Below are 115,343 nucleotides of genomic sequence, written 5' to 3' on the forward strand. Positions count from 1 at the left end.
ACGCACCATACCGAAACAAAAAGCGGCGGGGCAGTCTGAGTATAAATTGGCCAGCCTGGAAAGAGACTGGGATGGCAGTGGACTATCATGTTAATCAGGATGGGATGTTCCAGGCACTTTCAACTGCTAAGGCATTGCAGGGATTTGAAATAATATTTAAATCAGGGGTAAATCAAGCTGTAATCGAGATCAGCAGTCAGGCAGAATTAGCGCTAAAACAAACCCCGTTGAAAGAAAAGACAGCAGAGAAATATAAAGCAGTAAAACTTACGGGTAAGATTAACCGTAATTATAGCCTGGCCGAACAGTCAATTGCTGATATGTGGGGACGTTTTTTAGGAACTACAATAATTAATGTGTTTGATAGTTTTAATGCTATTGGCGGTAATTCAATTTTAGCAATAAAATTACTTAATGAAATTGATGTTGTCTATCCTGATATGGTTGAAATCGCGGACATTTTTACCTACAACACGATAAATAAACTGGCCGAAGTTATCACTGCAAGGGAAAACGCAGCTGATGCCGATCATAAATTGTTAGAAATGTTAAGTTCACTGGAAAAAGGGGATATCTCTGTTGAAGATGGTTTGCTTAATCTGGAGCGGGGCAGCTAATTACTCCATAAAAAACAGGAGAAAAATAATATGATAAATAACCGTGAAGTCACAGAAGCAATATTAAAGAACGTAAAAGCAGGAAAAATTGATAGCGAATTAGCTTTTCATATTATTAAAAATTTAACATCGGCTGATCATCTAAGTAATGAAAAAATACGTCAAAATGATATTGCGGTTATCGGGGTTGCCTGTCGGTTTGCCGGTGCGGAGAACAAGCGTGACTACTGGCGTAATATTGTCAATGGAAGGTGCTCACTTGGCCCCATTTCGTCAGTCCGAAAGCGTGATATTGATAATTATTTTGAGAACAGTGGATGGGGGAATAATCAGCAGATTTTGCCCGCAGGTTACCTAACGGAAATAGATAAATTTGATGCGGAATTCTTTAACATCCCACCTCGGGAAGCGGCCTCGATAAATCCGGTACAACGGATTTTTTTTGAATCATCTTATGAAACTTTTGAAGATGCCGGTTATGGCGGAAATTTAATCTATAACTCCCGAACCGGTGTTTATGTTGGCATTGATAACTCGGTAGGATTAGATTATGGCGGTTATTTTGGGGAACATGATATTTTAACATTTATCGGCTCTTATTCTTCGATGTTAGCTAATCGGATATCATATCATTTTAATTTAACTGGTCCGGCAATGGTGATTGATACCGCATGTTCTTCAGGTTTGGTAGCGTTCCATCAAGCCGCTCAAGGGCTGATCAACCAGGAATGCGATATGGCTCTTGCCGGAGGCATTAATTTATTTTTTTACCGAGGTGAAAGTGCCTTATCCGGAGTGGAATCAAAAAATCATCAGATTAAGGTATTTGACAAGAATGCCAATGGTACTATCTGGGGTGAAGGGGTTGGTACATTATTACTGAAACCATTGACCACTGCTATGGCAGATCATGATAACATTTATGGTGTGATCAAAGGCGGTGCCATTAATAGTGATGGGGCTTCAAATGGAATGACGGCACCAAATGCAGAAGCGCAAACGGCATTATTGGTTCAGGCTTGGAATAAAGCTGGTATTGATCCATCAACGATCGATTACATCGAAACTCATGGTACCGGAACCGTGTTAGGTGATCCGATTGAAATAAAAGGATTGCGTGATGCCTTTTATAAATACACAAAAAAAAGACAATTTTGTGCGATCAATTCTGTCAAAAATAATATTGGCCATACCTGCGGGGCATCAGGGCTGGCATCTCTTATCAAAGTAATACTGGCACTGGGTCATAAACAAATACCAGCAAATATTAATTTTGATATGCCGAATCCTTATATTAATTTTTTGGATTCTCCAGTGTACGTGAATGACCGGTTAGTCTACTGGGAGAAAAGTAATCATCCAAGAAGAGCCGGAGTCAGTGCTTTTGGTTTAAGTGGGACAAACTGTCATGTGGTAATTGAGGAGGCTCCGGAAAGGAGCAGCCATACTGATGACAACAACCGTCTGTATCTATTAACAATATCAGCTCAATACCAGAATGGGGTTTATGAGTTATCACAGCGTTATCTCAATTGGCTTGATGATCAAACCGATTTTAACCTGACAAACTTATGTATCACAGCCAATACCGGAAGAGGCCATTATTCCCACCGGTTAATGCTAATTTTCTCTGATGTCATGGATCTGCGGGCAAAACTGCAAACGGTAATGAAGGCGGAGTTAGAAGAAACTGGCACAGCACATATCTATTATGGTGAACATAAAAGAGATGATGGGGCTGAAGATAAACTTGCGTTTATCAGTAATGATATTAATAAAAAGATTGAAGCGACAAACGGGGATAAGGTTCCGCAGCTTAGACTGCTGGAAGAAATAGCAAGATCATATGTTAGCGGCGCTGAGATCAGTTGGGCCAAATTATATCAAGGACAAGAATATCAAAAAATAAGCTTACCGGTTTATCCATATCAGAAAAAACGGTGCTGGACAGAGAATATCAAGCAAACCAGCAAACATTATACAATAAAAGCAAACCGTTCTGATCGGCCGGAAGACCAGAATGAATTTTATAACCTTATCTGGGTGCCGAAAAAATTAACGGAACATAAATTACCGGTTGTAAATGACCGCATTCTGGTATTAACAGTGCAGTCAGATGAATGTCCGAAATTAATTCAAATGTTGCGTAATCAAGGGAAATCAGTGATAGAAGTCAGTTTTGGCGAGCATTATCAGAAAATCAGCAATGATACTTATGTAATTGGTAATGTTGAAGCTGATTATCTCAGTTTAATGGCCAATTTTGTTAACAGTAATTTAACTCAGATCATTCATTTCCAGGATACATCCGATCATGAATTGAAAACCCAACAGCAGTGTAAGGAGAGTCTGCAAAAAGGAACTATCAGCGTTTTTTATTTAATCCGGGCTTTGCTGAACAATCATATAACAGAGCAATTAGATATTGTCCTGATTGCGAATAATGTATATGAAGTAACAAAAATGGAACAACAGATCAATCCTCTTTCTGCAGCTATGTTTGGATTAGGAAGAGTTGTAAGTCAGGAACATCCGAATTTTAGCTGTCGATGTATTGATATTGATGGTAATACTCAAATAAATGAGATTATTCGAGAATTAAGCCTTGAATATGAAGATTATCAAGTAGCATATCGAAATGGGCAGCGCTTTGTCCAAGAGTTGCAGGAATTGGATTTAAACAGCGTACCTACTCGAGAAATTAAAATAAAAAGAGATGGCGTTTATATTATCACTGGAGGGACCGGGGGGATCGGGCTAGAAATGGGTAAATATCTGGCGGGCAAAGAACCGGTTAAACTAGCACTATTAAACCGCTCCCTGATGCCAGCGAGGAAAGATTGGGACTTGATACTGAGCCAAAAAAAAGATCCTGAACTGATAAAAAAGATAATAGCCGTTCAGAACATGGAAACCAATGGAACCGAAGTAATCTGTTATAGTGTGGACGTATCAGAGGAAGCGGCGCTGAAGGAAGTGCTGCATGACTTACGTCAAAGATATGGATCTATAAATGGTATCATTCATAGTGCAGGAATGCGAAAACATGACTTTATTAAAGATAAAGACGAGCTCGCAGTCAAAGCGGTTTTAACCGCAAAAATGGCAGGGACCTGGTTACTGGATAAGCTTACGGAGCAGGACCAACTTGACTTTTTTATTTTATTTTCATCGGTTGCATCGTTTCTGGGGGGGGCAGGGCAAGGGGACTATAGTGCAGCTAATGCTTTTTTAGATGCTTATGCCTTATATCGAAGCCGGAGCGGCAGAGACACGTTAAGCATCAATTGGCCGACTTGGCGGGAGACCGGAATGGCAGCCAATAATAAAACCAATCAGGATGGGATATTCAAAACACTATCTACTTTCAAAGCATTAGAGGGGGTTGAGCAGATATCCCAGAAAAAGATCAGTTCAGTGGTGATCGGTACATTTAATAAATCGTTTCTAGCCGGGGTGTCAGATGAGACCTTGAGAAAAATAAAAATTACTAATTTAGGTTTGGATAAATATTTAAAAAATAATAAAACGGTATCTCTGCGAGGCGGGATAAATAGTGAATACTCATATCTAGAACAATTGATTGCAGATATATGGGGCGGCATTTTAGGCCTAGATGAAATTCATATAGATACGGATTTTTTCGAACTGGGAGGAAACTCTATTCGGGCAATCCAAATGGAAGTAGTGATGGAGCAGAATGGTTTGATTATGTCTTATGATGATTTGAAAAATTATTCTACAATCAGAAGACTAGCCATCTTTTTTAATCCTTCCAATCATCAAGCTACGCCAATTATGATTGCGGGGATTAAACCGTTCAACGGCATTTTTTATAAAGATTGTTTTTATAATTCATTATTTCCTGTTATCAATTACTTTAGTGGTGACATTGGATATTTTTTAGCCAATGATATGATCAGCTACCAATATTACAAATACATAAAAGACCCTATTAAGTTTGAGATTAAGTATTCGCCGGTTCAGGAAGAAACTGACATCTATCGTGAACTTGATATCTGCTGTCATGATCAGAAACATGTTAAAGATATTATCACTCAGCTAACCTTATCCATATCAGATGGTCGGCCAGTGATCATTTGGATCGATTGTTTTTACTTACCGATCCGCAGCGATGTCTACCACAAGGAACACTTGCCGCATACATTGCTGGTGTATGGATATCACGCCCAAACAAAAGTCTTCCATATAATTGAACATCGACATAAAGATAATCTCTCCTATGAAGAAAAGGTGGTTTCTTATGATGATTTACTAAACTGCTATTATGGGTATCTGAAGAGCTTTGGAAAGACACGGGACAATAGCACTTATTATGAGTATTATGCAGACGATAGTTTGAATCCGTCGATTATGCCTGAGCACCAAAAAACGATCGAGCGGTATGTAGCTAATATGTTGGGGAAACAAGATATCTTAATTGAGGGGATCGGGCAGTTAGAATTAATTATCAATGATCTTAAGTTGATATTATCTGAAGAATCAACGTTAAATAACAATTTGTCACAGTTTGTTAAAAAGCTAAATGATGTAATTAATGCAAAACAAATTGAGAAATACCGGCTAATCAGATTTTTTCCTGAATCGACGTTGTTATTGTCATTGTTAGAAGAAGTAATTGCAAGCTGGAATTCCGTGCGGTCAATTGTTGTTAAATATATGTTTTCATCTCTTTACCGAAAAACCTCAATTGAAAATAGTGCTAAACAGCTTGATAAAATACCAATGTTAGAGTATCAGTTTATGACATCTTTATTGGATCATTTAAACAAATATCAGAAGGAGAAAAACGAGTGCACGTGAAGAATTACTATACATTACCAAAAGCAGAACGCATTATGGTTTTTGCTCCTCATATGGATGATGAGAGCGTTGGGTGTGGAGGAACTTTAATGCGATACCGTCAAATTGGCTGTCAGCTGGATATTGTTTATCTGACTAAGCAAGCCAATGATACATCATTGGAGCGAAAATCCGAATCCCTGCAGGCCGCGGAGATTTTGGCAGCCAGCAGTATTACCTTCTATGATTATCCGGAAGAAACAATTCAATTGACAGAAACACTAATTGATAAAATTTACCAAGAAGTTCTTTTCCGTGATCCGGATCTTATTTTTGCACCGCATGCAAATGATCTGCACCAGGATCATATTGTCACGGGACTTGCAGTTGCTGAAGCGCTAAGACGTAAGGGTACCGGTTTAGTTGCTTACTACGAAATCTGGAATCCCATTGCTAAACCCAACTGTTTTATTAATATTACGCAACTGGTACATCTTAAGCGAAGGTTAATAAATTGTTATCAGTCACAAATAAAAAAATATCCTTTAGCTAAACTAAGTTTTTCTTTGAATTCTTATCGTGCAGCTTTATTACAGTTGAAAAAATTTCGTTTTGTCGAAGGATTTTTACTGGAATCAGTTGGCGGTTGTGAGGAGATACAATGAATCTGCAGGAGAAAACAGGAGGTCAGGGATGCTCCCATATTTAAAAATTATTAAAATGTCAATTCAAAATTCTTTACAATTCAGAGATCATTATATTATCAATCTCTTTAGTACAGTGGGGATCATTCCGACAATGCTGATTTGGAGGATTATCCTAAAAGATGGGAGTGTGGGGGGCTATGGCAGTGATGCTATGCTTACCTATATTACATTAAGTATGGCTTTGCAGTTGTTTTTAAATACTTCCGTTGGAAGTGATATTTGCGACAGTATCCGAAATGGATCATTGAGCGGTTTTTTAATCCAGCCCTTAAAATACTTAATCAGGCAGTTTAGTATTTTTATTGGTTTGCTTTTTGGTGAATCGCTGCCGAAATGTTTGATTCATCTTTTTATGGTAATTATTCTGGTTAATATAATGGATGTTACAATGGCATTTCAAGCCGGTTCTTTTGTGTTATTTTTATTATTACTGATAGAAGGTGCGGTAATCTCTTTTTTAATTAATTTATCGATTGGTCTACTAGGGTTCTGGCTTTCGGAGATTTCAACTTTTTTTATGCTGATTGGAGCAGTTACCGGTATTTTGTCTGGAAATATGATTCCGTTGGATATTTTACCATGGGGGCTGAATCGTCTGCTAATCCATACCCCATTTGCTTTTATGTCCTTTTATCCGGTAAAAGCAGGGATGGGGCAAACTGATTTCCCGCTATTTATCTTAATCGAAGGGATGATATGGATTGCTGTACTCTTGTTCATAGCCACATCAATCTGGAACAAAGGGCTGCGAAAATACTCCGCACCTGGTGGTTAATTAAAACGGCGGAGAATTGAAAACTACATATTTCAGGAAAAGGAGCGGAAAAAGTTAAATGCAAAAAATTTCAGTTATTATTCCTACTTTTAATAAGGGGGGAAGGCTTGTATTAGCATTAACATCCTTTTGTTATCAGGATACGTCAGTCCCGTTTGAAATTATTTTAGTTGATGGAGGCGATGAACCCAATCTCAATGCCAATCATTTTTTATCACTGCTGCCACTAAAAATAGTTACTGTTAAAAATCGTGGCCGAAGCTATAATCGCAATGTCGGAATTAAGGCTGCAGAAGGAGATCTGCTGATTTTTAGCGATGACGACTGTATTGTCGAGCCATCGTTTATTAGTTCACACTGGCGTGCCCATCAAATGGAGGCTGATCTTTTGGTTCACGGGTGGAAAGATGAGATTCCATATACCAGATTTTTTATTGATCCTCGTTTCCCACAAAAAGGTTTATTACCGCCATACCAAAACCGTCATTTATCTGATGACTTAATGAGTTACGCAATTAATGCGGAAAATCTTTACATAAATTTAGATATCATCAGGCAGTGGGGGCATACACAAGACCGGCTTGAAAAAACGGTTCGCCAGATGTTTTTAAACAATATTACCAATTATCAGATTCCTTGGTTAGCAGCATGTACCGCTAATATGTCGCTGCCCCGGTCTCTGGCTTTAAAGGTGGGATTATTTGAGGAAGCTTTTGGGCTGGAGTGGGGGCCTGAAGATATTGAATTCGGTTATCGTGTATATAAATTCGGCGGCAGGCTTAGTGATGCACCTCAGGCCCATAATTATCATTTGTCCCATGCCCGTAAAGACGGAAAAGCAATTGCCCGAAGAGGGTTTGCACGATTTCAAAGTTTTCATCCGGAAGATTTGCTAATTTCAGAAGTTGCTGAATTTTTGGTGGATGGAACAGGATCCATCGATTCGTTTTTAAAAATTGATTAGGAGAGGAAAATATGCTTACATGTATTGTAACGGGGAGCGAGAAAGGGAACTTGGTTAAACTTACCCTTGATCATTTAATCAAATGCAATCCGGCTTTTATAATTGTAGCAACTAACAGACCCTGCACTCAGGAAATTTGTGAAATATATAGCTCGACGAAAATATTTTTCACAAAAACAAGATTTTCAAATAAGTGTGCGGCACGTTCTTTTGCATTACAGCTGGTATCTTTGGGGAGAGTTCTTTTTCTGGATTCCGGGGCAGTTCCAACCGTAAGTTCAGTAACCATTCATTCGAATGCTGCTGCTACTGAAATTATCTGTGGGTTATATACCCGCAAATTCGATTTTAATTTTAACTTTCAGACAGACATCAATGTGACAGAACTGTATCAAGTAAAAGATTTCAGACTCTTACTGTCTGATAGAGACCGAACCCCCTGGGTACTCTGGGCAAACAATAATATATCAATTGATGTGAGTGCAGTTCGTCTTGCCGGAGGCGAAGATCCTTATTTTTATGTTGAAGGAGTGACCGAAAATGCGGTTATAGCATATAAACTACATAACTTAAACTACCATTTTAAATTGAGTGAACAAGCTCAGATTGAATCTTATACATTGCTGGAGGAGCTGCAATTACAGCCGGATAAATTAAGAACACTGTATATATGGTTTACGGACCGCTGCAACTACCATTGCCGGATCTGCCGGCTTGGTCAGAAAGCTTACTCAGCCGGGTCTTATAAAGAACCCACTCTGGAAAAAATCCAGGAGTTGATATATCAAGCAAGCAATATTGGAATCTCCAAGATAGAGTTATTTGGCGGTGAGATGTTAATACGGGACGATCTGTTTACAGTAATTGAAACTTGTAACGCTAACAGCATGGAGGTTGGTTTTGTATCAAATGGGAGTTTAATTACCGAATCCATTTCAAAAAAAATTTTCCACTTAAAACTTATTGATATTCCCATCTCGGTTGATGCACCAATTGCAGCGCTTAATGATTCAATACGTGGTGCTAATGCCTGGGATAAGACAATGAGAGGGATTGATAATCTGAAAAAGTATTATAATACCTTTTCTATTTTTAGTGTAGTGATGAAGCAAAATTTTCAATATATGAGCGATATGGTCAGATTAGCAAAACAGCTAGGAGCAACATCTATATCCTTCCAACCCGTCAGCTCGCGCCAATGCGGTAAAGATTATGCTGATTTTTGTTTGGATTATTCTGATATTCCAAAACTAAAGCAAGCAATAAGCAATGCTTTGGAACTGGCTGAACAGATTGGTATTCCGATCCGAAATACCATGATGGTTAAAACCATACCAGAATATGTCCTTCGAGGGGAACAATTAGTAATGGAAAAAGGATGTACGATTCCGATGAAAGAAGCACTAATCTCCAAAACTGGTAAGACCCAACTTTGCTTTTCTTCATTCGGTCCAGAGCAATGGTATCAAAAATCAGATGGTACAAATCTGGCATCGGTCTGGAAATCACCAATGTATCAAAAGCTGAAGCAGTTAGCATTAACAGGGCAATGTCCCGGCTGTCTGGCTAATTGTTCGGATTTAGGATATCTATTTAATGAAGCGCATAATTTTGCTGCGGATAGTGGAACCGGATCGTTGTCCTAGCACTGGGAATGGAGTAATATGGAAAATAAAATAACAGTATTGGGAGCTGGATATGTAGGGTTAAGCGTTTCTATTTCTCTGGCCAGAAAAAACCGAGTATATATCTACGACATTGATTCAAGCAAGCTTCACAAAATGGCAAATTACGAAACTCCAATCCAGTCAGATTCAGATATTACTTATTTTTTCAAACACTTACTGAAAGAAAAAAGAATCAAGCAAGAATATGTGATTTGTACAGATAAAAAAGCTGCAATGATGGATGCAAACTATATAGTTGTTGCGACACCAACTAATTATGATGAAAAATCCGGGAGATTAAATATCAATAGCATCATAGATACACTTCATAATACCAGGCGATATGCTCCGCAGGCAACAGTCATAATTAGATCAACCTTGCCGATTGGCGCCGGTAAACTTTTAAAAGCTCAATTTGCTGATCTAAATATTTTTTATGTTCCAGAATTTTCAAGAGAAGGTCGGTCTTTAGCCGATGAAATTAAGCCAGAGCGGCTGATTATCGGAGTGCTCGGCGAAGAACATCTGTTGAAAGAAATAATTAACAATATTGCTGATCTGTTCCTGGCTGAAAACAAAAATGAGATATTATATTATAGTATGAGCATTTCAGAAGCAGAAGCAGTTAAGTTGTTTTCAAATACTTACTTGGCAATGCGGGTTGCTTTCTTTAATGAAATTGATAGTTTCTCATATTCGTATGGACTATCAACGATGAAAATCATAGCGGGTGTATGTGCTGATTCCCGAATTGGCAGTCAATATAATACCCCTTCATTTGGTTATGGCGGCTATTGTCTGCCGAAGGACACAAAAGAATTAAAAACAGCATTTGGCAATATACCGGAGCAATTGATTTCAGCGACTGTTAGTTCAAATGAGCTTCGGAAAAAACTCATCGCTGAGCAAATCATAGAAAGTTTGATCACTATGAAATGTGATCATACCGAACCGGTGATTGGTATATATCGTTTGGTAATGAAAAGGAACTCTGACAATTTCAGAGGCGCCGCAATCCTGGAGATCATTCAGGAATTGAAGAAAACTCCTTATAAAATCATCATCTTTGAGCCTGCTTTTAATAATTTGACATATGAGGGTATCAATATTATAAAAAATATTGATGAATTTAAAGTTAGCAGTGATATTATTGTGGCCAATCGGTTTGATGAAAAACTGAATGATGTTTTAGATAAGGTATACACAAGAGATATTTTTCATTAATGTCTATGGCCGAATCGAACCTCATTCTTATATTGATTGATCAACATTATTTGCCCATGATTATTGCCAGGAAACAGTAACTCAGTTGATTCATATCGCATTGGCCGGAAATTTGGCTTGAGGTGGTACGAGCAGAGTTGAATAAGAAAAAAAGCAAACTAAGGGCTCAAATGATATGATCTTATGAGGGAATACCGGATGAACTGTGTGAAGCGGCTAGGATCGATGGAATGACAGAATACCGAATCTGGCACAAGATTATGATTCCTTTGTCAAAACCGGCATTGTCTTTGTTGAGGAAGTTGCAGCTACATGTGTCAAGGGATAACAACTGGAAATTAGGAGAATTAGATATGAGATATATATTACTAGATGAAATAAAAAAATATGAGGAGATTTCTGCAGCGGAAATTGTTGAGGGACTTGCGTTTACATCAGAACAGGTGATTCGCAATCTCCCGGATCTTACAGATAAATTTACTAAGGTATATAGCGAAAATGAGTTTTACTAAAATGAAAAGAAGTTTCTTGGAAAGCTATATCATAATTCTCGATGATGACTGTTTTGACATGCAAGACCCTTATCTTTGCTATCTGAACCTTGAACGCAGGGAAAAGATTATGCGATATCGGTTTGATCTAGACAAAAAAATGTCTTTTTATGGAGAGTTGGTGATTCGTGCAGTTCTTTCGCAAAAGCTGCATGTTTTACCACAGGCCATAATCCTTGAAGTCGGCAAAAACGGAAAACCATATGTAAAAAATAATCCAAATCTATACTTTAACCTCTCCCATACGAGATCAGCAGTATTTTGTGCATTTAGCAATTTTGGAGAAATCGGAGCGGATATTGAGCTTATTGGACGTCATATGCCGGATGTCCTGCATTATATCGGTCATCCAGAAGAAGTTAAGATGATGGAATCCATCTCTGAGGAGGAGCGGGTTCAGTTCTTTTATAAAATATGGACCAGGAAAGAGGCATATGGGAAAAGAAATGGATTAGGAATATGCCAGGATCTGAAAAGAATAAACACATTGGTGTCCGAATCAGATCGGCAGTTTATTACATGGAAGGAAGAACAGTATATGTGTTCTCTGTGTATTGCACAGGACGAATTCAACCATAAGCATATACTGACGGAGGAAATGGTCAGAGTGCAACTGCTCCCTTACCTTTGATTTTGCAATACAAAAGAGAAAGGAAGAGATGAAGAGATTTTTATATACATTTATTATACTGATGGTTATTTTGTTGCTGCCCTGTTTTTCAGATATTGTTTCGGCAAAAGAAAATGACAGTGAAGAGATTGAACAGTTAGTGATGAAGATCATACAGAAAGCACAATTACCTGGCGTATCAGTGATAGTCATTAATCAAGGGGATTCTTCTTATTATGATTATGGATATACCAGGTACAACAGAGATGGTATCAGAGGATACCCTTTTTGAACTGGGTTCTATGCAATGTCATTTAGTTAACACCATAGTCTCGACGATATAGGAAAGCAATCGTATCTATTTGTTTGGGTGGGGAAGGGGGAAATGTCCGTCCTTTTCTCACAGGGAGCAGATACCGGCTGATCAGGGTCTCTACATCTGGTTGGTATTCCCATGGCAGAACCTGAAGGAAATTCTGGCAGATATGAATTGCCTTCGTATAATTCAACTGGTATATATGTTTTGTTCCTTTTTCTGTACGGTCACATGGGCAGTTATGATTTCACAAAAATTATAGAGTATGAGATGCGCCCATAGTTCCTGGATTACAAATTCCGCTTTTCTGCAATGGAAATTAACCAGTCCAACCGCATATTTCAGTTCACGAAAATCTGTCTCCAAGCCCCACCTGAGGAAGTACAGATGCTTAATTTATTCCGGTGAGAAGGTTTCCTGTGGGAGGTTTGTCACAATACATTCATAGGAACCATCGGATAAGGCGAAACGCACAATCCGCAGAGAAATAGGATATATATCATCGGAACCATATTCCACATAGGTCTTACTGGACAGGTCATATAAGGCATTGAGATGAAGTATGTTATAGCCCTTTGCAAGAATGACAGGGTTCATAATAATTGTCTTTATCTGTGGGGTTTCTGGCGAAATTAATGTCTGAGCCGTCGCTGGCAATAAGCCGCAGGCCTTTGTAAAATCTGACCGGTGGGAAAGCGCGGTTGATGAAAGAGATAAGTGAAAGCCTCCGGAAGCAGTTTGGAGCGTTGCTGTACAAGGGCGGAGGCGAAGGGAGTGGTTTGTGAATTTTGCCGGAAGAAGCGCATGAGTTCATCATCAATCGCACTTCCTTCCGTAGAGATCCCCAAATTCATTGTGCTTTCAAAGTTCAGTTTTTTGTCGCGGGAGAAACCCGAGGCCGGATTTTTGGCAAAAAGCTATGGTGATTGGGACATTTCAGAAATGATGTTCAGCAGAGTTGATTTAACAGTTTGTGGAAATGAAGACATAGGTGGTACCTCCTTAAAATGTAATATAATCAAGAGGCTTCGCCGCAATTTTTTTTTAGATTTGTCAACTCTTTTTTTGAATTTTTACAAAAAAAATGTAAGACATCTAATTTGACGTCTTACATTTTAAAAATAAAAAGCTTAACTCAATGACATTGCCCTCATAGATCGAACACCCTATGAGCTTAACTAACTGACATTGGTAGTGATATCAGTAATATGATAAAAAACAGCCACATTATTGTAACAGCTCAATAATTGACCGGGTCGACGCCCCCATTTTTCATGATGGATCATCCAGTTTGGTATGGATTATATGAAGCCGGTCTATGCAACCTTCATATACATCTGCTGGGGCGTGACGTAATCCATGAGACTGAGACGCTCTGCCAAGTACTGAAAGAGGACGGGAAACCAGCACAGTCAAAACCTATGTGGCTGTGCGGTTCCGGTAACGATGGCCTACCATCCATACGGCTGTATGTATCAGCCCAGCCGCGGAGGATGCCGGCGTTAGCGGTTATAACAGGCTGGAATATGTCATACCGGACTTGACGCCGCTATTCGGAAGGCTAAAATACCTTGAGACAGAATCGCTTTTTTGGAAGGCTTATTGGTTATGGATTGTAACTGTTAATGCCACTGGCGGTAGCCGTCTGGCAAAGGCGGTGACCTATGCCAGAATCCATATATGGAGAATTATCTGCTGGATGGCAGATGCTCCATTTCGGATAACATCGAGGAGAATATTGCCCGTCCCTATGACGTTGACCGTAAAAATTTCCTTTTCCACAATACGGTAAAGGGTGCACTGGTAAGCACCATTATTTAGTATACTGTAGAGACTGTAAAGCTGAATGGATTAAACCTATGCGTATCTTAAGACCGTTCTGCTATACATGCCGGATATTAAAATAAACCCGATGTTATAGAAAAGCTGATGCCTTGGTAAGATATGATTACTGTTAAGTCAAAAAATATACTTACAACAGCTCTGCAGATTGTCATTTCAACAAAGGCTGGAAAGAACCTAAAAAGTACATACCTTTTACTGCTTCCGGGGAATGCGTGTGTGGCTGCGGAGGCGGAATTCTGGCGGCCAGCAGAGCGGACCATGTGATTACGGCAACCTGTTCTGACTGGGGCTGCTACGGTTTGATCGCAGCACTGGCTTACTTAAAGCGGGATATGGAAATTCTTCACCGGGAAGAAATTTCGATTAATTTTAATCCTTCTTCGTAATTGCTCATTTGATTTCCCTCCAGCATACATTATTTATTTTCTCGTTTCTTAAAAGGAATCCACAATTCTACATAAGAGATGTCGGACGTACTTTTATAGTACATCTCAGGGAAAAATCCATCGGCAATTAGATTGTGCTTTTTAAGCCAAAACCGAGTGTATTTCATTGCCTTACCCAAATTAATTATCATCTGTTCATGATTTTCCGATTCAAAGCCACAGACGATATATTCTCGTATGGGAAGTTGCCAATTTGTAAATCCGGGATTTTTCTCGTCTGTTTTCACTTCTGCACCAACAAAATAACTGGAATAACCGTCTGGTGCATCGCCGTGATAAGAAACACCAACCCAGCGCCCCTCTGAGATATGCGAGATATTCGGAAGAACCCTAAAAAAACTGTCCCAAATCTCACCAACCGTGTCAACGCCGGTTCTTTCCCCAAACATTTTACCATATTTGAATGGATAATATCCTGTAACACCAAGAATGTTAATTGGCTCTTCAAGAAATTTACGGTTCATTTCTAAAACCAATCCATCACTAATCAGCGGTACACCCTCATCAACCACAATATAACCAAGCAATAAATCGGGGTTGTCAAAATTCTGTAAGCCAATGGGTTTATCTCGGTATTGTGAAGGGGTAATCCCATAGGTTTCTTTAAAAGCTCGCGTAAAAGTTACGTGACTACCAAAACCGTATTCCATTGCAATGTCGATAATGCGGTTTTCTTTATCACGTAGCATCGTGAGAGATTTTGCCAATCGGCGCAATCTAATATAATCTCGAACCGATGTTTTTACCAATCGTGTGAATAATCTCTGATAATAAAACTGTGACAGTACGGCAGTTTCTGCCAGTTCTTCCATGTGGATTTCTTCACTGAGATGTTCTTCGATGTGGTTCAGAGTTTTTTGTATGGCTTCCCATGCGTGCATATAGATTCCTCTCCCTAAAACAACATACCACATTTGAGAAACAAATGCTTTACCGTATCTGCTCTTTTTTATCTAATGTATGAAGTATAAAATAATGTGCACGGATGATTATCTCACGAAGCCGTTTGAGCCGAAGGAACTTATCGAAAAAGTAAACGCCCTGCTTGGGCGTTACAAGGTTGTGACCGCCCAAAGCGTTCAAATCGGGAATATCACCATTGACCAGGAATCACATACCGTGGAGACTGGCGGTGAAAGTCTGACATTCCGCTGAAAGAATTTGAGAAGCAGAAAGCCATCTTGCGAAAAAGATATATGGGATGATATTTGTACATTGTGCACATGAAAATAGGAATAAAAAATAAAAATTAATAAACATTGACATATAATCCCTCGTATGGTAAGTTAAACATAAATAAAGAGATGTGAGAGATAATAGATGGCTAATAAGATACAACGGACATCCCTTCAGTTAGAGATTATTCGTTATATACAGAATTATATTGAAGAAAATGATTTAAAAGCAGGGGACAGGCTTCCGTCCCAGGAACAATTACTGGAAATGATGGGGGTAAGCAGAACTTCCTTAAGAGAAGCTATGAAGACCCTGGAGGCGCGCAATGTTTTGGAAGTGCGGAATGGAAAGGGTGTGTACGTAGGAAGTCAGAAGGACAGTGCATTTTTATCACTGATTGATTTTACCAGGGAAAAAGGAAAGCTTTTGGAAGCTCTGGAAGTGCGTAAGATTCTGGAACGTGAAATCCTCCGAATGGTGATACATACGGTTACGGAAGAAGAACTGAATGAACTGGGCGATATTACTAAGGTATTAATGGAAAAATTTCATCAGGGAGTAAGACAGACAGAAGAGGACAAACAGTTCCATTATACCATATACCGTTTGTCCCATAATGACATTATGTATCAGTTGATTTTATCCATCAGCCATGTAATGGATCAGTTCTGGGAATTTCCCCTCAATATGGAAGATCCTTTTTTAGAAAGTTTGCCATTGCATGAAAAACTGTATGAAGCGATCTGGGAAAAAAATGTGAAGAAAGCACAGATCATCAATGAGCAATTGTTAGATGCAGTATACCGAGATATTAAAAAGCAAATATAATGATTTAAAATACCACGAATATGTTTTATAACAACTTAACCTATATTATAGCATATAGCATATAGGACAAAGAATCAAAGGAGAAAAGAGGTAAAATTATGTCAGATCAGAGCCGTTACTTAAAAAGTGATAAATTAATTACCGCCCATTACGGAGAGGAATATGAACATTACTATAATGCGGTGGTTCCGCCGGTTTTCATGAATTCTCTCAATGTATTTGAAACCATAGACGAATACTATGATTTTGACCGGACGGATAAGCACAAATACTGTTATGGCAGAGTGCAGAACCCCACAGTCAGGATTTTGGAAGATAAAATTGCGGCTTTGGAGCATGGAGCAGGAGCCCTGGCATTTGCGTCGGGCATGGCGGCTGCAACAACGGCAGTATTGACTGTATGCAAAACAGGCAGTCACATAATATGCATCCATAATTCCTATGGTCCGTTAAAAGATTTTCTGACTGGATACTGCAAAGAGCACATGGACATTTCCACCACGTTTGTAAAGGGAGACTGGGTGGAGGAATTTGAGGAAAGCATAACGGATAAAACAGACTTAATTATTCTGGAAAGCCCTTCTTCTCTTGTATTTTCCCTGCAGGATATTGAAGCGGTTTCAATGATTGCAAAAAAGCATCATGCCCTTGTCTATATTGATAATACGTTCTGCACTCCCATTTACCAGCAGCCCCTTACTCTTGGTGCAGATATTGTGATGCATACCACATCAAAATACATTGGGGGCCATAGTGACATCATCGGCGGAATGCTGGCAGTGAATGATCCTGGATTGTTGAAAAAACTGACAGCAAACAGGGAACTGCTGGGCGGCATTGCAGGGCCAATGGAAGCCTGGCTGATGATCCGCGGTCTTCGCACAATGGCAGTCCGTATCGCACAGCATCAGGAAACCGCAATGGCAGTTGCCAGGTTCCTGGAAACCCATCCTAAAGTAAAGAACGTGTATTATCCCGGCCTGGAGTCCCATCCCCAATACCTGCTGATGAAGAAACAACAGTCAGGAAATACGGGACTTTTGAGCTTTGAGATTCATGGAACCTTAAAAGACGCTGAAAAAGTAGCGGAAAGCCTTCAAATATTTAAGATCGGCGTATCATGGGGAGGGTTTGAGAGTCTGGTATTTTTACCCCATGCAAGGATGGAAGAGAATCGCTGCAAAGTTTTAGGCGGCTCTCAGAAGATTATCCGAATTCATTGCGGACTGGAAGGTACAGAGGCCTTGATTTCAGATTTGGAATCGTCTCTTGCTCAAATATAAGCAAAACAAATAAAAGGAGGAGAAAAGATGAGGAAAAAAAGAGCAGCAGTATTGGTGTTGGCAGCGGCGGCTATTCTGTCAGGATGCAGTGGAAAGACAGCCTCAGAAGCAACATCAGCAGCAGGCGGGGAAACAGCAAAGACAGAAGCAGCAAAGGCGGACAGCGGAAAGGCGGGTGATGGGGTCACCATCAGCCTGGTAGAATCCCTGACAAGTCCGGAACGAACGGTTGTTTTACGGGAAATTGCGGACAAATATGAGGCAGAGCATCCCAATATCAAGATTGATATTGTATCCCCGCCATTGGAGAATGCCGATTCGAAAATCACCCAGATGCTGATGAATGGAAACGGTGTGGATATTGTAGAAGTAAGAGATTCCACAATCACCCAGTTTGTGACCAATGAATGGATTGCAGATTTTCAGAAATACTTAGATGGCTGGTCAGATAAAGACACTTTGACAGATTCTGCCAAAGAAGTGATCCATTATATGAAAGACGGAGCTTACATGGTTCCTTATGGATTTTATCGGAGGGGTCTTTACTACCGGGCCGACTGGTTTAAGGAAAAAGGCTTAAAGCAGCCTGAAACCTGGCAGGATATTTATGACTCAGGGGTTGCCATTACGGATCCGGCCAGCAGCCGTTTTGGTTATTCATTCCGCGGCGGCACAAGCGGTTATCAGTATGCAGATACGATTTACTGGAGCTGGATCGGTACTGATAAGCTTGCAGATCCCAATGCCGGTTATTTTTTAAAGGATGGCAATGGGGCAACTATTTTTACTTTGCCGGAGGTAAAGGAAGCACTTCATTTCTATAAGGATCTATTTAAAAATGCATCTCCTACGGACTCCATCGCATGGGGTTTTTCTGAAATGGTACAGGGCTTTGTGGGAGGAACCACCTCTATGCTGATTCAGGATCCGGAAGTGATTGCCACCTGCTCCACTGATTTACAGGATGACCAGTGGGATCTGGTTCCCTTCCCCAAGGGACCATCCGGGCAGGCAGTTTTTCCAAACGGATTTGCTGGCTGGGGCATGACCTCCTTTACGGCACATCCCGATGAGGCAGCGGATTTCCTTCTGTTCCTCTCCAATTCCGAGAACAATACATACTTTGCCAAGAATTATTCCACCATTCCGATTCACAGTGATGCAGCGGAAAAAGACAGTTATTTTTCAGAGGCACGGTTTGCCATGTATATGGATATGGCAAAAGAACCGGAAAGTTACCGTCATGCGGCATATCCTCAGATGTATGAAGCGTTTGCCACCTATAAAACAGAGGTGGATACCATGTATCAGAAGTATTTGACCGACGAGATTACAGATGATGATCTGTTAAAATGGCTGGATGAATTCTGGACAAAAGCATATCAGGATGAAGGACAGAAGTGGTAATCATTAAGAAAAATAAAGCATTGGACAGGAATTAAATCTCATAAGAAATTTCTGGAAGGAGAGATCTCTCCTTCCAGACTTCTTACGGATGAAAGGCAGTAAAGAGGAGGAAGCGGTATGAAACAAAAATCAAGACTGCAATTGAAAAGAGCCTGTTTTATCTTTCTTATGGTTCTTCCCGCCATCATCATTCCTATTATATTTACTTACTATCCTATGATCAGGGGTTCCATGATGGCTTTCCAAAGCTATAACCTGATGAATATTAAAAATATCAAATGGGTGGGATTTGATAATTTTAAAAAGTTATTTGAACATAGTACCAGCAATACCTTCTATTCCACCATGTGGAATACCGTCAAGTGGGTGGGACTTTCCCTGCTTTTCCAGTTTGTAACAGGATTTGCCATGGCCCTGCTCTTAAAAAAGAAATTTAAGGGAAGCAGCGTGTACCAGGGTTTGATTTTTTCCCCTTGGGCAGTCTCCGGATTTATTATCGGAATCATGTGGCGCTGGATGTTTAACGGTACCTCCGGTGTGATCAACGACCTGCTGATGAAAATGCACTTGATCCGCCTTCCTGTGGGCTGGCTGGCAAGTAAGAGTACGGCGCTGTATTCCTGCATTATAGCAAATATATGGTATGGGATTCCATTTTTTACGATCATGATCACGGCTGCCTTAAGAGGGGTTCCGGAAGAACTCTATGAAGCCGCTGATGTGGATGGGGCAAGTCCGTTTCAGAAATTTTCCGCAATCACAGTGCCTTGTATCCGGTCCGTGTTATTGCTGACGGTTTTACTCAGGGTGATCTGGATCTTTAATTTCCCGGATCTTATTTATTCCATGACACAGGGAGGTCCGGCCGGATCTTCCAATATCATCACTTCCTACATGATGCAGTTGGTCCAGAGTCTGGACTATGGCATGGCTTCCGCTGTGGGTGTATTGTGCATCCTGTTTCTTGTGATATTTGCTTCGTTTTACTTAACGCTTACCAAATATACGGATAAGGAGGTATGACATATGACTGAAGCACGCAAAAAACAGGTGTGGAGATTATTTAAGTTTGTCGTACTTACTGCCTTTCTTATGCTGACCATGTTCCCTTTCCTATGGATGCTGCTGACTTCCTTAAAAGGGTCTCAGGGGGAGATTTACGCATTCCCGGTGAAATATTTACCGGATCCGGTCTCTTTAGTCAATTACGTGGCAATGCTCTGGAAAGGTAATTTTGCCAGATATTTATGCAATTCATTTTTTACATCTTCCGTGGCAGCAGCCTGCTCGGTTTTCATTTCCATTCTGGCCAGTTACGTCATCAGCAGATTCCGTTTCCGCTTTAAAAATGTGCTGCTGCTGTTTTTTCTGGTGACGCAGATGATACCCATGTTCATCATGCTGGCGCCATTGTATCAGATGTTAGGCAAGATGCAGATGCTGAATAATCTGTATGGCCTGGCAATGCTGTATACCAATATGATGATACCGTTTTCCGTTGTGACGTTATGCGGCTTTTTTGACGGAGTGCCAAAATCCCTGGAAGAAGCGGCATGGATTGACGGCTGCGGCTATTTGCAGGCATTGTTTCAGGTGATCGTACCGGTTATTATGCCAGGCATCGCCGCCACATTCATCTTTGCGTTCATCAATTCCTGGAATGAACTTTTTATGTCGGTTATGTTTATTGATGTGGATAAATTTAAGACAATACCGGTAGGGCTTAATGCCCTGATCTTAAAATATGATATTAAATGGGGGGAAATGGCAGCAGGAACCATTATGTCATTGATCCCTACCATGTGTTTATTTACATTTGCTCAGAAATATATGATAGAAGGGCTTACAGCGGGATCGGTAAAGGGCTGATTTTTGTTTGGCAGCGGATTTAAGTGAATGAAGGCATGGGAGAAGATTTCTGTGTCACATGATCATTGGTGAAATGGTCAGAGATACTTAGTAATCTTGTTTCATAGGGGGTAGATTTAGGGGATTTTAAGATTGGCGAAAGGAAGCAGTATAAGGGAATGTAATTTAACTTTAGCCGGCAGAATGGTTGGGAAAGCCACTCTGCCGGCTAAAATTTTATGGTGTATTACTCAAGAAAGATCCGGGCAGATATCTTCAAAAAGTCAATAAGTTACTGTAAAGGGTATTATTAAAAAGATTAAAAAAGGTTATAAAATACATGTAAGCCGTTATTGGGCCAATAATAGATAAATATCACGAAAAATGTATTATACTGTAAAGTAACGAAAAGAGAGGCGGTTTTTTGTTTTTTTGCCGTTATTAAGTTCAAATATGACATTTGGGATTATTGTTTCAATAGCAATATGCTTTTGTTCGGAAATTATTTATCCGGATACAAGTACATTACCTTATCATAAACCTGAATGGGAATTAGTGACGTTGGAATACTGGCCGAATATCTTTTTACCTTTTTTATTGTGCATATGGATGATAATAAAAGCATTAAATCTATACCGGGGATTTTGTATTTATTAATTGAATTTTACTTTGTTTTATATTTTTTCTTTAAACTACATATAAACCGTTAATTATTACATGTTGAGAGAAAAAATACGAAAAACATAGTATATTGAAGAAATCATAAGAGGGAGAGTTGTTTTGAATTTTCGAAGAAGTATCAAAGGAAGTATACAGTTTTTGATTAAGGCGATAGTTCTTTATAGCGCAAATACCCGTTGCTGCCGGGGGCATCAGTCTAAAATAATACAGGAGGTTAGAAAATTTAAACGATTTTGAGAGGCGATAGAGTTTGAATTTATGTTAGCATGGTATGTACATAGAAAAGAAAGTTTATTATCAGTATCATATGGAACCTGCCAATATGGGGCACAAGCTGCATTAGTAATGCTGACAGGAATATTAGGGAATACCGTGAGTGCATCCAGTCACTGTGTAAAGATAGATGCACCGTAGATTTAAAGCAGCAGAAAAGATATATTCAACTGTAATATAAAATGAGAGGAGAATCACATTGAAAAAAGGATTTATGTTTCTGATATTGTTCCTGATATGTGCATTTATGACATCCTGCGGGAAGCCGTCGGGAAATCTTGCTGAAAGCAGTTTACCTGCACTGCAAGGAACTGGCAATACGGAAAGTACTTTAGAGGAAGAAAGCTGGGAGGTTTACAGCCATGACGGTGTTTCCTATGAAATAAACAGCCGGTGTACTGGAGACGAGTCCCATGTCTACCGGGACGACGAAAAGTTTGTTTCATATATGATAACAGTGTTTCCCAGCATGACTAATGAAGAAGCGCTGAGCCAGCTTACCGACGTTTTAAGCACTGCGCGGATTGATGAAAATTTTAAGTCGTTCCAATTTGAGCATACCGATTCGGATTGGGTTGACTTGGCCGTGAACAGCGGAGCCGTGTATCAATACAACGCAATGTTTGTTTCCAATAAAGATGGAGGCGGTACTGGTGTAGCGGTGGTGAGGGATGACAATACAGCGGTTCAGGTTCTGGTTGAATATCCGTCAAAGGAAGCCGGTACATATGCCAAATCGGAATTGGACCATATTTTGAGAAGCCTCACAATTAATCAGGCGGCACACGGAGTGGCGGCTGAAAATGCAATCGGTACTCAGCCTGAATGGAATGAGGGCAGTTCGCAGACCATTGGAACGGATGAATTCGGGCATGTGACCATTCCTGCCACCTGGGTTCGTTTTCGGGATTTGGACGGCGGAACGGATCTTCAGTATTCCGATCCCCAGGGCAATTCCATTATTACCTTGAACATTTTTAGTGATGATGGACTGACAGAGGAACAAAAAGCGAAAGTAACTGCTGAAACAGCAGCAAGCAGCGTGTGGTATAATCTGGAGCAGAATGAGGTACATGAAATTGAGGGTGCGCAGGTTACATTAGGCAAGTACAATGCATTTCAGATCTACGGCTTTTTTATCAGTGAGGATCATTCCCTGCCCAGCATGATCGTCTGCTGGATTTTTGAGGATGAAAACAATGTGCTCCACTATATTTCTGCGGAGGAACCCATCGAGAATGGAGCAGAAGCCGTTTCATATATAGAAAACTCCTACACATTGCCTTGAAAAATTTATGTCCTGGAATGGTGCAAGCTGATTAAAATAACGCCAATTACATCTGCAATCGCCCACCCAATTGGAATTGCCCACCATATCCCAACAATTCCGATCCAGTTCACAGAGGAGAGGACATAAGCCAGGATAACTCTGATGCCAAGACTTACAACAGTAAGTATGATGGATACTCCTGGCTTTCCTATTCCCCGGAACAGTCCGTAAAACATAAATAAATACCCGATCAGGCAATAAAAACCGGCTACAATGAAAAGATATTGTACTCCAATCCCCAATATCTCTGTTTCATTTTTATTAATAAAAATGTACATTAAGGGCTTTGCAAATACCAATATAAGAACGGAAATCAAAGCACAGTAAATGGTTATTATTTTCACGGCAGAGCGTATTCCGGTGTAAATACGCTTTTGCTTTCCTGCCCCTATATTTTGAGCAATAAAAGTAGAAAATGCGTTGCCAAAATCCTGCACAGGCATATAAGCAAAGCTTTCTATTTTAACGACTGCTGCAAAAGCCGCCATTGCAGAAACGCCGAAGCTGTTTACCAGACCTTGTATCATTAAAATTCCGAAATTCATAACCGAATACTGGATGCTGGAGAGTATGGAGAAATTAGAAATTCTCTTTACAATGCTTTTATTTAAATATAAATGTTTCCGTTTAAGGCGGATCTGAGGAACTCGCAGTATACAATAAACAGCAATGCCAATAGCTGAAAAGCCTTGTGCAATGATTGTGGCATAGGCTGCGCCGGCGATCCCCATCTGAAGAGGAACAACAAATATGATATCCAATACGATATTAATGACAGCAGATAAGATAAGGAAAACAAGCGGTACCACGGAATTGCCGATGCTCCTCATAGCAGCACTAAAGTAATTGTAAATATAGGTAAAGCTGATTCCATAAAAAATGATCTGCAAATAAGTCTTTGAGTCCTCTAAAACCTCCTGTGGGATATTGATAGAGGTTAAAATCTCATCAATAAAAATGATAGAGCATAGATTGATGATAACTGTAACGATTCCAATAAAAACAAAAGCTGTGAAGAAACAATTTTTTAACTTGTCTATTTCGTTGGCACCAAAAATCAAAGAAAATACCACGCTGCTGCCCATGCAGAATCCAATGATGATGGAAGTTAATAAAACCATGACGGAAAACGAACTGCCTACCGCAGCAAGAGCATTGGAACCGATGAACTTTCCCACAATAACCGTATCGGCAACATTATATAATTGCTGAAATATGTTGCCAATGATCATGGGGATGGCGAAGTTTATCATGGCCTTTGTTTCGTTGCCGTTGATCAGATCTCTTGTAGCATTCATTTTACTCTTAAAATCCTTTCAAATTATTCATTGCGGCAGGGAAATTCATTTGGTGAATAAGTTCAGAATTTTGTTATGTAATATATACCCTTATTTATGCAATGCATAAAGGTTACCATTAGAAAATCTTTTTGTCAATAAGTACAGAAATAACGATATGAGTAAAGGAGCCTTATCAGAGAGGTAACATGAAGACTCCTTAAAGACCGTGTGAAAAGCCCTTAACTGCTTTGGCAGCAGTTGAGAGGAAATTAAAAAATATAGGATGTGCCATACAGTGAAATTGATGCTCCTTTTCTCTTAACCGGACGTTCAGAAATGAGCGTCCTTTTTGTTTGAAATCTGAAAGCTATGTTTAATCCGCGCCTCTCCCCATTTTATGGGATAACTCCATCTTGTATCAGATAATATTTCCGGTCATTGCTATAATATAACACCCCAAGCCCTCACAACACCCATAAAAAAAGCATGTAAAATGCCAGAGCTGCCCCCTAGGATTGAAAAATAATTAACAACATTGTTAATTAAATACTTAATAAATTCAAAATCATTGTGCTAAACACACAAAAATTAAAAGCCGGATTATCTGGTTTGGATGATGTATTGTAGAGTAAATATCTTTACAATAAAAGCATGGATTCGAATCGATAGAAAAAAGATTCAGGAGGTAGGAAAATGGATATTTCCGTCAATGAAATCAAGGAAGTACTGGACTGGATGTCCTCTTATGGGAAAAACCAGACAGGAGGGATGACCAGGCTCCTGTATTCCAAGAGCTGGCTTGAGGTACAGATGGCGTTAAAGGAGAAATTTGAGCAAATAGGCATGGAAACCAGATTTGATGAAGTGGGGAATTTATATGGAAGGATCATTGGAACGGAACCGGAATCCGGCACCATTGCCACCGGTTCCCATGTGGATACGGTAGTGAACGGAGGGAATTTAGACGGCCAGCTTGGAATCTTCGGAGGATACTTAGCTGTTAAAAACTTACTTGAAAACCACGGAAGGCCAAAAAAGAATCTGGAGGTCATTTCCATGGCAGAAGAGGAGGGCAGCAGGTTCCCCTATGTTTTCTGGGGAAGTAAAAACCTGTTTGGACTGGCGAAAAAAGAAGAGGTCGAAAATCTCACAGATTCCCAAGGGATCAAATTCGTAGATGCCATGCATGAGTGCGGGTTCGATTTTAAGAAGGATCATGGCGGTTCCATGGACGATGTAAAAGCATTTATAGAGTTACATATTGAGCAGGGAAATACCCTTGAGATGGAAGGGAAATCCGTAGGAGTGATCACAGGCATCGTAGGGCAGAGAAGATATAACATCACCTTAAAGGGAGAGGCCAATCATGCCGGAACGACTCTCATGAAATATAGGAAAGACGTAATCCAGGTATTTTCCGAGATCGTGTACGATTCCTTAAATAAAGCAAGAGCAATAGGCGATCCGCTGGTATTGACCTTTGGCAAAATTGAAGTAAAACCCAATACGGTGAACGTGGTTCCAGGAGAAGCTTTGTTTACCATGGACTGCCGCCATACGGATCAGGCACTTTTAATAAGCATTACAACTGAACTGGAAGAGAACATGAAGCAGATCGCAGAAAAGTATGGGGTGGAAATAAATATTGACTTGTGGATGGATGAGCAGCCTGTTCCCATGAATGACGAAATGATCCGGCTCATTGAGAAGGTTTGCAGGGAAAAAGGGCTGAATTACCGGATGATGCACAGCGGTGCAGGTCATGATTCTCAGATCATAGCCCCCAGGATTCCTGCCGGTATGCTCTTTGTTCCAAGTATTAAGGGGATCAGCCATAATCCGGCGGAACGGACGGAACTGCCGGACTTAAAACAGGGAATTGAAGCTTTAAAGTCATCTCTATATGAATTATCATATCAATAGGAAAAGTGAGGGGCATTATGGGAGATCAAAGTTTAACAAAACAATTGCCAAAGGATTATTGGAAGACAATCGTATTTACTTTCTGTTTAGGCTGGGTGGTCATCTGGATCTACCGTTCCATGCTGTCGCCCATCTATACAGAGATCCAGGGGACAGTGGGGCAGCACTCCAACGCAGCCATGGGACTTATTGCAAGCTGCTATTTCTTTGGGTATACGTCGTTGCAGATCCCATCCGGATTTTTAGTAGACAGATTCGGACAGAAAAAAGTTCTTATACCAGGCTTTATCCTCTTTGCTTTAGGCGCCTTCAGCATTGCCGTGGCAAAGTCCCTTAATATGGTTTACCTTGGCAGTGTATGTGCCGGTATAGGCTGCGGGACTTATTACGGTGCCGCCTTTTCCTTAACTGCGGAACACGTACCGCCTGAGAAAAAAGGAATCTCTACTGCCATCGTCAACAGCGGTTCCGCCCTGGGTCTGATCTTTGGAATGACAGGTTCCAGCTTTATTGTTAAGACATTGCATCTGCCCTGGCAGACAATGGTGACCATCTCAGCCAGCCTGATCGTGCTTTTGGTTATCTGGTTTGCCATTGCAATCAAGGACAGAGGAAGACACCATGCAGTTCAAAGAACAGACAGCAAAAAGGCAGAAGAGGTGGATTTTGGAACAGAGAAAAAGACTTCCTTGCTTTCTCTTAATATGATTTCCTGCTACATACTGTATTTTTCCACCTGCTACGCCTATTATCTCATTGTGACCTGGCTTCCTAAATTTCTGGAGTCAGAAAGAGGGATCACCGGCGGAATGATTGGCCTTGTGGTTTCCATGATATCTGTCACGGCAGTACCTGGAGCGCTGTTTTTTGCAGGCTTATCCGATAAATTCAGAGGGAAAAAGGCGCTGATCATCATTGGCCTGGAGCTGTCCGCTTTCGTACTGGTGGCCTTATCCATGTCAATGCCAAATGCGTTGTCTCTGACCATTATTTTACTGCTTTATGGGTTCCTGGGCAAGATGGCTGTTGATCCGGTCCTGATCTCCTATGTATCAGACAGGGCCAATAAAAAAAATATGGCGACCACCCTGGGTCTGTTTAACTTTTTCGGAATGTCCTCATCCATTATCGCACCGGCGGTAACAGGATTTATTATAGATAAAACAGGATCAGGAACCGCAGGATTTTATATCGGGGCATTGCTTCTTATCCTGGGAACCATACTATTCCTGATATTTAATGCAAGGACATTTTTCAGCAAGGCAAAATAATTACAAGTTAAGGAGAATGAAACATGAGCTATATCAATCAAATAACAGGGTACCGGGAAGATATTTTATCAAGCCGTTCCATCGTAAAGAGAGGAAATTTCGCATTAATAGAGCCGGATGGCCTGGTGAAAAACGTGATACCGGGATTTGAGAAATGCGCAGTGACCATTTTAGCTTCCCCTAAGATGGGAGCTTCCTTCGTAGATTATCTGGTAACAATGGAGCAGGGCGGAGGCCATCCAAAGGGATTTGGAGGAGATGGGATCGAAGTATTCCTCTACATTCTGGAAGGCAGGGTAACTGTGAAAAATGAAGATAAGGAAGAAGAACTGACGGAAGGGGGATACATTTATTCTCCTGAGGGCAATAAGGTGAGCTTTGAAAATGTGGGAGATACTCCGGCAAAGGCATTTTTATATAAGAGACGCTATAATAGGATCGAGGGCCAGGTAGCCTATACTGTCTGCGGAAATATCGGGGATGTGCCCTTTACTCCCTATGAGGGAATGGCAGATGTGGGGGTCAAGGACTTCCTGCCGTCGGCAACTGACATTGGATTTGATATGAATTTCCATATATTAAGTTTTAAGCCCGGCGCCTGCCACGGCTACATTGAAACCCATATCCAGGAGCATGGCGCCTACATCTATTCCGGTGAAGGAATGTATAATCTGGACAATCACTGGATTCCCGTTAAAAAGGGCGACTATCTGTTTATGGGCGCTTACAGCTTACAGGCGGCTTACGGAGTAGGGCGGAATGAGGAATTTGCCTATGTGTATTCAAAAGACTGCAACAGGGATGTGGAACTATAAGGCAGCGCACAAAATTCCCGGAAGTTAGAAGAAAATATAATCGAAGAAAGGTTGCCACGTAACATTTTTTTTGGTTTACAATTGTGGCAGTACCCCAGGCTGTTCCTGGGGTACCAGGGATATCTTATGAGATTAACAGAAGGACAATTACATGAACTGATCAGCAAGAAACTTCAAAAGGCAGGGCTTACAAAGGAACACGGAGATATTACCGCAGATATCCTCACATGGTCTGATGCAAGGGGGATCCATTCCCACGGAGCCGTCAGGGTAGAGTATTATTCCGAAAGAATCGCAAAGGGCGGCATTACCGTTCATCCGGAATTTAAGTTCGAGAGAACAGGCCCGGCAAGCGGGATATTCCATGGGGACAATGGCTCAGGCTATGCGGCGGCAGTGCTTTCCATGGAAGAAGCGATCAAAATGGCAAAGGAAACAGGAGTTGCAGTGGTTGGAGCCAAGCACATTTCCCACAGCGGCAGTCTGGGCTATTATGTGGAAATGGCTGCAAAGGAGGACTTGGTTTCCATTTCCATGTGCCAGTCAGACCCAATGGCGGTCCCCTACGGTGGATCGGAGCCTTACTACGGAACAAACCCCATAGCTTTTGGAGCGCCGGGTGCTGACGGAAGAAATATTATATTTGATATGGCGACTACGGTCCAGGCCTGGGGAAAGGTGTTGTATGCCCGTTCAAAAAAGGAGCCTATCCCAAGTACCTGGGCAGTGGATGTCAATGGAAATCCAACCACTGATTCCACACTGGTAAATGCGCTTGTTCCCATTGCAGGCGCAAAGGGTTACGGGCTAATGATGATGGTTGACATGCTCTCAGGCATTCTTTTGGGCCTTCCCTTTGGAAAGCATGTAAGCAGCATGTATGAAGATTTATCAAAGGGCAGGGATTTAGGGCAGCTTCACATTGTGCTGGATCCCAATAAATTTGTGGGTCTGGAAAGCTTTAAGGAGAACATAACCGCCACCATGGAGGAACTGGCTGCCATTAAACCGGCAGAAGGCTTTGACAAAGTGTATTATCCGGGAGAACGGGGACTTTTGAGAAAGGCGGACTATGATAAGAACGGGATAGAGATCGTAGACGATATCTATCAATATCTGATCAGCGAAGATATTCATTACGACCGCTATGACCATAAGAATAAATTTGCTGAATAAGAGGTTAAAAGGAGAGTAGTAACATGATTAAAACGATAATTCGCAAAGGAAGTTATCAGGATTCCGTGGTTCTTATGTTGCTGACCAATAAAATTTCCGCCATGGAAGGAATACATAAAGTCTCCATTATGATGGCAACACCTGCCAACAAGGACTTGTTTAAGGCCAGCGGCCTGGAGACTCCTGAATTAACGGAAGCCCAGTCCAATGATATGGCCATTGTGGCGGACGTGGAGTCAGAGGAGCTTGTAGAACAGGTGTTAAAGGAGACAGAAGGATTTCTCAATAACCAGTCTAAAAGCGCTGCCGGAAATGAAGAAAACCCTACGGTGTCCACCTGGGAACAGGCATTAAAAAAATTGCCGGATGCCAATCTGGCGGTCCTGTCCATACCAGGCATGTATGCGGCGGCTGAGGCTGACAGGGCGCTTGATGAGAATTTGAATGTATTTATTTTCAGCGACAACGTATCAAAAAAGGATGAAATATATTTGAAACAAAAGGCTCATGAAAAAGGCCTTCTGGTCATGGGACCGGATTGCGGAACCGGTATCATCAAGGGGGTTCCCATCGCTTTTACAAACCATGTCAGGATGGGAAAGATCGGGGTCATCGGCGCTTCCGGCACAGGAATCCAGGAGGTTACGACCATCATTGACCAGTTGGGAGAAGGAGTGGCAAATGCCATCGGCACAGGCGGCAGGGATTTATCGGCTGAGGTGGGTGGAATCACCATGCTGGATGCCATTGATGCCATGGAAAAGGATCCCCAGGTAGAGGTGGTTGTCATCCTATCAAAGCCCCCGGCAAAGGAAGTAAGGGATGTGATCGTAAAAAGGCTCTGGGACTATGAAAAGTCTGTGGTAACCTTGTTCCTCGGGGAAAAGCCGGAGATACACGAGGAGAACTTCTACCATGCCTACACCCTGGATGAAGCGGCCAGGATCGCAGTTTCCTTAGTGAGAAAAGAGGAGATCGTCCAGGATACATGGAAGCCGGAGGTGGGGGAAGGATTTAAAAAGGAAGACCACAAAACCATAAAAGGCTATTATTCCGGAGGAACCCTGGCGGCAGAGGCGGTGATGCTCATAAAGGATGCCATTGGCATTGCCGGAGCAGGAGGAAAACAGGAAGGCTGTATGCTCAACACACAGGGTTATACCATCATCGACCTGGGAGATGACATCTATACCGTGGGAAAACCTCATCCAATGATCGACCCCACAAACCGGATCGTTTGTATGAAGCAGGCTCTGGAGGAAGAACAAACAGGAGTTATTTTATTTGATCTTGTGCTGGGATATGGTTCTCATGAAGACATGGCAGGCGCTCTTCTTCCAGGAATCAAGGATATGATGGGGCAGGTGAAAAAGCAGGGGAGAAAGGTCTTCTTTGTGGCAACCATCTGCGGAACCAGAGGAGATATGCAGAATTATGATCTCCAGAAGAAAAAGCTGGAGGATATAGGTGTCATCCTTTGCACCAGCAACAAAAGAGCGGTGGAAACGGCTCTATGCCTCATCGGCCACCCTTATTCGGAAAGGGAGAAGACGATCCTTCCCAGGGAAAAGGTGAAGGCAGACAAGAAACATGTCGTATCAAAGCAGATGATGGAATTGCTCTCCCAAAAGCCCAGGGTCATTAATATTGGGTTAAAAAGTTTTACCCATGTGCTGGAGGAGTTCTCCTGCAAGGCAGTGCAGTACCAATGGACACCGCCGGCAGGAGGGGATTTAGAACTGATCAAGGTCCTGCAGTATTTAAGAGGTTACAAGTTTTCCAGGCAGTGATGGACCGGAAAAAAGGCTTATGTGGATATGAGGAGGTTCTTATGTTGTACGATACAATAGACGATGCAAATCAGGCAGTCATACAGAAAATGATCCTTGCTTCACCGGTTTTACTGGATGTGGTGCCTGCTAAAACAGTAATCAAAGAATTAAATCATGGAAAGGTGCTTCTCCATGCGGGACCCCCTATCCGGTGGGAAAATATGACCAGTCCCATGAAAGGCTCCTGTATCGGCGCGGCTCTGTTTGAAAAATGGGCAGCCACAAAGGAGGAAGCGGTGGCTCTTTTAAGCCGTGGGGAAGTGGATTTTATCCCCTGTCATCACGTGGATGCCGTAGGGCCCATGGGAGGCATTACTTCTTCCAACATGCCGGTATTTGTGGTGGAAAATACCACCGACGGAAACAGGGCCTACTGCACCATGAATGAAGGAATTGGAAAGGTTCTTCGGTTTGGCGCATACTCCAGAGAGGTGGTCTTACGTTTAGGCTGGATGAGAGATGTGCTGGGCCCGGTGCTTTCCATGGCACTTCAGAAACTTGAGAAAGGACTTGCCATCAACCCAATGATCGCAAAGGCCATTGCAATGGGAGATGAATTCCACCAAAGGAATATAGCGGCTTCCCTCCTGTTCTTAAAAGAAATGTCCCCTGTCATAGCAGGCCTTTCCATAGAGGAAGAGAAGAAAAAGGAGGTCATTCAGTTTCTTGCTGATACGGACCAGTTCTTCTTAAACATCATGATGGCGGCAGCCAAGGCGGTGATGGATGGCGCACGTTTGATCACGGAAGGAACCATTGTAACGGCAATGTGCAGGAATGGAGAAAACTTTGGAATCAGGATCAGCGGCATGAAGGATGAGTGGTTCACTGCGCCGGTCAATACTCCCCAGGGCCTTTACTTTACCGGATATTCCGGTGAGGATGCCAGCCCTGACATAGGAGACAGCGCCATCACGGAAACCTTTGGGGTAGGCGGTATGGCAATGATCGCAGCGCCGGCAGTTACCAGGTTTGTTGGAACAGGCGGTTTTCATGACGCCCTTCGCATCAGCAATGAAATGATGGAGATCGTCATCAGCCAAAACCCTAACTTTACCATTCCCACATGGAATTTCCAGGGCACCTGCCTGGGGATTGACGCAAGAAAGGTGGTAGAAACAGGGATCACTCCTGTTATTAATACAGGGATTGCCCATAAGGAAGCCGGTGTGGGGCAGATAGGAGCAGGAACAGTCCATCCGCCTATGAAATGTTTTCAAAAGGCAGTCATGGCTTATGGGAAAAAGCTGGGATATAAAGGGTAAGGATATGAGAAGCTTATCAGGAAAGCTGGCAGCGTCAGAGCTGTTGGAAGCATTAAAAGAAGGTGAAGTTTACAGGATCCACAGTCAGTTTGAAAGCGGCTGCAATCTGGCGTTTTCTCCTTTCCTTTGCTTTATTGGAAATAAAAACAATGCCCTGGTTCCTTATGGCATTTTATTAAATGAGGAGGATCTGCCTGTATTTATACAACAGGCAGCTTTCTCCCCCCGTTTCCGGTGGAATGAGGAGGAACGGACCCTGTATTCGGATTCCCTCTGCCTTTGCTTAAAAGACTCCCGGATATACAGCAGCTTTATCGGGAAAAAGGAGTATTCCATAGACCAGGAAGGGCTTGCCATGTTTGAAAATTTCATTGACTGGAATCTTCCTACAGGATTTGGGGAATCCATTGGCTCCTTTATGGCGGCAGAGAAAGAGGAAGTGGAAGAATTGTACCAGGCATTTTCCAAATCAAAAGAAGAGGCTGAAAAGACTATAAAAAGGTGGATCGGAAGAGGGATGGGCCTGACGCCGTCAGGCGATGATTTCCTTATGGGGATTCTATATGTGGACAGAATTTCTCCCATACTGGAAATGCCCTTTCTCCAGGCCTTAAAGGAACTCATAGACCGCCAATATACAACGGATATCAGCGGGCACTATTATCATTGTGCATTGGAGGGATATTTTAATAACGATTTGGTGGAGCTGCTGGATGCTTTGATCCGGAAAAATTCTTCACAAATGAAGAAATGTATGGACAGGATAAGGATGATAGGTTCTACTTCTGGCTGCGATATGATGTTAGGTATGGCAGCAGGGGTCGATTATGTCAAGGGTAAGGCAAACATATAATGGGAGGTCTGTGAATGAAAAAAATGAAATTATCAATGACAGTACAGATCATGATCGGAATGGCCGGGGGGCTGCTTCTTGGAATTTGTCTGGGGGATAAGGTGAAGGATATCAAGCTCATAGGAGATATCTTCCTGCGGCTCATTCAAATGTCTGTCGTGGTAATGATCATGGGGGCAGTCATTGAATCCGTAGCGAATTTAGATCCTAAGGAGTTAGGGAGATTCGGCGTAAAGATGCTGTTTTGGTTTCTCCTGTCCACTGTGCTGGCGGCAGCGGCAGGAGCTGCTTTAGGCCAGTTCTTTTTGCCTGGAAAAGGACTTTCCCTTCCTGTTACCGGTCAGATCGTCCAGACGTCGGATAAAGGGCTTTACAACATCATTCTTGATTTCTTACCCAGCAACATCGTTCAGTCCATGGCAGATTCCAATATGATCCAGGTGATCATATTCTCCGTATTATTCGGCGCGTCCCTGGGGGCCTGCCGCATAAATAAGGAGAGGGTCCAGCTCATGGGAGTCATCAGGGAATTCAATGAAGTGATATTGGGAATCGTGCATAAGGTCATGAAACTGGCCCCCTTTGGGATCGGAGCGCTGCTGGCTTATACTGCAGGCACTACAGGCATTAAAGTCATTATGCCATTGATCAAGTTTCTCCTCATTTTCGGATGCGGCTCTCTCCTGTATCTTTGCCTTATGATCGCATTCGTATCGTTTTACTGCAAGGCCAACCCCTTTAACGTCGGAAGAAAGCTGGGCAACATGACAATCGTGGCATTTACCACAACTTCCTCCGCTGTCACCCTGCCCACGAAAATGGAGGACAGTGAGAAGAAGCTGGGAGTCAGCAAGAAAGTGTCAGGCATTGTCAATCCTCTGGGAATGACCTTAAACAGCAATGGCTTATCCATGTTTCTTGCTTTGGCATGTGTCACGGTTTCCCAGATTTACGGGATCCCCCTTCCCATGCCCCAGTTGGTCCGTGTGATCGTCTTATCCACCTTATCCTGTCTTGGAACCGTGGCAGTGCCAGGAGGCGGCCTGGTCGCCCTGGCAATCGTTGTCCCCGCCCTGGGCCTTCCCCTGGAAAGCATTGCTTTTTTATCCAGCATTGACTGGTTTTCAGGGATGTTCCGCACCATATTAAATGTGGATATTGATGCCCTGGTTGCCATGATGATAGCAAAAGATGAAAAGGAACTGGATTATGAAATTTTAAACGGGAGCCAATAATCAGAGGTTTACGGATAAATACCAGATTGCCAGGAAGGAAAGGACATAGTATAATGAGCGCAAGTGAGCGAAGATGAGCTCGCTCATCGGCGCGAACGGTGAATGCTGATCATGGCTCGCAGAGCCATGATATAATGAGCGCAAGTGAGCGAAGACGAGCTTGCACATCGGCGCGAACGGTGAATGCTGATCATGGCTCGCAGAGCCATGATATAATGAGCGCAAGTGAGCGAAGACGAGCTTACTCATCGGTGCGAAGGTTGAATTCTGATCATGACGCGCAGAGTCATGATATATATAGAAGGGACTGGAAAACGATTCCGAATGTGAAAAGAGAGGCTAAATATGACCGTTGAAAAATTGCTGGAAGAACCAATATTTCAAAATCTGAAGGTGCTGAATAATAAGGCTGATTTAAGAAGAGAGATTTTCACGGTTGAGTCTACGGAAACGCCGGATGTTGCGTCTTATTTACCTGAGAATACGTTATTGATCACTACCGGAATGGCGTTTAAGGAGAACCAGGCCGGATTATGTGAGTTTATTCTCAGCCTGGACCGTCTGCCCTGTGCAGGATTGGCCATTAAGCTGGGGCGTTTTATCGACCGCCTGGAGCCGGAGGTTATAGAACTTGCAGACCAGTTGGGATTTCCTCTGATCCAGATCCCCTACAATATGACATTGGGGGAGGTTTTTCAGCAGTTACTGGCCTATATTTGGGATAACCAGAATGGGGAGCTGACCTTTGCCCTGAATACCCAGAAGAAATTCTCTGCCTTGCTTCTTCAGGGAGCCTCCATGGGCGTTATGATGAATAATCTGGGACTTGTCATTAAAAAACCGGCCGCACTGTTAAACCCCTTTGGTGAAGTGGAGGCGGCGACCCATACGTGTCAAAAAGAATACTTAAAAGCAGCACAAGGTCTGTTTTATGATCTGTCGTTTTATGAAAGAAAGACCGAAAGCTTTGAAAACTTCATCCATGTATCAAAAATCAAGGAAAAGGTCTCCATCTACCCAATACAGACGGTTGGGAAAAATCCTTACTATCTTTACATCTTTGGGGGCGAGGAAAAGGAAAATACCCTGTCAGGCATGGGGATCGAGCAGTTGGTGCTGGTGTTCGGCATCTTTTTATATAAGAACTTATATGTGAGATGCAATCCCTTAAAACAGAAGGAAGCGATCCTGCATATCCTTGTGAATAAGCATAGGAAAGAGCGGTGGTCCTCTGCCCAGTTGTTTACGGTAGGGGAAAAATATGGGTTAAAGCCGGCTGCCGGCTATAAAATAATCCTGGCAACCCTGGAGCCCTTTGGAGGAAGGGAATTTGATTTCCTGAACTTAAGTCACAGGGAGGAACGGTACATCCTAATATACGACTGGCTCAGCAGGAAGCTGCAGGAAAAATTCCATGGAGATATTATCATCTTTCCCGAGACGCTGACGTACCAGTATGTTTTGCTGATACAGGGGAATTACAGGGAGCTGGAGAACGTCCTGGAGGAGTATCACGAGGCGCTGCAGCGCTTTCTTCAGGTGTCTGTCACATTTTCCTTTGGTAACGGGGTCATGGAACTGGAAACCATTGACAATTCTTATAATACGGCATTGGAAAGCTACCATTACGGGGAAGAGAAGGAGAATATCCCTTATATTAAATACTTCAAATCAACCGATGCCAATGAACTGTTTAAAATGGTGTCCAGCGAGCAGATCAAAGGATACTGTTTATACCATCTGAAGGGTCTTACAAATCCTGAGGATGAGATGACTTTAGAGCTTAGAAGGACACTCAAAACTTATCTGGACTGCAGATGCAGCGTCACTGAGACTGCCAACCACATGTTCCTTCACAGAAATACCGTTAAATACCGGATTAAGAAATGCGAAGAAATTCTTGGAAGGGAAATCGTGGACGCCAATTACTGTTTCCAACTTCAGTTAAGTCTGGTGCTGTTGGAGCAGAATGGATGAAACTCACTTCTGATTGAGAACTTATTAAAATTGAAAAGTTTTTGCCCCCCTTAATATAGAGGAGAAATCGTTTCCTCACAGGCTGGATTCCTTATTTGATCAGCCGATAGCAAAGGGGGGCATTTTATTGATTTTACTGACGAAAAACATTTTGTCTGGTCTTTGAAGCCAGTTGGTCTGACCATATTTTTCTTTAACACGTTGAAAGCACTGTTTTAAGATGGAGAAGACCTATTTTGGATCAACTGTTTCTGCAGGCAACGGCCTGTTTTGCAGTTTTTCATCAATAAACCTGCGGTCATACAAATGTGCGGCAATCAGCACTACGAATATTGAACCTGCATTATGGACAAGGGCTCCGGTGGTTGGTGTCAAAACTCCGGCAATGGAAAGGAAAATCGCCGCAAAGTTGATGCAAAGGGACAAGGAGATACTGAGCTTAATGGTCTTAACCGCCTCATTGGACAGCTTTTTGACATAGGAAATCTTGCTGATATCATCGCCCATCAAGGCAATATCGGCAGCATCAACGGCAATGCCGCTTCCCATAGTTCCCATTGCAACGCCTACATTAGCGGTTTTAAGGGCCGGAGCGTCATTTATACCATCGCCGACCATGCAGATATTGCGTCCTTCCTCCTGCATTCTTTGTATTTTTTCCGCCTTTTGGGCAGGAAGGAGTCCGGCATGGACATCATGGATTCCAGCCTGATCTGCAAAATACCGGGCAGCCTGTTCATGGTCGCCTGTAAGCAATACCACCTGTGTATGCGCTTTTTTAAGCTCCTTTATTACTTCCTTTGATGTTTCCCGCAGGGTATCTGACAGAGTGACAGCTCCCACTAATTGTGTTTCATATGCAACAAGGACAACCGCTTTGCCCTGACTATGGAACCGGCTTAAGGTGATAGATGCAGCTTCTTCAATAGGGATTTGATGTTCCCTGATGAAATCCGGATTGCCGCACAGCAGCCGCTTTCCGTTTACCTCTGCCTTGATCCCTTTCCCAGGTATCATTTGAAAGTCCTTTGCCTGCATAAGCTCTGCCCCCTGCTCTTTCCCATAGGCGGTAATGGCTTTTGCTAAAGGGTGTTCAGAATAAACTTCCCCAGAAGCCGTTAAGCCCAAAAGCTGCTTTTGATCCATATCTTTAGAAAAGGGATAGATGTCCGTAACCACAAGATTGCCCTTGGTCAGGGTCCCGGTTTTATCAAAGGCAATGGTGTCCGCCCTTCCCATACGTTCAAGTGCGTCACCGGATTTAATGATAACGCCATATTTGGCTGCCTGGCCGATAGCTGCCATGACTGCTGTAGGCGTTGCAAGCACCAGGGCACAGGGACAGAAAACCACCAGCACGGTTACGGCGCGGACGATATCCTTTGAAGCAACCCCTGTGATGACCGCAATGAGCAGCGCAACAGGCACGAGCCAGGTGGCCCATTTGTCTGCGATGCGCTCCATGGGGGCTTTTTTGTCTTCCGCCTCCCGGACCATGCGGATGACCTTTTGAAGGGAACTATCTTCGCCAACCTTTGCTGCGCGGATGTCAACCGCACCGAAACGGTTGATCGTGCCGCAAAACACCCTGTCTCCAGGAACTTTATCAACAGGCAGAGACTCACCGGTCATGACAGCCTGGTCAATGGAGGTGCTGCCCCTTATGATCTCCCCATCCACCGGTATGGTTTCACCTGGGAGAATCCGCAGAATATCCTCCACCCTGATATCCTCCGCTTTTATCATTTCCTCTCTGCCGCCGATCATCCGGCGGCCCTGCTGTGGAGCAAGGCTGATCAGCTTCTCCAGCCCTCTTTTGGCCCGTTCGGCGGTCTTATCCTCCAGGATCGCGCCCATGGCCATGATAAAAGCAACCTCCCCTGCCGCAAAAATATCACCGATACCAATAGCAGCAAACATGGCAATGGAAATGAGCAGTGCGGAGGAGATCTTTTTCATGCCCGGATTGTGAACGATGCGCCATAGGGAGAGATAGACCAAAGGGATCCCGCAGATGATAATTGAAACCCAGGCCGGGTCGGCCGCTAGCTGTGTATCAGTAAGCATCAACACAAGGCTGCACAGGAGAAATGCGCCGCCAATAAGAGTCATGGAAACACCGGACAAACAGTCGTTTATTCGCTTCATCATCATTGAATCCTCCCTGTAGATACCGGCTTGCTGCTTTTTGCAAGGAATGGTATAATTTATTTCATACAGAACATTTTGTTAGATATTATTATAAATAGGACCGTGTCTGGCATCAATGGATAATTTCCATGGAATGTTTGTTACGGAACAGTTGATGCAGATTTGTTCGGAGGAGGTTTTTATGGATAGACGGCAGCAGAAAACAAGAGCTGCAATATTTGAGGCCTTTGGCACGCTGCTTTCCGCAAAGGGTTATTCAAAAATTACGGTTCAGGATATCATTGATGAGGCCAACGTGGGCAGAACAACATTTTATGCCCACTTTGAAACAAAGGATGACCTGTTAAAAGAAATGTGCTCTGATTTGTTTTCCCATGTTTTTTCAGATTCCCTAAGCGCGGAAAGCACTCATGATTTTTCCATGAAAACAGGCAATCCCTCTGCAATGATCACTCATATTCTCTATCACCTGCTTGACAATAAGAGAAACATTATTGGTATCCTGACCTGTGAAAGCGGCGAATTATTTTCAGGCTTTTTCAGGCAATATCTCAATGAGCTGATGGCTGTGCGGCTGTTGGGTGACGGGCACTTATGCAGCCAACATCTACCTCGTGAATTTCTTGTAAATCATATTTCCAGTTCCTTTGTGGGCATGGTGCAGTGGTGGATCAAAAACCGCCTGGCTCAGACCCCGGAAGAACTGGCTGATTATTTTATGGCGGTTATTTCTCCTGTAATTTATTAGGCTTTGAAACAGCCGGTAAATCCAATGGAGGTTTATTGTTTTTACTCATAATAAATGCTATGATAAAAAAGATCATAATCAGCGGAGAAAAGAGGAAAAGTATGAAATTGATTCTAATAAGGCACGGAGAACCGGACTACTCCATTGATTCTCTTACAGAGAAAGGATGGAGAGAGGCAGACTTGCTTTCTGAACGGATGGGGAAGCAGCCTGTTTCCGCATTTTACTGCTCTCCCCTTGGCAGAGCAAAGGATACTGCAAAGGCGACCTTGGATAAATCAGGCGCTGAGGCAGAGATACTGCCCTGGCTCAGGGAATTTTATGCGCCGGTGGAGGACGGGGGCAGTGGAACCAAACGCATACCCTGGGATTTTATGCCCGGATATTGGACGAATCGGGAGGAGCTTTACCACAGGGACTTATGGTTTGAAAATGAGAGGATGAAAACAGGGCCTGTCAAAGAGGAATATGAGAAAGTGGCTGCCGGTCTTGATGAAATTTTAAAGAAACATGGCTATGAGAGAGAGGGCAGGATGTACCGGGCTGTTCCGGGAAGTGACGACACTATCGTCCTTTTCTGCCATTTCGGCGTAATCTGCGTTATGCTGTCTCATCTGTTGGGAATCCCGGCACCACTATTGTGGCAGGGCTTTTTTCTGGCGCCATCCTCTGTCACCACACTGGAAACAGAAGAGAGACTGGAGGGGGAGGCCTATTTCCGGTGTAAGGGAGCAGGAGACACGGCCCATTTATACGCGAAAGGCGAGCCAGGCTCAAACTCCGGCTTTTTCCCAAGACAGACCGGCCGGTATTCTGATTAAAATTTCAAAAGGAGATTTGCCGGATACCGGGCAGACATAGAAAAAATGAATTTGGCACATATTACAGTTAATAAAATTGTGGAAATGTTCTTCATCATGGTGATCGGCGCAGCCGCGTTAAAAACAGGATTCGTAGAAACAGGAACCAGTAAAAAAATGTCCGGGCTCCTGCTGAATGTGGTTACCCCCTGTATGATCATCATGTCCTACCAGATGGAATTTGACAAAGACCTGTTAATAGGCCTGGTTGTCACGGTGGGATTATCCGGGGCCAGCCTTATTCTGTCCATCCTCCTTTCCGGAATTCTGGTAAAGACCAGGGAGAATCCGGACATGGCAGTGGAAAGAATGTCCATGGTCTATTCCAACTGCGGTTTTATCGGCATTCCCATTGTCAATGGATTGTTGGGAACAAAGGGCGTGTTCTTTATGACCGCTTATATAACCGCATTTAATATCCTGATCTGGTCCCATGGAATCATGCTCATGAAGGGAAAGGCCGGGGATATAAAGTCCACCATGAAAAATCTCATCAATCCCTCCACCGTGGCAATCGGAGCCGGAATTCTCTTTTTTGTAACGGGAATTCATCTGCCGGAGGTAATGGGGAATCCTCTTTCAATGATCGGAGCCATGAATACGCCGGTGGCAATGCTGATTTCAGGAATGAATCTGGCGGAAAGCCAACTGCTTTCCTGTCTGAAAAATCCCAGAACCTATATGATCAGCGCCGCCAAACTCTTTGTGATCCCTATGATAACCCTGCTGCTTCTCATGGCAGTCAAAGTGGATTATGCCATTGCAATCACGATTTTAGTCGCCTCCGCCTGCCCCAGCGGAGCAACGGGAGCCATGTTTGCCCTGCAGTATAATAAGGACAGCCAGTATGCCTCAAAATTATTGGCAGTAACAACGGTCTTATCACTGGTCACCATACCTGCCATTATGCTGGTTGGAGGCCTGGTTTTATAAACAAGGAAGATAAAACGGGAAAACGCCCTGCAGAATTTTTTAAAGCCTGCAGGGCGTTTTGTATCTTGTCCTTATGAAACAAACAAAAATTTACCGTAACATTGTGCCGCTTTTCATTTCCCCTGTATTCCATGAAAGTGGTAAAGTAAATATAACATAAAAAATAAGTGAGGAGGAAGTGTATGAAGATTTTAGCCATCACGGCATGTACGGCGGGGATTGCACATACGTACATTGCTAAGGAGAAGCTGGAAAATGCGGCAAAGGAACTGGGAGATCATATTAAGGTGGAAACCCAGGGCTCCATTGGGGTGGAAAATGAGTTGACGCCCCAGGAAATCCGGGAGGCAGATGTGATCCTGATTTCCGCGGATATCCGGGTAAACAAAGACCGTTTTTCAGGAAAGCCGGTGGTAGAGATCCCCATCAGCATGGTAATGAAATCCCCCAAAGGAGTGATCTCAAAGATCCACGAAAAAATGGGAAAGTAGCCGGAGTGTAGCAAAGAAAAGAATATGGAAAAAGAGGGGAATACAATGGCAAAGCAAAAACTTGATATTAAAAAACATGTAATGACGGGAATTTCTTATATGATACCCATTGTTGTATGCGGAGGGATCCTCAGCGCGCTGGCAAAGGGGTTTGGCGGTTATGACATCGGCAGCGCCATAGAAGCAGGGGCAACGCCGTTTTCCAATTTAAATCCCTTTTCCTGGATCGGATTTTGGTGGGGCATTAATAAGTTAGGATCCATAGCAATGGATTTTGCAGTAGCGGTAATGACGGCCGGTGTAGCTTATTCCATTGCAGGGCGGCCCGGGATCGTACCTGGCATAGTCATCGGTTACTGCTCGTCCCAATCCAAGGCAGGATTTCTAGGGGGACTGCTGATGGCTTTTATCATCGGCGCCTTTGTAAACTGGATGAAGACCTGGAAGCTTCCCAAGTGGTGTGTAGGGCTGATGCCGGTTATGTTCATACCTGTGATATCTACCCTGGTATGCGGTATGATTTTCCTCTGTGTCTTCTCCATCCCCCTGGCCTTTATTATGAACGTGTTCCAGCAGTGGATCATTTCCTTAAACGGAGGGGCAAAAGCTGTAATCGGAGGAGTGATCGGTGCCTGTATGGGATTTGATATGGGCGGCCCCATTAACAAGACGGCTTCCATGGCTGCCAACGCCCTGGGAACAGATGGCATCAACGGACCTATGGCTGCAAAAATCATCGGAGGAATGACTCCTCCTATCGGAATTTTTATCGCCACCTTACTGAGGAAAAACAAGTTTTCAAAAGTGGAACTGGAAACTGCAAAAACAGCGCTTCCCATGGGCCTTTGCTTTATCACGGAAGGTGTCCTTCCCTTTGCAGCGGCTGACCCTGCAAGAGTGATCCCCAGCAGCATGATCGGTTCTGCTGTGGCAGGAGCTATTGCAGTAGGTATGGGCTGTGAATCCGTGGCAGGCCATGGTGGTATATTCGTGGTTCCCATGATGAAGAACCCTCTGTGGTTTTTAATTGCCCTGGTTATCGGTTCTGCGGTGACGGGAGTCATTTATGCAGTTCTTAAGCGTCCTTTAAGCGAACAGGTGGAAAAGGAAGAGGAAGAACTTGACTTTGATCTGGATATTAATATCCAGTAAGGCTGAGGATAATACAAAACGCCCTGTGGGCATACCTTAACATCCGGTGAAACGGGGGTGGGTTCTGCTCAAAAGCATGGCAATAATCCTAGAAAGGACAAGAAAAACATGTTAGTATCAATGAAAGCCATCCTTGATGATGCAAATAAAAATTACTACGGGGTTATGGCTATGAACAGCATTAACATAGAGATGGCCAGAGCGGGAATCATGGCAGCAGAAGAGGAGCATTCTCCCATCATCCTGCAGTTTGGGCCCGGGCAGATGAAAAACCATGCCCATGCGGAGGAAATGCTTCCTGTAATAAGAGAGCTGGCCTCCAGGGTTCATGTGCCGGTGGCCTTAAATCTTGACCATGGGTCTGATTTTTACATTATTACGGACTGCATCAACCGGGGATTTACAAATGTCATGTACGATGGCTCCTCCCTGCCTTATGAAGAAAACGTAAAACGTACGGCGATCATCACCGCTCTTGCCCATGGTGTGGGCTGTTCCGTGGAAGGAGAGCTGGGCCATGTGGGCCAGGCGGATCATGAGGACGATGCGGATATTGATTTGTATACAGATCCTGAATTAGCCATGGATTTTGTGGAACAAACAGGCATTGATGCCCTGGCTGTGGCAATCGGTACGGCTCACGGGGCCTATCCCAAGGGAAAGATACCGAAGCTGGATTTTGAACGCCTTCACCAGTTGAAGGAGACTTTAAAAATGCCGTTGGTGCTTCACGGCGGCTCCGGATCCGGGGAAGAGAATTTAAAGAAAGCAGTGGCCGGGGGAATCAATAAGATCAATGTGTGCACCGATGCCTTTGAGGCAGGGAAAGCAGCTATGTTAAAGGAGCTTGAGGGGAATCCGGGAATGGATTATATGCACCTTTGCATGGCGGCGGAAGCCGGAATCAAGGAGTTTGTAAAGGACTACATGAAAGTGATCGGTTCCAGCGGCAGATACATTTATGGAGAAGCAAAGCAGGCAGGAAATGAGTAATTCCTAAAAGACAGGGGTGTTAACTTGAAGGAAGATAAGAACGCATTATATAACAATAAAATATTGCAGTGCCTGATAAGTGGAGACACATATACCATACTGCAGCTTGCCGATAATGTGGGATTATCTGAAAAAACGGTGAGGACCCGTATTAAGCAGCTTGAGGAATGGCTGGAGGCGGAAGGGCTTGGGAAAATAGAGAAAAGGCCGGGAACAGGGATTTGGCTGGAGCTTGACGGCAGGCAGAAAAAGATGCTGGAAGAACGTCTGGAACAGGGGGAAGACCCTGCCGGGGATTTAGAAAACCGGAATAAGCAGCTTATGGGCAAGCTCCTAAAAATGAGGCCAGGTGAAGTCCTGACCCTGCAGAAGCTGGCAGACAGCCTCTATTTAAGCCCTCCCACCGTCAGCAACCTGCTGAAGAACATATCAGACTGGTTTGAAAAACGGAATATAAGAATAACAGCAGTAAGGAATAAAGGGGTATGCCTGACCGGGAAAGAGTACAGCTTCCGGATCGCAATCAAGGATTATATGCTGGAAATGCTGCCGGAAGTCATGGAAGCCCTGTTGGGTACTTATGCGCCGGGAGTGGATGCGGCCCGCATCCGGCGCATGATCGTAGAGGCAGAAAACGCCTGGAGGATCGAACTGGCCGACCATTCCTTTAAAATGGTATGGATCATGGCATGTTTGTCCGTTGCCCGAAAGTGGCTGGACGACGGGCTGCTTTCCAGCAATATGCAGGAAGAGAATATCCAGCGCTACAATGAATATTCCTTTGCCGAATCCATTTACCAGAGGATCGGAAAGGAATATCAGGTGGACTTATCAGAGGATGATACCATCCTTCTGGCAGTACTGCTGCTTTCTGCCAAAAAGCTGAAGAGCTTTACAGATGTCCGCGAAGAGGATTATGCCATGCAGTATGACAGGAATCTGGAGTACTTTGTAAAGCTGGTGATCGAAACCATTGACTCTGTGCTGGATGCAGACCTTTCCGGAGATCAAATGCTGTATGAAGGCCTGCTGATCCACATGAGGTCTGCCATCTTCCGGATGAAATATTCCACAGTGGCGGGAGACAGCATCAGCAAATATGTGAAAAGTGAATACAAGCAGACTTTTCTGGCCGCCTGGTCCACCAGCAGCTTATTTGAGGAATATTACGACGTACAGGTGACGGAGGATGAGCTGGCCGGGATCGCTCTTTATATCCAGGCCGCCATAATCCGCAGGAAAAAGGGGAGGCCATTGACCGCTTTGCTGGTGAGTCAGAGAGGAATGGCGGCCTGCCAGCTTTCCATTGAGATGATCAAGTACAGCATCCCTGATATCACCGATGTGCAGGCAGTAAGCCGTCATGATTTTAAACTGTCCCTTCATCCGGAAACAGATATTATAATTGATGGCTCCGGTCTGGATTTGCAGGATTCCAGGGTGGTTACGGTGGGAGAACGTATAAGTGAAAAGGAAATCGAGATCATACGCCGGAAAGCTGCCCAGGTTTCCAGGCTGAGGAGCAGGCCGGATTTCCAGTTTAACAGTTTATGCCACCAGTTGTTTGAGGTGGACTTAATCCTGATTAAGCCTCAGGTCAGGAATAAGGACCAGTTGATCACTATGATGGTAAAGAGGCTGGAAGAAAAGGGAGATGTGACTCAGAATTATCTGGAAAGCGTATTTGACAGGGAAAGGGCCACGACAACAAGCATAGGCAGAGGAATCGCCATCCCTCATGGAAACATGGCAGAGGTAAATGAATCCCGCATTGTGGTGGCTATTTTAGATGAGCCGGTCAAGTGGCATGAGGATATGGTGGATACCATATTTCTGCTTGCTATAAAAATGACATCAAAATTTGAGATAAAACGGACAAAGCAGTTTTATAAAGATTTTCTGCTGCTTACAGAGAATGACGACAACATGGAGGCAATGAAACGGCTGGAATCATCTCTGGAGGTCTATCAGTATTTTATCAAGTAAGGGGAGAAACAAGATGGCAGTAAAAGAGATTCTGGATAAAAGAGTCATTGATTTAAAGATGAAGGCAGGTAATAAGGATGAGGTAATCCGCCATCTGGCAGGACTCCTTAAAAAAGCAGGATACGTAGAGGATCTGGAAGGCTATATTAAGGATGTGTATTTAAGGGAAGAAGAAGGGATCACAGGAATCGGGGGACATGTGGCCATCCCCCACGGAAAATCCGACTTTGTGGATAAGGTAGGGATCGCTGTGGGAAGAACCCGGCAGATGGTGGAATGGGAGTCCTATGACGAGGAGCCTGTGGACCTTTTCTTCCTGTTTGCCGTGCCTTCCGACAGCGGCGGTGCAAAAGATCACCTGCGCCTGATCGCAGAGCTGGCAGGCAAGCTTGGAAATGAGGCCATCATGAAGAAGCTCCAGGCTGCGTCCACTTATGAAGATTTACTGGACGCATTTTCATAGAGAAGGGGAAAGGAGGTATGACAATGGAAATGAGAGAGATAGGGAAATCAGGAATCAGGACCAATGCCTTTGCCCTGGGCTGCTGGGCAATCGGCGGCGGAGAATGGTGGGGAACCAATGACGATGAAATGTCGGTGAAAACCATTTTAAAGGGCCTGGATCTGGGAATCAACTGGATCGATACTGCCAGGGTATACGGGTTTGGCCACAGTGAGGAAGTGATCGGGCAGGCGTTAAAGCAGACGGACCGCAGCCGTGTCATCCTTTCCACCAAATGCGGCCTCCAGTGGTATGACAATGGAGGAGAAGTGCATTTTACAAAAGAAGGCCATACCATTTCCAGGGATTTATCCCCCAGGGCCATACGGAGAGACTTGGAATTGAGCTTAAAAACCCTGGGAACGGACTACATTGATGTGTATTATACACACTGGCAGTGCAAGACCTACGGTCTGGTTCCTGTGGCAGAGACTATGGGAGAGTTATTAAGGATGAAGGATGAAGGAAAGATCCGGGCCATTGGCGCCTCCAATGTGGATCTGACTGTCCTTAAGGACTATGTGGCGGCAGGGGAACTGGATGTGATCCAGGAAAAGTTCAGCATCCTGGACCGAAAAGCTGAAACAGGCCTGCTTCCCTTCTGTGAGGCAAACGGGATCACCCTTCAGACCTATTCCCCCATTGAACAGGGACTTCTTGCCGGAAAAGCGGCCGATGATTATATACCAAAAAAGGGAGAGGTCCGGGACGGTAAAGCCTGGTGGAAGCCGGAGAATATCAGGACTGCAAATGAGATGCTGGCAGGATGGAAGGACCTGACAGACAAATACCAGTGCAGCCTTGCAAATCTCTGCATCAAATGGAACTCCATGGTATCCCCGAATATTAACGTGCTTTGCGGCGCAAGGAAGCTGTCCCAGATAGAGGATACGGCAAAATCCATGGACATTCCTCTGTCCCAGGAGGACTTTTTAAGGATGAGAAGGGATGCTGACAAGGCAGTAGAAAAACAGGTTTAGACAAAGAACACAGACGGAAAGGAATGGAAATAAATGAAAATCGCATTACTAAATGAATTCAGCCAGGCACCTAAAAACGAAATTATATTAAAGGAATTAAAGTCCGTGACAGAACCAATGGGGCATAAAGTCTATAACACAGCCATGGAAAAGCCCCTGACAGATCAGGATGTGCCGGAGGCATACACAAAGGAAAATCCAAGGCTCACCTATCTGCACTTAGGCATTCAGGCGGCCCTTCTTATAAACTCAGGAGCAGTTGATTTTGTGGTCACCGGCTGCGGTACAGGGCAGGGAGCCCTGATGTCCTTAAACATGTATCCAGGAGTTGTGTGCGGCTACTGCATAGAGCCTACGGATGCCTATCTGTTTTTACAGATCAATAACGGGAATGCCCTGTCTCTTCCTTATGCCAAGGGCTTTGGCTGGGGAGCAGAGCTGAACTTAAATAATATTTTTGCCAGAGCATTCGGTTCTCCAAAGGGGATGGGATACCCGGAGGAAAGGAAAGAGGCTCAGAACAGGAATGCCAACCTTCTTTTTGAGGTGAAAAAGCAGGTGGCAAAACCGCTTCTGGAGGCATTAAAAGCCCTGGATCCCCAGATGGTAAGGGAATGCATGATCCCAAGATTCCTGGACTGCTTTTATGAAGGCTGTAAGGATGAAGAAATCAGAGCATTTGTGGATCAGATAGCCGCAGGTGCAAATCAATAGATTAAACAAAAGTAATTCCCGGAAAAAATACAAGGTGTCTTTTTTCAGAAACATGTACCTAAAGGGTTTGATGTGTTACTGGATGCCCTGACTCTATTTTCTTGCCCTCCTTTTTGTATTATAATTTATACAAAAAGGAGGGTTTCATATGAATAAAAAAATTAAGATTGTAACCATTGGAGGAGGCTCCAGTTACACTCCTGAATTAATGGAAGGATTTATTAAGAGAAAAGATGATCTTCCCATTAAAGAAATCTGGCTGGTGGATATTGAGGCTGGAAAAGAAAAACTTGAAATTGTGGGCAATCTGGCAAAGCGCATGGTAAAGGCAGCAGGACTGGACTGGGAAGTTCACCTGACATTAGACAGACGGGAAGCTTTAAAGGATGCTGATTTTGTAACCACTCAGTTTCGTGTGGGCCTGTTGGACGCACGTATCAAGGATGAGAGAATTCCTTTGTCTCACGGCATTCTGGGCCAGGAAACCAATGGGGCCGGAGGCATGTTCAAAGCATTCCGTACCATTCCGGTTATTTTAGACATTGTAAAGGACATGAAAGAGCTGTGTCCCAATGCATGGCTTGTTAATTTTACAAATCCCTCCGGCATGGTAACAGAAGCGGTTATGCGCTATGGCAATTGGAATAAAGTGGTAGGTTTATGCAATGTTCCCATTCTTTGCAGAAAGATTGCGGCAGGAACCTTAAAAGAAAACGAGGAGGATCTGTTCTTCCGTTTCGGCGGCTTAAATCATTTCCACTGGCACAGGGTATGGGACAGGACCGGTGAGGAAAAGACCAATGAGGTACTTGAAACGGCTTATACCAGTGTAGAGAATATGAAAAATGCGCTGAAAAGCTTTACAAGCGCAAATTCCGGAGTGCAGAACATTCCAAATATCTCGTTTTTACCGGAACAGATTTTAAACCTTGGAATTATTCCCTGCATGTACCATAGATATTATTATATTACTGATGATATGCTGCAGGAAGAATTGGGAGCCTTTTCAAAAGGCGAGACCCGTGCCGAACTGGTAAAACGTACTGAGGCCGAATTGTTTGAACTGTATAAAGATCCTAATCTGAGCATCAAACCGCCTCAGTTAGAAAAACGAGGGGGAGCTTTCTATTCTGACGCAGCCTGTGAGTTGATTAATTCTATTTATAATGACAAGCGCACTCATATGGTAGTCAGCACGAGAAATAATGGAGCCATTTCAGATCTGCCCGATGATGTAGTGGTGGAAGTGAGCAGCATTATAACTTCAGGCGGCCCGGTTCCCATTTCCTGGGGCTCCTTTGAACCTTCCAGCAGAGGTCTGTTGCAGTTAATGAAAGACATGGAATTAACTACCATTAAAGCAGCGGTAACCGGTGATTACGGAACTGCCCAACAGGCATTTACCATAAATCCTCTGGTTCCCAGCGGCAAAATTGCCAAGACGGTATTGGATGAATTGTTACTGGCTCATAAGGAACATTTACCCCAGTTTAAAAAGGTTATTGATCGTCTGGAAGCTGAGAACACCTAAGTTTCCATTTGTCTCTATTAGTTTCGGCTTTAAAAGGAGTCATTGCATACTGACGCAAAAGTCAGATGTAATGGCTCCTTTTGTCGGTTAAGGCATTCCTGTTCGTTGAAAATACAGCCCTTTTATGTTAAAATGAAAAAAACACTCTGCAACAGCAAATTGGAACAGGAGATTTTGCTCAATAATATAAAAGGCGGTAGGGGAATATGATGATGTTTTCTAATCAGGTACTGGACCAATTTAGCGAGCTTGATTATGAGGTTTATAATTTCATTTTAAAAAACAGTGAGAAGATTCCCTATATGACCATCCGGGAATTTGCCAATGAGGCCCATGTGTCCACAACGACCATCACCCGGTTTTGCAGGAAAGTAAACTGTAATGGATTTTCTGAGTTTAAGATCCGATTGAAGATGGAACAGGAGGGCACCAAGAAGAGCCGGCAGGGATTCGATTTCAGCTCAATTCTGGATTTTTTCCAAAGGATCGGGACGGAATCCTTTCATGAACAGCTTAGGTCTATCGCCAATATTATCGCAGAAAAGAAGCAGATTATTTTTCTCGGAATAGGCAATTCGGGAATCATTGCTGAGTATGCAGGCCGGTATTTCTGCAATATCGGCATATTTGCCACGGGGATAAATAATCCCATGTTTCCTATTAACCTGGAATTTCCAAAAGAAAGCATTATTATTATTCTTTCTGTGGAAGGGGAAACGGATATACTCATTGAGAATTCAGAGATCATTAAACAGTGCAACAGTACGGTAGTATCAATTACCAACAGTAAAAACAGTACATTGGCCCGGATTTCCGATTATAATATTTCTTATTATATTCAGGGGGAACGGACCGACTATAAGAAGATGAAGGTGGATATAACCTCCCAGATACCGGCAGTATACATTGTAGAAGCTTTGGCTAAGCTGACGGTGCAGAGGAAACAGGAGTAAAAATGGAATAGGAAACTCTTGCCGGGGCCGGTCAGAAGGGCAGAGTTTTCATAAGAAAAGATAATAATGGGGAAATCGTACCCTGCAGGCGAAGCACAAAAAGAAGCTGTGTTTCGCTTGCAGGGTATTTTTATGTATAATATAGCAGATAAACTCCTATGTTAAAAAGTTCCTGATTCAATGGGGAAGATTTCCATATGGAGTTTAAATCAGACGGATGATAGGATTAAGTCAGGAGATGGGTGCCATGAATACAAGGTTGACGGAAATTCTGAATATGCTGATGCCAGGATGTTACGTGACTGCAAAGGAACTGGCAGAAAGGTTGGGGATCAGTACAAAAACGGTTGGAGTAAGGATAAGAGAATTAAATGAGAGGGCGGCCGCTTATGGTTTTTCCGTGGAGGCAAAGCCAAGATACGGATATGTTCTGATTCTCCATGAAAACAGTTGCATGGAGGATTTCATTTCCCGGGAAGGGCAAAGGGACCGGATCCCCTCCGGCGCTAAGGAGAGGGTCAACTATCTGCTGGCCTATCTGGTTAATTACGATGACTATATCAGGCTGGATGACTTATGTGAGTTTCTGTATATTTCCAGAGCGACTCTTACAGGTCCTTTAAAAGAAGCGGAGGAGATCTTAAACCGGTACGGGATTCATCTGGACAGAAGGCCCAATTACGGCATTCGGGCGGAAGGGGATGAATTTGATTTCAGAAGGTGCATCGGAGATTACTTTGTCAAAAGAAATATGCTTGAGGAAAATGGAGAGCAGCAGAAGAAAGAACTGGAAGAAATGGGAGCTGTTATTTTTCCCATGTTAAAAAAGTATGACATCCACCTGTCTGAAACGGCGTTTGAAATATTTGCTATCCAGATTTACATTGCGGCAAAGCGGATCAGACGGGGACGTCTGGTGAGAATGCCGGAAAACAGCGGATCGGTTTTAGGGGACAGGGAGTGGGATTTTGTAAAGGAGCTGCTTGGGGAGCTGGGCAGAAATTTTAAAATCAAATATAACCAGGATGAAGCCGACTATACGGCCGTCTGGCTGGCAGGAAAACGCATGATTGGCAACGAGGAAAAGGATGAAGTGAATTTTGTGATCAGTGAAGAGATTGACTGTCTTGTTTCCCAGATGCTGAAGCTGGTGGACCGGGATTTTAAAATGGAATTTAGCAGCCATTTTGACGTTCGTATGCTGCTGAACCAGCATATGGTCCCCTTTGACATCCGTATGCGTTACAACATTCCGGTCAGTAACCTTCTTTTTAAGGATATTCTGAAAAGGTATTTTTTTGAGTATATCATGGCAGTTTCAGCCTGTACAGTTCTGGCAGAATGGTATCAAAAGCCTGTTCCGGAGGAGGAAATCGGTTATTTTGCCTTGATTTTTGCCCTGGCAGAAGAGCAAAAAAAGAAAAAGGAGGAGAGGAAAAACATTCTGATCGTATGCAGTACGGGAAGAGGAAGTTCCCGGCTTTTAAAGCTCAGATACGGTCAGGAATTCGGGGAGTATTTAAACTACATATATATATGCGATCTTCCGGGACTGGAAAGTTTTGATTTTAATAAGGTAGAGTATGTTTTCACAACAGTGCCCATTAACCGGTATATTCGAAAACCCATTATTGAAATAGGTCTTTTCCTGGAAAGTGAGGACATCCCGGCCATCAGGACCGCACTGGAAAGTGGGAGAAAAGGCATTCTGATGAGGTATTATAAGCGGGATTATTTTTTTACGGATATATGGGGAGAAACAAGGACAGAGGTCATTAGAAATTTATGCGAAAGAATCGGCAGGAAGAGGAGCCTTCCCAAAGGATTTTACGAAGCAGTTTTAAAGAGAGAGGATATGGCCCAGACAGACTTTGGCAACCTGATTGCAATTCCCCATCCCTGTGAGGTGATGACGGAGGAAACCTTTGTTTCTGTAGCCATCCTTAAGGAACCGGTTCTATGGTCCAGGCATCGGGTCCAGGTGGTGCTTCTTGTCTCAATTGGGAAGGAAGAGGAGAACGGGATCTCGGATTTTTACAAATATACATCAAAGCTGGCCCTTAGCAAGAATGCTGTACAGGAATTGATTCTGAAAAAGGATTTCGATGTTTTGATCCGGCTGCTGCAGGAATTTCCTGAATAGGAAGATATAGAAAAATACAGGAGGATAGAAGGAATGACAACAGAAACCATTGTAATGGAGCTGGTCGTAAAGGGGGGAAATGCCAGGAGTAATGCCATATTGGCGATCCAGGCAGCAAGGGAAAAGAATTTTGAAAAGGCTTCCGCTCTCATGGAGGAGTGCCGCAGGGCTCTGCTTTCCGCTCATGAGGTACAGACAAAGCTGATCCAGGAAGAGCTAAACGGAGAAGGAGAAACCAGGATGAGCCTGATCATGATACATGGCCAGGATCATCTGATGAATGCCATGACCGTACAGGATCTGGCGGAGCAGATGATCGAAATGTACCGTATTATGTATAACAACAAAAACAGCAAAGGAGATGAAAATTTATGAAGATTGTCTTAGCCTGTGCGGCAGGAATGTCAACCAGCATGTTAGTGGAGCGTATGAAAGAAAGTGCGGATCAAAAAGGAATGGAGCTGCAGATCGAGGCAGTGCCCGTAACTTCTCTTTCCTCTCATACGGAAGGAACAGATATCATCCTCTTAGGTCCCCAGGTAAGCTACATGGAAGAAAAAGTAGCGGCTGATTTTCCGGACATCCCTGTAAAGGTCATTGAAATGATGGATTATGGCATGATGAATGGAGAAAAGGTTCTTGCAGATACACTTAGCCAGATGGGCCGGTAAAGAAATACCCTGCGGGTATCCCTTTATGCCCCAAAAGCATGGGCGGAGAAATGAAACACCCAGCGGGTATCCCTTTATGCCCAAAAAACATGGGCGAAAAAAAGAAAGGAGAAAATGGTATGGCAGTAACAAATGATAAAAAAAGCATTATTCAGAAGCTTACAATGAGCATGGGCAGGTTTGCATCGGCCCGTTATGTGAAGGTCATTTCAGCAGGAATGATGGGGATCATGCCTGTTTCCCTGGCAGGCAGTTTATTTATGATCATAACCACCCTGAACTTCATGCCCCAGCCAGTTAAGGATTTTTGTACCCTGGGATCAACGGTCACTTTAAGTTTGATCACCATCTACACCCTTATATCCCTGACAATAGCCATGGCCAATGAATGCAAACAGGAGGTTTTGCCCTCTGTCATCATTTCCTTTTCCTGCTTTCTGGCAGTGACTCCTATCCAGAAAATGTTTGCAGAAGCAGTGGAAGGCGCAAAGACGGCCAATGTCATCAACATCAGTTACCTTGGTTCCCGGGGAATGTTTGTGGGGATCATCGTGGCCCTTGTGGCAACACGGGCCTATGCCTATTTCATTGACAAGAACGTCTATATCCATATGCCTGCTGCAGTGCCAAAGGGAGTTTCGAAGATTTTTCAGGCCATTGTGCCTGCATTCTGTATCCTGTTTTTCTTCCTCACTGTGGACAGTATTATTAAAATGACGCCCTTTGAAAACATGCATGATCTTATTTACAAGATTTTGCAGACTCCGCTCCAAAATCTTGGAGGCTCCATTGTTTCCGCTTGTATTCTTTATGCGGTATCGGAATTTCTGTGGTTTTTTGGGATCCATGGCTCCAATGTATCCAATGTTTTTCTTAACGCCCTGTTTGCCACCCAGGCATATGAAAACGCAGAAGCAATCCTTGCAGGGGAAATGCCCGGGCATGTGATCAATATGTTTTTCCTTGAATCCTTTAAAGGGCCGAGAGCCCTTGCCCTTGCCATATTGCTGGTATGGTACTGCAGAAGCCAGCATATGAAGAGCATTGGAAAGGTAGCCATCATACCCAGCGTTTTCGGAATTACGGAGCCTATGAAATTCGGAATCCCCATGGTGCTGAATGTCTGGCTGATAATTCCCATGACTCTTGCCCCGGTGATCAGCATCCTCATCGCTTATGCTGCGACCTTGGCCGGATTTTTACCCATTGTCAGCGCAAATGTATCAAGAGCGCTTCCTCCGCTGCTGCAGGGGTTCCTTGTGGCAGGGTGGCAGGGCGCTTTGGTACAGCTTATACAGCTTTTTGCAATTATTGCTCTTTACCTCCCATTTATATACCGGGTGGATAAGGAAGCAAAAGAGAAGGAAAACGGGGCACAGTAAGTGTGCTCAAGGAGGAAACATGCAATGGACAGATATATTTCTTTTGACGGAACCTTTAATTTCCGCGACATGGGAGGTTTTTATACGGAGGAAGGACGGCGGGTAAAAACGGGCCTGGTGTTTCGTTCTGATGCACTCCATAAGTTGTCAGATGAAGATTTAAAAAAGATGGAGAAAATGAATATCCGCACGGCAGTGGATTTCCGTACCCCAACTGAAAGAGAGCTTCATCCGGACCGGCTCCCTGGGAGAGTCCGGCTGGCGGTATTGTCTCCTGACGGGGAAACGGCAGCTTTGGCCAGCGCTTCTCACAGGGATGATGAAGGGAAGATCGCAAGACTGGCAGAGTGGGAGAAAACTTCTGAGGGCCATGAATTTCTGGTAAAGAATTTAAACTCCATGGAAGGGCAGATGCGTGCTTTTGTAACATCAGAAAACAGCATACAGGCATATTCTTCTTTTTTAAAGCTTCTGACAGATACTTGTTTGGTTCCTCTGGTTTTTCATTGCAGGGGAGGAAAGGACCGCACCGGCTGGGCAGCCGCCCTGTTTCTTTCCATCATGGAGGTTCCCAGAGAGGAGATCATCGGGGATTATTTAAAAACCGCCCAGTATAACAGGGAACGCAATAAAAAGCGCATGGACCAGTACCGTAAGTATACGGATAACAAGGTGATCCTTGATTATCTTTCCAGTCTTATGGAGACAAAGGAGTCTTATATCAGAGCTGCTTTTGAGGAAGTGGACAGGCTGGGAGGAATGGAGGCCTATCTGGATCAGGCGTGCAGATTTTACGGGGCTGACAGAAAACGGCTTAAGGAGATTTATTTGGAATAGAGTGGAAACCGCAGATTTTTCCGATATCAGGCGATGAAGGGCCAGGGGGCATCATTTTTTTAATGATGTCCCCTTTTAAGCGGAAAAGAAAGGTCCCCATGATCCCTTGTACAGATGATATTAAACTGGACAGATTTATTGGGATATGTATAATAGGATTAAGGGGATTTAAAGTTACCAAGGTTGTTTTTACTGAACATGCAATGGGGTGCAGGGAGGGAAGATGAAAACATTTGATTATACGGTAAGGGAACGGTCTGGGATTCATGCCAGGCCGGCGGTAAAGCTGGCAGTAGAGAGCCAGAAATATGACAGTAAGATTATAATTTTCCTTGATGGAAAAACTGCCGATGCTTCTGATGTGATGGCTATTATGGGGCTGAATATCAAATTCGGTGATATCATAAGGGTGGAGATCACCGGCGCAGACGAAGACGTGGCATATGACGGACTGCGGAATTTTTTCTTTGGAAATCCAAACCTGACAGACAGTTGTCATATTTGATGAGGTATATTAATATCATAAACGGCTAAAGGAGGGGGAAGACATGGCTTTTGATTACAAGAAAGAATACCGGGAATTTTACATGCCTGCACAGAAACCAGGTATTGTTGATATTCCCCTGATGAATTATCTGGCAGTGAGGGGGATGGGGAACCCAAACGAGGAAGACGGCGAATACAGCAGCGCCCTTGGTATGCTGTACGGCATGGCTTATACAATAAAAATGAGCTATGAAAGAATTGACTTCATGCAATGGAAATAATGTATAATTTATAACAGATCGGAAGAAAAACCATGGAAGCAACCGGATATCCGTAAGGCTGCTTCCATGGTTTTTTCTGCTTCCATGCCTTTAAGAAACGATTTTTCTGATATACTTAAAGGATAGGATGCAGTATTTATAAAATTTGCACGTGGTGAGTGCAAATATATATTTGTATTGATTTTTAAGTACCATTATAATAAATTCAGGCCTGATAACGGAAAGGAATTTTGAAATTTACAGGAAGGGCTTTATCATTTACAAGGAACGAGGGAGAAATCATATGAAGGAATTTGAATATGTCATAAAGGAAGCCGTGGGCATTCATGCAAGGCCTGCAAGCCTGCTGGCCAAGGAGGCCTCCGGCTATAAAAGCAGCATCACGCTTTTTAAGAATGAGGAGAAAGGGGATGCCAAAAAATTGTTGTCCATTATGTCATTAGGGATAAAATGCTCGGAAACGGTGAGATTTGTCATTGAGGGGGAAGATGAAGAAGCGGCAGCCTGTAAGCTTGAGGCATTCTGCCGGCAGAATCTATAGTAAGAGGAAATAGGTTAAAATGTTCTTAAACGGGGTGATCATATGCAGAGCAAGCAGATAGAACTGATTAACTACATGATGGAAAACAAGGCTAAGGTATTGACATCCCAGCAGTTGGCCGATGCTTTAAGCATTTCCATGCGTTCGGTGAAAACCTATATTTCACAGATTAATGAAACCGGAAAAGGGAAAGCCATTGTATCAAACAAAAACGGATACGCTTTAAATGTTCCGTTGGCAAAAAGCCTGCTTGCCCAGGAGAATATTGTCATCCCTCAGACATATGAAGAAAGATCCACCTATGTGATCAAGGCCTTTTTTCTCCAGCATACCAACTGCCTGGATCTTTATCTCATGGCAGAAGAATTATTTGTCAGTGATTCCACGCTGAAGGCAGATATTAAAAAAATGAATATGAGATTCAAAAGCTTTAATATCGTGTTTGCAATTGAGAGGGACCAGATCAAGCTGCAGGGACCGGAAAAAAACATCAGAAAGCTGTTCAGCTACATTCTCTATGAAGAAGTGGATAATCACTACTTAGATCTGCAGATTTTGAAAAACAATTTTAAGAATATTGATATTGATTCCATGGTTCCTATTGTAAAGCAGATATTTTCAAAGAATGATTATTACATCAATGATCTGGCTCTTAGAAATATGCTGCTTCATCTGGTAATCATCATTAAACGGATACAGGAAGGAAAGACCATTCCTGACATGGCAAGAGGGATCCAGGATATGGATGCAGAAAATGTGTGCGTGTTGGAGCTGTGTAAAAAGCTGGAGCAGCAGTTTTCCATTACCATTAATGAGGAAGAAAGGCGGGAGATCTACATTCTGTTTAAGTCCTGCACAAATTTCGTTGTTACCGGGGGCATGCAGGAGGTACGGGCATTGGTGGGAAATGAGATTGTGGAGGAGACAAAGGAGCTGGTTTATTTGATCCAGCAGGCATACTCCGTTAATCTGGACACGGATAATTTCATCATTCCCTTTGCGCTGCACTTAAAAAATCTCATGCTGCGGGCGAAAAACAGCACCAATATAAAAAATCCCATGCTGGAATCCATAAAGTCCCAGCATTTGATATTATTTGATATGGCCTTATACGTATCCCTGCAACTGGGGAAAAAGCATAAAATATATATCAGCCAGGATGAGGTGGCATTTATTGCCCTGCACATTGGAGGAGAGGTAGAAAGGCAGAAAAATAATAATCCAAAGGTGCGGGTGGTTTTATTGTGCCCAAGCTATATGAACATAGAATCCAGGCTGTACAATGAGCTTTTGATCAATTTCAGCAGCGACATCAACATTGTCGCATCAGTGAGGGATTCCCATCAGTTGGAAGAATTGAATTTTGACCTGCTCATTTCCACTGTGAAGGTAAAAACATCTGCTGCCTGTGAAACTGCCGTCATATCCCCATTCATGACCTCTGGGGATAAGCTTGAAATACAGGAAAGAATAGAAAATTCCCTGAATAATAAGAAAAATAAAATGCTGACAAGGCATTTTAATGATTACTTTGAAAAAGAATTGTTTTTTGTATCCCATGGGCCATTGGATAAAATGGAAGCAATTGAAATGCTGACAAATAATTTATACCATAAAGAATACGTGCGGGGAGATTACAGGGAAAATGTGCTGGCAAGAGAGAGGGCGGCCTGCACCGCATTTGGAAAGATCGCCATCCCTCATTCCGTTGAAATGAATGCATATAAGACCTGTGCCTCCGTGTTGATCAGCAGCAAAGGCATACGGTGGGAAAACCAACTGGTATATGTGGTCCTCATGATTGCCATCAATAAACTGGACAATCATGTTTTTAAGGAATTATATGAATCCTTGGTCGTAATATTCTCGGAGGAAACCAATATTGAACTGTTTCGGGAATGCAGATCCTATGAGGAATTTGAAAGTACACTAAGATCCATCATCGGCTGAGGAAGGTTCCTCTGGGCTTTTAAGGCTCCCGGATAGGAGAAGAGAAAAATCAGTGACAGATTGCATGGGGAGGTGCAAATCGTGATTTGATTTTTCTCTTTTCTTTTATGATAATTAGTATTGTAAATAAGATATACAGGGGTTCACATTTAAACGAAAGGAGGACGAAAGGATGGGTGACCTAAGGATCATATTGTGCTGCGGTGCGGGCATGTCAAGCGGTTTCCTTGCCAATGCCGTAAAGAAAGCCAGCAAGAAGAAAAAAATGGACGTTGTTGTAGCTGCTCATGCGGAAAGCAATGTAATGTCCGTAATAAAAGAAGGGGCAGATATTTTATGCATCGGACCCCATTACGGGTCAAGGTATGATACGTATAAGGAATTATGTTCTGCATATGGAACGGAAGTCATGGTGATCCCAAAGGATATTTATGGGACCTTGGACGGGGAAGGGTTATTGGATTATATCATCAAGTATCTCGATAAGTAATGACAAGAATAGGAGAAGGAAGTATGAAAAAATTAATGAAGTGGCTGACCGATTCCTTTGCACCGGCAATGAATAAATTAGTGGAAAATCCATGGGTTGCAGCCGTATCCCAGGCAATGATGAGGGTACTGCCCTTTATCCTGACAGGATCCCTGGTGTTTTTCTACAATGTATTTAAGGACTATATTCCCGGCCTTCCGGATATATTTCCCATTGCCAGTTATTCCTTTATGTTCATTGGGATCTTTATTTCTTTTTTGATCCCTTATAATCTGATGGAGCTGAAAAAAAGGAATAAATTCCAGGTTCCGGCAGGCCTGCTGGGCTTTTCCGCATTTATCATGTGCCTGAATCCCACCTTTGATGAGAATTCTTTTATGAACGTGAATTTTGGGGTGTTCGGCCCCAGCGGAATCATGGTTGCCATTGTTGTGGGACTTTTTGTGGCATTTGTATTTAATCTGTGGACGCGGTTTGGTTTTCTGGAAGACAGTACGTCCATTCCAAGCTTTCTGGCAAACTGGATCAACAGCATCATTCCTATTTTCGCCACTTTGCTGGTGATCATGATCGTTGTATCCAATGGCGGGGTGGATGTAGTATCCGCCGTTAATGCAGTGTTTAAGCCCATTGCCTCCTTTGGCCAGTCTTATCCGGGCATGATTTTTATGTGTCTGACTCCTGCGATCCTATATTCCTGCGGAGTATCGTCATGGGCATTTGGCGCCATATCCACCCCCGTATTTATGGCGGGCATCAATGCCAATATCGCTGCAATTTCTGCCGGAGGGACTGCAACCAATATCGTGACCAGCGAAACGGTTTTTACTGCCGCACTGATTACCATGGGCGGCATGGGAGCCACATTGCCCCTTGTGGTACAGATGCTGCGTTCAAAATCAAAAAAGATGAGGACCCTGGGAAAGGTTTGTATTGCTCCCAGTATCTTTAATATTAATGAACCGGTGATCTATGGCACGCCCATTGCATTTAATCCCCTGTTAATGCTGCCCATGTGGATCAATTCCTTTACAGGTCCCACGATCATTTACGTTGCCATGAAGTTTGGGTGGCTGAATATTCCGGGAAAAATGATTCAGGTAGGCCAGGTTCCGGCCCCAGTCTCCTCTGTAATGATCACTCAGGATTTAAGGGCGATTCTATTTTATGTAATATTATTTGCGGTATATTTCATTACCTGGATGCCGTTTTTTAAGGCATATGAAGGGCAGTGCATAAAGGAAGAAATGAATATCTAGGAAGGAAGTATTTATGGAAGATATTATGGAAAATGAGTTGGTAGGAGTTGCCATGCAGATCATTTTACATGCAGGCGATGCCAGAACGGCTGTAGAACATGCACTTGACTGCATCAAGGAAGAAAATTTTACGGAAGCAAAAGAGAAGATGCTGGAAGCAAAGGAGTGCATCCGATTGGCACATGTATCCCAGACAGAAGTGATACAAAACGAAACGAGAGGGAAAACATATCAGCCATGCCTTCTCTTTGCCCATGCCCAGGATACGCTGATGACCATCAATTCCGAGGTGATGCTGTCGGAAAAGCTGATTGATTTATTTGAAGTGGTGTTAAAAAAGATTCATAGAGACTGTATAGGAGTAGGAGATCATTATGCTTAAAAAAGGTTTTCCGGATGACTTTTTATGGGGCGCTTCCACCTCCGCCTACCAGGTGGAGGGAGCCGCGCTTTCCCACGGGAAAAAGGCATCCCAGCAAGATATCATCAATAAAGATAATTATGTAAAGAGAGGCTTTGCAACGGCGGAGATTGCAAGCGATCATTACCATCATTTTAAGGAAGACGTTGTTCTAATGAAGGAGATGGGGTTTACTGCTTACCGCTTTTCCATTGCATGGAGCAGAGTGTTTCCTGATGGTGTTGGTGAAGTGAATGAAGAAGGAATCCAGTTTTACAGGGATTTAATCGATGAATTGTTAAATCACGGCATCGAGCCCATTGTGACCCTCTATCATTATGATTTGCCCTGGGCCCTTGTTGAAAAATACAACGGCTGGCTAAGCAGGGAAGTGGTCAGGGATTTTGAGTATTACGCGGCCTACATCATTGAGGAATTTAAGGATAAAGTAAAATACTGGACAACCATCAATGAGCAAAGCATCATCGTACAGTTCTGGACCCAGAAATGCTTTATTCCACAGGAGCTGCAGTCCAACCATCAGCTCAGATACCAGATCAATCATCACATGAATCTGGCCCATGCCATTGCCTGTAAGCTGGTTCATGAGAAAGTGCCGAAAGGTCTGGTGGGAGCAGCCATCGGCTATGCGCCGGTATATCCCCTGACCAGCAGGCCGGAGGATGTTATGGCGGCCCAGAACGCCCATGACTTACATAACGGGTATTATCTTGATATTTACTTTAAAGGGTTTTATACAAAATCAGCTATGGTTTACCTTGAATCAAAGGGGCTCGCCCCTCATATAGAGCCTGGGGACATGGAACTGATCAGGGAAGGGTATTCCGATTTCCTGGCCTTGAATTACTATTCCAGTGAATGTGCCAAAGCATGTCCGCAAGAGGAGGAACTTAGGTTTGCCGGGGTAAACTGGACAGGTGTAAAGGGGGCCATGGACGGCCATGAGCACCAGCCGGGATTTTTCCAGATGTGTCCCAATCCAATGCTGGACACCACGGACTGGGATTGGGCCATCGATCCCACCGGCCTGGAATATTTGCTGCGGGACATTTACATGCGTTACAATAAGCCCCTGATGATTACCGAAAACGGCCTGGGAGCTTACGACAGCCTGACAGAGGATGACAAAGTCCATGATCCTTACAGGGTCAAATACTTACGGGATCACATAAAGTCTTTGAAAAAGGCCATGGATTCTGGTGTTGAGGTTCTGGCCTTCTGCCCCTGGTCTGCCATTGATCTTCTGTCCACCAGCAATGGCGTGAAGAAACGGTATGGATTTGTGTATGTTGACCGCACTGACGATGATCCGAAGGAGTGCAGGAGGATCAGGAAGGATTCCTTTTTCTGGTATAAAAAGCTGATTGAATCAAAGGGGGAAGACCTTGACTGATTTCCAGGTCATTCCATGCCATGATGGAAGCGTTTCATAAAGGAGAGAGCTTATGGAAAAAACAAGAAATACATTTCCCCATGGATTTTTATGGGGTGGTGCGGTAGCGGCGTGCCAGGTGGAAGGGGCATATGATGTGGATGGCAGAGGCTTGTCCACTTCCGATGTCCACATGTACTCAAAAGACTTAAACCGGTCCAACGTGTCAAAAGAAGGCGGCGGAACCCGGGCTGAAATACTCCGCTATATGGAGGATGATAAAAACTATTACCCCAAGCGGTACGGAATAGACTTTTACCATACTTATAAGGAGGACCTGGCATTGCTGGGAGAAATGGGGCTTCGCGCTTTCCGGACATCCATATCCTGGTCCCGTATCTTCCCAAAGGGAGATGAAGAGGAGCCAAATGAAAAGGGACTGGCCTTTTATGACCGCTTATTTGATGAGATCCGGAAAAACGGCATGGAGCCCATCATTACCATTTCCCATTATGATATGCCCTTACATCTTGTTCTGGAATACGGGGGATTTGCCAACCGGAAGCTGATCGACTTTTTTGTCCGGTACGCAGCCGCCGTCCTGGACCGCTATAAAGATAAAGTGAAATACTGGATCGTTTTTAACCAGATCAATCTGCTGCAATACTGTTCCTGGGGTTCCATCGGCCTTTTGGATGATTATGCCGGGGACTTAGAGGAAGCCAAATTTCAGGCCGTGCATCACCAGTTTGTGGCAAATGCCCTTGTATATGAATACGGGAAAAATTTGAATCCTGACATGCAGATCGGCACCATGGCAGCAGACTGCACCTATTATCCCAATTCCTGCAAGCCTGAGGATGTGGTTCTGACCATGAAACGCAACCGGATGCAGTACTTTTATACGGATGTACAGCTTCGGGGTGAATATCCGGCGTATGCAATCCGCTTCTTTGAAGAAAACGGCTGGAATATAAAAATGGAGGCAGGAGATGAAGAAGTAATCAGAAAAAATAAGCAGGATTTCCTTGCAATCTCTTATTACTCGTCAAAGGTCATTGATGCAGGCTGCTGCGGGATGAATCCAAGGGATGTGATACAAAATCCCAATTTAAAGCCAACACCCTGGGAATGGCGGATGGATCCCTTAGGATTTTATAACTGCCTGTCTCAGTATTGGGACAGATACCAGGTGCCCGTCATGATCGCAGAAAACGGTTTTGGAGCCTTGGATAAAGTGGAGGAAAATGGAGAGATCCATGATGATTACCGGATCGGCTATTACCGCCAGCATATTTTGCAGATGAAGGAATGCATAAAGGATGGGGTGGATATTTTTGCCTACTTGCCATGGGGGCCTATTGATCTTGTAAGTTCATCAACTGCGGAAATGAGCAAGCGGTACGGATTTATTTACGTTGACCAGGATGACGAAGGAAAGGGATCAAAGTCCAGAAGCAGAAAGGATTCGTTTTACTGGTACAAAAAGGTAATCGCTTCCAATGGGGAAGATTTAGAATAGGGATCATTGGATCAAATACCGGCGGTATGCTCTTGTAAGAGGGAGCATACCGCCGGTATTTTTGTGATGCGCCGAAGGGTTTCTCCCCAGGAGAGTCCTGGATGATTTCCCAGATATGTATGAAATCTTAACGAAAAAATAATTGACACATGCTTTCATTGGAGTTAGAATCATAAACATTGATAATTGTTAACAATGTTAAGTGAAAAAACAGGGGGGTTTTGTCATGAGGAATGAACAGGAAGAATACATAAAGAAATTTAAAGCGGAATTGGCCATGATGATGGGAAGCAAACAAAGGATTCATAGAAACTGCATGCCCGAAGGAATCACGAAGAGCGAATTTTTTGCGCTGTATCAAATACAAACCGGCATGAATGAAAGCCCGGAAAACAAGGGAATTCATGTATCTGATTTGGCAAAGAAGATGAATATCGCATTATCGGCAGCATCCCGGATGCTGAATACACTGGAAAAAAGGGGCCTGGTATACAGGGAAATAGATCCCAAAAGCCGCAGGAATATCTGCGTTTCCTTAACGGAAGAAGGGGAGAACATGTGGAAGAAATGCTCTGGAATGATGAGCGAGCTTCTGGAGCGGGTGATCGTTGGCATGGGAGAAGATGATGCATGCAAATTAATTGAATTATGGAAGAGATTTTCTGACCTGATGGAAAAAGAAGTGGATCAGATGATGAAGGAAAAGGGAATCAGTGAGGAAAAACAACCATAGATTGGGGCAGTTAAGAAGGGGTTTTAAAAAGAATATAAGAAATAAAAGGAAAGGAGGGAATTAATTTGAAAATATTTTTCCGGTATTTTAAACCGTATTTTTTATTTTTGGCAATGTCAGTGGCTCTGCTGTTTGGTCAGGCAACATGCGACTTGTCACTTCCTGATTTTATGTCTGATATTGTAAACAAGGGAATTACAACAGGCAATACCTTGTATATCATTAAAATTGGATTTCAAATGTTGGGAATCGCTTTTATCAGTGCCTGCTGCACAATTTTAGTGGGATTTATCGCCGCCAGGATCGCGGCCGGTGTCAGCCGGGATCTGCGTCAGGACATTTTCGCCAAGGTGGAAAGCTTTTCCAATGCGGAGATGGAGAAATACTCCACCTCTTCCCTGATTACAAGGACTACCAACGACATCACCCAGATCCAGCAATTGATCGTCATGGTGATCCGTATTGTGTTTTATGCTCCCATCATGGGAGTCGGAGGCGTGATACACGCCCTTGATAAAAACAAATCAATGTCATGGATCATCGCCCTTTCCGTGGCGTTACTGCTGGTGGTAGTCTTTTGCATGCTTGCGGTTGTCATGCCCAGCTTTCAATTTGTTCAAAAGCTTATTGACCGTTTAAACCTGGTGGTACGGGAAAGCCTGGAAGGGACGCTGGTGATCAGGGCCTTTAATACTCAGAAGTTTGAGGAAAAACGGTTTGAAAAGGTAAATTCCAGGCTGACCCAGACAAATCTGTTTGTCAACCGGGTTACCTCCGGCATGATGCCGGCCATGATGCTGATCATGAATCTGACCAACCTCCTGATCATATGGGTGGGATCAAAGGCAGTGTCCTCCTTCCAGATGGAGGTGGGGGATATGATGGCGTACATGCAGTATGTCATGCAGATCATTATGGCGTTTTTGATGATGACCATGATGTTCATTATGATCCCAAGAGCCATCGTATCCATCAGGCGTGTGGTGGAAGTCCTTCAGACGGAACCATCCATTGGGGACCCTGAGAATGGGACTGAAATCTCAAAGGTTCATAAAGGTGTTGTGGAGTACCGCAACGTATCCTTCCGGTATCCGGATGCAGATGAGGATGTATTACATAGCATCACGTTTACGGCACTGCCAGGTCATACCACAGCCTTTATCGGCGCTACGGGAAGCGGAAAGAGCACGCTGGTGAACCTGATTCCCAGATTCTATGATGTGACCGGAGGAGAGATTCTCATCGACGGGATCAATATCAAGGACTGGCCGCTTCATGAGCTTCGGGATATTATAGGATTTGTTCCCCAAAAGGGGATTTTATTTTCAGGAACCATTGAAAGCAACCTGATGTACGGGGACCGGAACGCGACAAAGGAACAGGTTGAAGACGCGGCGGATACGGCTCAGGCCATGGAATTTATCCGTTCAAAGTCTGAGGGCTTTGAAGCATCCATTGCCCAGGGAGGAGGAAATGTATCAGGCGGACAAAAACAGCGGCTTTCCATTGCCAGGGCACTTGTAAAAAGAGCGCCTGTGAATGTGTTCGATGACAGCTTTTCCGCCCTTGACTTTAAAACGGATGCAAAGCTCCGGGCTGCCCTTCGTGAAAAAACCGGTGGCAGCACCATCTTTTTAGTGGCCCAGCGCATCAGCACCATCATGAATGCAGACCAGATCATTGTTTTGGAGCATGGCAGGATTGCCGGAAAAGGAACCCACCGGGAATTGATGAAAACCTGTGAGGTTTACCGGGAAATTGCATTATCACAGCTTAGCGAGGAGGAATTGAAATGACAGAGAAGAAACCCTCCAGCTCCCCCATGGACAGAGGCGGTGGGATACAGGGCAAAGCAGAGAGTGCAAAGGATTTTAAAGGGACCATGCTTCACCTGGCCCGTTATCTGGAGCCGTATAAACGCTCGGTATTTGTAGTAATTCTGTTTGCAAGCTGTTCCTCCGTGTTTTCCATTGCAGGACCTAAGATTTTAGGAAAAGCCACCACAAAGCTGTTTGAAGGTCTGATTGCCTGGATGGCAGGGACCGGATTATTAACGGATTTCCGCTACATCCGGAACCGGCTGCTGCTTTTGGTGGTGCTTTATCTGATATCGGCCATATTTTCTTATTTGCAGAGCTATATCATGTCCGGCATCAGTATGAATGTCACCTATGAGCTGAGAAAAAATATTTCAGAGAAAATGAACCGTCTTCCCCTTAATTATTATGATACAAGGACCCACGGGGAGATCTTGTCAAGGATCACCAACGACGTGGATACGGTGAGCCAGACATTGAACCAGAGCCTGACCCAGATCATCACCTCTGTGACGACCCTGGTGGGAATCGTCATCATGATGATATCCATCAGCATCCGGATGACCTTAGTAGCTGTTTTGGTCCTCTTTGTTTCCATGGTCTTAATCATGCTTGTGGTAAAGAAATCCCAGAAATATTTTCAGAAGCAGCAGGAAAGCCTGGGAGATTTAAACGGGCATATTGAAGAAATCTACAGCGGCCATAATGTGGTGCAGATATTTAACGGAGAAAAGGAAGCCATCGAAAAATTCGGGACGATCAACCGCAAATTATACGGTTCAGCCTGGAAGTCCCAGTTTTTATCAGGAATGATGATGCCCATCATGTCCTTTATCAGCAACTTAGGCTATGTTTGTGTCTGTCTGTTGGGCGGATATTTAACGGTGGAAAAGGTGATTGAGATCGGAGACGTCCAGGCGTTTATCCAATACATGCGTTCATTTATGCAGCCCATTTCCCAGATCGCCAACGTATCCAACACGCTGCAGTCCACGGCTGCTGCGGCAGAGCGTGTATTCGAGTTTTTAGATGAGGAGGATGAGGTGGCAGAATGCGAGGCACCGATCCGGCTGCAGGAGGTTCATGGAAATGTGGAATTTAAAAATGTTTGTTTTGGCTATACGCCGGATACATTGATCATCCACGATTTCTCCTCCGCCATAAAAGCCGGCCAGATGGTCGCTATCGTAGGTCCCACAGGAGCGGGTAAAACAACGGTAGTGAAACTGCTCATGAGATTTTACGAATTAAATTCCGGGCATATTCTGATCGACGGTCATGACACCCTGGATTTTACAAGAGGGGACTTACGCTCCATGTTCGGTATGGTGCTTCAGGAAACATGGCTGTACAATTCCACTGTTATGGATAATATCCGGTATGGAAATTTTGATAAGACAGATGAGGAAGTCATAGAGGCAGCAAAAGCGGCCCACTGCGATGAGTTCATTCGGGCATTGCCGGGAGGCTATCACATGGTGATCAATGAGGAATCCAGCAACTTATCCCAGGGACAGAAGCAGCTTCTGACCATTGCGAGAACGATTTTGGCGGATCCCAGAATTTTGATCCTGGATGAAGCAACCAGTTCCATTGATACAAGAACAGAAGTATTGATCCAAAAGGCCATGGGCCAATTGATGCAGGGCAGAACCAGTTTTGTGATCGCCCACCGCCTTTCCACCATCAGGGATGCAGATGTAATCCTGGTAATGAAGGACGGGGATATCATAGAACAGGGAAATCATGAATCGCTGCTGGAGAAGAAAGGATTTTATGCAGATCTGTATCACAGCCAGTTTGCAGATTAGTGAAATATTCCGCAGCAAGCTACGGGATATTTGGCCCCACGGCAGTTGCCAAAGTCAAGTCCCCTTGGCCTTGGCCCGCTGCCTTCGGGAGAATAACAGAACGGAGAGAAAAAAATATGCAGGAAAACAAACATATCAATGTGGAAGACCAGGAAATAAAGACAGGGGCAGGAAAACTGAAAAAAATCATAGCTCCCCTTCTGATCCTGCTGGTGCTTGTGGGATGCGGGGTCGGATATTATGTCTATGATTCAAGCGTATCCTATTTTCAAACAAATAACGCAAAGGTGACAGCAAAGCTGTATTCCGTAAAAGCGGTAACAAGCGGGAAGCTTTTGTCCTGGGATGTGGAAAATGGCGATCTGGTGGAGCAGGACCAGGTGCTGGGACGGCAGGAGGTCCTTCCCTATATTACCTCCCCCATTACAGGAACCGTGGTAAGAAATGAAGGGGCTGTCAACCAGACGGTGGCCCTGGGCTCAGAGCTGGCGTTGGTAGCCGATACCTCTGACCTTTACATCGGTGTGAATGTGGAAGAAACGGATATTATGAAGGTCCACTTAGGACAGCGGGTGGATGTAAAAATAGACGCATATCCCGGCAAAAGCTTTAAGGGGCAGGTAACGGAGATTGATCCAGCCACTCAGACTTATTTTTCCAATAATTCCAGCTTTAACACCAGCGGAGAATATACAAAGGTGACGCAGTTGATACCAATTAAGGTGGCGATTGAAAACGAAGAAGATCTTCCTCTTGTTTTTGGGATGAATGCATCTGTTAAAATACATCTGAAATGAATAGGGCTTACAGGAGGTCAGAAAAGATGAGAAAATTGTTCACAGGTTTAATGGCAGTGGCAATACTGTCAAGCCTGCTTACGGGATGTGCAGGAGAAAATCAACAGACTGAGGTGACCGTGGCGGCAGCGAAAGCAGGAAAAGATCTGTCCACCATGGTATGGCAGGGAACCGTGGAAGCGCTCAGCAGTGTTGATGTGGTGCCTAACAGCAATGGAAAGATTTTAGAGATCCCGGTAAAGGAAGGGGATCATGTAAACCCTGGAGACGTTTTGTTTCAGGTAGACGACCAGGATGCAAAGCTGCAACTGGAACAGGCAAAGGCAGGTTACCAGGCAGCAGAAGCCGCTTTTAAAAACGCAGAAAAGGCAAGCCAGCAGAATACCAGCGTAAGACCGGCGGAAATCGCATTCAACACAGCCAGGGATAATTTTAACCGCATGGAAGCCCTGTATGGCGGCGGTGCTGTTTCCCAGGCAGAGTATGAAGGGGCAAAGGCCCAGATGGATACGGCCTCTGCGCAGTTGCAGGCGGCAAGGAACGGGCAGGCCGGCAATTACGATATTACAAAGGCTCAGATGGAGAGCGCAAAGGCTTCCCTGGACATTGTGCAGAAAAAATATGACGACTGCAGGGTCACCGCCCCCATATCCGGAATGGTAACAAACGTTTATGTGGAAGTAGGTCAAATGGTTTCCCCCCAGGTCAAGGCCATGACGGTCATTGACGACAGCGGCATAAAGGTGAAGATCCAAGTGGCGGACATGGACATAGACCAACTGAAAACAGGAATGTCCATGAAGGTCAGCCTTCAGTCCTTAGGGGAAAGCTGCCAGGGGACTGTTACCGAAATGTCCGCAGTCAGCAATGCTTCCACAGGGATGTTCACGGTGACCGTACAGTTGGAAGAGGCAGGCAAGGTCAGCTATATCGGTCTGACAGCGGATCTAAGGGTGTCCGATAATAAGGAAAACAGTTCTGTATACATTCCTGCAAAGTGTATCCAGTCCGATGACTCCGGGACTTTCGTGTATAAGGTTTCCAATGGAACCGTGGTCAAAACGGCGATCACAGAAGGGAAGAAAAAGAACGCTTATTATGAAGTGTCCCAGGGACTTTCTGAAGGGGATGAAGTGGTGATGCAGAGCAGCAGCCCCTTGGAAGACGGCAAAAAGGTACAGGTGCTGACTGTAAAATAAATTGAAATAGGAATATTTAAGGCTGCCGCAAAAAGAAAAACAAATTTTCTTTTTTGCGGCAGCCTCTTTGCGTTTACAAGCCTTTCAAGCAGTTCTTATAGGTTTTCAAAGGGGCGGCCGCATAGGATTGGAGGGAATAAAAATAGTCCGGTGCCGCTCTCCGGCAATCTTCAATATAGATGCGCAAATCACCTTCCGCTTGAATCCTATGTTTTAATAATTACCCATAATTTTCATATATTTACATTCACCTTGTAACCCAACTAAAGCATTTTTTACAGCATTATCTTTCAAATTTCCTTCGAAATCAATGAAAAAACGGTATTCCCAATCACATCCTTGAATAGGACGGCTTTCTATTTTACTCATATTAAGATTATTATAAATATGGTAAAGACACGCATAGGTTATTGGTAAATGATATTGAAGAAAGTCTTAAAAACGAAAAAGCGGACTTTTGGAGAATTCATCAATCTTGGAAGGAGACGTGATCGTTACCGGGGCTGGAGAAGGCACAGTATCGAAGCCATTGGGGAAGAACCGGTTGAAATGATTTCATTGATCCTTTATAAATATTGAGATAGAGAAAGCCCCGTTTGTGATGGCGGTGCTTTCCACTGTTCCAGGGGCGGCTGAGGACTGACTGCCGAGCTGCTGAAAAATTATGGTATATGGGTGTGGACGATAAGAAGTTATAGAAGATAGCGGAAATTTTCGTTTTGTGATAAAATAGGGACATAAGGAAACGAGGGAGGAAACCTATGATCACTTTAACTAACAAGCAGGCAAGACATTTCATTCTTCTCAAGCATGGGCTGTTAGGGGAACACAAATTTAATGGTAAGCAGGGCGCGTTTGATTTTATACGCCAGGCAGGCTGCATTCAGTTTGACCCGGTTGATTCCTGCGGAAAGAATGCGGAGCTTACGCTGCAATCCCGCGTTAAGGGCTTTACAAAGCATACTCTTTACGAGCTGCTGTATAATGACCGTAAGCTTGTGGATTATCCCGATAAAAACCTTTCCATTATTCCGATAGAAGATTGGCCGTATTTTGAACGTTATCGAAACGCTGCGCGGGAAGGAGGGCGGCGCTTCAAAGAACTGGCGGAGCTGGAAGCAAGCACAAAGGATTATATCCGGGCAAACGGAGCGGTCAGTTCCGGCGATTTGCCCATACAGGGCAGCATACACTGGCATTCCGCCATTCATTGGAGCGGTAATTGGAGCGGCAGCACCAATGCGTCACGGGCGGTGCTGGAACAGATGTATTCTACAGGTGAACTGATCATTCATCACAAAAAAGGCACTCGGAAGTACTACGACCTCACCCATCAGTATCTGTCTGCCCAACTGCTTGACGCTCCTGATCCGCTGCCGGATGAATTCGGGCATCAAAAATGGCGTGTCCTTCGGCGAATAGGCGCGGTAGGGCTTTTGTGGAATCGTCCGTCCGATGCATGGCTGAATATCTGGGGCCTTAAAACGCCCCAAAGAACCGAAGTGTTCAAAGAACTTCTTGCAGAAGGAAAAGTTCTCCAGGTCAGGGTGGAGGGCCTGAAGGATATTCTTTTTTGCCAGGCTGAGGATTTATTTCTGATAGAAACCGTATTACAAAACGATACTTTTAAGCCTCGCTGTGAACTGATCGCGCCGCTTGACTGTATCATGTGGGACAGAAAGCTGATCCGCACATTATTTGGTTTTGAATACACCTGGGAAATCTATACCCCGGCAGAGAAACGCAAATACGGTTTTTATGTTTTGCCCATTCTTTATGGCAGCAGGTTTATCGGACGTGTGGAAGCAGTTGCCGATATGAAGAACAGTACGCTGATTGTCAAAAACATCTGGTACGAGGACGGAATAAAACAAACAAAGAAGATTCAGGTAGCTGTTAATATCTGCATAAACCGATTTGCACGATTCAATGAATGTGATGTGGTTGATTCTGCATATCTGTACGCATGATGGTTTTCTCACGGTACGCCTTTGAGGGCGGGGTGTGTTTTAGTATAGCTATGGAAAGCAGCAAAAACGAAAGGCTGCGTTAAGGACTTCACGAGCAGATTCGTTGTCCTTGACACAGCCTTTCCTACATGGGGGAAGCTTTGTCTGTTTTACCGATGGTCATGATTTGTAACAGGTTCGATCTTCTGACGGGAAAGAGACAGGAGATTTAGTTCTTACATGCCATGCATTTCCGGTAATGCTTATTGGCCTGCTCCCAGTCAATTACCTGGAACCAGTTTTGAATGTATGCATCCCGTTCGTTGTAGTGCAGTAAATAATAGGCGTGTTCCCAAACGTCTATGGTAAGAACCGGGCAAAGGTTTTGAACGATGGGGGTATCCTGGTTTGCCGTAGTGACGATTTTAAGCTTACCGTTTTGGTCTACCACCAGCCATGCATATCCGGAACCAAAGACAGACAGCGCTTTTTCCTTGAATTCCTTGTAAAAGTCATCCACAGACCCAAAATCAACCACAAGGGCATAATAGAGAGCTCCGGCCTGGCAGCGGGTTTCAGAGTTTGACATGCCGTTAAAATAAAAGATATGGTTGTAAACCCCGCCTCCGTTATTTCTGATGGATTTCTGAACGTCTTTTTGCAGGCAGTCTGCGTTGCAGAGCAGCTTTTTTAAGGACCAGCTTTGCAGGTCAGGGCAGTCTTTTAGAGTGGCATTTAAGTTGTTCACATAAGTCTGTAAGTGCCTGTCATGATGGAGGCACATGGTCTTTGTGTCAATGCACGGTTCTAAGGCATCATAAGCATAAGGAAGGGGTGGATTTACAAATGGATAATGCTCGTTCATTAGGTGATTCCCTGTTTCTATTGTCTGTATAAGTATATTCAGAAAATGAAGGCATGTGAGGGTTTAAAAGCAAATTTATGATTTTTTTGCCCTTAGTTTGTCTGAAAATTTATGGACTGTTTTGCTGTATACAGGTAAGGATTCAGGGATATTTAATCGTTTGGAAATGGTTTATGTTTTTCAGTCATCATATATTTATAAAAGCTTTTAAGATTCCGTCTGAAATCCCTGGGAATCCTATGATCAGGAATCCCAGGGCAGAGGCCGTAGGAATTCATTGGGAGGCTGTCTGGACCAAAAAGTGAAAAAGATCTGTTTATAGGGTCAATACCGGATAAAAATCCTTAAAAGTGGAAAAGTTTAGAAAATTATAAGAATTTTATACTTAAAAATGTTATATCAGACCGCTATAATAAGGGAAAAAGAAGTGGGCCGATACAGGAGGGAAACGGGCATGAACAGATTTAAGAACAACGAAAAGGAAACGGGCGAAGCTGCGGAAATGGAGCCAATGTCTGATGAAGTATTTGATAAAGAGCTGCAAAGCCTGATGGAAGAGGAAAAAGGCGGAAAAAAGAAAAAGAAACGCTTACATAAAAAATGGAGCAAAAAGAGGAAAATCATAACCATTGGAGCAGCGGCCATTGGGGCCTTTTTTATTGCCTCTAAAGTCCTGGCAGGAGGCGGCAGCATGGCTGTTCCGGTAACTGCTTCTCCCCTTGCTAAGGGAGAGGTGGTGGAAATGCTTTCCGTCAGCGGGCCGGTTCAGGGAACGGACAGCGTGGAAGTGGTATCCAACCTTCATGCGGAGATCCTGGAGCTTCCGGTAAAAGAAGGGGACAGGGTGGAAAAAGGACAGATTCTGGCAGTGCTTGATGACAAGGATGCAAAAAAGGAAGTGGATATCGCTCAAAATGCCTATGATCTGGCTGTCAGCACCTATCAGGATAAGCAGTTGGAAGCAGAGAACGGATATGCAAAGGCAAAGCAGGATTATGAGACGGCAAAAGCAAACTATAACCGGACCCTGGCACTTTTCCAGGGAGGAAGCGCTTCTCAGGTGGAGCTTGAGACTGCTTCCAATGCCATGAACGACGCCCAGAGGGAAATGAGCACTTACACCTTAAAGGCCGGAAGGCCTGTGGCAAATGAATCCTATGCCCTGCAGATCGAAAAAGAGGCCTTTGAACTGGAACAGAAGAAAGAAGCTTTAAATAATACCAAGGTTACCAGCCCCATTGCGGGGACTGTAGTAAGAGTCAACTGTAAGGTAGGCCGTTTTGCAGATAAAACCGATGACGACAAGCCCATGTTCATCATCAACAATTTGGATGTACTGGAAATGAAGATCAATGTCAGTGAATATTCCATAGGAAAGGTTGCCATCAGGCAGCCGGTGGAAATCAGTGCGGATATATTAAACGGTGAAACTGCAAGAGGAGAAGTGACCGTCATTTCTCCCACCGGTGAGGAGAAGGGAAATGGTTCCACAGAAAGAGTCATCCCCACCACCATACGAATCATTGACCAGAATACCAAACTGATCGCAGGCATTACCGCAAAGGCGAAGATTGAGCTTCAGAAGGCGGAGAATGTATGGGTGGTCCCCATTTCCGCAGTCATCCAGCAGCCTGACGGCAGCACGGCCATTGCCTGCGTAAAGGAGAAAAAAGTAACCTTCATTCCCGTGAAAACTGGGGTGGAGAGTGATATCCAGACAGAAATCATACCGGATGAAGAAGGATCTTTGACAGAAGGAATGCAGGTGATCGATGCTCCATCCTCCATGCTTACAGAGGGAATGGAAGTAACCGTTGCTACGCCGGTTCAGTAAGGGGGAAGGAAGTATGTGGAAAAAGAAGGATAAGCTTCCTGCCTGCGAAGCAGAGAATGTTAAAGAAGATTTGATAAAGCTGGTGGATGTGGTGAAGGTTTACGATACCGGCTCCATTAAGGTGCTGGGCTTAAAACGGGTGAACTTAACCATAAAGCGGGGAGAATTTGTGGCTATTATGGGACAGTCAGGATCGGGAAAATCAACGCTCATGAATATTTTAGGGTGCCTGGACCGGCCCACCATGGGGCATTATTATCTTGACGACATTGATACGGCAAAGCTTCCTGCTGATGACTTATCAGCCATCAGGAACCGTAAAATAGGATTTGTATTCCAGTCCTTTAATCTCATATCAAGGACTTCTGCGTTAAAAAATGTGGAGCTTCCCATGACCTATGCCCATATTTCCAGAAAGGCCAGGGAGGAGCGGGCTTTAAAGCTTTTGGAACGGGTAGGGCTTGGAAGCCGGTATGAGCATATGCCCAATGAGCTTTCCGGCGGACAGCGGCAGAGAGTGGCCATTGCCAGGGCGCTGGCAAACGAGCCTCCCCTGATTCTGGCCGACGAGCCTACGGGTAACTTAGACACCGCCTCCTCAAAGGAGATCATGGAGCTGTTTTCCAAACTTCACAAGGAGGGTGCCACCGTGGTGCTGGTGACCCATGAAGAAGATATTGCCGCATTTGCAGGGAGGATCATCCGGTTTAGGGATGGGCAGTTGGTCAGCGATGAGCTAAATGTCTCCCGAAACCAGGAACCGGAAGAGTCTGAAAATATGGAGAAAGAAGGGACGCCATGCTGTTAGAAAACATGAGTATGGCGCTTCATGCCATACGGTCCAATAAAATGAGGTCCTTTTTGACCATGCTTGGGATCATCATAGGTATTGGAGCGGTGATTGCCATTGTATCCGTAGGGGACAGCATGAGGAATCTGTTTTCCAATGCCTATAAGGATGTGGGATTTAACCGGGCCATGATCATGGTGTCCTGGGATGTGACGGATTTCCGCATGTCGGATTCTTTTACCAGGGATGAGATGGACCGGGTCAGGGACGTGTACCAGGATAAAATCCAGTATATTGACAGCGATGCCACTGCGGAAGCAGAGGCTGTCAATGGGCGCAGAAAAGTAAGGTATCAGTTCCAGGGGATCGATTCCAATTATACCGATGTGCAGCCGTTGGATATTATTTACGGCAGAGCCATTAATACGGCGGATATAAAAGGGGCGGCAAATCATGTGGTTCTGGAGGATAAGGGAGCGGAGCAGTTGTTCGGCACGGCCGATTGTGTTGGCAGGACCTTCCGCATGACCATTAATAAGGACACCCAGGAATACATGGTTGTGGGGGTCTATCATAAGGAAATCTCTCCCATGATGGCCATGCTTATGGGAAACGGACAGACCCAGTCAGGGTTTATGCCATATACGGTCCTCACAAAATCCAATGATCTCTTTCAGAGCCTGAATTTTTATGTCAGGGACGGAGTGAATATGGACACATTCCTGGCAGAACTAACCCGGTACGTGGCAAAATTAAAGGGCCGTCCGGAATCGGAGATCCGGACCATGTCCGTGGCCCAGCAGATGGGAAGCGTGGATGCCGGCCTTTCCGGCATGGCGGCCGCTGTAGGCGGAATTGCCGCCATCTCGTTGCTGGTAGGAGGGATCGGGATCATGAATATCATGATGGTTTCCGTCACGGAGCGGACCAGGGAGATCGGGGTCCGGAAGGCACTTGGCGCAAGGACAAGAGATATTATGATCCAGTTTTTGACGGAATCCGCCTTTATGTCGGCCTGCGGAGGGATCATCGGAATCATCCTTGGGGTGGCCCTTGTGAAAGCAGGGGGAGCCGTTTTCCAGATGACAGTGGTCATCCGTCCCTCTGTGGTGATCCTGGCAGTAGGGTTCTCGGCTTTGGTGGGGATTTTCTTCGGTCTTTATCCGGCCTCCAAGGCTGCGAAAAAGGATCCCATTGAAGCTTTGAGATATGAATAGGAGGAGGGAACATCATGCTGCTGGAAAATATGAGTATGGCAGTTCATGCCATTAAGGCCAACAAGATGCGGTCCTTTCTGACCATGCTTGGGATCATCATTGGCATTGGGTCTGTCATTGCCATTGTATCCATTGGAGATACCATGCGGTTTATGGTATCCGACCTTTATAAAAATGTGGGAATCACCCTGGCTTATGTCTATGTCTGGCCAAAGGATGGCGAGGATATGAGACAAAGCGATTACTTTACCCTGGATGAAATGGAACGGATGAAAGAGGTGTTCGGAGACGAGATCAGTTACATCGACAGCAATGCCAGCGTCAATGCAGAGGCTGTCTTTGGCCGCAATAAGGTCAAGTACCGGTTTGAAGGGATTTACTCCAACTATTCCCAGGTCCAGAAGATCAATATCATCTATGGCCGCAATTTAAACGAGGCCGATATAAAAGGAAGAAAGAACAATGTTGTGCTGGAGGCAAAGGGAGCGGAGGCGCTTTTCGGCATGGAAAATGCAGTGGGAAAAACCTTCCGCACCACCATTTTCGGCGATACGGAGGATTACAATGTGGTGGGGATCTACCGGTTGGACCAGAATCCTTTTGAAGCCATGATGTCAGGAGCCGACGAGACCAAGGCAGGGTATGTGCCGGATACTTTATTGACCTGGCCCAATGATACCATTTATGGTCTGCGTCTTTATGCAAAAGAAGGAACCGATATGGAGGCGTTTTCCAATAAGGTTACTTCCTACGTGGCAAAGGCCAAGAACCGGAACAAGGAAGATGTCACTTTTTATTCTGTGTCCAGTGAAATGGGAAGTGCGGACTCTATTATGGGAGGCTTATCTGCCGCTGTGGGAGGGATCGCAGCCATTTCCCTTTTGGTGGGAGGAATCGGGATCATGAACATCATGCTGGTATCCGTTACGGAACGGACAAGAGAAATCGGGATCCGAAAGGCTCTGGGGGCTAAAACAAGGGATGTTCTGATCCAGTTTTTAACAGAATCAGCCATTCTTTCCGCCTGTGGCGGGATTCTGGGGGTTGTGGCCGGCGGTGGGCTTGTGCTGGCAGGAGGTGCGCTCTTTGGCCAGGCTGTGGTCATAAAACCGGCGGTCGTCCTGGTGGCAGTAGGTTTTTCGGCTTTGGTAGGCTTGTTCTTCGGCATTTATCCTGCCTCTAAAGCGGCAAAGGCAGATCCGATTGACGCCCTGAGGTATGAGTAAGGAAGCGCACCAGGCTTGCTGCACTCAGATTGCAGACAAAGTCAATGACTAGCATCCGGACTTTTGTCTTATTACAGGTTGGAAAGCTATATGAATAATATACCATAAGCATTTAAAAAGAAATCGGTGCCGGGAATTGCGTCCTGAACACCGGTTTTTTTGCAGGCTGTGTACAGCATACCGGCTGAACTTTTTAATTTGCAGGCAATTGGCCCTGTAAATTAAAAGAACCCTGCCATGAATATCTGCTCTCCATAAGTGCAGTGTGGCTGTTAATGCAGCATCATTTACTAAAGACCGTATGACTAATGAAGCCCCCCGTGGGTGGGGCCTCATTAGAGATTCTTTATCCTGCAGGGAAATTCCAAGAAATGCCGGGGATGATATAAAAAAATAAAAATTCCGTATTAGGCTCGCAAAGTAAAAGGTTCTATGCTATAATAGGATGATATCTTATGGTATAGTGAGGAAACCATATGCTTAGTGAAGAAAAAATAAAGATAATGACCAGCCTTGCGATGTTTGAAAAGCATGAAGGAAAGAAGGTATTTCCTGTTAACCGGTACTTCAAAAGCGATTACATCAGCAGCAAGCTGCTCCGCTCCTTTTTCAGCTACACCCTGAGCTTTGTTTTATGCCTGATTTTGTGGGGATTATATGATTTGGAACGGTGGATGAACACTATGGAACTGAAAGGCCTGACTACGGCCGGAATGCGGGTCGGCATGATTTATCTCTTAGGACAGGTGATTTACCTGGGGATCAGCGCTTTTGTATATATGAAGCGGTATGAATATGCCAACCGTGGAATGAAGGTGTATCTTGCCAAATTAAAAAGGCTGGACAAGCGGTATGAAGGAAACACCAGACCTTTAAAAAGAACAAAGGGAGGAAGGACATCATGATGGGCCTTCTTGTATTTAAAGAACGATTGAAAGAGTTTTATGCCAGATTTGACATCTATATAACGCCTGTGATCAAGTTCATTTTCAGCTTACTGGCTTTTTCCCTGATGAATAAGAACATTGGCTTTATGACGAAGCTTACGGAAGCCTATATTCCTTTGGTGCTGGCTCTGGTATGCTCCTTTTTGCCTTATGGAGCCATTTCTTTTCTGGCTGCAGGCTTTATGCTTGCCCACTTGTCGGGAATTTCCATTGAAATCACTCTGGTCATGGCTGTTTTTATTGTGGTGGTAGGACTCCTTTATTATGGATTCCAGCCGGGTGACAGTTATCTGCTTGTGCTGACCCCGGTATTTTTCCTTTTAAGGATCCCATATGCCATCCCTTTGATCGTGGGGCTGTCAGGGAGTTTGATTTCTGTGATTCCGGTAAGCTGCGGCGTATTTATTTATTATACCCTTTTATATGTGAAGCAGAATGCAGGGGTCCTGACCAACGATATATCGGTGGACGAGGTGCAGAAATTTATGCAGCTTATGAAGAGCCTGCTTTCCAATAAGCTGATGCTTGTAATGGTTACGGCTTTTGCCCTTTCTCTTGTGGTGGTGGTGGTTACCCGGAGCTTATCCGTGGATTATTCCTGGATCATCGCCATTGTGGCAGGAACCATTGCACAGCTTGGAGTTATTTTTATCGGGGATATTGTTGCGGATGTGTCAGTATCGGTTCCCCGGCTCCTGGTGGGAATCCTGATTTCCCTCCTGATTGCAGGAATTTATACATTTTTTGTCTTTGCAGTGGATTATTCAAGGACAGAATACGTACAATTTGAAGATGATGACTATTATTATTATGTCAAGGCTGTTCCAAAGCTGACAGTCAGCGCGCCTGACGTAAAAGTTCAGAAAATTAATGCCAGAAAGCTCCAGAGACCGCAGAGGTAGGAAGAGATAAAAGGGAGGTGGATGACATGGCAGATTTTTTAGATGGAATGTACTCCTGGGTATCGTTTCTGCCCAGAATATCGAAAACAAACCTGGTTGAAATCATTATTATAGCCGTTCTGCTGTATGAGCTGCTGACCTGGATCATGAATACAAGGGCATGGACTCTTTTAAAGGGAATCATTGTGATTCTTCTTTTCTATGTCTTTGCATATGTTTTCCGGCTGGATAATATTTTTTGGATTCTCAATAAAATTGCTGCGCCGGCAGTGACCATGGCGATTGTGATTTTCCAGCCTGAGCTTCGAAAAGCCCTGGAACAGCTTGGAAGCAAGAATCCCTTTACAGGGATCCTTACCTTTGATGACGGCAGGGATAATTCCAGTTTTACGGATAAGACCATCAATGAGCTGGTAAAGGCTACTTTTGAAATGGCAAAGGTAAAGACCGGAGCGCTCGTAGTAATTGAAAGAGGGGATTCCTTAAAAGAGATCGAGCGTACCGGGATCGAGGTAGGAGCAGTTGTCAGCAGCCAGCTTCTTATTAATATTTTTGAGCATAATACGCCGCTTCATGACGGAGCGGTGGTGATCCGTGGAAACCGTGTGGCAGCGGCTACCTGCTATCTGCCCCTGTCCGACAATATGACCATCAGCAAGGACCTGGGTACAAGACACAGGGCCGCAGTGGGGGTCAGTGAAGTCAGCGACAGCGTTACCATCGTGGTATCGGAGGAAACCGGGCGCGTGACCGTGGCCTTAGAGGGAGGCTTAAAGCGGATCACGGATGCGGATATGCTCCGGTCGGTTCTTGCAGGCGTAAAGCAGCAGGGAGAGGAAGGAAGCAGGTTCCGAATTTTGAAGGGAAGGCGTAAGAATGAAGGAAAAGCTGTTAAATAATCTTGGACTAAAGCTCTCGTCTCTGGTACTTGCTTTTGCAGTATGGATGGCTGTTGTCAACATTTCCAATCCCATCATTGACGATTCCCAACTGGTTGGGGTGGAAGTGCGCAATGAGGATGTGCTGGAAGCTGCCAATTTAACCTATGAAATCCTGGGAAAGGATGCAGTAACAGTCAGCTATCAGGTGAGAACAAGAGACCGTTCTCTGGTGAGTGCCTCGGACTTTCATGCTTATGTTGATTTAAAGGATTATAACGTGACGGGAGCGATTCCCATCACCGTTGAGATAAATAAGGATAAGGAAAATCTGGTGAAAAGCGACGCCATAACGGCAAAACCTATGGTGATCCGGATCATTACGGAAGAGCTTCAGCGCAAGAAGTTTGATCTTCAGGTCCGAACCACAGGAACTCCTGAGGAAGGGTATGCCCTGGGCATGGTAAGCCTGTCGCCGGATAATGTGACAGTGGAAGGCCCGGAATCCCAGATCGGCCAGATCAATCATATGGGAATAGAGATCAGTGTGGATAATGCCAATGGGGATTTGAATTCCGTGGCTTCTCCGATCTTTTACGATGCCAACGGCAACAAACTACCGGACATTGGAAATAAAGTAACTGTCAGCAGGCAGGAAATCGAATATAACGTATCCATGCTAAAGGCAAAGAACCTTATGGTCAACTTTGAGATTTCAGGGCAAGTGGCAAAGGGATACCGGTACACGGGAGTGGAATGCAGCGTCAAATCCGTGCCTGTGGTGGGCACCAAGTCCGTTCTGGCATCCTTATCCACCCTGTCCGTTGCTTCGGATAAGCTGAATATCGACGGTGCCACTTCTGATAAGGTGGTTCAGTTGGATTTAAGCCAGTATCTGCCGCCCAGCACCTCTGTGGCAGGAGAAGAATATAAGAATGTAACCGTGAAGCTGAAGGTAGAACCGCTGACGACCAGAGTATTCACTTTGAAACTGAAGGATCTGGACACGAAGGGAGCAGAGGCTGATTACGATTACAGTTTTGATAAGGAAACCTCTGATGTTACCATAAAGGGACTGAAGGAGGACTTAGATGCTCTGACAGAAGAGAATTTGAATGCGGTTCTTGATTTATCGGATCAGAAGGCCGGCCCCAATCCCGGTATGCTGACATTTGAGGTTTCAGGAGGATTTGAGGTAGTTGGTTATACGCCTTTCAATGTGACGGTTGCCCATAAGAACCCTGTACCCGCAACAGAGGAAAGTGCCACAGCCTCTACCACGGAAGAGTCTGAGTCCCAATGAAAAAGGTTTTCTTCCGGAAACGGGCAAATGATGAAAGAATAGAGGGAGGAAATTCAGTATGGTCAGTGAGAAAGTTGTTATAAAGAATCCTACCGGTCTGCACCTAAGGCCGGCAGGGATTCTTTGTAAGGAAGCCATGAACTTTAAGTCTACGGTGAGTTTTCGGTTTAAGAATACCACTGCCAATGCGAAAAGCGTGCTTAGCGTATTGGGTGCCTGTGTAAAAAGCGGGGATGAGATTACTTTTGTCTGTGAGGGAGCAGATGAAGAGGAAGCTCTGGCAACCATGGTCAAGGCTGTTGAAGAGGGCCTTGGCGAATAGATAAATTCTTCAATAATTAATAAGGAGGACAAATTATGTTTAAAGGTACAAGTGCGTCTGCGGGAATCGGCATCGGGAGAGCTGTCAGCGTGGAAGAGGCGGAACTTAAGATCAGGAGGGAAGCCATCACAGATCCGACGGCTGAAAAGATCCGCTTTCAGTCTGCGGTAAAGCAGGCCATGGAAGAAACCGATGCATTGGCAAAGGATCTGGCAACAAAAGTGGGAGAAAAGGAAGCGGAGATTTTAAATGGCCATTTATTGCTTCTTTCTGATCCGATGTTGACAAGTGAGATCGAGAATACGATCACCGGGGAGAATGTCAACAGCGAATATGCCATTGAAAATGTATGCAATACTTATGCCGATATGTTCGCTTCCATGGGGGACGAGCTGATGCAGCAGAGAGCCACGGACATGAGGGACATCAAGACACGGGTGCAGAAGATACTTATGGGGGTTAACTCAGTGGATATTTCCGCTCTTCCGGAAGGAACCGTGATCATTGCCAAAGACTTAACTCCATCCATGACAGCAGGGATCAATCCGAACAAGGTTGTCGGCATTGTCACAGAATTGGGAGGAAAGACTTCCCACAGCGCGATTCTGGCCAGAGCCTTGGAGATTCCTGCAGTGGTAGCAATTGAGGGATTTTTAAGCCACGTATCCGATGGGGATGATATTGTACTGGATGGCTCCCAGGGGCTTGTCCTGGTAAACCCGGAGGATTGGGTAAAGGCGGATTATGCCGCAAAGAGGGAAGCGTTTTTAAAGGAAAAGAAGGAACTGGAACAATATATCGGAAAGCCTACGGTGACAAAGGATGGAGTTTCCATTGAACTGGTAGCAAATATCGGAAAGCCTGAGGATGTGGAAAAGGTTCTCCAGTATGATGGGGAAGGAATCGGACTGTTCCGGACGGAATTTTTATTCATGGACCGTGGGTCAATGCCCACAGAGGACGAGCAGTTTGGAGCTTATCAGAAGGTTGCGGTTGCCATGAACGGCAAGCCGGTTATCATCCGCACTCTGGATATCGGCGGAGATAAGGAAATCCCGTACATGGGCCTTAAAAAAGATGAAAATCCGTTTTTGGGATACCGGGCCATCCGTTTCTGCCTGGACCGGAAAGAGGATGTATATAAGCCTCAGCTTAGGGCTCTTTTAAGAGCCAGCGCTTTCGGTAATATCCGCATCATGGTTCCCATGGTGACCTGCTTAGAGGAATACAGGGAAGCAAAAGCCCTTGTTGAAGAGCTTAAGAAGGAACTGGATGAAAAGGGATTGGCCTATAAAAAGGATATTCAGATTGGAATCATGGTGGAGACGGCTGCTGCTTCCCTTATGGCAGATGTATTTGCAAAGGAAGTTGATTTCTTCAGCATCGGAACCAATGATCTGACCCAGTATACCATGTCCGTTGACAGAGGAAACGATAAGGTATCCTACCTGTATTCCCCATTAAATCCGGCGGTTTTAAGAAGCATCCGCCATGTCATCGAATGCGGGCGCAGGGAAGGGATTATGGTCGGTATGTGCGGAGAAGCTGCCAGCGATCCCATGCTGATTCCTTTGCTTTTAGCATTTGGCTTAAATGAATTCAGCATGAGTGCATCGGCGATTTTAAATGCCAGAAAACTGATCACCGGCTATAGCACGGAAGAACTGCAGGCAGTGGCGGAAAAGGCTATGTCCTTTGCCACTGTAAAAGAAGTAGAAGATTACATGAAAGAGTTTATCAGCCGCACATAATGGACTCCCAGAGAGAGAATGCAGCTTGTCGCCGGGGCGGAGGCTGCATTTTTCCATAGACGGCTGCGTTTTTATTATTTGCCAAAGGGGATATGTTACGATGAGCGTTTATCTGATCAGCTATGGGGCATCTTATTTGTTTGCAAGAGCAGGATTTTACTGGCTGTCCGGTATTATTTTAATACTGGCAGCTCTTTTCCTGTACTGGCGGGATTACCGCAGAACCGAGAATATTATTCATTTAAGAGGCTTGTTTTCCCTGTTCTGGGTAGGAGGGGAAGGCATCGCCTGTTTGAAGCTTTCAGAGCTTTCCTTTGACTGGAATATTATTACATGGCTCTGTTTTCTGGTGGCGTTCTTGGGATTTTGGGTCACCTTTGAGTTTTTTGCAAAGCTCCAGGGAGAATCAGGGGGGCAGCGTTCCAGTTGGTTCAGCTTCAAGGGCTATGAAAGGCCTCTTTTTCTGTCCATGGCTTTTGTCACGTTTGTATCCCTTGCCGGCTTTATCATCGAGGCGGCAGTGCTGGGGTTCATTCCCTTCTTTGTGAAAGGAGTGCCCCATGCTTATTCTACGTTCCACATAACAGGAATTCACTATTTTACCGTATCATGCGTGCTGGTGCCTTCACTGTCGGTCCTTTATCTTTGTGTAGAACAGGGGAGAAACGGCTTAAGGCTGGTTCTGGCCGTGATCATGGACGTCATTGCATGCCTGATTCCTGTTTTGTGTGTGTCCCGCTTCCAGCTTATTCTGGCTGTGGGATTAGCCGTCCTCACCTATATTGCAATGGAGCACAGGCTGAAGCTGGCTTATGGGGTGGGACTGGCAATGGGAATGATCCCTATTTATGTGATCCTCACCGTTGCCAGAGGCCATGATGTTTCCTACCTAAACGGCATTTTCCAGATAAAAAACAGCCAGATGCCCATATTCATCACCCAGCCTTATATGTACATTGCAAACAACTACGATAATTTTAACTGCCTGGTGGAGTGGCTTCCCTCCCATACCTTTGGCCTTCGGATGCTCTTCCCCTTATGGGCTCTTACAGGGCTTAAGTTCCTGGTTCCGGCTCTTGTGGATTTCCCCATTTATGTGACGAAAGAGGAATTGACCACTGTCACCTTGTTTTATGATTCTTTTTATGATTTTGGCATCGTGGGTGTCCTGTTGTTTGGATGCATTCTCGGCGGGGCCGCGTTTTTCCTCATGCGGACGGTAAAGCGCATGCGCAATCCCATGGGTTATCTGTTCTACGCCCAGTTTGCCATGTACATGATCCTTTCCTTTTTTACCACCTGGTTCAGCAATCCGACTACCTGGTTCTATTTTGGGATGACGGGGATTTTGTTCGCCTTTTGTTCCTGGAAGAATAATGGAAGACATGGATAAGTTAAAAAAACAAAAGGATGCTTCATTCCTAATATAATAAGCAGCAGGCACAAGGAGTGACCCTTGAAGAATGCCTGCTGCTTGTTTTATATCCTCGTTAATGCTTGAGGATTGATAATAAAAGTTATATTTTACAAGAGATGACAGATCATTAATGATCAGATTAGTAATGGAAACCGTAAATGACCGGAAACCATATTAAATTATCAGAGAAAGATTTTATTGATATCTTATAAAATAAGGGGAATGAACAACGCAGAGCCGGGAAAGGCTCTGCGTTGCAGCATGTCTGGGATAATTTAGAAATCATTTCAGGAAGCAGTTTCGTCCGCTTTCTCTTTCTTGGGTTGTGGAGGAGAGGGGATTTTCTTCTTTCTGTTCTTTCGAAGGAAGAAAACAACGATTCCTGCAATAAGTACAATGGGAAACCAAAGTGGAATGGTGGTAATCATGCCGATCAATAAGTTCGTCATCGCGGTTATTAAAGTCTTAAAATTATTTGTAAATCCCTTATTGATGCGGGTAAGAGCTGAATCTGCAGATACAGGAGTAAATATGGCCACTTCCCTGATGTTCATATGCACTGTGCTGTAATCCACCTGATTGTCATAAAGTCTAAGCTGGGATTCCATGGACTCCAACTGGTAGCGTATCTCGGAAAGACGCTGCTGAAGGGTAATGACCGTATCAACGGATTCCGCTTTTTCAAGGAATTCCCACAGCTTTTCCTGCTCGATTTCCAGAGCTTTTTTTTTGCTTTCCAGATCACTGTACTGCAGGGTGACATCCTGGGTGGTTTCGGATTTATCCGTTACATTTCCGTTGGTTTCCACCGTGCTTACAAAGCTGTTCATCTGGCTTACGGGAATCCGGACGGTCATATTGGCAAACCGTGTGACCGGTTTTCCACTGCTGCTCATGCGGCTGCCTGACATGTCGGACTGCTCCACATATCCGCCAAGCTGGGTGATCTTTGCCTGCAGCTCCGATACCAGGGCTTCAAATTCATCCGTTTCCACGTTCATGGATATGGTCCGTATGAGCTTTCTTCCAGCCGGAAGTACCGGGCCGGCCCCTGCTTCGCCTTCAAGTGATGAGACGGCTTCTTTGTCTTCTGAATATTCCTGCTGGCTGTTTGCACTAACCAAGGCATTTGTCTCCGCCGGCATGGCTGCACCATAATCCCCTGCCATTGTCGTGGCCTTGCCAGAGCAGGCGCTTAAGCAGAGGATCGCCAAAAGTGACGGAATAAATCCCCATAATCTTTTTTTCATTAAACCCCTCCTTTTATCATCATATTTCCATGGACCATGTGATATCCTTAGAATAGCATGACGCCTGGTCCATTTCAACAAAAGCGGGGAAGCTTAAGAAAAACTTATACATTTTCCCAGTCTTTTACGGCTTCCGAAGGAGAAACGTGAAAATGTTTTTTATAGGCCCTGAAAAATGTGGAGTAGTTTTTAAAGCCGCTGCCAAAGCAGGCCTCGGTGACCGGTGTTCCGGCTTTTAAAAGATCCCTTGCCAAAGCAAGGCGTTTTTCCGTAATATAGTCAAAAAGAGTGTAGCCGGTTTCTCCTTTAAACAGATGCATCAGGTGATAACGGCTGATATAGCAGGCCTCTGCAATGGCGTCTACGGTTATCTCCTCCATTAAGTGGCTGTTTATGTAGTCCATAATGGTTAGAATGCGCCGGTCGCCGGTGGCCGGGGGCAGGTATTGTACCCGGTTGGCCAGGGAGGCCCTGTTTAACTGGATCATGAATTCCAGAAAGACCACCTGGCAGTATAAGTCCCTGGCATAGCCTTCATGGGTACAGGCGAATTCCAAGTTCACCAATGTGTGGTATAAGTCGCTTTTTTCCATGGAATGGATCCGAAGGACATGGGAATGAAGCTCTTTGGATTTCTGGAAACAGGTGCTTAGATCATAGCTGTCCGACCGGTAAGCCAGTAAAAAGCCTGGGGAAAGATAGACGATGATTCTTTCATAGGGCACCGAAGGGTCAATGTCAGGCTTGTGAATATCATTATGGCGGACCAGTAAGATGTCATAGGGCTTTAATTTATAGGAACAGCCTTCGATCCGGTAGGTGACGGCTCCACGGATAAAGATAATGATCTTGTCAAAATCATGATAGTGGTATTCGAAATCCTGTTTTTTCGTATCGGTCAGATGAAACAGCCGGAAATCGCTGTTTAAATATCCCCGTTTTTCGTAGTTGTCCATTTAAATCTTGTTCCTCCTATTTACTGCCTTATATAATACAACACAATCTGCAATAAAAAAAGCATTATATTGATAGAAATGATAAAAAGTGCTGTATATAATTGATTATATAAAACAAATGCGTATGGATAGAAGGAAGATGGCAATGAAAATCGTAGTGTTAGCGGGCGGCTTCAGCCCGGAAAGAGAAGTATCATTATCCTCAGGAGCCATGATCACAAACGCCCTGATCAAGAACGGGCATGAGGTTTACCTGCTGGATTCTTATTTGGGAGCGGCCGACGGAGAAGAGGTCCGTTTTAAAAGCCTTAAAGATGGCACGGACTTTTCCTGGGAAATCGGCAGAAGAGTCCCGGAACTTGACCGCCTGACCCAAGGGCGGAATGGAAAAGGATATATTGGAAACCGGGTCATTGAAATCTGCAGGCTGGCAGACGTGGTATTTATGGCATTGCACGGAGGCGCAGGAGAAAACGGACAAATACAGGCCGTTCTTGATGCCTATGGCATTTCCTATACGGGAACCGGTTATGAAGGCTGCTTAAAAGCCATGGATAAGCCCATGGCGAAACTGCTGATGAGGGATTCCGGCATTCCGACTCCGGATTGGCGTCTTTATACCAGAGGGGAGCCTATGGAGGAATTTTCCTTCCCCTGTGTGGTGAAACCCTGTGGCTGCGGATCTAGTGTGGGTGTTACCATGGTGGATGGGGAGGAGCAGTGGGAGCAGGCCCTTGATTCTGCTTTTTCCTATGAAGACCGGATACTGGCGGAAGTAAAAATTACCGGAAGGGAATTTTCTGTTGGGATCCTGGGAGAAAGGTCCCTTCCGGCCATCGAGATCATACCAAAGACAGGGTTTTATGATTATGAAAATAAGTACCAGGCAGGCATGACCCAGGAAATCTGCCCGGCCAGGCTGACAGAGAAAGAAGAAGAGGCCATGGGCCGGATGGCTTTAAAGGTTCACCGTGCCCTGGGACTTGGATATTATTCCAGGGTTGATTTCATCATGGAGGAAGATGGGAGCCTTTACTGCCTGGAAGCCAATACACTGCCTGGGATGACTCCTTTCAGCCTGCTTCCCCAGGAGGCTAAGGCTGCCGGAATCTTCTATCATGAATTATGTGAGGATATTGTAAAACACGGAAAACGCCCTGCGGGCATACCATTATGTCCAAAAAGCGTGGCAATAGAAAGGAAAGGAGTTTTATCATGAATATCACGTTGGAAAAATATCACGGGCTGGGAAATGATTATCTGATCTTTGACCCAAATAAAAATGAATTGGAGCTGACAGAGGAAAGCGTCCGCCTGATCTGCAACCGGAATTTTGGAGTGGGGTCTGACGGGCTTTTGGTAGGCCCTATTCTGGGGCAGGATAAGCTGGAGGTAAAGATTTTAAATCCTGATGGGAGCGAAGCGGAGTTAAGCGGCAACGGCGTCCGGATCTTTGGAAAATACTTAAAGGATGCCGGATATGTGCAGAAAAACCGTTTTATTATCAATACATTAAGCGGACAGCAGACCATCCAGTACTTAAATGAAGATGGGACCAAAATAAAGGTTTCCATGGGTAAACTGACCTTTTACAGCGATGAAATTCCTGTGACAGGGCCAAGGAGAGAGGTGCTTAACGAGACCATGATGTTTGGAAGCATCCCTTACCGGGTTACCTGTGTGTCCATTGGAAATCCTCACTGCGTCATCTGGTTAAATGATATATCAAAGGAACTGGCCTGCCGGATCGGGAAGCATTCGGAGACAGCCGATTATTTCCCGGGAAAGATCAATACAGAGCTTTTAAAGGTTATGGACAGGACCAACATTGAAATTGAGATTTACGAGCGGGGAGCCGGATATACCCTGGCATCGGGTACCAGCGGCTGTGCGGCTGCGGGCGCGGCATACCGCATGGGGCTTACGGATCCAAAGATGTATGTACACATGCCCGGTGGCGTGCTTGAGGTGGAAATAGAAACGGATGGCAGCGTGCTGATGACAGGGGAAGTAGGCTACGTAGGCCGGTTCATCCTTTCCCATGAGATGACAGAGCAGCTTCGGGCACTGGGATAATAGAATATAATAAAATGGCAATAAGGGCATGACAGTCAGCCGTTAAGTCAGAACAGGGAAAGACAGCCCTGTCTGAGAAAAACGGAGGATTGAAGTGCCTTTTGCTTTTTCCCTGTTTTCAGTTAAGAGCCTGGGTCTGAACTTGTTGACGGAAGCAGAGTTTTCATACTATAATATTACAATAATTTATATGGTGCGTAGATAGTGTAATGCAGGAGAGGCGGGAGTGTATGAATCGTATGTCGGATGAAAATGGAGAGGCCGGTATTTACATAGTTGACCAGGATTACAGAATCGTTTATCTGAATGATGCGGCTAAATCATATTATCCGGATTTGAAAGAGGGGATGTATTGTTACCAGGGGATGGGGAAAGGACTGGCGCCCTGTAAGGACTGTCCGGGCACAAGTCAGAAGTCTGAGCATGTGATATTTTATAATTCTGTTTTAGAACTTTGGCTGAATGTATCTTCCGGTGCCATCGACTGGCCAGGGCACAACGGGTGCAGGCTCATCATGTTCCGGCCCGTTGATGAGAAGAATAAGAATCTTTTTTATCATTTGACAGACAACACCGTTTATGATGAACTTTTTGAACTGAATATTGCTGCAAACACCTATAAGATCCTGTTTTACCAGAAGGATAAGTTCCGGATTCCCCAGGTGGAAGGACGGCTGGATTCCATGCGTATGGATGCGGCGGATCTCATGATCCACCCGGAAGACAAGGAGAGGTTTTTGAAATTCTGGGAGGAATCCACCCTGCTGGACCGGCTCCACGCCAACGGAAAGGTCATGAAGGGGGACTTCCGCAAGCTGATGGTAAACGGGAACTATTGCTGGGTCAGGGTGATCGCTGTATTGTTCCGGTGCGGGGATTGTGCGGACCCCATTATCATGTGTTATGTCCAGGATATTGACCGCAGGAAGAAAGTGGAAGAGGAAGAGCAGAAAAAGCTTCGGGAGAAGCGGGAAGAAACAGATTCCATGACAGGGCTCTTCCGCTACGGTCCTTTTTTTGAGAAGGCGGAACAGCTTTTGCAAGAATGGCTTGGCGGAAAGTATGTTATGGTGGCCATTGACATTGAGCATTTTAAGCTGTTTAACGAATGGTACGGGGAAGAGGAAGGGGACCGCTTCCTGATCAAGATCGGAAAGCATTTAAAATCTTTGGAGCTGCTGTATAATTCCATTGCAGGGTATATGGGAGGAGACGATTTTGTCATCATTCTGCCGGAAGACATTGCTATATTAAAAGGCCTGGAAAAGGAGATCAACAACTATGTCAGGCAGTATGGGGGAAATGCAGGATTCCTGCCGGCTTTCGGCATTTACCGGATAGAGGACGGCAGCCTTTCGGTCAGCATGATGTATGACAGGGCGGCAATCGCTCTGAATTCCGTAAAGGGCAATTATGCCAGGCGCATGGGCTGGTATGATCCGGGCATGAAACAGAAGATGGAAAAGGATCAGCTTCTTCTCTCGGAAATCCAGCGGGCCCTGGAAAAGAGAGAGTTTATTTTTTTCCTCCAGCCCCAGTGCAATATGCTCACCGGAAAGATCATCGGCCTGGAGTCCCTGGTCAGATGGCAGCACCCTCTTAAGGGGCTTATTTCTCCGGGAGAATTCATCCCCCTTTTGGAGCAGAATGGGTTTATCACCTATCTGGATATCTATATCTGGGAGATGGTATGCAGGCAGTTGAACACCTGGATCAAAGAAGGGAAAAGGCTGATCCCCATTTCCGTCAACATGTCCCGCATGGATATTTATGCCATTGATGTGGTGGAAAAATTCAAGGAGCTGGTGAACCGGTATGAAATTAACCCCGGATACCTGGAAATTGAGATCACGGAAAGCGCTTATGCGGAGGATGATGATAAGATCCGCAGGGTTCTGGAGGATCTGCGCAAGGCAGGGTTTCCTGTGTTCATGGATGACTTTGGCAGCGGCTATTCTTCCCTTAACATGCTTAAGGATGTGAACGTAGATGTTATTAAGATCGACACCAAATTCCTGGATATGAATGAAAACAGCCAGAGCCGGGGAATGGGGATATTAGAGACCATTGTAAGAATGGCAAGGGTCATGCAGATAAAGATCATTGCCGAAGGGGTGGAACGAAAGGAACAGGTGGATTTTTTAAGAAATGTCGGCTGCATTTACGGCCAGGGATATTATTATTACAAGCCGCTTCCGGTGAAGGAGGCGGAGCTTCTCCTGATGCAGGAGGGGAATGTGGATTATGGAGGCATCCAGGCCAGCCAGTGCGGGCAGTTAAAGCTGGAGGATCTGTTTAATGAGAATATCACCAGCGAGGCCATGCTGAATAACATGCTGGGGGCCATTGCCCTTTATGAGGTGCATGAGGACCGGTGCGAGGTTCTCCGGGTAAACCAGGAATATTACCGCATTACAGGGGATAGCCCGACGGATATGGAAGAACGCAGATGGTTTCTCTTAAACAGGGTCTATAAGGATGACATGGACTGGGTCCTGAACATTTTTGAAAGCGCATACAGCAATCCCCTCAGGGGAGGAGAGGGGATTTTCCGGCAATACCGTCCTGGGGGTGAGCTGATGTGGGTCCATCTGCGGGTATTCTTTTTACGGGAGCAGGATGAACGCCGTCTATATTATGGATCGGTAAGGGATGCCACAGAGCAGATGGAGCAGCGCCAGAAGCTGGAGGACTCCCAGAAGATCCTTGGAGATGTCTTAAGGCTTTCAGGAAGAAATCTTTCTTTTGAAAACTTTGCCCAGGAAAATGAATGGGCTGCAGGTGCCATATTTGCCCAGATCGCTCCCGGCGTGCTTCTTGGAGTTTATTGCGAAAAGGAACTGCCTTTGTATTTTGTCAACAATGAGCTGCTTCGTCTTCTGGAATATGATACTTACGAGATGTTTTCAAAGGCTGTAGGCGGAAAGATCGCCAATCTCATTCATCCGGAGGATTTAAGGCGGATACAGGAATCCATCTTCCATTTTATATCGCCGGGCATGGAGTATGCCTTCCGCCACCGCATGAAAAAAAAGGATGGAAGCTGGCTGTGGGTCATGACCAAAAGCCGTGTGGTCCAGGCAGAAGATGGAAGGCTGGCAGTTGTGAATGTTTGTATGGATATCAGTGATACTCTTTTGGCCCAGAAAAAGCTGCAGGATACCAATCAGGTCCTTCAGTTAAAAAATGACGAACTGGAATTTTTAGGCTCCGGAATGCCGGGAGGGTATTTCCGGTGCAAAAGATCGGAACAGATGGAGCTGCTTTATACCAGCCTCCGTTTCCTGGAAATCCTGGATTATTCAAAAGAGGAATTGGAAGAACAGTTTGGCAGCCAGTTTATGGCCATGATCCATCCGGAGGACCGTGAAAAGGTCTATGAGCTTACAAAAGCTTTAAAGCCGGAGGAAAACTTAAGAGGGGTGGAATTCCGGGTCCTCTCAAAAAGCGGTTATATCTGGATTTTGTGCCACTCCAAGCTGTCGGTAAAAGCAGATGGCAGCTTTTTGTACGGGGTAATGCTGCACATCGATGAAATCGTGGAGCTGCGCAGGCAGATCGAGTGCAGCAGGAAGATGTTAAATCAGATGGAGCGGATGACATTGGGAATGTCTGATTTCATGAAGGAGCTTCCTGACCGTGAGGCCGCCGCTTCTAAGATGGAGGCTTATCTGGCCCGCCGCCGCTTCCAGTCTTCGGCTCTGGTCCTCTTTGAGATTATAGGGGCAGAAGAGGAAGACTGCAATGGAGAGAAGCCGTTTTTTACCCCCTATATGGAAATCCTGAAACACTTTTTCAGGGAAGACGACATCATCTGCTTAAACAGTGTATATGAGGCAATGGTGCTGTGTAAAAATATCCGGAAAAGCGATATGGAAAATAAGCTGAAGCGGGTGGTCCGGGCTTTGACCCGGGAACTTACAGGAGGTGCGGAAAAGCCTCTGTATTGGCTCAACACCGCTTTTGTTATGATAGAGACACAGGATAAGGATTTTGCAGACTGCTGCGACAAGGCTAAATCGGAGCTTTCCCAGGCCGGGCAGCTTTCAAAAGAGAGAAGTTTGAAACTGGGAATAGACCGCTTCCGGGACTTGTGATATAATGAGCGCAAGAGCGCGCAGAGGAGTTTGCTCCTTGGCGCGAAGGTTGAATGTTGATCATGAACCGCAGGTTCATGATATAATCCTCATAAAATCATTACAGGATAAAAGATGCCATACAGGCAGAAAAAAGGAAAGGAATAAGATTATGATAGCAGACAAGATGAGACCCCTTGTAGAGAATAATTCCGCCATCCGTGCCATGTTTGAGGAAGGAAAGAAGATGGCTGCAATGTACGGCAGGGAGAATGTCTATGATTTCAGCCTTGGAAATCCCAATGTACCGGCTCCCCCGGAGGTGAACCAGGCCATTCTGGACATAATCAGGGAAGAGGAAACCACTTTTGTTCACGGATACATGAGCAACGCAGGATTTGAGGAGACAAGAGCTGCAGTTGCCCAGTCCGTAAACAGGCGGTTTGGGACTCATTTTCGTCTGGAAAATATTCTTATGACCGTTGGAGCAGCCAGCGGAATGAACGTCATATTAAAAACCGTATTGGATCCCGGTGATGAGGTTCTGGTGTTCGCACCGTATTTTATGGAATACGGCTCCTACGTCAGGAATTATGACGGCGTGCTAGTGGCGGTGCCTCCGGATAGGTCCAGCTTTCAGCCTGACCTTAAGGAGTTTGAGAAACGGATCACCCCTAAGACAAAGGCAGTGATCATCAATACTCCCAATAACCCTACGGGTGTGGTTTATTCTGCAGAAACTCTCCGTAAGATCGCAGCCATCCTTCTGGAAAAGGAAGAAGAGCTTGGCACCCAGATCCTGCTGATCTCTGATGAACCTTACCGGGAGCTGGCATATGACGGGGTGGAGGTTCCCTATGTTACTCCATTTTACCACAATACCGTCGTCTGCTATTCCTACAGTAAGTCCTTATCCCTTCCTGGGGAGCGGATCGGGTATCTGGTAATTCCCGATGAGGTGGAGGATTCCCAGAAGGTCATAGCTGCCGCTGCCATTGCAACCAGGGTGCTTGGCTGCGTCAATGCCCCTTCCCTCATGCAGCGGGTGATCGTGCGCTGCGTGGAGAGCCAAGTAAATCTGGAAGCCTATAACAGGAACAGGGAGCTTCTCTACAACAGCTTAAGGGAATATGGGTTTGACTGCATCAAGCCTGAGGGAGCTTTTTACTTATTCGTGAAGGCTCCGGTGGATGATAAGGAATTCTGCCAGGCCTGCAAAGAGCACCGGGTGCTTTTGGTGCCTGGAACCTCCTTTGCATGTCCGGGATATGTCAGGATCGCCTATTGTGTATCCTATGAGCAGATTGAACGTTCTCTGCCTGCATTCCGGAAGATAGCACAAGAGTATGGCCTTACAGGAAAAGGGGGGGAAGTGTAATGAGACCATGGGAAGCAAATATCCGCAGGGTGGCCCCTTATGTACCGGGGGAGCAGCCAAAGGGAGAGAAGTTAATAAAGCTGAATACCAATGAAAACCCATATCCGCCGGCTCCAGGTGTCAGACAGGCTTTGGATCAGATGGACTGCGACTGGTTCCGCAAATATCCGGACCCGGCTGCAACGGTCCTTATTAAAGCCCTTTCAAAGGCTTATGAAGTAGATGAGGACCGGATCTTTGTGGGAGTGGGTTCTGATGATGTGATCGCCGTGGCTTTTATGACCTTTTTTAATTCACATAAGCCCATCCTGTTTCCTGATGTGAGCTATTCCTTTTACAAGGTCTGGGCGGATTTATTCAGGATTCCATATGAAACTCCTGCTCTTGATGAGGATTTCCGTATCAGGAAGGAAGATTATTATAAGGAAAATGGGGGAATCATATTTCCAAACCCCAATGCACCCACCGGCCTTCTCATGCCTCTTTCTGAAGTAGAGGATATTATAGCCCATAATCAGGAGTCAGTGGTGATCGTGGATGAAGCATACATTGATTTCGGCGGGGAAAGCGCCATAAGGCTGACTGAAAAATATGAAAACCTTCTGGTAGTGCAGACCTTCAGCAAATCACGGTCCATGGCCGGAATGAGAATCGGCTGCGCTTACGGACATGAGTCGCTGATCCGCAGGTTAAATGATGTAAAGTATTCCTTTAATTCCTACACCATGAATATCCCTTCCCTGGTTTTGGGAGAAAAAGTCCTTGAGGATGACAGATATTTTAAGGAAACACTTGAAAAGATCATGTGCACAAGGGAGACGGCCAAGAAACGGCTTAAGGAACTGGGATTTTCTTTTCCGGATTCCATGGCAAATTTTATCTTCGCCTCTCACAAGGAACGCAGTGCAGAGGAGATCTACATGGCTCTCCGGGAAAAGAACATCTTTGTCAGGTACTTTAAGCAGCCGAGGATTGACAATTACCTGCGCATTACCATAGGCACGGATGAGGAGATGGAAGCGCTGTACGGTTTTTTAAAAGAATATCTTTAGAATTTATTCGTTTGTCAGGAAGGCTTTTTGGGAGTATCATATTAAGAAGGTGATTAAAATGGAGCAAGTTAAAAAGTATTGCAGAGTGATTCTCAATATTGTTATACCGATTTTATTTTTATACTTAATATGTGTGTGGGGGCCAAGGCTTTTGAGTTTCTTCCTCCCCTTTGTCATTGGCTGGATCATTTCAGTCATTGCCAATCCCTTGGTCCGCTTTCTGGAAAAACGGCTGAAGATTGTGAGAAAGCACAGCTCTGTGCTGATTGTGGTGGCAGTGCTGGCCCTTATTATAACAGCGCTCTATTTCCTGATTTCCATGCTGATATCCGAAGCAGCGGGATTTGCAAGAGATATTCCCAAGTATTATGAATCCGCCTGGCTGGAGATCCAGAAGCTGCTTTTGCAGGTAGAGGGGCTTTTACAGTTTTTGCCTGACAACATTCAGGTGTCCGTGAACCAGTTTTTTACTCATATAGGCGAATATTTAAATGTGATGGTCCAGAAGATCGCCTCTCCTACGGTGACGGTGGCAGGAAATATGGTAAAGAGCATTCCGGCTGCCCTGGTTTACACCATTGTGACGATTTTTTCCTCCTACCTGTTTATTGTGGACAGGGATAAGATCATGGAAGTGATTCGCCCCTATATCCCTGATGGGGGAACCAAGTATTTCCTGTATTTAAAAAAGGACGCAAAGCGTCTGGTGGGCGGCTATTTTCTTGCCCAGTTTAAAATCATGTTCATCATTGCAGCGGTACTGGCAGTAGGATTTCTGGTATTGGGAGTGAATTATGCACTGCTTCTTGCAGTGATCATATCCATTCTTGATTTTCTGCCGATTTTGGGAACCGGCACGATTCTGATTCCATGGGCGGTGGTCCGTCTTGTTGCAGGTGAGTATGCCTTTGGCTTCGGCCTGGTGGTCATCTATGTTCTGACTCTGGTGTTAAGGCAGGTCATCCAGCCTAAGATCGTAGGCGACACCATGGGGCTGGACCCTCTTATGACACTGCTGTTTTTGTATTTGGGATTTAAAATAAGCGGGATCGCCGGCATGATCATAGCGGTACCTGTTGGCATGCTGTTTTTAAATCTATATGAGTTCGGAGCCTTTGATTCATTTATTGGCAGTGTAAAGACATTGATCCATGACATCAAAGCCTTTCGCAAGGGGCCGGATTAAATTTAGATTGATCATTGAGAAGGAAACACTCTGCGGGTATACTTATATGCCTGGAATGCATCGGCAGGAAAGAGGAAATGATGAAAAAGAATACAAAACTGAAAGTGGCCTTATGCCTTGTGGCCGGCCTTATGAGTTTAAATGCAACGGCAGCGCCTGCCAACGGATTTTCTGCGGAGGCCTGGAAAATGGAAAACGGACAATATGTGGATGCCTCCGGACTCCCTATTGCAGGCGCGCTGGCAAAGGGGATTACTGTAACAAAGTACCAGAACCGCCAGAGTGAGTCAAAGGGAGGGATCGACTGGAAGAAGGTGGCTCAGGATGGAGTATCCTTTGCCATGGTGCGCATCGGTTATCTCAATGACAGAGATCCCTATTATTCTATAAACATGGAGGGGGCAGCGGCAAACGGGCTTAAGACCGGAGTGTTTTTTTATACCCAGGCCCTGGATACCCAGACCGCAGTAGAGGAAGCCAGATATGTGCTCCGGATGGTAAAGGATTACCAGGTTTCCTATCCAATTGCTTATGATGTGGAATCCCAGCACCTTCTTGACAATAATCTGTCAAAACAGCAGATTACGGATAATATCAATGCATTCTGCAAGACTATTTCCGATGCAGGATACCGGCCCATCGTATATGCCAATAACCAATGGCTGACCAATCACATTGATATGGACCAGATCCCATATGATGTGTGGTATGCCAGATACGGAACCGTCAACAATTATAAGAACCGTACTATCTGGCAATGCACGGATCAGGGAAAAGTGGAAGGAATCAGCGGAGATGTGACCATTGAACTTTCCTTTGCGGATTACGGCGCTCTCATCCCTTCTGAGGGCTGGAAGACCATTGACGGAAATAAATATTATACAAAGAATTATATAAAGCAGACCGGCTGGGTACAGGTGGGAGACATCTGGTATTATCTGGATTCCAATGGCATCATGATTCATGATACCACCATGGCTATTGACGGAGTTTCCTATACCTTTGGTTCTGACGGGGCCATGGTCCAGTGACCGGATTAACGGAGTTTTGACGTGAAGACAGAAAATAATTTAGATACGGATCATATCAGGGGCTTGGTGTGGAGGCTGGCTATTCCCTCCATGCTGGCCCAGTTTGTTAGTGTTTTTTACAGCATTGTAGACCGGATGTACATAGGAAACATCGCCGGAACCGGTGAGATTTCTTTGGCAGGAGTAGGAATCTGCGGTCCCATTATTACCATGATCTCTTCTGTGGCTTTTTTAGTGGGCGTAGGCGGTTCCCCCCTGATGAGCATCCGCATGGGAGAGAAAAACCAACGGGCTGCCAGCCAGATACTGGCAAACTGCTTTTTTCTTTTAACGGTTTTATCGGTGCTGATCACCATTTTTTCTTTTATGGCAAAGGAAAAGCTGTTGATGTGGTTTGGAGCCAGCGAAGCCACCTTTTCATATGCCAATGACTACATTACCATATGCCTCCTGGGCACAGTTTTTGCACTTTTGTCTACGGGAATGAATCAGTTCATCATCTGTCAGGGATTTGCAAAGACCGGAATGAAGTCGGTTCTTCTGGGGGCAGTGTGCAATATTGTGCTGGACCCGGTGTTCATGTTTGTCTTTGGCTTGGAAGTGCGGGGAGCCGCAATCGCTACGGTGCTGTCCCAAATGGCTTCCTGCATTTATGTACTCCGGTTCCTGTTTGGAGACAAGCCGCCCATCCGGATCACCTTTGGCAATTATGACTGGCAGGTCATGAAGCGGGTACTGATGCTGGGCCTAAGCCCCTTTTTGATTATTGCATTTGATAATGTTCTGATCATATCCTTAAACATGATGATTCAGCGCTATGGCGGAGAGAACCAGGGAGACATGCTCCTTACCTGCATGACCATTGTACAGAGCTTTATGCTCATGGTTACCATGCCTCTTGGAGGAATCACCGGAGGAACCCAGACCATACTGGGTTATAATTTTGGAGCAGGAAGGCCTGACCGGATTAAAAAGGCAAGCATTCATATTTCATGCCTGGCCCTTGGGTTTACCACCATCATGTTTATTCTGGCTCATACGGTTCCCGGGTATTTTGTCCGCATTTTTACCAAGAATGAGGCTTACGTGGAACTGACGGTTTGGGCCATTAAGATTTATACCATGGGCATCATACCTCTTGCGCTGCAGTATGCAGTGGTGGATGGGTTTGTGGGGATGGGAGTTGCAAAGGTAGCTATTTCCCTTTCCATGTTCCGGAAGGTGATATTTTTAGGCGGCGCCGCCCTTATTCCCGTCTGGTTTGGGATCGATAAAATATTTTACACGGAGCCGGTCTCGGATTTCATCAGTGTTATGGTGTCGGTGACCGTGACGTTGCTGGTACTTGACCGGGTCTTGAAAAAAAGAGAGGCAAAAAGCTGTTGACATATGGAAGGGAGCAAATGATCCTGTGGTTTAGCCCGGATCGTTGTGCCTTTTAGAAAGACCGGGGAGCAGGGGGAATTTAAGGATTCCCTATCTGCTCCCCGGTCTTTTTGTTATGACTTAAGAACCAGCCGACTGATAACGGGACAGTCCGAAGTTCCATAAAAATCCTGCCGGGACCAAAAAGAAGCAGGCGGCCAGAGGAAGAAGGCTGTACCATGAATGTGAGGTCCTGCCTGTAAGATATAAAAAGGGATAATACTGAAACAGGGCAAAGGGGACCAGGTAGGTACAGACGGTCAAAAGAGTCTTCCCATAGATGCCTATGGGATATTTCCCATATTCTCTGGCCCCGTCAGTGAATATGTTCATAAATTCCAGTCCCTCCAGGGTAAAAAAGCATATGGAGGCAAAAATTAAGTAAATGGCTGCAAATACCGCCACACCGCCTATGACCATGAGTACAACGGTAAGGACCCGGACAGGGGTCCAGACGATGGTGCTGGAGTGCAGGCCGTAGGCGAACATGATCGCAGCCTGGAAAAGCCGGCCTATCCTGGTCAGTTCTATTTTGCTGCACAGGACCAGAAACAGGCTGTCCCTCGGCTTTAAAAGGATGCGGTCAAATTCTCCGTTTCCGATGATGGTCTCAAAGGTGTCCAGGCTTCGGAAGACCGTCTCTGCTATGGTAAAAGCCATGAGGGTAATGGAAAAACAAAGGAGAACCTCCCCGTAGGAAAAGCCCTTTACCTCTTTGAAACGGTCCATCATAAAGAGGACTCCAAGAAATACGTTAAAGGATATGAGAAACTGTCCAATGGTGGTTAAAAAGAAGGAGGTTTTATGCTGCATCATGCTTTTTAAATGCATGAGCAGGTATTTTTCATATAACCGGATTGATTTCATGGGATGCCTCCTTTCAACCGCCCTGGATCACAACGCGTTTTAACGCATTGCGTTCCAGGGCCCGTCCGATGATGAGGAACACTGCCAGCCAGAACACCTGTCCCAGAAGGCTTACATACATGTCATGTCCTTTTAAGTCCCCGCCAAAGATCCGGAAGGGGACATTCTGAGCCGATGCAAAGGGTAGAAAATTCACCACCTGACGGATCCCATCCGGCAGGAAGGGAAGAGGGATGACCGCACCGCTTAAAAACTCGGAAAGGGAGGTGACGATCAGTTTGATCCCCTGAGAGGAAATGGTATAAAAAGCGGACATGTATACGGTCATGCCAAAGGCAATCACAAAAAGAAGTCCCAGGGTCATGGATAAAAGAGTAAAAAACCATATACAAAAGTTTCCGGGAAGTACAAGGCCGTAGGGGGCAGGCAGCAGCCAGGCAAGGAGCAGAATGGGCATACACCGCAGGACTGTTTTGGAAAGGCGGGTGGCCAGTCCTCTGGTAAACCACATATCATAAAGACGGACAGGGCGGCACAGTTCATAGGCCACATTTCCTGTGGTAATGGAATCAAAAAGCTCAGATTCCCAGAACCAGGTCATGTAAAGGGCCAGAAAGGCCTGCTGAAGCCACACATAGGTGGAAAGTGCCTGAAATTCCATGGGAAAGCTTTCAGGCGCAGCCTCATAAAAGGCCCGGAATAAAAGAATCTCCATGGCCCCCCATACGAACTGGGTGACCATTCCGGAAAGGGCTGCCGCACGGTATTGAAGCCCCCGGATAAAACGGATGCGAAAGAAAGACCAGTATTTTTTCATGGTTTTTCCTCCTATATCCGGTAATCCCGGTAAAGGGCGGCAATGATCTCATCCAGTGTGGCATCTTCCCTGGGACGGTGGGATTTTAAATCAGAAAGGGCGCCGTCTAAAAGCAGCCGTCCTTTTCCGATTAAAAGAACCCTGTCTGCCAGGGCGTCAATGTCCTGCATATCATGGGTGGTAAGAAGGACTGTGGTTTTGTGCTTCTGATTCTGCTTTCGGATAAAGTCCCGGACCGCCAGCTTGGAAACTGCGTCCAGACCAATGGTGGGTTCATCCAAAAACAGGATCTTTGGTCTGTGGAGAAGAGAAGCAGCGATCTCGCAGCGCATTCTCTGGCCTAGGGATAAGTGCCTGGCAGGAGTGCGCAAAAGCTCCCCTAAGGACAAAAGTTCCGTCAGCTCGTCTAAAGTTTTCTGGTATTGGTTTGTGGGGATTTCGTAGATGTCGCGGAGTAGTTCAAAGGAATCCAGGATGGGGACATCCCACCAAAGCTGGCTGCGCTGGCCGAAGACAACGCCAATGTCCTTTACATGTGCCTTTCGTTCCTTCCATGGGACCCGGCCATTGATCCGGCAGGTGCCGTTATCCGGTGTAAGGATTCCGCTTAGAATCTTGATGGTGGAGCTTTTCCCTGCGCCGTTGGGGCCGATATAGCCTACCATTTCTCCGTCTCCTATGGTAAAGGAGATGTCGTAAAGGGCGTGGATGGTTTCCACCTCTCTGTGAAAAAGGGCCTTGACTGCTTCTGAAAAGCCGGCACTTCTCCTTGCGACCTTAAAGGTCTTGTTCATGTGTTCCACTTGAATCATAAAAGTTCCTCCTGGTAGTAATATTTGTGAACCTGTTTCTTCCGGCAGCGGGCAGTTTTTTTCAATGAAAAAAACCTGTCATAACCGGTCAGATGGTCCTAATATCTTGCCAAGCGGTGAGCGCCGCCAGATAAACCAATGGAAGCGCTGCTCTCCGGAATAAGAAATTTTCTTTTTCCGGGGACTCTACCGTGGTATCAATATTCTCTTTTCCTGAATGTGAGATGTGAATTAGATTGGAAAAGGACTTCTAGTCTACCACTGCCAAAACAGGCTGTCAAGTGAGCAAAAAAAACTCTTGACAAAATATGAAAAAGTGATAATATAAACATATGAACATATATTCATATAATAATAGTGAGATTAAGGAGGTACCAAATGGAGCAGGACATCAAGAAAAGCATTCAGGACTGTGAAATCGACCAGTGCGATTTTATCTGTGTTCATGAAAACGTTGTAAGTCAGGTACTAGAGGCCATGCCCCAGAGTCAGGAACTTCTTGATCTGGCGGATTTCTTCAAAGTATTCGGTGATGCCACCAGGATAAAGATCCTCTACGTGCTCAGCCAGTCGGAGATGTGCGTGTGCGATATCGCAAACCTTTTAAAGATGGGGCAGTCAGCCATTTCCCATCAGCTCCGGGTGCTGAAGCAGATGCGCCTGGTGAAGTTCCGCAGAGAGGGAAAAACCGTATTTTATTCCCTGTCTGACGGCCACATCGAGACAATTCTGGCCCAGGGGATGGAGCATATCAATGAGTGAAGAAAATGATAATAAAAGAATGAAAAAGGAGAGAATTGGTTATGAAAAAGATTATTAAGCTGGAAGGTTTATGCTGTGCCAATTGTGCGGCCAAGATTGAAGAAGAGGTAAAAAAACTGGAGGGTGTGGAAAGTGCATCCGTAAGCTTTATGACCCAGAGGATGACCATGGAAGTCCAGGACGGAAAGTCGGATGAAATCCTGGAAGCAGCTAAAAAGATATCAAATAAGATTGAGCCGGAAGCAGAATTTAAGGTGCTTCGGTAAGGGCAAAGGAGTAGTTATGACGAAGAAACAGAAACGGATGGCAATAAGGCTTGCAGCCAGCGCCCTGTTTTTTGCAGCAGGAATGCTTTCGGAGGAAAAGACTGTCTGGTACTGGATGTTCTTTTTGGTCTCCTATCTGGCGGCAGGATATGACATTCCTTTAAGAGCATTACGGAATATTAAAAACGGCCAGTTTTTTGATGAAAATTTTCTTATGTCAGTGGCGACCTTCGGTGCCATCGGCATTGGGGCTTTGGAAGAAGCAGTGGGAGTTATGCTGTTTTATCAGATCGGGGAGCTTTTTAATGATTATGCGGTAAATAAATCAAGAAAGTCCATCACCGAGCTTATGGACATTAATCCGGAATATGCCAACCTTCTTAAAGATGGAAGGGAGGAGAAAGTAGACCCGTATGAGGTTTCCGTAGGGGATATCATCGTGATAAAACCGGGAGAAAAGGTGCCTCTTGACGGCGTTGTTGTAAAGGGAACCGGAGGGCTGGATACAAAAGCCCTGACAGGAGAATCCATGCCTGTGGAAGTGAAGGAAAACGATGCTGTCCTCAGCGGTTCCATTAATTTAAACGGCGTTTTGGAGGTCAGGGTAACAAAGCTGTTTGATGATTCTACGGTGGCAAAGATCCTGGAGCTGGTGGAAAATGCCAGCTTTAGAAAAGCAAAGGCCGAGAATTTCATCACCAGATTTGCAAGGGTATATACGCCTGTTGTGGTGACGCTTGCTCTGATTCTGGCAGTGGTTCCGCCTCTCTTTTTTGGTGGCTTGTGGGGAACCTGGATATACCGGGCATGCAGCTTTCTGGTGGTTTCCTGTCCCTGTGCCCTGGTGATTTCCGTACCTTTAAGCTTTTTCGGAGGGCTGGGCGCTGCTTCCAGACATGGGATCCTCATGAAGGGAAGCAATTACCTGGAAGCCATGGCTTCCCTTGATACCGTTGTCTTTGACAAAACAGGCACCCTTACAACAGGAAAATTCCGGGTCACAAACGTGGATCCCGTGGAAGGAACAGAGGAAGAGCTTTTAAGGCTGGCGGCTTACGGTGAATTCCATTCCAATCATCCCATCGCTTTATCCGTAAAGGAAGCCTATGGAAAGCCTGTTGATGAGACTTTCATCGGCAGAGTGGAAGAAATTGCAGGATACGGCATCAGGGCAGAGCTTAAAGAGGAAGGGAAAGAACAGGAACTTTTTATCGGCAATGCAAGGCTTATGGAGCAGCAGGGGATCACGGTTCCTGCCCGGGAGTCTGTAACAGGAACCTCCCTTTATGTGGCAGAGGCCGGACGTTATCTTGGTTCTGTTACCATTTCCGACACCATCCGGGAAGATGTTCCCATGGCTTTAAAAGGCTTAAGGGAAGCCGGGGTCAGGAAGCTGGTGATGCTGACAGGAGATAAGCCGGAAGTAGGTCAGGCGGTCGGCGAAAAGCTGGGGCTTGATGAGGTTCACGGCGGGCTGCTTCCCGGTGATAAAGTAGGTAAGGTAGAAGAACTGTTATTAAGAAAACGGGAAGGACAGAACCTGGCCTTTGTAGGCGACGGCATCAATGACGCTCCGGTTCTTGCCCGGGCCGATGTGGGAATCGCCATGGGAGGAATCGGCTCCGACGCAGCGGTGGAAGCTGCGGATGTGGTGATCATGACCGACGAGCCGTCAAAGCTTATAGACGCCATTGCAATCGCAAGAAAAACAGCAGTCATAGTAAAGCAGAATATCATTTTTGCCATAGGGGTAAAAGTGCTCATCCTCTTACTTTCAGCAGCCGGACTGGCGACCATGTGGGCGGCCGTATTTGGAGACGTAGGCGTTTCGGTGCTTGCCATTTTAAATGCTATCCGGGCTTTAAGGTATAAAAATAGTAAATAAAAGCATTGACAAATTTTTTTGAAGCTGTTATATTTTACACATATGACGGGGTGGTGCAAAGATGGTCCATAGTGATGGCTGTTTTTGCCTGCCCTTTTTGTTTTTACAGGAAAACTGGGCTTTTTATTTTAGAGGTTGGGAAGGGAGAAAATATTATGAGCAAATACAGCAAAGAAGATATATTCCGGATCGTAGAGGAAGAGGATGTGGAATTTATCCGCCTTCAGTTCACTGACATTTTCGGTATGCTGAAGAATGTTGCCATTACGAAAAGCATGCTTGGAAAGGCTCTGGATAACCGCTGCATGTTTGACGGTTCTTCCATTGAGGGCTTTGTAAGAATTGAAGAATCCGATATGTATCTTTATCCGGATCTTGATACTTTTGAGATCTTTCCATGGCGTCCCCAGCAGGGGAAGGTTGCCCGTCTGATGTGTGATGTATATTGTCCGGACAGGACGCCTTTTGAAGGTGATCCCAGATTCGTGCTTAAAAAAGTGTTAAAGAAAGCCAGTGACATGGGATTTGAATTCCATGCGGGGCCGGAATGTGAATTCTTCCTTTTCCATACGGATGAAGAAGGGCGTCCCACAACGGATACCCATGAAATGGCAAGCTATTTTGATGTGGCCCCCATTGATCTGGCTGAGAATGTCCGCCGGGATATGGTGCTGAATCTGGAAGAGATGGGATTCATGATTGAGGCTTCCCATCATGAAATTTCCCCGGGACAGCATGAAATTGATTTTCAGTATGCAGAGGGCATGGTGACGGCGGATAACATTATGACCTTTAAGATGGCGGTAAAGTCCATTGCCAAGCGCCACGGACTTCACGCTACCTTTATGCCAAAGCCCAAGGCCGGCGTCAACGGCTCCGGGATGCACATCAACATGTCCCTGTCTGATTTAAATGGCAACAACATGTTTGAAGACGCCTCCGATGAACAGGGCTTAAGCAGGATTGCCTATCAGTTTATAGCCGGGATCCTTTATCACATGAAAGGGATGGCAATACTCACTAATCCTCTGGTCAATTCCTATAAGCGCCTGGTTCCAGGATACGATGCACCGGTTTACATTGCATGGTCGGCCAAGGCAAACAGAAGCCCCCTGATCCGCATCCCGGCTTCCAGAGGAGCAGGAACCAGGATCGAGCTTCGCTGCCCGGATCCTGCGGTCAACCCCTATCTGGCCCTGGGTGCCTGTCTGGCTGCCGGCCTTGACGGGATCGAAAAAGAGATGACTCCGCCGGAGAGCGTTGACAGGAACATTTTCGCCATGCTGCCGGAGGAGATTTTGGAAAAAGGAATTGAGCATCTGCCGGAAACTCTGGGAGAAGCCATTGAGTTCTTCCGTAAGGATGATTTTATGAAAGAAGTGCTGGGCGAACACATCTTTACTAAATACCTGGAAGCCAAGGAAGCTGAATGGCATCTGTTCCGGGCCCAGGTAACAGATTGGGAAGTGGAAGAATACCTGTATAAATATTAATGTTTTCTGATACGGTTATCTGGAGGTGAGAGTGTTTGACCAATGTGATAGTGGCATTTTCCAGAGAAGAGGATGCAAAAAATATTAAAAATATTCTTGTAAGAAACGGCTTTACGGTAGCAGCGGTCTGCACCTCCGGTGCCCAGGCGGTAAACAGCGCCGATGAGTTGGGCAGTGGAATCGTAGTATGCGGCTGCAGGTTTGCAGATATGGTATTTTATGAGCTTTACGAATGCCTTCCCAAAGATATGCAGATGCTTCTTTTAGTGTCACCCAGCCAGTGGAGCGGCCGGGCGCCTGAAGGTGTGGTCTGCCTGGGCCACCCGTTAAAGGTACAGGATCTGGTAAGTACCTTAGAAATGATGGTGGAATCCCTGGCCAAAAGGCGGAAGAAATTAAAAAGCCAGCCAAAAGAGCGGAGCAGTGAAGAGAGGGAATTGATTAAGCAGGCAAAGGAACTTTTGATGGAGCGGAACCATATGTCTGAAACGGATGCCCACCGGTACATCCAGAAATGCAGCATGGACAGCGGAACCAATATGGTGGAAACCGCCCAGATGATCATGAGCCTGATCAATCGATAGTTATGGGAGAGAATAATGAAATTTACAAAGATGCAGGGAATCGGTAACGATTACGTATATATCAATTGCTTTGAAGAATCCGTGGAGGCCCCGGAGGAACTTGCGAAAAAGGTCAGCGACCGCCATTTTGGCATTGGATCCGATGGGCTGATCCTTATTTGTCCGTCAGAAACAGCGGACTGCCGCATGAGGATGTTTAACGCCGACGGCTCGGAGAGCCAGATGTGCGGCAACGGCATCCGCTGTGTAGGAAAATATGTTTACGATCACCGTCTGGTGGAAAAAACGGAATTTGACGTGGAGACCGGAGGAGGAATCAAGCATATAAAGATCAGTCCGGAGAATGGCAAAGCTGTGAATATCACCGTGGACATGGGCGTGCCTGAGGTCACCAGCCAGGTGCCGGAACCTATATGGGTTGACGGGAAAGAGTATGAATTCATCGGCATCTCCATGGGAAATCCCCATGCCGTTTACTATGTGGACCACATTGACGGCCTGGATTTGGAAACGATTGGGCCTGCTTTTGAAAACCATGGGCGTTTCCCGGAACGGACGAATTCAGAGTTTATCCAGGTAGTGAACCGGAATTACATCCGCATGAGGGTGTGGGAAAGAGGCAGCGGGGAAACATGGGCCTGCGGGACAGGAGCCACCGCCAGCGCAGTTGCCTCTGCCTTAAGCGGCCGAACCTCCCATATTGTGGAGGTGGAATTAAAAGGCGGCAATCTGACCATCCACTGGGACCGGGAAGGAAGCGGCCATGTGTTCATGACCGGGCCGGCGGTAGAGGTATTTGAAGGAGAATTTGACATAAATAATCTTTAAAGTAACAGGAGGAACCTATGGTAAAAATCAATGAAAACTACTTAAAGCTTCCGGGAAGCTATCTTTTTTCCACCATTGCAAAAAAGGTAAACGCCTATACTGAGGCAAATCAGGATAAGAAGATCATACGCCTTGGAATCGGTGATGTGACACAGCCCATTGCACCGGCCATTATCCGCACTCTTCACGAAGCAGTGGATGAAATAGGTCATAAGGAGACCTTTCATGGCTATGCACCGGATCTTGGCTATGGATTTTTAAGAGAAATTATTGCAAAGGAAGATTACACAGCCAGAGGATGTGACATATCCCCTGACGAGATTTTTATCTCGGACGGAGCCAAGAGCGATTGTGGAAATATCCAGGAGATCTTTGACGAAAGCTGTCGTGTTGCGGTCTGCGACCCGGTTTATCCGGTTTATGTGGATTCCAATGTTATGGCGGGCAGAACAGGGGAATACGAGGAAACCACCGGTAAGTGGAGCAACGTGATCTATATGCCCTGTACGGCTGAAAACCATTTTGTGCCGGAGCTTCCGGAAGAAACGCCGGATCTGATTTACTTATGCGTTCCAGGCAATCCTACCGGTACGACCCTCACAAGGGATCAGCTAAAGGTATGGGTGGATTATGCCAACGAAAAGGGAGCGGTGATCCTTTATGATGCCGCCTATGAAGCCTATATCGCCCAGGATGATGTGCCTCATTCCATTTTTGAGATTCAGGGTGCCCAAACCTGTGCCATTGAATTCCGCTCCTTTTCCAAAAATGCAGGCTTTACCGGAGTCCGCCTGGGCTTTACCGTCATTCCAAAGGCCCTGGAAAGGGGAGGGGTTTCCCTTCATTCCTTATGGGCCAGACGTCATGGGACCAAATTTAACGGAGCGCCTTACATCGTTCAGAAGGCCGGCGCTGCGGTTTATTCTGGGGAAGGAAAGGCCCAGTTAAAGGAACAGGTGGCTTATTATATGAGAAATGCGAAAACCATCTACACTGGGTTAAAGGAAGCAGGATGTGAAGTTTACGGCGGTGTCAATGCGCCTTATATTTGGTTAAAGGTGCCAGAAGGAATGACCTCCTGGGAATTTTTTGACCGTTTACTTGAGGAAGCCGGCGTGGTGGGAACTCCTGGAAGCGGGTTCGGACCAAGCGGCGAGGGATATTTCCGTTTGACGGCATTTGGGACCTACGAAAATACAGTAGAAGCCATGGAACGGATGAAAAAGATGCCATCCTTAAAAAAATAAACATTGACAAGCAATTATTGATTGGTTATGATAAATTCAAGAGAATTTCATAAGCGTGCAGTTTTATTTGAAAGAACAAAAGCGTTCAGTGCCATGGTGGTGCTGACGCTTTTCTTCTTTTTGGGAGGAAAACATGGATGACATCGATAAGAAAATAGTGAAGACATTACAAAAGAATGCCAGGGAATCCTTAAAAAACATAGCAGAAACCACCTTTTTGTCTTCTCCTGCAGTTTCTGCCAGAATTGAAAAGCTGGAGAGGGAAAAAATTATCACAGGCTATCATGCGGCAGTGGATTCAAGGAAGCTGGGGTACCATATTACCGCATTTGTGAGCCTGGAGGTTCCGCCAATGGATAAGATCCAGTTTTATGCAGATATGGAGTCCATTCCCAATGTGCTGGAGTGCAACTGCGTCACAGGAGAATACTCCATGCTGGTCAAAGTGGCCTTTCCCAGCACCATGGAGCTGGATGTGTTTATCGGGTGGATTCAAAAATACGGAAAGACCAACACTCAGATTGTATTTTCTACTCCGGTAGGGCCGAGAGACGTGGATGTAATGGCGGAATTAGGAGAAAAAGAATAAATATGGTACCAAAAAGTGGTACCGAGAAGGCTGCCTTTACATACTTTATATAATAGAAGTATGTGAAGGGAGTCTTTCTTTTGGCTGAGAGAACGATCGTAGTAATAGATGCCGGTCACGGCGGCGCTGACCCAGGTGCATCCTATGCAGGACGGCAGGAAAAAAATGATAACTTAAAGCTTGCGATGGCTGTGGGAAGAATTCTGGCAGACAACGGAGTTGACGTCAGGTATACCAGAACTGACGATACCTACAACACCCCCCTTGAAAAGGCCATGATGGCCAACGATGCGGAAGCCGATTTTCTTGTTTCCATTCACCGCAATGCCATGCCGGTTCCAGGCACCGGTTCCGGAATAGAGGTTCTTGTATTTGAAGATAAAGGGGTACCGGGCATGCTGGCCAGGAACATAGGAGAAGCCTTAAATAAGGCAGGATTCGCCAATTTAGGCACAGTGGAACGTCCGGGCCTGGTAATTCTTAAGCGGACAAAGATACCAACGGTTATGGTGGAAGTAGGATTTATAGACAATGAAGCGGATAATGACCTGTTTGATCAGAACTTTGATGCCATTGCCCAGGCCATTGCCGATGGCATCATGAATTCCATAAAGGAGCAGGAGGAAATACGTCCGGAATATTATCAGGTACAAACGGGGGCGTTCCGGGTCCATACCCTGGCAGAAGAGGAGGTCAGCACCTTAAAGGCTCAGGGGTTCCCGGCGTTTGTCGTTTATGAAGACGGGTTATATAAGGTCCGTGTGGGAGCTTTCCGCAATCTGGATAATGCGGTGCGAATGGAGCAGGCTCTCAGGCAGTGCGGATATACCACGTTTATGGTAAAAAGACCGGCAGTGTTCTGAAATCCGGCCGCAGGGACGCAGACTTTTAGAAAAAGTCACGTCCCTGCGGCTTTTTTTGCAGCCGGGCCTGCCTTTTTTTCGCTGTCAGGTAATGGCCGGAACCAGAGGAAAGGTGTATTAGAAGCGGTCCGGAAGGCATAGGATATACCATACATATTAAATTAGGAGGAATTGCTTGGAATATATCAGTGAGATTCTAAGGGGGGTTATCATTGGTGTGGCAAACATACTTCCCGGCATCAGCGGGGGAATGCTGGCCATCACCATGGGAGTGTACGATAAGATCATTCATGCGGTGACGCAGCTTTTCCGGGAACCTTTAAAAAGCCTGCGGGTTCTTCTTCCTTATGGGGTAGGGGCGGTGGCAGGCATTATTTTTCTCTCTCTGGCATTTGAATATCTCTTCCATACATATCCGCTTCAGACCAAAATGGCGTTTTTAGGGATGATCGGCGGCGGCCTTCCCTCTCTCTTTCAAAAATCGTTTTCAAAAGACCGGACAGACCGAAGAAAGGGGATATTAACGGCCAGCCTTACCTGCTGCGTGGTTCTTCTCATCACCTTTATTGCAGAAACCACCATTACTTCCGGCCATAGCGGGGAAGGGATGAATATGGCTTCCGGTGCGGCCTATCTTTCTTCCGGAAAACTCTGGGTGTTCACCTTGTTTCTGGTAGGCCTGTTAGCTGCTGCCACCATGGTGGTCCCGGGAGTGAGCGGGTCCATGATCATGATGATGATCGGTTATTATGAGCCCATACTGCAGACCAACAATGCCTGTATAAGGGCCATGTCATCTTTTGATGTCCAAAGCCTTTTGATAAATGGCATGGTGCTTGCCCCCTATGTGGCTGGTCTTGCAATCGGTGTTTTTCTGTTTGCAAAAGTGGTGGAACGTCTTCTCACCCGCCATGAACGCCAGATGTACCGGGTCATCATAGGCCTGGTTCTTTCCTCACCATTTGTCATCTTGTGGGATATGACGTGGGAAAAGGTGAAGCTGTATGAGCTGCTTGGAGGAATTGCCCTGGCTTTGCTGGGATATGTTGCGGCGGATTTACTGGGGGGAGAAGGATAAGCAGAAAAGGCTATATTTTTCATGTTGCCTTTGCTATAATGAAATAATAAGGAATTAACGGAGGAGAAAAATGAAACAGGAAGCAGTATTAGGCAATGTAATGGTTGATTGTGATGATGAAAGAAGATTACAGAAGTTCTATGGTGAATTATTAGGATGGGAGATGTGCCGATTATTTGGCCGGCCGGCTGTGCGCAGTTCCACCGGAATTGTATTTTTGTTCATTGAAGAACCAGGATATATTCCGCCGGTATGGCCGGAAGAAAACAAAAAACAACAAAAACAGATGCATTTTGATTTTCAGGTTGAGGATATTTTGGAAATGGCAGAATTTGCGAAAGAATTAGGTGCTGTTATGGCTGAGAGTCAATACGGTGGTGATGATTTTATCACAATGTTTGACCCGTCAGGGCATCCTTTCTGTTTGTGCAGGAAATAAGAAGGTTTTGCCAGCCTTCAGTCGAAAAGGAGGAAGGCCTCATGGAAAGGGTCTTCCTCCTTTTATTGCGTACATATTCCTATGGGCCTGCAAGGCCCTGTTTATTTGCCCGGGCAATGAGCCCAGCGAATATGCTTGCATATTCATTGGACGGCTGCCGCGGCAATTAAGAAAAACTTGTAAAACGTGTTTTTCTTAGTTATGAGTACTCTGCGATTCGTGTGATCCCTACATAAATGTGGGAAATTCGATACCATGTGGCGAAATCGATGATGCCGGTTACCGGAAGCCCGAAAATGGACTGGAATTGCCGGACTGCATCGGCGGTTGCCGGGCCATAGATCCCGTCAGCCCTGATGCGGGGGATAGCAGTATAGACCGTTGCAATTGTATCAAGCTGCTCCTGAACCTGGCGGACCTTATCTCCGCTGGCGCCGATGGTCAGGTTATAGCCGGGCCAGGAAGAGGGAACTCCGGAGACCTGTTCGGCGGTGTTGATATACATATCGCTTCCGTAATAATGCCGCAGTATTTCTATGGCGGAGTAGCCCTGTTCTCCAAGGTTACAGCTCCCCCACTGAGACATCCAGTTTGGGCACTGGACTCTGTTGCCGTCACAGTACTGGGTAAGTATGGGCTGCCTGATGCCCGGGCGGGATAAGTAGCTGTTAAAGATTTCGTCCACAACCTGGGAAATGCTCTCATAAATATTCCGCCCATAGATCCATTTATGGTCAAAGGCTGTGGAGGATGTAATGGTAAAATCATATCCCTGGTTCCGGTACCATTCCGTATAAACCCGGTTTAAGGTAAAACTCATGATAGCCAATACATTGGCGGTAATGGATGACCTGGGCCAGGTGGCGTAAATTTCGCTGGAGGCCACATTTTTAATATAATCCAGGTAGGGAACGTAATAGTTGGAAGCTGTGGGATCTGTGGGAACTCCGTCGTGGACAATGATTGTCTGGGGAACCACCACCCGGCTTAAAACGATTTCTCCTGTTTCTGCTATTGGCTTTACTTCGGCTTCCGCAATTTTGGGAGGATATTCTCCATAAAGGGTATGGTCTGGGATGACGATGGGAACGTCAGGAGATACTTCATCCTGGACCGGAATCATGCGAACCGGCTGAATGGCCGTTGTATCCGCCAGGATCTCTGTGCCGGAGATGGCCACAGGCTCGAATCCCTGGGCCCGGATCATAAGTGTGTATTCCGAGTAGGGCTGAACAAGGCCAGGTGATAGGCTGTAGTCGACGGGAGGAGCGGCAAGCTGGACCTGCTCCGTCTGGCCGGATGAATTAGTGGTGAGCTGTTCTAGCGTACTTTCAGGATCTCCCTTGTAGGCAATGGAAACCTCTGCATCCCGGATCGGGAAGTTATTTTCCTGGGAAACTACATCTACCTGAAGAGAGCCGGAAGCAGTGGTTTCCTGTTGCGCAGCCATCATGTATTTTTTCATAGAATGCCCCTTAAAGAATTAATTATTATTAAAATATATTAAGGGGGAAAAGGAATAATTACAAAAGCCCCCGCAGGGAAAGATAAAATTTAATCCTGCGGGAGGTTTTTTAGAAAAAGGATGATTTTGTTTCTTGAAACATGGACTCCACGTAGTTTCGCATTTCATCCCGGCTGTCAACGTTTCTGGCTCCGTTTACTATCCTGTTTCTCTGTTCTTCCGGAAGTCCGGCGAACCGGGCCAGAATATCCGAGTGCTGTGCTAACTCCATGGTAAAGCCGATGGGCAGTTCGCTGTTATCAATCATGATTTGCCTCCTGACGAATTAAGCGGATATGCTTGCATATCCAGTTGACGCCCGGTGAAGCGGGGCGCGCTGTTTATAAACTCAAGGTCGAAAGACATTTCTCTTTCAATTCTTGTCACCTTGGTCATAGTCTGTGCGGATTGCGGGGAAAGTATACTTTTGAAAAATCAACCATGCATTCTGCATTATTATGCACATATTATTAATAAAATAATAAAATATACATGATTTATAAGTAAATATAAGAAAATATATAAGAAGAAAACAGTTGAAAAATGTCGCAGTATCATGTATAATCTATACAATTTGGGCATTACCGTTCAGTCATGGAGAAACCTTTGGCGGCATACATATTCGTCTTTTGGAAAAATATTCTATCCGCCAAATTATGAATGGCATGGCTGAACCGTAATATTGGGGCAGGCCCAATAACCATAGCATTAAGAAAGGACAGGGACTTTGCGTATGAAAGCGTTTTTAATACTGGAAGACGGTACTGTGTTTGCAGGATCAAGCATTGGTTCGA

The 115,343-nt window shown here is 45.0% G+C and carries 105 protein-coding genes and 3 pseudogenes (1 of these 108 running past the window's edge); 94 read left to right on the plus strand and 14 right to left on the minus strand.

Annotation, left to right across the window (positions count from 1 at the left end; all coding sequences use genetic code 11):
- The 11 genes and pseudogenes from ACYVD3_RS05710 to ACYVD3_RS05760 form a co-directional block, all read left to right on the plus strand.
- Window positions 1-617 (plus strand): phosphopantetheine-binding protein (locus ACYVD3_RS05710; protein ID WP_460641550.1); only part of this gene is annotated, 617 nt, incomplete at its 5' end.
- 30 nt (window positions 618-647) lie between these two features.
- Window positions 648-5,441, plus strand: a complete 4,794-nt coding sequence (locus ACYVD3_RS05715) for an SDR family NAD(P)-dependent oxidoreductase (protein ID WP_460641551.1) — start codon at window positions 648-650, stop codon at window positions 5,439-5,441.
- A complete protein-coding gene (locus tag ACYVD3_RS05720) occupies window positions 5,438-6,085 on the plus strand; it encodes a PIG-L deacetylase family protein (protein ID WP_460641552.1) in 648 nt (215 codons plus the stop codon). Before ACYVD3_RS05715 ends, ACYVD3_RS05720 begins: the two co-directional genes overlap by 4 nt.
- 28 nt (window positions 6,086-6,113) lie before the next feature.
- On the plus strand, window positions 6,114-6,902 hold the full coding sequence (locus ACYVD3_RS05725) for an ABC transporter permease (RefSeq protein ID WP_460641553.1): 789 nt from the start codon (window positions 6,114-6,116) through the stop codon (window positions 6,900-6,902).
- 58 nt (window positions 6,903-6,960) lie between these two features.
- Window positions 6,961-7,866, plus strand: coding sequence for a glycosyltransferase family 2 protein (locus ACYVD3_RS05730; protein ID WP_460641554.1), 906 nt, complete (start codon window positions 6,961-6,963; stop codon window positions 7,864-7,866).
- 11 nt (window positions 7,867-7,877) lie between these two features.
- Complete coding sequence (locus ACYVD3_RS05735) at window positions 7,878-9,512, plus strand: radical SAM protein (protein WP_460641555.1); 1,635 nt, start codon at window positions 7,878-7,880, stop codon at window positions 9,510-9,512.
- An 18-nt stretch (window positions 9,513-9,530) separates the two neighbouring features.
- The gene (locus tag ACYVD3_RS05740; protein WP_460641556.1) at window positions 9,531-10,757 is read left to right on the plus strand and encodes a nucleotide sugar dehydrogenase; all 1,227 of its coding nucleotides are present in this window, start codon (window positions 9,531-9,533) and stop codon (window positions 10,755-10,757) included.
- Window positions 10,758-10,939: 182 nt separating this feature from the next.
- A pseudogene (locus ACYVD3_RS05745) lies at window positions 10,940-11,053 on the plus strand (carbohydrate ABC transporter permease); the annotation flags it as partial.
- 57 nt (window positions 11,054-11,110) lie between these two features.
- The gene (locus ACYVD3_RS05750; protein ID WP_460641557.1) at window positions 11,111-11,269 is read left to right on the plus strand and encodes a hypothetical protein; all 159 of its coding nucleotides are present in this window, start codon (window positions 11,111-11,113) and stop codon (window positions 11,267-11,269) included.
- A 1-nt stretch (window position 11,270) separates the two neighbouring features.
- Window positions 11,271-11,939, plus strand: a complete 669-nt coding sequence (locus ACYVD3_RS05755; RefSeq protein WP_460641558.1) for a 4'-phosphopantetheinyl transferase family protein — start codon at window positions 11,271-11,273, stop codon at window positions 11,937-11,939.
- A 28-nt stretch (window positions 11,940-11,967) separates the two neighbouring features.
- Window positions 11,968-12,210 (plus strand): hypothetical protein, encoded by a 243-nt coding sequence (locus tag ACYVD3_RS05760; RefSeq protein WP_460641559.1) that lies wholly within the window; start codon window positions 11,968-11,970, stop codon window positions 12,208-12,210.
- A gap of 213 nt (window positions 12,211-12,423) precedes the next feature.
- Here ACYVD3_RS05760 and ACYVD3_RS05765 read toward each other — a convergent pair whose 3' ends face one another.
- A complete protein-coding gene (locus tag ACYVD3_RS05765) occupies window positions 12,424-12,630 on the minus strand; it encodes a transposase (RefSeq protein WP_460641949.1) in 207 nt (68 codons plus the stop codon).
- Window positions 12,631-12,831: a hypothetical protein gene (locus ACYVD3_RS05770; RefSeq protein ID WP_460641560.1), complete on the minus strand. Its 201-nt coding sequence runs from the start codon at window positions 12,829-12,831 to the stop codon at window positions 12,631-12,633. It abuts the gene before it with no gap.
- Window positions 12,832-13,038: 207 nt separating this feature from the next.
- Here ACYVD3_RS05770 and ACYVD3_RS05775 point away from each other — a divergent pair, with 207 nt between their 5' ends.
- From ACYVD3_RS05775 to ACYVD3_RS05785, 3 genes are all read left to right on the plus strand, one after another.
- Complete coding sequence (locus tag ACYVD3_RS05775) at window positions 13,039-13,338, plus strand: hypothetical protein (RefSeq protein WP_460641561.1); 300 nt, start codon at window positions 13,039-13,041, stop codon at window positions 13,336-13,338.
- A gap of 576 nt (window positions 13,339-13,914) precedes the next feature.
- A complete protein-coding gene (locus ACYVD3_RS05780) occupies window positions 13,915-14,055 on the plus strand; it encodes an IS66 family transposase (RefSeq protein WP_460641562.1) in 141 nt (46 codons plus the stop codon).
- Between the two features lie 209 nt (window positions 14,056-14,264).
- On the plus strand, window positions 14,265-14,465 hold the full coding sequence (locus tag ACYVD3_RS05785) for a glutamate cyclase domain-containing protein (RefSeq protein WP_460641950.1): 201 nt from the start codon (window positions 14,265-14,267) through the stop codon (window positions 14,463-14,465).
- Window positions 14,466-14,494: 29 nt separating this feature from the next.
- Here the strand turns inward: ACYVD3_RS05785 and ACYVD3_RS05790 are convergent, their stop codons facing one another.
- The gene (locus ACYVD3_RS05790) at window positions 14,495-15,406 is read right to left on the minus strand and encodes an AraC family transcriptional regulator (RefSeq protein ID WP_460641563.1); all 912 of its coding nucleotides are present in this window, start codon (window positions 15,404-15,406) and stop codon (window positions 14,495-14,497) included.
- A gap of 94 nt (window positions 15,407-15,500) precedes the next feature.
- Here ACYVD3_RS05790 and ACYVD3_RS05795 point away from each other — a divergent pair, with 94 nt between their 5' ends.
- The 7 genes from ACYVD3_RS05795 (at window position 15,501) to ACYVD3_RS05825 (ending at window position 23,309) form a co-directional block, all read left to right on the plus strand.
- Entirely contained in the window at window positions 15,501-15,680 is a 180-nt protein-coding gene (locus ACYVD3_RS05795; RefSeq protein ID WP_460641564.1) for a hypothetical protein, read from the plus strand.
- A gap of 165 nt (window positions 15,681-15,845) precedes the next feature.
- A complete protein-coding gene (locus tag ACYVD3_RS05800; RefSeq protein ID WP_460641565.1) occupies window positions 15,846-16,529 on the plus strand; it encodes a FadR/GntR family transcriptional regulator in 684 nt (227 codons plus the stop codon).
- Between the two features lie 98 nt (window positions 16,530-16,627).
- Complete coding sequence (locus tag ACYVD3_RS05805; RefSeq protein ID WP_460641566.1) at window positions 16,628-17,812, plus strand: trans-sulfuration enzyme family protein; 1,185 nt, start codon at window positions 16,628-16,630, stop codon at window positions 17,810-17,812.
- Between the two features lie 27 nt (window positions 17,813-17,839).
- Window positions 17,840-19,219, plus strand: a complete 1,380-nt coding sequence (locus ACYVD3_RS05810; RefSeq protein WP_460641567.1) for an ABC transporter substrate-binding protein — start codon at window positions 17,840-17,842, stop codon at window positions 19,217-19,219.
- A gap of 117 nt (window positions 19,220-19,336) precedes the next feature.
- On the plus strand, window positions 19,337-20,242 hold the full coding sequence (locus tag ACYVD3_RS05815) for a carbohydrate ABC transporter permease (RefSeq protein ID WP_460641568.1): 906 nt from the start codon (window positions 19,337-19,339) through the stop codon (window positions 20,240-20,242).
- Window positions 20,243-20,245: 3 nt separating this feature from the next.
- A complete protein-coding gene (locus tag ACYVD3_RS05820; protein WP_460641569.1) occupies window positions 20,246-21,088 on the plus strand; it encodes a carbohydrate ABC transporter permease in 843 nt (280 codons plus the stop codon).
- Window positions 21,089-22,220: 1,132 nt separating this feature from the next.
- Window positions 22,221-23,309, plus strand: coding sequence for a hypothetical protein (locus ACYVD3_RS05825; RefSeq protein ID WP_460641570.1), 1,089 nt, complete (start codon window positions 22,221-22,223; stop codon window positions 23,307-23,309).
- A 5-nt stretch (window positions 23,310-23,314) separates the two neighbouring features.
- Here the strand turns inward: ACYVD3_RS05825 and ACYVD3_RS05830 are convergent, their stop codons facing one another.
- Window positions 23,315-24,649: an MATE family efflux transporter gene (locus ACYVD3_RS05830; RefSeq protein ID WP_460641571.1), complete on the minus strand. Its 1,335-nt coding sequence runs from the start codon at window positions 24,647-24,649 to the stop codon at window positions 23,315-23,317.
- 675 nt (window positions 24,650-25,324) lie between these two features.
- Between ACYVD3_RS05830 and allC the strand changes: the two genes are divergently transcribed.
- The 9 genes from allC to ACYVD3_RS05875 all read left to right on the plus strand — a co-directional run bounded on the left by allC (window position 25,325) and on the right by ACYVD3_RS05875 (window position 36,978).
- Window positions 25,325-26,554 carry an allantoate deiminase gene (allC, locus tag ACYVD3_RS05835; protein ID WP_460641572.1) on the plus strand — a complete coding sequence of 410 codons (1,230 nt, stop codon included), beginning with the start codon at window positions 25,325-25,327 and terminating at the stop codon, window positions 26,552-26,554.
- 17 nt (window positions 26,555-26,571) lie between these two features.
- The gene (locus ACYVD3_RS05840) at window positions 26,572-27,825 is read left to right on the plus strand and encodes an MFS transporter (RefSeq protein ID WP_460641573.1); all 1,254 of its coding nucleotides are present in this window, start codon (window positions 26,572-26,574) and stop codon (window positions 27,823-27,825) included.
- Between the two features lie 23 nt (window positions 27,826-27,848).
- Entirely contained in the window at window positions 27,849-28,640 is a 792-nt protein-coding gene (gene allE / locus ACYVD3_RS05845) for a (S)-ureidoglycine aminohydrolase (RefSeq protein ID WP_460641574.1), read from the plus strand.
- Between the two features lie 126 nt (window positions 28,641-28,766).
- Window positions 28,767-29,816, plus strand: a complete 1,050-nt coding sequence (allD, locus tag ACYVD3_RS05850; protein WP_460641575.1) for an ureidoglycolate dehydrogenase — start codon at window positions 28,767-28,769, stop codon at window positions 29,814-29,816.
- A 23-nt stretch (window positions 29,817-29,839) separates the two neighbouring features.
- A complete protein-coding gene (gene fdrA, locus ACYVD3_RS05855) occupies window positions 29,840-31,606 on the plus strand; it encodes an acyl-CoA synthetase FdrA (RefSeq protein ID WP_460641576.1) in 1,767 nt (588 codons plus the stop codon).
- 41 nt (window positions 31,607-31,647) lie between these two features.
- Window positions 31,648-32,913: a YlbE family protein gene (locus ACYVD3_RS05860; protein ID WP_460641577.1), complete on the plus strand. Its 1,266-nt coding sequence runs from the start codon at window positions 31,648-31,650 to the stop codon at window positions 32,911-32,913.
- On the plus strand, window positions 32,885-33,766 hold the full coding sequence (locus ACYVD3_RS05865) for an oxamate carbamoyltransferase subunit AllH family protein (protein WP_460641578.1): 882 nt from the start codon (window positions 32,885-32,887) through the stop codon (window positions 33,764-33,766). Before ACYVD3_RS05860 ends, ACYVD3_RS05865 begins: the two co-directional genes overlap by 29 nt.
- 14 nt (window positions 33,767-33,780) lie before the next feature.
- Window positions 33,781-35,001 carry a dicarboxylate/amino acid:cation symporter gene (locus ACYVD3_RS05870; protein ID WP_460641579.1) on the plus strand — a complete coding sequence of 407 codons (1,221 nt, stop codon included), beginning with the start codon at window positions 33,781-33,783 and terminating at the stop codon, window positions 34,999-35,001.
- A 345-nt stretch (window positions 35,002-35,346) separates the two neighbouring features.
- The gene (locus ACYVD3_RS05875) at window positions 35,347-36,978 is read left to right on the plus strand and encodes a PucR family transcriptional regulator (protein WP_460641580.1); all 1,632 of its coding nucleotides are present in this window, start codon (window positions 35,347-35,349) and stop codon (window positions 36,976-36,978) included.
- A 231-nt stretch (window positions 36,979-37,209) separates the two neighbouring features.
- On the opposite strand, the gene ACYVD3_RS05880 is transcribed toward ACYVD3_RS05875, so the two are convergent.
- Complete coding sequence (locus ACYVD3_RS05880; RefSeq protein WP_460641581.1) at window positions 37,210-39,132, minus strand: heavy metal translocating P-type ATPase; 1,923 nt, start codon at window positions 39,130-39,132, stop codon at window positions 37,210-37,212.
- Between the two features lie 178 nt (window positions 39,133-39,310).
- On the opposite strand from ACYVD3_RS05880, the gene ACYVD3_RS05885 reads away from it, so the two are divergent.
- From ACYVD3_RS05885 to ACYVD3_RS06035, 31 genes and pseudogenes are all read left to right on the plus strand, one after another.
- The gene (locus ACYVD3_RS05885; protein ID WP_460641582.1) at window positions 39,311-39,877 is read left to right on the plus strand and encodes a TetR/AcrR family transcriptional regulator; all 567 of its coding nucleotides are present in this window, start codon (window positions 39,311-39,313) and stop codon (window positions 39,875-39,877) included.
- Between the two features lie 101 nt (window positions 39,878-39,978).
- Entirely contained in the window at window positions 39,979-40,698 is a 720-nt protein-coding gene (locus tag ACYVD3_RS05890) for a histidine phosphatase family protein (protein WP_460641583.1), read from the plus strand.
- 45 nt (window positions 40,699-40,743) lie between these two features.
- A complete protein-coding gene (locus ACYVD3_RS05895; RefSeq protein WP_460641584.1) occupies window positions 40,744-41,670 on the plus strand; it encodes an AEC family transporter in 927 nt (308 codons plus the stop codon).
- A gap of 182 nt (window positions 41,671-41,852) precedes the next feature.
- Complete coding sequence (locus tag ACYVD3_RS05900; RefSeq protein ID WP_460641585.1) at window positions 41,853-42,161, plus strand: PTS fructose transporter subunit IIB; 309 nt, start codon at window positions 41,853-41,855, stop codon at window positions 42,159-42,161.
- A gap of 45 nt (window positions 42,162-42,206) precedes the next feature.
- Window positions 42,207-43,313, plus strand: a complete 1,107-nt coding sequence (locus ACYVD3_RS05905) for a PTS fructose transporter subunit IIC (RefSeq protein WP_460641586.1) — start codon at window positions 42,207-42,209, stop codon at window positions 43,311-43,313.
- A gap of 108 nt (window positions 43,314-43,421) precedes the next feature.
- Window positions 43,422-44,306, plus strand: a complete 885-nt coding sequence (locus ACYVD3_RS05910; protein ID WP_460641587.1) for a class II fructose-bisphosphate aldolase — start codon at window positions 43,422-43,424, stop codon at window positions 44,304-44,306.
- Window positions 44,307-44,330: 24 nt separating this feature from the next.
- Complete coding sequence (locus tag ACYVD3_RS05915) at window positions 44,331-46,292, plus strand: BglG family transcription antiterminator (protein ID WP_460641588.1); 1,962 nt, start codon at window positions 44,331-44,333, stop codon at window positions 46,290-46,292.
- Window positions 46,293-46,305: 13 nt separating this feature from the next.
- Window positions 46,306-46,755, plus strand: a complete 450-nt coding sequence (locus tag ACYVD3_RS05920) for a PTS sugar transporter subunit IIA (protein ID WP_460641589.1) — start codon at window positions 46,306-46,308, stop codon at window positions 46,753-46,755.
- Window positions 46,756-46,778: 23 nt separating this feature from the next.
- The gene (locus ACYVD3_RS05925; RefSeq protein ID WP_460641590.1) at window positions 46,779-47,774 is read left to right on the plus strand and encodes an aldo/keto reductase; all 996 of its coding nucleotides are present in this window, start codon (window positions 46,779-46,781) and stop codon (window positions 47,772-47,774) included.
- 33 nt (window positions 47,775-47,807) lie between these two features.
- Complete coding sequence (locus ACYVD3_RS05930) at window positions 47,808-48,488, plus strand: RpiB/LacA/LacB family sugar-phosphate isomerase (RefSeq protein WP_460641591.1); 681 nt, start codon at window positions 47,808-47,810, stop codon at window positions 48,486-48,488.
- A gap of 148 nt (window positions 48,489-48,636) precedes the next feature.
- The gene (locus ACYVD3_RS05935; protein ID WP_460641592.1) at window positions 48,637-50,019 is read left to right on the plus strand and encodes a 6-phospho-beta-glucosidase; all 1,383 of its coding nucleotides are present in this window, start codon (window positions 48,637-48,639) and stop codon (window positions 50,017-50,019) included.
- 206 nt (window positions 50,020-50,225) lie between these two features.
- Window positions 50,226-50,972, plus strand: coding sequence for a MurR/RpiR family transcriptional regulator (locus ACYVD3_RS05940; protein ID WP_460641593.1), 747 nt, complete (start codon window positions 50,226-50,228; stop codon window positions 50,970-50,972).
- Window positions 50,973-51,219: 247 nt separating this feature from the next.
- Window positions 51,220-53,115, plus strand: a complete 1,896-nt coding sequence (locus tag ACYVD3_RS05945) for a BglG family transcription antiterminator (protein WP_460641594.1) — start codon at window positions 51,220-51,222, stop codon at window positions 53,113-53,115.
- A 33-nt stretch (window positions 53,116-53,148) separates the two neighbouring features.
- Window positions 53,149-53,490, plus strand: a complete 342-nt coding sequence (locus ACYVD3_RS05950; protein ID WP_460641595.1) for a PTS lactose/cellobiose transporter subunit IIA — start codon at window positions 53,149-53,151, stop codon at window positions 53,488-53,490.
- Window positions 53,487-53,786 carry a PTS sugar transporter subunit IIB gene (locus tag ACYVD3_RS05955; RefSeq protein WP_460641596.1) on the plus strand — a complete coding sequence of 100 codons (300 nt, stop codon included), beginning with the start codon at window positions 53,487-53,489 and terminating at the stop codon, window positions 53,784-53,786. Before ACYVD3_RS05950 ends, ACYVD3_RS05955 begins: the two co-directional genes overlap by 4 nt.
- A gap of 119 nt (window positions 53,787-53,905) precedes the next feature.
- Window positions 53,906-55,168: a PTS sugar transporter subunit IIC gene (locus ACYVD3_RS05960; protein WP_460641597.1), complete on the plus strand. Its 1,263-nt coding sequence runs from the start codon at window positions 53,906-53,908 to the stop codon at window positions 55,166-55,168.
- Between the two features lie 24 nt (window positions 55,169-55,192).
- A complete protein-coding gene (locus tag ACYVD3_RS05965; RefSeq protein WP_460641598.1) occupies window positions 55,193-56,005 on the plus strand; it encodes a tyrosine-protein phosphatase in 813 nt (270 codons plus the stop codon).
- A 223-nt stretch (window positions 56,006-56,228) separates the two neighbouring features.
- Window positions 56,229-56,510: an HPr family phosphocarrier protein gene (locus ACYVD3_RS05970; RefSeq protein WP_460641599.1), complete on the plus strand. Its 282-nt coding sequence runs from the start codon at window positions 56,229-56,231 to the stop codon at window positions 56,508-56,510.
- Between the two features lie 43 nt (window positions 56,511-56,553).
- Window positions 56,554-56,739 (plus strand): annotated as a pseudogene (locus tag ACYVD3_RS05975) (GyrI-like domain-containing protein); the annotation flags it as partial.
- 316 nt (window positions 56,740-57,055) lie between these two features.
- Window positions 57,056-57,313 carry an HPr family phosphocarrier protein gene (locus tag ACYVD3_RS05980; RefSeq protein ID WP_460641600.1) on the plus strand — a complete coding sequence of 86 codons (258 nt, stop codon included), beginning with the start codon at window positions 57,056-57,058 and terminating at the stop codon, window positions 57,311-57,313.
- A gap of 42 nt (window positions 57,314-57,355) precedes the next feature.
- Entirely contained in the window at window positions 57,356-59,263 is a 1,908-nt protein-coding gene (locus ACYVD3_RS05985; protein WP_460641601.1) for a BglG family transcription antiterminator, read from the plus strand.
- 172 nt (window positions 59,264-59,435) lie between these two features.
- Window positions 59,436-59,753 (plus strand): PTS sugar transporter subunit IIB, encoded by a 318-nt coding sequence (locus ACYVD3_RS05990; RefSeq protein WP_460641602.1) that lies wholly within the window; start codon window positions 59,436-59,438, stop codon window positions 59,751-59,753.
- A gap of 23 nt (window positions 59,754-59,776) precedes the next feature.
- Window positions 59,777-61,012 (plus strand): PTS sugar transporter subunit IIC, encoded by a 1,236-nt coding sequence (locus ACYVD3_RS05995; RefSeq protein ID WP_460641603.1) that lies wholly within the window; start codon window positions 59,777-59,779, stop codon window positions 61,010-61,012.
- 13 nt (window positions 61,013-61,025) lie between these two features.
- Window positions 61,026-61,394 (plus strand): PTS lactose/cellobiose transporter subunit IIA, encoded by a 369-nt coding sequence (locus ACYVD3_RS06000; RefSeq protein ID WP_460641604.1) that lies wholly within the window; start codon window positions 61,026-61,028, stop codon window positions 61,392-61,394.
- The gene (locus tag ACYVD3_RS06005) at window positions 61,387-62,826 is read left to right on the plus strand and encodes a glycoside hydrolase family 1 protein (protein ID WP_460641605.1); all 1,440 of its coding nucleotides are present in this window, start codon (window positions 61,387-61,389) and stop codon (window positions 62,824-62,826) included. Before ACYVD3_RS06000 ends, ACYVD3_RS06005 begins: the two co-directional genes overlap by 8 nt.
- A 52-nt stretch (window positions 62,827-62,878) precedes the next feature.
- A complete protein-coding gene (locus tag ACYVD3_RS06010) occupies window positions 62,879-64,327 on the plus strand; it encodes a glycoside hydrolase family 1 protein (RefSeq protein ID WP_460641606.1) in 1,449 nt (482 codons plus the stop codon).
- 226 nt (window positions 64,328-64,553) lie between these two features.
- Complete coding sequence (locus tag ACYVD3_RS06015; RefSeq protein WP_460641607.1) at window positions 64,554-65,060, plus strand: MarR family winged helix-turn-helix transcriptional regulator; 507 nt, start codon at window positions 64,554-64,556, stop codon at window positions 65,058-65,060.
- Between the two features lie 65 nt (window positions 65,061-65,125).
- On the plus strand, window positions 65,126-66,856 hold the full coding sequence (locus ACYVD3_RS06020) for an ABC transporter ATP-binding protein (protein WP_460641608.1): 1,731 nt from the start codon (window positions 65,126-65,128) through the stop codon (window positions 66,854-66,856).
- Window positions 66,853-68,688, plus strand: a complete 1,836-nt coding sequence (locus tag ACYVD3_RS06025; RefSeq protein ID WP_460641609.1) for an ABC transporter ATP-binding protein — start codon at window positions 66,853-66,855, stop codon at window positions 68,686-68,688. Before ACYVD3_RS06020 ends, ACYVD3_RS06025 begins: the two co-directional genes overlap by 4 nt.
- Before the next feature lie 116 nt (window positions 68,689-68,804).
- A complete protein-coding gene (locus ACYVD3_RS06030; RefSeq protein WP_460641610.1) occupies window positions 68,805-69,485 on the plus strand; it encodes an efflux RND transporter periplasmic adaptor subunit in 681 nt (226 codons plus the stop codon).
- Window positions 69,486-69,511: 26 nt separating this feature from the next.
- On the plus strand, window positions 69,512-70,684 hold the full coding sequence (locus tag ACYVD3_RS06035) for an efflux RND transporter periplasmic adaptor subunit (protein WP_460641611.1): 1,173 nt from the start codon (window positions 69,512-69,514) through the stop codon (window positions 70,682-70,684).
- Window positions 70,685-70,897: 213 nt separating this feature from the next.
- Here the strand turns inward: ACYVD3_RS06035 and ACYVD3_RS06040 are convergent.
- Window positions 70,898-71,107, minus strand: a pseudogene (locus ACYVD3_RS06040) (bifunctional chorismate mutase/prephenate dehydratase); the annotation flags it as partial.
- On the opposite strand from ACYVD3_RS06040, the gene ACYVD3_RS06045 reads away from it, so the two are divergent.
- Both ACYVD3_RS06045 and ACYVD3_RS06050 read left to right on the plus strand, forming a co-directional pair.
- Complete coding sequence (locus tag ACYVD3_RS06045) at window positions 71,102-71,263, plus strand: hypothetical protein (RefSeq protein WP_460641612.1); 162 nt, start codon at window positions 71,102-71,104, stop codon at window positions 71,261-71,263. The pseudogene ACYVD3_RS06040 and the gene ACYVD3_RS06045 overlap by 6 nt on opposite strands.
- A gap of 182 nt (window positions 71,264-71,445) precedes the next feature.
- On the plus strand, window positions 71,446-72,654 hold the full coding sequence (locus ACYVD3_RS06050) for a winged helix-turn-helix domain-containing protein (RefSeq protein ID WP_460641613.1): 1,209 nt from the start codon (window positions 71,446-71,448) through the stop codon (window positions 72,652-72,654).
- Window positions 72,655-72,862: 208 nt separating this feature from the next.
- Here ACYVD3_RS06050 and ACYVD3_RS06055 read toward each other — a convergent pair whose 3' ends face one another.
- A complete protein-coding gene (locus ACYVD3_RS06055; protein ID WP_460641614.1) occupies window positions 72,863-73,498 on the minus strand; it encodes a superoxide dismutase in 636 nt (211 codons plus the stop codon).
- A gap of 454 nt (window positions 73,499-73,952) precedes the next feature.
- On the opposite strand from ACYVD3_RS06055, the gene ACYVD3_RS06060 reads away from it, so the two are divergent.
- From ACYVD3_RS06060 to ACYVD3_RS06110, 11 genes are all read left to right on the plus strand, one after another.
- Entirely contained in the window at window positions 73,953-75,332 is a 1,380-nt protein-coding gene (locus ACYVD3_RS06060; protein WP_460641615.1) for an efflux RND transporter periplasmic adaptor subunit, read from the plus strand.
- Between the two features lie 13 nt (window positions 75,333-75,345).
- Window positions 75,346-76,140, plus strand: coding sequence for an ABC transporter ATP-binding protein (locus ACYVD3_RS06065; protein WP_460641616.1), 795 nt, complete (start codon window positions 75,346-75,348; stop codon window positions 76,138-76,140).
- On the plus strand, window positions 76,131-77,339 hold the full coding sequence (locus ACYVD3_RS06070; protein ID WP_460641617.1) for an ABC transporter permease: 1,209 nt from the start codon (window positions 76,131-76,133) through the stop codon (window positions 77,337-77,339). Before ACYVD3_RS06065 ends, ACYVD3_RS06070 begins: the two co-directional genes overlap by 10 nt.
- 14 nt (window positions 77,340-77,353) lie before the next feature.
- The gene (locus tag ACYVD3_RS06075) at window positions 77,354-78,565 is read left to right on the plus strand and encodes an ABC transporter permease (protein WP_460641618.1); all 1,212 of its coding nucleotides are present in this window, start codon (window positions 77,354-77,356) and stop codon (window positions 78,563-78,565) included.
- Between the two features lie 476 nt (window positions 78,566-79,041).
- Window positions 79,042-79,470 carry a hypothetical protein gene (locus ACYVD3_RS06080; RefSeq protein WP_460641619.1) on the plus strand — a complete coding sequence of 143 codons (429 nt, stop codon included), beginning with the start codon at window positions 79,042-79,044 and terminating at the stop codon, window positions 79,468-79,470.
- Window positions 79,467-80,414, plus strand: a complete 948-nt coding sequence (locus tag ACYVD3_RS06085) for an ABC transporter permease (RefSeq protein WP_460641620.1) — start codon at window positions 79,467-79,469, stop codon at window positions 80,412-80,414. The genes ACYVD3_RS06080 and ACYVD3_RS06085 overlap by 4 nt, the downstream gene beginning before the upstream one ends.
- A gap of 26 nt (window positions 80,415-80,440) precedes the next feature.
- On the plus strand, window positions 80,441-81,313 hold the full coding sequence (gene cdaA / locus ACYVD3_RS06090; RefSeq protein ID WP_460641621.1) for a diadenylate cyclase CdaA: 873 nt from the start codon (window positions 80,441-80,443) through the stop codon (window positions 81,311-81,313).
- Entirely contained in the window at window positions 81,291-82,595 is a 1,305-nt protein-coding gene (locus ACYVD3_RS06095; protein ID WP_460641622.1) for a CdaR family protein, read from the plus strand. The genes cdaA and ACYVD3_RS06095 overlap by 23 nt, the downstream gene beginning before the upstream one ends.
- A 58-nt stretch (window positions 82,596-82,653) precedes the next feature.
- On the plus strand, window positions 82,654-82,917 hold the full coding sequence (locus tag ACYVD3_RS06100) for an HPr family phosphocarrier protein (RefSeq protein ID WP_460641623.1): 264 nt from the start codon (window positions 82,654-82,656) through the stop codon (window positions 82,915-82,917).
- 35 nt (window positions 82,918-82,952) lie between these two features.
- Window positions 82,953-84,668, plus strand: coding sequence for a phosphoenolpyruvate--protein phosphotransferase (gene ptsP / locus ACYVD3_RS06105; RefSeq protein ID WP_460641624.1), 1,716 nt, complete (start codon window positions 82,953-82,955; stop codon window positions 84,666-84,668).
- 100 nt (window positions 84,669-84,768) lie between these two features.
- Entirely contained in the window at window positions 84,769-86,061 is a 1,293-nt protein-coding gene (locus tag ACYVD3_RS06110) for an O-antigen polymerase (protein ID WP_460641625.1), read from the plus strand.
- Between the two features lie 311 nt (window positions 86,062-86,372).
- Here ACYVD3_RS06110 and ACYVD3_RS06115 read toward each other — a convergent pair whose 3' ends face one another.
- Both ACYVD3_RS06115 and ACYVD3_RS06120 read right to left on the minus strand, forming a co-directional pair.
- Window positions 86,373-87,335 (minus strand): DUF4349 domain-containing protein, encoded by a 963-nt coding sequence (locus ACYVD3_RS06115; protein ID WP_460641626.1) that lies wholly within the window; start codon window positions 87,333-87,335, stop codon window positions 86,373-86,375.
- Between the two features lie 104 nt (window positions 87,336-87,439).
- The gene (locus ACYVD3_RS06120) at window positions 87,440-88,291 is read right to left on the minus strand and encodes an AraC family transcriptional regulator (protein ID WP_460641627.1); all 852 of its coding nucleotides are present in this window, start codon (window positions 88,289-88,291) and stop codon (window positions 87,440-87,442) included.
- Between the two features lie 145 nt (window positions 88,292-88,436).
- Between ACYVD3_RS06120 and ACYVD3_RS06125 the strand changes: the two genes are divergently transcribed.
- The 8 genes from ACYVD3_RS06125 (at window position 88,437) to ACYVD3_RS06160 (ending at window position 100,476) form a co-directional block, all read left to right on the plus strand.
- A complete protein-coding gene (locus ACYVD3_RS06125) occupies window positions 88,437-89,510 on the plus strand; it encodes a D-alanine--D-alanine ligase family protein (protein ID WP_460641628.1) in 1,074 nt (357 codons plus the stop codon).
- Window positions 89,507-90,367 carry a diaminopimelate epimerase gene (dapF, locus tag ACYVD3_RS06130; RefSeq protein ID WP_460641629.1) on the plus strand — a complete coding sequence of 287 codons (861 nt, stop codon included), beginning with the start codon at window positions 89,507-89,509 and terminating at the stop codon, window positions 90,365-90,367. Before ACYVD3_RS06125 ends, dapF (ACYVD3_RS06130) begins: the two co-directional genes overlap by 4 nt.
- Before the next feature lie 230 nt (window positions 90,368-90,597).
- Entirely contained in the window at window positions 90,598-94,464 is a 3,867-nt protein-coding gene (locus tag ACYVD3_RS06135) for an EAL domain-containing protein (protein WP_460641630.1), read from the plus strand.
- Between the two features lie 151 nt (window positions 94,465-94,615).
- Window positions 94,616-95,821: a pyridoxal phosphate-dependent aminotransferase gene (locus tag ACYVD3_RS06140; protein WP_460641631.1), complete on the plus strand. Its 1,206-nt coding sequence runs from the start codon at window positions 94,616-94,618 to the stop codon at window positions 95,819-95,821.
- On the plus strand, window positions 95,821-96,873 hold the full coding sequence (gene hisC / locus ACYVD3_RS06145) for a histidinol-phosphate transaminase (protein WP_460641632.1): 1,053 nt from the start codon (window positions 95,821-95,823) through the stop codon (window positions 96,871-96,873). The genes ACYVD3_RS06140 and hisC overlap by 1 nt, the downstream gene beginning before the upstream one ends.
- A gap of 58 nt (window positions 96,874-96,931) precedes the next feature.
- Window positions 96,932-98,059, plus strand: coding sequence for a sporulation integral membrane protein YtvI (gene ytvI / locus ACYVD3_RS06150; RefSeq protein WP_460641633.1), 1,128 nt, complete (start codon window positions 96,932-96,934; stop codon window positions 98,057-98,059).
- Window positions 98,060-98,139: 80 nt separating this feature from the next.
- On the plus strand, window positions 98,140-99,090 hold the full coding sequence (locus tag ACYVD3_RS06155) for a glycoside hydrolase family 25 protein (RefSeq protein WP_460641951.1): 951 nt from the start codon (window positions 98,140-98,142) through the stop codon (window positions 99,088-99,090).
- A 21-nt stretch (window positions 99,091-99,111) separates the two neighbouring features.
- Window positions 99,112-100,476, plus strand: a complete 1,365-nt coding sequence (locus tag ACYVD3_RS06160; protein WP_460641634.1) for an MATE family efflux transporter — start codon at window positions 99,112-99,114, stop codon at window positions 100,474-100,476.
- A 120-nt stretch (window positions 100,477-100,596) separates the two neighbouring features.
- Here ACYVD3_RS06160 and ACYVD3_RS06165 read toward each other — a convergent pair whose 3' ends face one another.
- The 3 genes from ACYVD3_RS06165 to ACYVD3_RS06175 are packed head-to-tail and all read right to left on the minus strand — an operon-like array spanning window position 100,597 to window position 103,011.
- Complete coding sequence (locus tag ACYVD3_RS06165; RefSeq protein WP_460641635.1) at window positions 100,597-101,382, minus strand: ABC transporter permease; 786 nt, start codon at window positions 101,380-101,382, stop codon at window positions 100,597-100,599.
- A 13-nt stretch (window positions 101,383-101,395) separates the two neighbouring features.
- The gene (locus tag ACYVD3_RS06170) at window positions 101,396-102,199 is read right to left on the minus strand and encodes an ABC transporter permease (RefSeq protein ID WP_460641636.1); all 804 of its coding nucleotides are present in this window, start codon (window positions 102,197-102,199) and stop codon (window positions 101,396-101,398) included.
- An 11-nt stretch (window positions 102,200-102,210) separates the two neighbouring features.
- Entirely contained in the window at window positions 102,211-103,011 is an 801-nt protein-coding gene (locus ACYVD3_RS06175) for an ABC transporter ATP-binding protein (protein ID WP_460641637.1), read from the minus strand.
- A gap of 378 nt (window positions 103,012-103,389) precedes the next feature.
- Here ACYVD3_RS06175 and ACYVD3_RS06180 point away from each other — a divergent pair, with 378 nt between their 5' ends.
- The 11 genes from ACYVD3_RS06180 to ACYVD3_RS06230 all read left to right on the plus strand — a co-directional run bounded on the left by ACYVD3_RS06180 (window position 103,390) and on the right by ACYVD3_RS06230 (window position 113,045).
- Window positions 103,390-103,773: an ArsR/SmtB family transcription factor gene (locus ACYVD3_RS06180; protein WP_460641638.1), complete on the plus strand. Its 384-nt coding sequence runs from the start codon at window positions 103,390-103,392 to the stop codon at window positions 103,771-103,773.
- Between the two features lie 41 nt (window positions 103,774-103,814).
- A complete protein-coding gene (locus ACYVD3_RS06185) occupies window positions 103,815-104,039 on the plus strand; it encodes a cation transporter (RefSeq protein WP_460641639.1) in 225 nt (74 codons plus the stop codon).
- A 16-nt stretch (window positions 104,040-104,055) separates the two neighbouring features.
- Complete coding sequence (locus tag ACYVD3_RS06190) at window positions 104,056-105,924, plus strand: heavy metal translocating P-type ATPase (RefSeq protein ID WP_460641640.1); 1,869 nt, start codon at window positions 104,056-104,058, stop codon at window positions 105,922-105,924.
- A 155-nt stretch (window positions 105,925-106,079) separates the two neighbouring features.
- Entirely contained in the window at window positions 106,080-107,417 is a 1,338-nt protein-coding gene (gene glnA / locus ACYVD3_RS06195) for a type I glutamate--ammonia ligase (RefSeq protein WP_460641641.1), read from the plus strand.
- 35 nt (window positions 107,418-107,452) lie between these two features.
- Complete coding sequence (locus ACYVD3_RS06200) at window positions 107,453-108,001, plus strand: ANTAR domain-containing response regulator (protein WP_460641642.1); 549 nt, start codon at window positions 107,453-107,455, stop codon at window positions 107,999-108,001.
- A gap of 15 nt (window positions 108,002-108,016) precedes the next feature.
- Window positions 108,017-108,829 carry a diaminopimelate epimerase gene (dapF, locus tag ACYVD3_RS06205; protein WP_460641643.1) on the plus strand — a complete coding sequence of 271 codons (813 nt, stop codon included), beginning with the start codon at window positions 108,017-108,019 and terminating at the stop codon, window positions 108,827-108,829.
- A 17-nt stretch (window positions 108,830-108,846) separates the two neighbouring features.
- On the plus strand, window positions 108,847-110,076 hold the full coding sequence (locus ACYVD3_RS06210; protein WP_460641644.1) for an LL-diaminopimelate aminotransferase: 1,230 nt from the start codon (window positions 108,847-108,849) through the stop codon (window positions 110,074-110,076).
- Window positions 110,077-110,209: 133 nt separating this feature from the next.
- Window positions 110,210-110,665, plus strand: coding sequence for an Lrp/AsnC family transcriptional regulator (locus tag ACYVD3_RS06215; protein WP_460641645.1), 456 nt, complete (start codon window positions 110,210-110,212; stop codon window positions 110,663-110,665).
- An 80-nt stretch (window positions 110,666-110,745) separates the two neighbouring features.
- Complete coding sequence (locus ACYVD3_RS06220) at window positions 110,746-111,528, plus strand: N-acetylmuramoyl-L-alanine amidase (RefSeq protein WP_460641646.1); 783 nt, start codon at window positions 110,746-110,748, stop codon at window positions 111,526-111,528.
- A gap of 175 nt (window positions 111,529-111,703) precedes the next feature.
- On the plus strand, window positions 111,704-112,606 hold the full coding sequence (locus tag ACYVD3_RS06225) for a DUF368 domain-containing protein (RefSeq protein ID WP_460641647.1): 903 nt from the start codon (window positions 111,704-111,706) through the stop codon (window positions 112,604-112,606).
- A 70-nt stretch (window positions 112,607-112,676) separates the two neighbouring features.
- On the plus strand, window positions 112,677-113,045 hold the full coding sequence (locus ACYVD3_RS06230) for a VOC family protein (protein WP_460641648.1): 369 nt from the start codon (window positions 112,677-112,679) through the stop codon (window positions 113,043-113,045).
- A gap of 199 nt (window positions 113,046-113,244) precedes the next feature.
- Here ACYVD3_RS06230 and ACYVD3_RS06235 read toward each other — a convergent pair whose 3' ends face one another.
- Together ACYVD3_RS06235 and ACYVD3_RS06240 are read right to left on the minus strand one after the other, a co-directional pair.
- Window positions 113,245-114,510, minus strand: a complete 1,266-nt coding sequence (locus ACYVD3_RS06235) for a peptidoglycan-binding protein (protein WP_460641649.1) — start codon at window positions 114,508-114,510, stop codon at window positions 113,245-113,247.
- 109 nt (window positions 114,511-114,619) lie between these two features.
- Window positions 114,620-114,817 (minus strand): hypothetical protein, encoded by a 198-nt coding sequence (locus tag ACYVD3_RS06240; RefSeq protein WP_460641650.1) that lies wholly within the window; start codon window positions 114,815-114,817, stop codon window positions 114,620-114,622.
- A gap of 465 nt (window positions 114,818-115,282) precedes the next feature.
- Between ACYVD3_RS06240 and ACYVD3_RS06245 the strand changes: the two genes are divergently transcribed.
- Window positions 115,283-115,343, plus strand: the beginning of a protein-coding gene (locus ACYVD3_RS06245) for a carbamoyl phosphate synthase small subunit (protein WP_460641651.1). The gene runs 1,013 nt beyond the window's last position; 61 of the gene's 1,074 nt are visible here — the first part of the coding sequence; the start codon lies at window positions 115,283-115,285; the stop codon falls past the right edge of the window.

Source organism: Lacrimispora brassicae, assembly GCF_054772055.1.

Coding starts and splice junctions, on each gene's coding strand:
- ACYVD3_RS05715 (WP_460641551.1), top strand. CDS start 648: ATGATAAATAACCGTGAAGTCACAGAAGCAATATTAAAGAACGTAAAA.
- ACYVD3_RS05725 (WP_460641553.1), top strand. CDS start 6,114: ATGCTCCCATATTTAAAAATTATTAAAATGTCAATTCAAAATTCTTTA.
- ACYVD3_RS05730 (WP_460641554.1), top strand. CDS start 6,961: ATGCAAAAAATTTCAGTTATTATTCCTACTTTTAATAAGGGGGGAAGG.
- ACYVD3_RS05735 (WP_460641555.1), top strand. CDS start 7,878: ATGCTTACATGTATTGTAACGGGGAGCGAGAAAGGGAACTTGGTTAAA.
- ACYVD3_RS05740 (WP_460641556.1), top strand. CDS start 9,531: ATGGAAAATAAAATAACAGTATTGGGAGCTGGATATGTAGGGTTAAGC.
- ACYVD3_RS05750 (WP_460641557.1), top strand. CDS start 11,111: ATGAGATATATATTACTAGATGAAATAAAAAAATATGAGGAGATTTCT.
- ACYVD3_RS05755 (WP_460641558.1), top strand. CDS start 11,271: ATGAAAAGAAGTTTCTTGGAAAGCTATATCATAATTCTCGATGATGAC.
- ACYVD3_RS05760 (WP_460641559.1), top strand. CDS start 11,968: ATGAAGAGATTTTTATATACATTTATTATACTGATGGTTATTTTGTTG.
- ACYVD3_RS05770 (WP_460641560.1), bottom strand. CDS start 12,831: ATGAACCCTGTCATTCTTGCAAAGGGCTATAACATACTTCATCTCAAT.
- ACYVD3_RS05775 (WP_460641561.1), top strand. CDS start 13,039: ATGAGTTCATCATCAATCGCACTTCCTTCCGTAGAGATCCCCAAATTC.
- ACYVD3_RS05780 (WP_460641562.1), top strand. CDS start 13,915: ATGGAGAATTATCTGCTGGATGGCAGATGCTCCATTTCGGATAACATC.
- ACYVD3_RS05790 (WP_460641563.1), bottom strand. CDS start 15,406: ATGCACGCATGGGAAGCCATACAAAAAACTCTGAACCACATCGAAGAA.
- ACYVD3_RS05795 (WP_460641564.1), top strand. CDS start 15,501: ATGTGCACGGATGATTATCTCACGAAGCCGTTTGAGCCGAAGGAACTT.
- ACYVD3_RS05800 (WP_460641565.1), top strand. CDS start 15,846: ATGGCTAATAAGATACAACGGACATCCCTTCAGTTAGAGATTATTCGT.
- ACYVD3_RS05805 (WP_460641566.1), top strand. CDS start 16,628: ATGTCAGATCAGAGCCGTTACTTAAAAAGTGATAAATTAATTACCGCC.
- ACYVD3_RS05810 (WP_460641567.1), top strand. CDS start 17,840: ATGAGGAAAAAAAGAGCAGCAGTATTGGTGTTGGCAGCGGCGGCTATT.
- ACYVD3_RS05815 (WP_460641568.1), top strand. CDS start 19,337: ATGAAACAAAAATCAAGACTGCAATTGAAAAGAGCCTGTTTTATCTTT.
- ACYVD3_RS05820 (WP_460641569.1), top strand. CDS start 20,246: ATGACTGAAGCACGCAAAAAACAGGTGTGGAGATTATTTAAGTTTGTC.
- ACYVD3_RS05830 (WP_460641571.1), bottom strand. CDS start 24,649: ATGAATGCTACAAGAGATCTGATCAACGGCAACGAAACAAAGGCCATG.
- allC (WP_460641572.1), top strand. CDS start 25,325: ATGGATATTTCCGTCAATGAAATCAAGGAAGTACTGGACTGGATGTCC.
- ACYVD3_RS05840 (WP_460641573.1), top strand. CDS start 26,572: ATGGGAGATCAAAGTTTAACAAAACAATTGCCAAAGGATTATTGGAAG.
- allE (WP_460641574.1), top strand. CDS start 27,849: ATGAGCTATATCAATCAAATAACAGGGTACCGGGAAGATATTTTATCA.
- allD (WP_460641575.1), top strand. CDS start 28,767: ATGAGATTAACAGAAGGACAATTACATGAACTGATCAGCAAGAAACTT.
- fdrA (WP_460641576.1), top strand. CDS start 29,840: ATGATTAAAACGATAATTCGCAAAGGAAGTTATCAGGATTCCGTGGTT.
- ACYVD3_RS05860 (WP_460641577.1), top strand. CDS start 31,648: ATGTTGTACGATACAATAGACGATGCAAATCAGGCAGTCATACAGAAA.
- ACYVD3_RS05865 (WP_460641578.1), top strand. CDS start 32,885: ATGGGAAAAAGCTGGGATATAAAGGGTAAGGATATGAGAAGCTTATCA.
- ACYVD3_RS05870 (WP_460641579.1), top strand. CDS start 33,781: ATGAAAAAAATGAAATTATCAATGACAGTACAGATCATGATCGGAATG.
- ACYVD3_RS05875 (WP_460641580.1), top strand. CDS start 35,347: ATGACCGTTGAAAAATTGCTGGAAGAACCAATATTTCAAAATCTGAAG.
- ACYVD3_RS05880 (WP_460641581.1), bottom strand. CDS start 39,132: ATGATGATGAAGCGAATAAACGACTGTTTGTCCGGTGTTTCCATGACT.
- ACYVD3_RS05885 (WP_460641582.1), top strand. CDS start 39,311: ATGGATAGACGGCAGCAGAAAACAAGAGCTGCAATATTTGAGGCCTTT.
- ACYVD3_RS05890 (WP_460641583.1), top strand. CDS start 39,979: ATGAAATTGATTCTAATAAGGCACGGAGAACCGGACTACTCCATTGAT.
- ACYVD3_RS05895 (WP_460641584.1), top strand. CDS start 40,744: ATGAATTTGGCACATATTACAGTTAATAAAATTGTGGAAATGTTCTTC.
- ACYVD3_RS05900 (WP_460641585.1), top strand. CDS start 41,853: ATGAAGATTTTAGCCATCACGGCATGTACGGCGGGGATTGCACATACG.
- ACYVD3_RS05905 (WP_460641586.1), top strand. CDS start 42,207: ATGGCAAAGCAAAAACTTGATATTAAAAAACATGTAATGACGGGAATT.
- ACYVD3_RS05910 (WP_460641587.1), top strand. CDS start 43,422: ATGTTAGTATCAATGAAAGCCATCCTTGATGATGCAAATAAAAATTAC.
- ACYVD3_RS05920 (WP_460641589.1), top strand. CDS start 46,306: ATGGCAGTAAAAGAGATTCTGGATAAAAGAGTCATTGATTTAAAGATG.
- ACYVD3_RS05925 (WP_460641590.1), top strand. CDS start 46,779: ATGGAAATGAGAGAGATAGGGAAATCAGGAATCAGGACCAATGCCTTT.
- ACYVD3_RS05930 (WP_460641591.1), top strand. CDS start 47,808: ATGAAAATCGCATTACTAAATGAATTCAGCCAGGCACCTAAAAACGAA.
- ACYVD3_RS05935 (WP_460641592.1), top strand. CDS start 48,637: ATGAATAAAAAAATTAAGATTGTAACCATTGGAGGAGGCTCCAGTTAC.
- ACYVD3_RS05940 (WP_460641593.1), top strand. CDS start 50,226: ATGATGATGTTTTCTAATCAGGTACTGGACCAATTTAGCGAGCTTGAT.
- ACYVD3_RS05945 (WP_460641594.1), top strand. CDS start 51,220: ATGAATACAAGGTTGACGGAAATTCTGAATATGCTGATGCCAGGATGT.
- ACYVD3_RS05950 (WP_460641595.1), top strand. CDS start 53,149: ATGACAACAGAAACCATTGTAATGGAGCTGGTCGTAAAGGGGGGAAAT.
- ACYVD3_RS05955 (WP_460641596.1), top strand. CDS start 53,487: ATGAAGATTGTCTTAGCCTGTGCGGCAGGAATGTCAACCAGCATGTTA.
- ACYVD3_RS05960 (WP_460641597.1), top strand. CDS start 53,906: ATGGCAGTAACAAATGATAAAAAAAGCATTATTCAGAAGCTTACAATG.
- ACYVD3_RS05965 (WP_460641598.1), top strand. CDS start 55,193: ATGGACAGATATATTTCTTTTGACGGAACCTTTAATTTCCGCGACATG.
- ACYVD3_RS05970 (WP_460641599.1), top strand. CDS start 56,229: ATGAAAACATTTGATTATACGGTAAGGGAACGGTCTGGGATTCATGCC.
- ACYVD3_RS05980 (WP_460641600.1), top strand. CDS start 57,056: ATGAAGGAATTTGAATATGTCATAAAGGAAGCCGTGGGCATTCATGCA.
- ACYVD3_RS05985 (WP_460641601.1), top strand. CDS start 57,356: ATGCAGAGCAAGCAGATAGAACTGATTAACTACATGATGGAAAACAAG.
- ACYVD3_RS05990 (WP_460641602.1), top strand. CDS start 59,436: ATGGGTGACCTAAGGATCATATTGTGCTGCGGTGCGGGCATGTCAAGC.
- ACYVD3_RS05995 (WP_460641603.1), top strand. CDS start 59,777: ATGAAAAAATTAATGAAGTGGCTGACCGATTCCTTTGCACCGGCAATG.
- ACYVD3_RS06000 (WP_460641604.1), top strand. CDS start 61,026: ATGGAAGATATTATGGAAAATGAGTTGGTAGGAGTTGCCATGCAGATC.
- ACYVD3_RS06005 (WP_460641605.1), top strand. CDS start 61,387: ATGCTTAAAAAAGGTTTTCCGGATGACTTTTTATGGGGCGCTTCCACC.
- ACYVD3_RS06010 (WP_460641606.1), top strand. CDS start 62,879: ATGGAAAAAACAAGAAATACATTTCCCCATGGATTTTTATGGGGTGGT.
- ACYVD3_RS06015 (WP_460641607.1), top strand. CDS start 64,554: ATGAGGAATGAACAGGAAGAATACATAAAGAAATTTAAAGCGGAATTG.
- ACYVD3_RS06025 (WP_460641609.1), top strand. CDS start 66,853: ATGACAGAGAAGAAACCCTCCAGCTCCCCCATGGACAGAGGCGGTGGG.
- ACYVD3_RS06030 (WP_460641610.1), top strand. CDS start 68,805: ATGCAGGAAAACAAACATATCAATGTGGAAGACCAGGAAATAAAGACA.
- ACYVD3_RS06035 (WP_460641611.1), top strand. CDS start 69,512: ATGAGAAAATTGTTCACAGGTTTAATGGCAGTGGCAATACTGTCAAGC.
- ACYVD3_RS06045 (WP_460641612.1), top strand. CDS start 71,102: ATGATATTGAAGAAAGTCTTAAAAACGAAAAAGCGGACTTTTGGAGAA.
- ACYVD3_RS06050 (WP_460641613.1), top strand. CDS start 71,446: ATGATCACTTTAACTAACAAGCAGGCAAGACATTTCATTCTTCTCAAG.
- ACYVD3_RS06055 (WP_460641614.1), bottom strand. CDS start 73,498: ATGAACGAGCATTATCCATTTGTAAATCCACCCCTTCCTTATGCTTAT.
- ACYVD3_RS06060 (WP_460641615.1), top strand. CDS start 73,953: ATGAACAGATTTAAGAACAACGAAAAGGAAACGGGCGAAGCTGCGGAA.
- ACYVD3_RS06065 (WP_460641616.1), top strand. CDS start 75,346: ATGTGGAAAAAGAAGGATAAGCTTCCTGCCTGCGAAGCAGAGAATGTT.
- ACYVD3_RS06070 (WP_460641617.1), top strand. CDS start 76,131: ATGCTGTTAGAAAACATGAGTATGGCGCTTCATGCCATACGGTCCAAT.
- ACYVD3_RS06075 (WP_460641618.1), top strand. CDS start 77,354: ATGCTGCTGGAAAATATGAGTATGGCAGTTCATGCCATTAAGGCCAAC.
- ACYVD3_RS06080 (WP_460641619.1), top strand. CDS start 79,042: ATGCTTAGTGAAGAAAAAATAAAGATAATGACCAGCCTTGCGATGTTT.
- ACYVD3_RS06085 (WP_460641620.1), top strand. CDS start 79,467: ATGATGGGCCTTCTTGTATTTAAAGAACGATTGAAAGAGTTTTATGCC.
- cdaA (WP_460641621.1), top strand. CDS start 80,441: ATGGCAGATTTTTTAGATGGAATGTACTCCTGGGTATCGTTTCTGCCC.
- ACYVD3_RS06095 (WP_460641622.1), top strand. CDS start 81,291: ATGAAGGAAAAGCTGTTAAATAATCTTGGACTAAAGCTCTCGTCTCTG.
- ACYVD3_RS06100 (WP_460641623.1), top strand. CDS start 82,654: ATGGTCAGTGAGAAAGTTGTTATAAAGAATCCTACCGGTCTGCACCTA.
- ptsP (WP_460641624.1), top strand. CDS start 82,953: ATGTTTAAAGGTACAAGTGCGTCTGCGGGAATCGGCATCGGGAGAGCT.
- ACYVD3_RS06110 (WP_460641625.1), top strand. CDS start 84,769: ATGAGCGTTTATCTGATCAGCTATGGGGCATCTTATTTGTTTGCAAGA.
- ACYVD3_RS06115 (WP_460641626.1), bottom strand. CDS start 87,335: ATGAAAAAAAGATTATGGGGATTTATTCCGTCACTTTTGGCGATCCTC.
- ACYVD3_RS06120 (WP_460641627.1), bottom strand. CDS start 88,291: ATGGACAACTACGAAAAACGGGGATATTTAAACAGCGATTTCCGGCTG.
- ACYVD3_RS06125 (WP_460641628.1), top strand. CDS start 88,437: ATGAAAATCGTAGTGTTAGCGGGCGGCTTCAGCCCGGAAAGAGAAGTA.
- dapF (WP_460641629.1), top strand. CDS start 89,507: ATGAATATCACGTTGGAAAAATATCACGGGCTGGGAAATGATTATCTG.
- ACYVD3_RS06135 (WP_460641630.1), top strand. CDS start 90,598: ATGAATCGTATGTCGGATGAAAATGGAGAGGCCGGTATTTACATAGTT.
- ACYVD3_RS06140 (WP_460641631.1), top strand. CDS start 94,616: ATGATAGCAGACAAGATGAGACCCCTTGTAGAGAATAATTCCGCCATC.
- hisC (WP_460641632.1), top strand. CDS start 95,821: ATGAGACCATGGGAAGCAAATATCCGCAGGGTGGCCCCTTATGTACCG.
- ytvI (WP_460641633.1), top strand. CDS start 96,932: ATGGAGCAAGTTAAAAAGTATTGCAGAGTGATTCTCAATATTGTTATA.
- ACYVD3_RS06155 (WP_460641951.1), top strand. CDS start 98,140: ATGAAAAAGAATACAAAACTGAAAGTGGCCTTATGCCTTGTGGCCGGC.
- ACYVD3_RS06165 (WP_460641635.1), bottom strand. CDS start 101,382: ATGAAATCAATCCGGTTATATGAAAAATACCTGCTCATGCATTTAAAA.
- ACYVD3_RS06170 (WP_460641636.1), bottom strand. CDS start 102,199: ATGAAAAAATACTGGTCTTTCTTTCGCATCCGTTTTATCCGGGGGCTT.
- ACYVD3_RS06175 (WP_460641637.1), bottom strand. CDS start 103,011: ATGATTCAAGTGGAACACATGAACAAGACCTTTAAGGTCGCAAGGAGA.
- ACYVD3_RS06180 (WP_460641638.1), top strand. CDS start 103,390: ATGGAGCAGGACATCAAGAAAAGCATTCAGGACTGTGAAATCGACCAG.
- ACYVD3_RS06185 (WP_460641639.1), top strand. CDS start 103,815: ATGAAAAAGATTATTAAGCTGGAAGGTTTATGCTGTGCCAATTGTGCG.
- ACYVD3_RS06190 (WP_460641640.1), top strand. CDS start 104,056: ATGACGAAGAAACAGAAACGGATGGCAATAAGGCTTGCAGCCAGCGCC.
- glnA (WP_460641641.1), top strand. CDS start 106,080: ATGAGCAAATACAGCAAAGAAGATATATTCCGGATCGTAGAGGAAGAG.
- dapF (WP_460641643.1), top strand. CDS start 108,017: ATGAAATTTACAAAGATGCAGGGAATCGGTAACGATTACGTATATATC.
- ACYVD3_RS06210 (WP_460641644.1), top strand. CDS start 108,847: ATGGTAAAAATCAATGAAAACTACTTAAAGCTTCCGGGAAGCTATCTT.
- ACYVD3_RS06215 (WP_460641645.1), top strand. CDS start 110,210: ATGGATGACATCGATAAGAAAATAGTGAAGACATTACAAAAGAATGCC.
- ACYVD3_RS06230 (WP_460641648.1), top strand. CDS start 112,677: ATGAAACAGGAAGCAGTATTAGGCAATGTAATGGTTGATTGTGATGAT.
- ACYVD3_RS06235 (WP_460641649.1), bottom strand. CDS start 114,510: ATGAAAAAATACATGATGGCTGCGCAACAGGAAACCACTGCTTCCGGC.
- ACYVD3_RS06240 (WP_460641650.1), bottom strand. CDS start 114,817: ATGATTGATAACAGCGAACTGCCCATCGGCTTTACCATGGAGTTAGCA.